113 protein-coding genes, 1 tRNA gene and 1 other RNA gene (2 of these 115 running past the window's edge) are annotated in these 112,197 nt (G+C 64.9%); 80 read left to right on the forward strand and 35 right to left on the reverse strand.

Annotated features, from left to right (window positions below):
- From DES45_RS04970 to DES45_RS04985, 4 genes are all read right to left on the reverse strand, one after another.
- Positions 1–157, reverse strand: partial view of an efflux RND transporter periplasmic adaptor subunit gene (locus DES45_RS04970; RefSeq protein WP_147282346.1) — the 5' portion only. The gene continues 1,271 nt to the left of window position 1, outside the view; the window shows 157 of its 1,428 coding nt (coding positions 1–157); it begins with the start codon at positions 155–157; its stop codon lies off the left edge, out of view.
- Positions 158–239: 82 nt separating this feature from the next.
- On the reverse strand, positions 240–1,013 hold the full coding sequence (locus DES45_RS04975; protein WP_114768902.1) for an N-acetylmuramoyl-L-alanine amidase: 774 nt from the start codon (positions 1,011–1,013) through the stop codon (positions 240–242).
- 4 nt (positions 1,014–1,017) lie between these two features.
- Positions 1,018–1,743 carry a J domain-containing protein gene (locus tag DES45_RS04980; RefSeq protein ID WP_114769429.1) on the reverse strand — a complete coding sequence of 242 codons (726 nt, stop codon included), beginning with the start codon at positions 1,741–1,743 and terminating at the stop codon, positions 1,018–1,020.
- 85 nt (positions 1,744–1,828) lie between these two features.
- Positions 1,829–2,107 carry a glycine zipper domain-containing protein gene (locus DES45_RS04985; protein ID WP_114768903.1) on the reverse strand — a complete coding sequence of 93 codons (279 nt, stop codon included), beginning with the start codon at positions 2,105–2,107 and terminating at the stop codon, positions 1,829–1,831.
- 291 nt (positions 2,108–2,398) lie between these two features.
- Here DES45_RS04985 and DES45_RS04990 point away from each other — a divergent pair, with 291 nt between their 5' ends.
- The 21 genes from DES45_RS04990 (at position 2,399) to recN (ending at position 26,724) form a co-directional block, all read left to right on the forward strand.
- The gene (locus tag DES45_RS04990; protein ID WP_114768904.1) at positions 2,399–3,109 is read left to right on the forward strand and encodes a lytic transglycosylase domain-containing protein; all 711 of its coding nucleotides are present in this window, start codon (positions 2,399–2,401) and stop codon (positions 3,107–3,109) included.
- Positions 3,110–3,174: 65 nt separating this feature from the next.
- Positions 3,175–3,563: RNase P RNA component class A (gene rnpB, locus DES45_RS04995), an RNA gene on the forward strand.
- Positions 3,564–3,876: 313 nt separating this feature from the next.
- Positions 3,877–4,374: a division/cell wall cluster transcriptional repressor MraZ gene (locus DES45_RS05000; protein ID WP_114768905.1), complete on the forward strand. Its 498-nt coding sequence runs from the start codon at positions 3,877–3,879 to the stop codon at positions 4,372–4,374.
- Positions 4,371–5,420: a 16S rRNA (cytosine(1402)-N(4))-methyltransferase RsmH gene (gene rsmH / locus DES45_RS05005; protein ID WP_114768906.1), complete on the forward strand. Its 1,050-nt coding sequence runs from the start codon at positions 4,371–4,373 to the stop codon at positions 5,418–5,420. The genes DES45_RS05000 and rsmH overlap by 4 nt, the downstream gene beginning before the upstream one ends.
- On the forward strand, positions 5,417–5,812 hold the full coding sequence (gene ftsL / locus DES45_RS05010) for a cell division protein FtsL (protein WP_114768907.1): 396 nt from the start codon (positions 5,417–5,419) through the stop codon (positions 5,810–5,812). Before rsmH ends, ftsL begins: the two co-directional genes overlap by 4 nt.
- Before the next feature lie 5 nt (positions 5,813–5,817).
- On the forward strand, positions 5,818–7,584 hold the full coding sequence (locus DES45_RS05015; protein WP_114768908.1) for a peptidoglycan D,D-transpeptidase FtsI family protein: 1,767 nt from the start codon (positions 5,818–5,820) through the stop codon (positions 7,582–7,584).
- Complete coding sequence (locus tag DES45_RS05020; RefSeq protein ID WP_114768909.1) at positions 7,581–9,044, forward strand: UDP-N-acetylmuramoyl-L-alanyl-D-glutamate--2,6-diaminopimelate ligase; 1,464 nt, start codon at positions 7,581–7,583, stop codon at positions 9,042–9,044. The genes DES45_RS05015 and DES45_RS05020 overlap by 4 nt, the downstream gene beginning before the upstream one ends.
- Positions 9,041–10,474 carry a UDP-N-acetylmuramoylalanyl-D-glutamyl-2,6-diaminopimelate--D-alanyl-D-alanine ligase gene (locus tag DES45_RS05025; RefSeq protein ID WP_114768910.1) on the forward strand — a complete coding sequence of 478 codons (1,434 nt, stop codon included), beginning with the start codon at positions 9,041–9,043 and terminating at the stop codon, positions 10,472–10,474. Before DES45_RS05020 ends, DES45_RS05025 begins: the two co-directional genes overlap by 4 nt.
- Before the next feature lie 3 nt (positions 10,475–10,477).
- A complete protein-coding gene (gene mraY, locus DES45_RS05030; RefSeq protein ID WP_114768911.1) occupies positions 10,478–11,563 on the forward strand; it encodes a phospho-N-acetylmuramoyl-pentapeptide-transferase in 1,086 nt (361 codons plus the stop codon).
- A gap of 4 nt (positions 11,564–11,567) precedes the next feature.
- The gene (gene murD, locus DES45_RS05035; protein WP_114768912.1) at positions 11,568–12,962 is read left to right on the forward strand and encodes a UDP-N-acetylmuramoyl-L-alanine--D-glutamate ligase; all 1,395 of its coding nucleotides are present in this window, start codon (positions 11,568–11,570) and stop codon (positions 12,960–12,962) included.
- Positions 12,963–12,967: 5 nt separating this feature from the next.
- A complete protein-coding gene (locus DES45_RS05040) occupies positions 12,968–14,113 on the forward strand; it encodes an FtsW/RodA/SpoVE family cell cycle protein (protein WP_114768913.1) in 1,146 nt (381 codons plus the stop codon).
- The gene (gene murG, locus DES45_RS05045; RefSeq protein WP_114768914.1) at positions 14,110–15,225 is read left to right on the forward strand and encodes an undecaprenyldiphospho-muramoylpentapeptide beta-N-acetylglucosaminyltransferase; all 1,116 of its coding nucleotides are present in this window, start codon (positions 14,110–14,112) and stop codon (positions 15,223–15,225) included. Before DES45_RS05040 ends, murG begins: the two co-directional genes overlap by 4 nt.
- Positions 15,222–16,637: a UDP-N-acetylmuramate--L-alanine ligase gene (gene murC, locus DES45_RS05050; RefSeq protein WP_114768915.1), complete on the forward strand. Its 1,416-nt coding sequence runs from the start codon at positions 15,222–15,224 to the stop codon at positions 16,635–16,637. The genes murG and murC overlap by 4 nt, the downstream gene beginning before the upstream one ends.
- Positions 16,637–17,557: a UDP-N-acetylmuramate dehydrogenase gene (gene murB / locus DES45_RS05055; RefSeq protein ID WP_173950577.1), complete on the forward strand. Its 921-nt coding sequence runs from the start codon at positions 16,637–16,639 to the stop codon at positions 17,555–17,557. Before murC ends, murB begins: the two co-directional genes overlap by 1 nt.
- A gap of 173 nt (positions 17,558–17,730) precedes the next feature.
- Positions 17,731–18,657 (forward strand): D-alanine--D-alanine ligase, encoded by a 927-nt coding sequence (locus DES45_RS05060; protein WP_114768916.1) that lies wholly within the window; start codon positions 17,731–17,733, stop codon positions 18,655–18,657.
- Between the two features lie 107 nt (positions 18,658–18,764).
- Positions 18,765–19,604: a cell division protein FtsQ/DivIB gene (locus DES45_RS05065; RefSeq protein WP_425374262.1), complete on the forward strand. Its 840-nt coding sequence runs from the start codon at positions 18,765–18,767 to the stop codon at positions 19,602–19,604.
- A complete protein-coding gene (gene ftsA / locus DES45_RS05070) occupies positions 19,601–20,923 on the forward strand; it encodes a cell division protein FtsA (protein ID WP_114768918.1) in 1,323 nt (440 codons plus the stop codon). The genes DES45_RS05065 and ftsA overlap by 4 nt, the downstream gene beginning before the upstream one ends.
- 107 nt (positions 20,924–21,030) lie before the next feature.
- Positions 21,031–22,722 (forward strand): cell division protein FtsZ, encoded by a 1,692-nt coding sequence (gene ftsZ, locus DES45_RS05075; protein WP_114768919.1) that lies wholly within the window; start codon positions 21,031–21,033, stop codon positions 22,720–22,722.
- A 282-nt stretch (positions 22,723–23,004) separates the two neighbouring features.
- Positions 23,005–23,952 (forward strand): UDP-3-O-acyl-N-acetylglucosamine deacetylase, encoded by a 948-nt coding sequence (gene lpxC / locus DES45_RS05080; RefSeq protein WP_114768920.1) that lies wholly within the window; start codon positions 23,005–23,007, stop codon positions 23,950–23,952.
- 189 nt (positions 23,953–24,141) lie between these two features.
- The gene (locus DES45_RS05085; RefSeq protein WP_114768921.1) at positions 24,142–25,038 is read left to right on the forward strand and encodes an outer membrane protein assembly factor BamD; all 897 of its coding nucleotides are present in this window, start codon (positions 24,142–24,144) and stop codon (positions 25,036–25,038) included.
- A gap of 12 nt (positions 25,039–25,050) precedes the next feature.
- Positions 25,051–26,724: a DNA repair protein RecN gene (gene recN, locus DES45_RS05090; RefSeq protein WP_114768922.1), complete on the forward strand. Its 1,674-nt coding sequence runs from the start codon at positions 25,051–25,053 to the stop codon at positions 26,722–26,724.
- Between the two features lie 32 nt (positions 26,725–26,756).
- Here recN and DES45_RS05095 read toward each other — a convergent pair whose 3' ends face one another.
- On the reverse strand, positions 26,757–27,269 hold the full coding sequence (locus tag DES45_RS05095) for a Spy/CpxP family protein refolding chaperone (RefSeq protein WP_114768923.1): 513 nt from the start codon (positions 27,267–27,269) through the stop codon (positions 26,757–26,759).
- Between the two features lie 196 nt (positions 27,270–27,465).
- Here DES45_RS05095 and DES45_RS05100 point away from each other — a divergent pair, with 196 nt between their 5' ends.
- The 5 genes from DES45_RS05100 (at position 27,466) to DES45_RS05120 (ending at position 32,827) form a co-directional block, all read left to right on the forward strand.
- Entirely contained in the window at positions 27,466–27,807 is a 342-nt protein-coding gene (locus DES45_RS05100; RefSeq protein ID WP_114768924.1) for a hypothetical protein, read from the forward strand.
- Positions 27,808–28,625: 818 nt separating this feature from the next.
- Complete coding sequence (gene ligA / locus DES45_RS05105) at positions 28,626–30,785, forward strand: NAD-dependent DNA ligase LigA (protein WP_173950576.1); 2,160 nt, start codon at positions 28,626–28,628, stop codon at positions 30,783–30,785.
- 47 nt (positions 30,786–30,832) lie between these two features.
- Positions 30,833–31,699: a helix-turn-helix transcriptional regulator gene (locus DES45_RS05110; protein ID WP_170151397.1), complete on the forward strand. Its 867-nt coding sequence runs from the start codon at positions 30,833–30,835 to the stop codon at positions 31,697–31,699.
- A gap of 115 nt (positions 31,700–31,814) precedes the next feature.
- Positions 31,815–32,531, forward strand: coding sequence for an AzlC family ABC transporter permease (locus DES45_RS05115; protein ID WP_245429759.1), 717 nt, complete (start codon positions 31,815–31,817; stop codon positions 32,529–32,531).
- Positions 32,528–32,827, forward strand: a complete 300-nt coding sequence (locus tag DES45_RS05120; RefSeq protein WP_114768927.1) for an AzlD family protein — start codon at positions 32,528–32,530, stop codon at positions 32,825–32,827. Before DES45_RS05115 ends, DES45_RS05120 begins: the two co-directional genes overlap by 4 nt.
- 7 nt (positions 32,828–32,834) lie before the next feature.
- On the opposite strand, the gene DES45_RS05125 is transcribed toward DES45_RS05120, so the two are convergent.
- On the reverse strand, positions 32,835–34,655 hold the full coding sequence (locus DES45_RS05125) for an aminopeptidase P family protein (RefSeq protein ID WP_114768928.1): 1,821 nt from the start codon (positions 34,653–34,655) through the stop codon (positions 32,835–32,837).
- 288 nt (positions 34,656–34,943) lie between these two features.
- Here DES45_RS05125 and DES45_RS05130 point away from each other — a divergent pair, with 288 nt between their 5' ends.
- Positions 34,944–35,180 (forward strand): hypothetical protein, encoded by a 237-nt coding sequence (locus tag DES45_RS05130; RefSeq protein ID WP_114768929.1) that lies wholly within the window; start codon positions 34,944–34,946, stop codon positions 35,178–35,180.
- 116 nt (positions 35,181–35,296) lie between these two features.
- Here the strand turns inward: DES45_RS05130 and DES45_RS05135 are convergent, their stop codons facing one another.
- Positions 35,297–36,229, reverse strand: a complete 933-nt coding sequence (locus tag DES45_RS05135) for a 50S ribosomal protein L11 methyltransferase (protein WP_114768930.1) — start codon at positions 36,227–36,229, stop codon at positions 35,297–35,299.
- Positions 36,230–36,376: 147 nt separating this feature from the next.
- Between DES45_RS05135 and DES45_RS05140 the strand changes: the two genes are divergently transcribed.
- Positions 36,377–37,252 (forward strand): SDR family NAD(P)-dependent oxidoreductase, encoded by an 876-nt coding sequence (locus DES45_RS05140; protein ID WP_114768931.1) that lies wholly within the window; start codon positions 36,377–36,379, stop codon positions 37,250–37,252.
- A 246-nt stretch (positions 37,253–37,498) separates the two neighbouring features.
- Here the strand turns inward: DES45_RS05140 and DES45_RS05145 are convergent, their stop codons facing one another.
- Positions 37,499–38,770, reverse strand: coding sequence for an SAM-dependent methyltransferase (locus DES45_RS05145; protein WP_114768932.1), 1,272 nt, complete (start codon positions 38,768–38,770; stop codon positions 37,499–37,501).
- Positions 38,771–38,975: 205 nt separating this feature from the next.
- On the opposite strand from DES45_RS05145, the gene DES45_RS05150 reads away from it, so the two are divergent.
- Complete coding sequence (locus tag DES45_RS05150) at positions 38,976–39,854, forward strand: manganese catalase (protein WP_114768933.1); 879 nt, start codon at positions 38,976–38,978, stop codon at positions 39,852–39,854.
- A 36-nt stretch (positions 39,855–39,890) separates the two neighbouring features.
- Here DES45_RS05150 and DES45_RS05155 read toward each other — a convergent pair whose 3' ends face one another.
- Entirely contained in the window at positions 39,891–42,269 is a 2,379-nt protein-coding gene (locus DES45_RS05155) for an ATP-dependent helicase (RefSeq protein WP_173950575.1), read from the reverse strand.
- 135 nt (positions 42,270–42,404) lie between these two features.
- On the opposite strand from DES45_RS05155, the gene DES45_RS05160 reads away from it, so the two are divergent.
- On the forward strand, positions 42,405–42,671 hold the full coding sequence (locus DES45_RS05160; RefSeq protein ID WP_114768934.1) for a hypothetical protein: 267 nt from the start codon (positions 42,405–42,407) through the stop codon (positions 42,669–42,671).
- 92 nt (positions 42,672–42,763) lie between these two features.
- On the forward strand, positions 42,764–43,348 hold the full coding sequence (locus DES45_RS05165) for a carboxymuconolactone decarboxylase family protein (protein ID WP_114768935.1): 585 nt from the start codon (positions 42,764–42,766) through the stop codon (positions 43,346–43,348).
- Between the two features lie 13 nt (positions 43,349–43,361).
- Here the strand turns inward: DES45_RS05165 and DES45_RS05170 are convergent, their stop codons facing one another.
- The gene (locus DES45_RS05170; RefSeq protein WP_114768936.1) at positions 43,362–43,904 is read right to left on the reverse strand and encodes a thioesterase family protein; all 543 of its coding nucleotides are present in this window, start codon (positions 43,902–43,904) and stop codon (positions 43,362–43,364) included.
- A gap of 180 nt (positions 43,905–44,084) precedes the next feature.
- Between DES45_RS05170 and DES45_RS05175 the strand changes: the two genes are divergently transcribed.
- Positions 44,085–45,500, forward strand: coding sequence for an FAD-binding oxidoreductase (locus tag DES45_RS05175; RefSeq protein WP_114768937.1), 1,416 nt, complete (start codon positions 44,085–44,087; stop codon positions 45,498–45,500).
- 84 nt (positions 45,501–45,584) lie between these two features.
- Positions 45,585–49,145, forward strand: coding sequence for an AsmA family protein (locus DES45_RS05180; RefSeq protein WP_114768938.1), 3,561 nt, complete (start codon positions 45,585–45,587; stop codon positions 49,143–49,145).
- On the opposite strand, the gene DES45_RS05185 is transcribed toward DES45_RS05180, so the two are convergent.
- From DES45_RS05185 to fumC, 3 genes are read right to left on the reverse strand one after another with little or no spacing between them, the layout of a single operon-like run.
- On the reverse strand, positions 49,105–49,359 hold the full coding sequence (locus tag DES45_RS05185) for a ribbon-helix-helix domain-containing protein (protein ID WP_114768939.1): 255 nt from the start codon (positions 49,357–49,359) through the stop codon (positions 49,105–49,107). The genes DES45_RS05180 and DES45_RS05185 overlap by 41 nt on opposite strands.
- Positions 49,360–49,545 (reverse strand): DUF4169 family protein, encoded by a 186-nt coding sequence (locus tag DES45_RS05190; protein WP_114768940.1) that lies wholly within the window; start codon positions 49,543–49,545, stop codon positions 49,360–49,362.
- A gap of 17 nt (positions 49,546–49,562) precedes the next feature.
- Positions 49,563–50,957: a class II fumarate hydratase gene (fumC, locus tag DES45_RS05195; protein WP_114768941.1), complete on the reverse strand. Its 1,395-nt coding sequence runs from the start codon at positions 50,955–50,957 to the stop codon at positions 49,563–49,565.
- An 88-nt stretch (positions 50,958–51,045) separates the two neighbouring features.
- Here fumC and DES45_RS05200 point away from each other — a divergent pair, with 88 nt between their 5' ends.
- Positions 51,046–52,443 (forward strand): cytochrome P450, encoded by a 1,398-nt coding sequence (locus tag DES45_RS05200; protein ID WP_114768942.1) that lies wholly within the window; start codon positions 51,046–51,048, stop codon positions 52,441–52,443.
- Positions 52,444–52,473: 30 nt separating this feature from the next.
- Here DES45_RS05200 and DES45_RS05205 read toward each other — a convergent pair whose 3' ends face one another.
- Positions 52,474–53,082 carry an SspB family protein gene (locus DES45_RS05205; protein WP_114768943.1) on the reverse strand — a complete coding sequence of 203 codons (609 nt, stop codon included), beginning with the start codon at positions 53,080–53,082 and terminating at the stop codon, positions 52,474–52,476.
- Positions 53,083–53,445: 363 nt separating this feature from the next.
- Between DES45_RS05205 and DES45_RS05210 the strand changes: the two genes are divergently transcribed.
- The 10 genes from DES45_RS05210 to DES45_RS05255 all read left to right on the forward strand — a co-directional run bounded on the left by DES45_RS05210 (position 53,446) and on the right by DES45_RS05255 (position 60,796).
- The gene (locus DES45_RS05210; protein ID WP_114769433.1) at positions 53,446–54,270 is read left to right on the forward strand and encodes a thymidylate synthase; all 825 of its coding nucleotides are present in this window, start codon (positions 53,446–53,448) and stop codon (positions 54,268–54,270) included.
- Between the two features lie 35 nt (positions 54,271–54,305).
- Positions 54,306–54,863 (forward strand): DNA-3-methyladenine glycosylase, encoded by a 558-nt coding sequence (locus DES45_RS05215; RefSeq protein ID WP_281024063.1) that lies wholly within the window; start codon positions 54,306–54,308, stop codon positions 54,861–54,863.
- Between the two features lie 92 nt (positions 54,864–54,955).
- Positions 54,956–55,795 (forward strand): EcsC family protein, encoded by an 840-nt coding sequence (locus DES45_RS05220; protein WP_114768944.1) that lies wholly within the window; start codon positions 54,956–54,958, stop codon positions 55,793–55,795.
- Positions 55,796–55,812: 17 nt separating this feature from the next.
- Positions 55,813–56,076: a periplasmic nitrate reductase, NapE protein gene (locus tag DES45_RS26305; RefSeq protein WP_425374263.1), complete on the forward strand. Its 264-nt coding sequence runs from the start codon at positions 55,813–55,815 to the stop codon at positions 56,074–56,076.
- A gap of 12 nt (positions 56,077–56,088) precedes the next feature.
- On the forward strand, positions 56,089–56,382 hold the full coding sequence (locus DES45_RS05230) for a 4Fe-4S dicluster domain-containing protein (RefSeq protein ID WP_114768945.1): 294 nt from the start codon (positions 56,089–56,091) through the stop codon (positions 56,380–56,382).
- Complete coding sequence (locus DES45_RS05235; protein WP_114768946.1) at positions 56,379–56,636, forward strand: chaperone NapD; 258 nt, start codon at positions 56,379–56,381, stop codon at positions 56,634–56,636. Before DES45_RS05230 ends, DES45_RS05235 begins: the two co-directional genes overlap by 4 nt.
- Before the next feature lie 4 nt (positions 56,637–56,640).
- Positions 56,641–59,160 (forward strand): periplasmic nitrate reductase subunit alpha, encoded by a 2,520-nt coding sequence (napA, locus tag DES45_RS05240; RefSeq protein ID WP_114768947.1) that lies wholly within the window; start codon positions 56,641–56,643, stop codon positions 59,158–59,160.
- Positions 59,157–59,627, forward strand: a complete 471-nt coding sequence (locus tag DES45_RS05245; protein ID WP_114768948.1) for a nitrate reductase cytochrome c-type subunit — start codon at positions 59,157–59,159, stop codon at positions 59,625–59,627. Before napA ends, DES45_RS05245 begins: the two co-directional genes overlap by 4 nt.
- Before the next feature lies 1 nt (position 59,628).
- Positions 59,629–60,246 carry a NapC/NirT family cytochrome c gene (locus DES45_RS05250; RefSeq protein WP_114768949.1) on the forward strand — a complete coding sequence of 206 codons (618 nt, stop codon included), beginning with the start codon at positions 59,629–59,631 and terminating at the stop codon, positions 60,244–60,246.
- A gap of 4 nt (positions 60,247–60,250) precedes the next feature.
- Complete coding sequence (locus DES45_RS05255; protein ID WP_114768950.1) at positions 60,251–60,796, forward strand: DUF4142 domain-containing protein; 546 nt, start codon at positions 60,251–60,253, stop codon at positions 60,794–60,796.
- Positions 60,797–60,818: 22 nt separating this feature from the next.
- On the opposite strand, the gene DES45_RS05260 is transcribed toward DES45_RS05255, so the two are convergent.
- On the reverse strand, positions 60,819–61,205 hold the full coding sequence (locus DES45_RS05260; RefSeq protein ID WP_114768951.1) for a hypothetical protein: 387 nt from the start codon (positions 61,203–61,205) through the stop codon (positions 60,819–60,821).
- A 79-nt stretch (positions 61,206–61,284) separates the two neighbouring features.
- Positions 61,285–62,397: a copper-containing nitrite reductase gene (gene nirK / locus DES45_RS05265; protein WP_114768952.1), complete on the reverse strand. Its 1,113-nt coding sequence runs from the start codon at positions 62,395–62,397 to the stop codon at positions 61,285–61,287.
- A 305-nt stretch (positions 62,398–62,702) separates the two neighbouring features.
- Here nirK and hemN point away from each other — a divergent pair, with 305 nt between their 5' ends.
- Positions 62,703–64,055, forward strand: a complete 1,353-nt coding sequence (gene hemN, locus DES45_RS05270; RefSeq protein WP_114768953.1) for an oxygen-independent coproporphyrinogen III oxidase — start codon at positions 62,703–62,705, stop codon at positions 64,053–64,055.
- Between the two features lie 59 nt (positions 64,056–64,114).
- Here hemN and DES45_RS05275 read toward each other — a convergent pair whose 3' ends face one another.
- The 6 genes from DES45_RS05275 to DES45_RS05300 form a co-directional block, all read right to left on the reverse strand.
- Positions 64,115–66,025, reverse strand: a complete 1,911-nt coding sequence (locus DES45_RS05275) for a nitric oxide reductase activation protein NorD (protein WP_114768954.1) — start codon at positions 66,023–66,025, stop codon at positions 64,115–64,117.
- Between the two features lie 13 nt (positions 66,026–66,038).
- A complete protein-coding gene (locus DES45_RS05280; RefSeq protein ID WP_114768955.1) occupies positions 66,039–66,851 on the reverse strand; it encodes a CbbQ/NirQ/NorQ/GpvN family protein in 813 nt (270 codons plus the stop codon).
- Between the two features lie 67 nt (positions 66,852–66,918).
- Positions 66,919–68,268: a cbb3-type cytochrome c oxidase subunit I gene (locus tag DES45_RS05285; RefSeq protein WP_114768956.1), complete on the reverse strand. Its 1,350-nt coding sequence runs from the start codon at positions 68,266–68,268 to the stop codon at positions 66,919–66,921.
- A gap of 16 nt (positions 68,269–68,284) precedes the next feature.
- Positions 68,285–68,737, reverse strand: coding sequence for a c-type cytochrome (locus DES45_RS05290; RefSeq protein WP_114768957.1), 453 nt, complete (start codon positions 68,735–68,737; stop codon positions 68,285–68,287).
- Between the two features lie 225 nt (positions 68,738–68,962).
- Positions 68,963–69,238 (reverse strand): cytochrome C oxidase subunit IV family protein, encoded by a 276-nt coding sequence (locus tag DES45_RS05295; RefSeq protein WP_114768958.1) that lies wholly within the window; start codon positions 69,236–69,238, stop codon positions 68,963–68,965.
- 4 nt (positions 69,239–69,242) lie between these two features.
- Complete coding sequence (locus DES45_RS05300; RefSeq protein ID WP_210210184.1) at positions 69,243–69,809, reverse strand: cytochrome c oxidase subunit 3 family protein; 567 nt, start codon at positions 69,807–69,809, stop codon at positions 69,243–69,245.
- A 130-nt stretch (positions 69,810–69,939) separates the two neighbouring features.
- Here DES45_RS05300 and DES45_RS25010 point away from each other — a divergent pair, with 130 nt between their 5' ends.
- Together DES45_RS25010 and DES45_RS05305 are read left to right on the forward strand one after the other, a co-directional pair.
- A complete protein-coding gene (locus DES45_RS25010; protein WP_170151398.1) occupies positions 69,940–70,095 on the forward strand; it encodes a hypothetical protein in 156 nt (51 codons plus the stop codon).
- 22 nt (positions 70,096–70,117) lie between these two features.
- A complete protein-coding gene (locus DES45_RS05305; RefSeq protein WP_425374264.1) occupies positions 70,118–70,351 on the forward strand; it encodes a DUF1858 domain-containing protein in 234 nt (77 codons plus the stop codon).
- 54 nt (positions 70,352–70,405) lie between these two features.
- Here DES45_RS05305 and DES45_RS05310 read toward each other — a convergent pair whose 3' ends face one another.
- Complete coding sequence (locus DES45_RS05310) at positions 70,406–71,104, reverse strand: Crp/Fnr family transcriptional regulator (protein ID WP_114768959.1); 699 nt, start codon at positions 71,102–71,104, stop codon at positions 70,406–70,408.
- A gap of 284 nt (positions 71,105–71,388) precedes the next feature.
- On the opposite strand from DES45_RS05310, the gene DES45_RS05315 reads away from it, so the two are divergent.
- The 14 genes from DES45_RS05315 (at position 71,389) to DES45_RS05380 (ending at position 83,888) form a co-directional block, all read left to right on the forward strand.
- Positions 71,389–71,841 carry a pseudoazurin gene (locus DES45_RS05315; RefSeq protein ID WP_114768960.1) on the forward strand — a complete coding sequence of 151 codons (453 nt, stop codon included), beginning with the start codon at positions 71,389–71,391 and terminating at the stop codon, positions 71,839–71,841.
- 67 nt (positions 71,842–71,908) lie between these two features.
- Positions 71,909–73,354 (forward strand): cytochrome c oxidase accessory protein CcoG, encoded by a 1,446-nt coding sequence (ccoG, locus tag DES45_RS05320; RefSeq protein ID WP_114768961.1) that lies wholly within the window; start codon positions 71,909–71,911, stop codon positions 73,352–73,354.
- Entirely contained in the window at positions 73,354–74,535 is a 1,182-nt protein-coding gene (locus DES45_RS05325) for an NnrS family protein (RefSeq protein ID WP_114768962.1), read from the forward strand. The genes ccoG and DES45_RS05325 overlap by 1 nt, the downstream gene beginning before the upstream one ends.
- A gap of 154 nt (positions 74,536–74,689) precedes the next feature.
- Complete coding sequence (locus tag DES45_RS05330; RefSeq protein ID WP_114768963.1) at positions 74,690–75,568, forward strand: DUF6455 family protein; 879 nt, start codon at positions 74,690–74,692, stop codon at positions 75,566–75,568.
- A gap of 135 nt (positions 75,569–75,703) precedes the next feature.
- The gene (ccmE, locus tag DES45_RS05335) at positions 75,704–76,162 is read left to right on the forward strand and encodes a cytochrome c maturation protein CcmE (RefSeq protein ID WP_114768964.1); all 459 of its coding nucleotides are present in this window, start codon (positions 75,704–75,706) and stop codon (positions 76,160–76,162) included.
- A 12-nt stretch (positions 76,163–76,174) separates the two neighbouring features.
- Positions 76,175–77,521: a TCR/Tet family MFS transporter gene (locus DES45_RS05340; protein WP_114768965.1), complete on the forward strand. Its 1,347-nt coding sequence runs from the start codon at positions 76,175–76,177 to the stop codon at positions 77,519–77,521.
- A gap of 66 nt (positions 77,522–77,587) precedes the next feature.
- Positions 77,588–78,316 carry a Crp/Fnr family transcriptional regulator gene (locus DES45_RS05345; RefSeq protein WP_114768966.1) on the forward strand — a complete coding sequence of 243 codons (729 nt, stop codon included), beginning with the start codon at positions 77,588–77,590 and terminating at the stop codon, positions 78,314–78,316.
- Positions 78,317–78,506: 190 nt separating this feature from the next.
- On the forward strand, positions 78,507–78,812 hold the full coding sequence (locus DES45_RS05350; protein ID WP_114768967.1) for a DUF2293 domain-containing protein: 306 nt from the start codon (positions 78,507–78,509) through the stop codon (positions 78,810–78,812).
- A gap of 38 nt (positions 78,813–78,850) precedes the next feature.
- The gene (locus DES45_RS05355) at positions 78,851–79,333 is read left to right on the forward strand and encodes a GNAT family N-acetyltransferase (protein WP_114769438.1); all 483 of its coding nucleotides are present in this window, start codon (positions 78,851–78,853) and stop codon (positions 79,331–79,333) included.
- The gene (locus DES45_RS05360) at positions 79,330–79,842 is read left to right on the forward strand and encodes a dihydrofolate reductase (RefSeq protein ID WP_114768968.1); all 513 of its coding nucleotides are present in this window, start codon (positions 79,330–79,332) and stop codon (positions 79,840–79,842) included. The genes DES45_RS05355 and DES45_RS05360 overlap by 4 nt, the downstream gene beginning before the upstream one ends.
- Positions 79,843–79,977: 135 nt before the next feature.
- The gene (hflK, locus tag DES45_RS05365; RefSeq protein WP_114768969.1) at positions 79,978–81,132 is read left to right on the forward strand and encodes an FtsH protease activity modulator HflK; all 1,155 of its coding nucleotides are present in this window, start codon (positions 79,978–79,980) and stop codon (positions 81,130–81,132) included.
- Positions 81,129–82,082, forward strand: coding sequence for a protease modulator HflC (gene hflC, locus DES45_RS05370; protein WP_114768970.1), 954 nt, complete (start codon positions 81,129–81,131; stop codon positions 82,080–82,082). The genes hflK and hflC overlap by 4 nt, the downstream gene beginning before the upstream one ends.
- 7 nt (positions 82,083–82,089) lie before the next feature.
- A complete protein-coding gene (locus DES45_RS05375) occupies positions 82,090–82,281 on the forward strand; it encodes a DUF2065 domain-containing protein (protein ID WP_114768971.1) in 192 nt (63 codons plus the stop codon).
- Between the two features lie 92 nt (positions 82,282–82,373).
- Positions 82,374–83,888: a DegQ family serine endoprotease gene (locus DES45_RS05380; RefSeq protein WP_114769439.1), complete on the forward strand. Its 1,515-nt coding sequence runs from the start codon at positions 82,374–82,376 to the stop codon at positions 83,886–83,888.
- 70 nt (positions 83,889–83,958) lie between these two features.
- Here DES45_RS05380 and serB read toward each other — a convergent pair whose 3' ends face one another.
- Positions 83,959–84,867 (reverse strand): phosphoserine phosphatase SerB, encoded by a 909-nt coding sequence (gene serB / locus DES45_RS05385; protein WP_114768972.1) that lies wholly within the window; start codon positions 84,865–84,867, stop codon positions 83,959–83,961.
- A gap of 15 nt (positions 84,868–84,882) precedes the next feature.
- Here serB and miaA point away from each other — a divergent pair, with 15 nt between their 5' ends.
- Positions 84,883–85,812 carry a tRNA (adenosine(37)-N6)-dimethylallyltransferase MiaA gene (miaA, locus tag DES45_RS05390; RefSeq protein WP_114768973.1) on the forward strand — a complete coding sequence of 310 codons (930 nt, stop codon included), beginning with the start codon at positions 84,883–84,885 and terminating at the stop codon, positions 85,810–85,812.
- On the opposite strand, the gene DES45_RS05395 is transcribed toward miaA, so the two are convergent.
- Positions 85,790–86,617 (reverse strand): RMD1 family protein, encoded by an 828-nt coding sequence (locus tag DES45_RS05395; RefSeq protein ID WP_114769440.1) that lies wholly within the window; start codon positions 86,615–86,617, stop codon positions 85,790–85,792. The two genes, miaA and DES45_RS05395, sit on opposite strands and share 23 nt — an antisense overlap.
- A gap of 281 nt (positions 86,618–86,898) precedes the next feature.
- Here DES45_RS05395 and DES45_RS05400 point away from each other — a divergent pair, with 281 nt between their 5' ends.
- From DES45_RS05400 to ilvN, 3 genes are read left to right on the forward strand one after another with little or no spacing between them, the layout of a single operon-like run.
- Positions 86,899–88,671 carry an acetolactate synthase 3 large subunit gene (locus DES45_RS05400; protein WP_114768974.1) on the forward strand — a complete coding sequence of 591 codons (1,773 nt, stop codon included), beginning with the start codon at positions 86,899–86,901 and terminating at the stop codon, positions 88,669–88,671.
- Positions 88,672–88,686: 15 nt separating this feature from the next.
- Positions 88,687–89,367 carry a glutathione S-transferase family protein gene (locus DES45_RS05405; protein WP_114768975.1) on the forward strand — a complete coding sequence of 227 codons (681 nt, stop codon included), beginning with the start codon at positions 88,687–88,689 and terminating at the stop codon, positions 89,365–89,367.
- A gap of 29 nt (positions 89,368–89,396) precedes the next feature.
- The gene (ilvN, locus tag DES45_RS05410) at positions 89,397–89,945 is read left to right on the forward strand and encodes an acetolactate synthase small subunit (protein ID WP_114768976.1); all 549 of its coding nucleotides are present in this window, start codon (positions 89,397–89,399) and stop codon (positions 89,943–89,945) included.
- On the opposite strand, the gene DES45_RS05415 is transcribed toward ilvN, so the two are convergent.
- Entirely contained in the window at positions 89,942–90,490 is a 549-nt protein-coding gene (locus DES45_RS05415) for a DUF924 family protein (protein WP_114769441.1), read from the reverse strand. The genes ilvN and DES45_RS05415 overlap by 4 nt on opposite strands.
- A gap of 36 nt (positions 90,491–90,526) precedes the next feature.
- Complete coding sequence (locus DES45_RS05420) at positions 90,527–90,934, reverse strand: hypothetical protein (RefSeq protein WP_210210185.1); 408 nt, start codon at positions 90,932–90,934, stop codon at positions 90,527–90,529.
- 208 nt (positions 90,935–91,142) lie between these two features.
- Between DES45_RS05420 and ilvC the strand changes: the two genes are divergently transcribed.
- The gene (gene ilvC / locus DES45_RS05425; protein ID WP_114768977.1) at positions 91,143–92,162 is read left to right on the forward strand and encodes a ketol-acid reductoisomerase; all 1,020 of its coding nucleotides are present in this window, start codon (positions 91,143–91,145) and stop codon (positions 92,160–92,162) included.
- Positions 92,163–92,240: 78 nt separating this feature from the next.
- Here the strand turns inward: ilvC and DES45_RS05430 are convergent, their stop codons facing one another.
- The 3 genes from DES45_RS05430 to DES45_RS05435 form a co-directional block, all read right to left on the reverse strand.
- Positions 92,241–92,594: a hypothetical protein gene (locus DES45_RS05430; RefSeq protein ID WP_114768978.1), complete on the reverse strand. Its 354-nt coding sequence runs from the start codon at positions 92,592–92,594 to the stop codon at positions 92,241–92,243.
- Positions 92,595–92,702: 108 nt separating this feature from the next.
- On the reverse strand, positions 92,703–92,855 hold the full coding sequence (locus DES45_RS25015; protein WP_170151399.1) for a hypothetical protein: 153 nt from the start codon (positions 92,853–92,855) through the stop codon (positions 92,703–92,705).
- A 61-nt stretch (positions 92,856–92,916) separates the two neighbouring features.
- Positions 92,917–93,438: a DedA family protein gene (locus DES45_RS05435; protein WP_114768979.1), complete on the reverse strand. Its 522-nt coding sequence runs from the start codon at positions 93,436–93,438 to the stop codon at positions 92,917–92,919.
- Positions 93,439–93,573: 135 nt separating this feature from the next.
- On the opposite strand from DES45_RS05435, the gene pdxY reads away from it, so the two are divergent.
- Genes pdxY through DES45_RS05450 form a run of 3 tightly spaced genes read left to right on the forward strand, consistent with a single transcriptional unit; the run spans position 93,574 to position 96,042 of the window.
- A complete protein-coding gene (gene pdxY / locus DES45_RS05440) occupies positions 93,574–94,422 on the forward strand; it encodes a pyridoxal kinase PdxY (protein WP_114768980.1) in 849 nt (282 codons plus the stop codon).
- Positions 94,423–94,426: 4 nt separating this feature from the next.
- On the forward strand, positions 94,427–95,329 hold the full coding sequence (locus tag DES45_RS05445) for a PhzF family phenazine biosynthesis protein (RefSeq protein WP_114768981.1): 903 nt from the start codon (positions 94,427–94,429) through the stop codon (positions 95,327–95,329).
- On the forward strand, positions 95,326–96,042 hold the full coding sequence (locus DES45_RS05450; RefSeq protein WP_114768982.1) for an NUDIX hydrolase: 717 nt from the start codon (positions 95,326–95,328) through the stop codon (positions 96,040–96,042). The genes DES45_RS05445 and DES45_RS05450 overlap by 4 nt, the downstream gene beginning before the upstream one ends.
- Here DES45_RS05450 and DES45_RS05455 read toward each other — a convergent pair.
- Complete coding sequence (locus DES45_RS05455) at positions 96,033–96,362, reverse strand: hypothetical protein (protein WP_114768983.1); 330 nt, start codon at positions 96,360–96,362, stop codon at positions 96,033–96,035. The genes DES45_RS05450 and DES45_RS05455 overlap by 10 nt on opposite strands.
- A 383-nt stretch (positions 96,363–96,745) precedes the next feature.
- Between DES45_RS05455 and DES45_RS05460 the strand changes: the two genes are divergently transcribed.
- Positions 96,746–98,308, forward strand: a complete 1,563-nt coding sequence (locus DES45_RS05460) for a 2-isopropylmalate synthase (protein WP_114768984.1) — start codon at positions 96,746–96,748, stop codon at positions 98,306–98,308.
- A gap of 38 nt (positions 98,309–98,346) precedes the next feature.
- Here DES45_RS05460 and DES45_RS05465 read toward each other — a convergent pair whose 3' ends face one another.
- Positions 98,347–98,823, reverse strand: a complete 477-nt coding sequence (locus DES45_RS05465; protein ID WP_114768985.1) for an Lrp/AsnC family transcriptional regulator — start codon at positions 98,821–98,823, stop codon at positions 98,347–98,349.
- 120 nt (positions 98,824–98,943) lie between these two features.
- On the opposite strand from DES45_RS05465, the gene phhA reads away from it, so the two are divergent.
- Together phhA and DES45_RS05475 are read left to right on the forward strand one after the other, a co-directional pair.
- Positions 98,944–99,801, forward strand: coding sequence for a phenylalanine 4-monooxygenase (gene phhA / locus DES45_RS05470; protein WP_114768986.1), 858 nt, complete (start codon positions 98,944–98,946; stop codon positions 99,799–99,801).
- 99 nt (positions 99,802–99,900) lie between these two features.
- Positions 99,901–99,976, forward strand: a tRNA-Lys gene (locus DES45_RS05475).
- 178 nt (positions 99,977–100,154) lie between these two features.
- Here the strand turns inward: DES45_RS05475 and DES45_RS05480 are convergent.
- The 3 genes from DES45_RS05480 to DES45_RS05490 all read right to left on the reverse strand — a co-directional run bounded on the left by DES45_RS05480 (position 100,155) and on the right by DES45_RS05490 (position 102,738).
- Positions 100,155–100,568 carry a hypothetical protein gene (locus DES45_RS05480; RefSeq protein ID WP_147282347.1) on the reverse strand — a complete coding sequence of 138 codons (414 nt, stop codon included), beginning with the start codon at positions 100,566–100,568 and terminating at the stop codon, positions 100,155–100,157.
- Between the two features lie 93 nt (positions 100,569–100,661).
- Positions 100,662–101,357: a hypothetical protein gene (locus DES45_RS05485; RefSeq protein WP_114768988.1), complete on the reverse strand. Its 696-nt coding sequence runs from the start codon at positions 101,355–101,357 to the stop codon at positions 100,662–100,664.
- A 271-nt stretch (positions 101,358–101,628) separates the two neighbouring features.
- Positions 101,629–102,738, reverse strand: a complete 1,110-nt coding sequence (locus tag DES45_RS05490) for a hypothetical protein (protein WP_147282348.1) — start codon at positions 102,736–102,738, stop codon at positions 101,629–101,631.
- A gap of 188 nt (positions 102,739–102,926) precedes the next feature.
- On the opposite strand from DES45_RS05490, the gene DES45_RS05495 reads away from it, so the two are divergent.
- From DES45_RS05495 to DES45_RS05530, 8 genes are all read left to right on the forward strand, one after another.
- Positions 102,927–103,397: a hypothetical protein gene (locus DES45_RS05495; RefSeq protein ID WP_114768990.1), complete on the forward strand. Its 471-nt coding sequence runs from the start codon at positions 102,927–102,929 to the stop codon at positions 103,395–103,397.
- Positions 103,398–103,753: 356 nt separating this feature from the next.
- A complete protein-coding gene (locus DES45_RS05500; protein ID WP_114768991.1) occupies positions 103,754–104,485 on the forward strand; it encodes a LuxR C-terminal-related transcriptional regulator in 732 nt (243 codons plus the stop codon).
- 587 nt (positions 104,486–105,072) lie between these two features.
- Positions 105,073–105,588 (forward strand): hypothetical protein, encoded by a 516-nt coding sequence (locus DES45_RS05505; protein ID WP_147282349.1) that lies wholly within the window; start codon positions 105,073–105,075, stop codon positions 105,586–105,588.
- A gap of 253 nt (positions 105,589–105,841) precedes the next feature.
- Positions 105,842–106,156 carry a hypothetical protein gene (locus tag DES45_RS05510; protein WP_147282350.1) on the forward strand — a complete coding sequence of 105 codons (315 nt, stop codon included), beginning with the start codon at positions 105,842–105,844 and terminating at the stop codon, positions 106,154–106,156.
- A 217-nt stretch (positions 106,157–106,373) separates the two neighbouring features.
- Positions 106,374–106,643 carry a hypothetical protein gene (locus DES45_RS05515; RefSeq protein WP_114768994.1) on the forward strand — a complete coding sequence of 90 codons (270 nt, stop codon included), beginning with the start codon at positions 106,374–106,376 and terminating at the stop codon, positions 106,641–106,643.
- A gap of 335 nt (positions 106,644–106,978) precedes the next feature.
- On the forward strand, positions 106,979–108,994 hold the full coding sequence (locus DES45_RS05520) for a calcium-binding protein (protein WP_114768995.1): 2,016 nt from the start codon (positions 106,979–106,981) through the stop codon (positions 108,992–108,994).
- 227 nt (positions 108,995–109,221) lie between these two features.
- Complete coding sequence (locus tag DES45_RS05525; protein WP_114768996.1) at positions 109,222–111,045, forward strand: type I secretion system permease/ATPase; 1,824 nt, start codon at positions 109,222–109,224, stop codon at positions 111,043–111,045.
- Positions 111,046–111,053: 8 nt separating this feature from the next.
- Positions 111,054–112,197, forward strand: the 5' portion of a protein-coding gene (locus DES45_RS05530) for an HlyD family type I secretion periplasmic adaptor subunit (RefSeq protein WP_245429760.1). The gene runs 230 nt beyond the window's last position; 1,144 of the gene's 1,374 nt are visible here — the first part of the coding sequence; it begins with the start codon at positions 111,054–111,056; its stop codon lies beyond the right edge, outside the window.

A 112,197-nucleotide genomic window follows, 5' to 3' on the forward strand; every position in this document is an offset into this window, starting at 1 on the left:
CGGTGGCGCGGACGCTGGCGACGATCGTGCCCCGGTCGGCGCTGGCGAGCCGGTAGGCCGCATCGGACGCGTTGCCGCCCGTGGGGCGCCACAGGAAGAACCCCGCGGCGCCGGCGAGCGCCAGAACAACCACAACCCAGAACCAGACCCGACGCACCGGCGAAATCCCCGCGAAGACCACCATGGCCTTGAGGGGGAATTGTGGCCGAAATCTCGTTCGAGTTCGAGTTAACTCTTTGTCATGCGGTCGCAATCGGCGGCCGGGCGGCGATGAGGTTCCGCAGGGTGGTGATGGTCGAGGCATCGGCGACGCCATCCACGCGCTCGGGCCGGAAATGCCGTTGGAAGGCCGCCACGACCTTTTCCGTGTCCTCGTCGAAGGTGCCGTTGATCCTGAGGCCGTAGCCGTACATGGCGAGCATAGCCTGGAGCGCCTCGATGGGCATGCCCTGGTCGCCGCGTGAGAAGAAGCGCCCGTCCCGCATGGGAGCGGGCGGCACCCAGTGGCCCACGCCGGCGCGGTGGAGGCTCTCCCAGGGAAATGTCTCGCCCGGGTCGAGCTTGCGGCCCGGCGCCACGTCGGAATGGCCGAGCACCCGAACGGCCGGGATGCGCCAGCGAGTCACGATGTCCCGGGTGAGCGCGATCACGCTCTCGATCTGCGCGTCGGGGAAGGGCGGCAGCCCGCCCGGATGCCCCGGATTGGCGATCTCGATGCCGATCGAGCGGGAATTGATGTCGGTCTCGCCGTCCCAGGTCGAGACGCCCGCATGCCAGGCGCGGCGCGCCTCGGGCACCATCTGCAGCACGCGCCCGTCCTCGAACACGAAGTAATGGGCCGAGACCTGCGAGACCGGGTTGCACAGCCATTGCAGCGCCTCGCCGGAATCGGGCATGCCGGTGTAGTGCAGCACCAGCATGGTGGGGCGCAGGCCGTCCTTCCGCTCCCCGTGGTTCGGCGAGGGAAAGACCTTCGCGGCGACCGAACTCTCGGGAGTCAGGGGAGGGCTCATCGCGTCACCCGATCTTCCGTTCGGCCGCGATGCGCTCCCAGGCGGCATTGATGGTGGCGAGCCGTTCGGTGGCGATCTTCACGGCCTCCGGCGGAAGCCCGCGGGCAATCTCCCGGTCGGGATGGTTCTCGGCCACGAGCTTGCGGTAATGCCGCTTCAGCTCATCGTCGCTCATGTCGCGGCTGGCGTTGAGGATCAGATACGGGTCGTCGGCGAGGCGCACGTGGCGGGCCGCGATCCGCTCGAAATCCTGCTGGCTGAAGGAGAAGATCGTCGCCACGTCCTTCACGTAGGCGAACTCGGCCTCGTGCACCGCCTCGTCCGCCTTCGCGATGTGGAAGAGACCGTCGAGCACGTCCTCGAGGAGCGCTGGCTCGTCCTTGAAGGCATCGGCGATCTGCTGCGCATAGGCCTCGAAGCCGTCGGTGGTTTCCATGGCGAGGCGGAACAGGCGGGAGACGCGGTCGTGCTCCTCGGCCGGAACCTCGACCACCTGCTCGAAGGCCTTGATCTCCCGGTCGACCACGATGCCGTCGGCCTTCGCCATCTTGGCCGACAGGGCCACGAGCCCCATGGTGAACAGGACATCGCGCGGCGGGCGCCCAAACGGCGCGCCTTCGCGATCCACAAGCATGTGACCGGCTACGCCGCCGAGCAGGGCGCCGATCGGACCCCCGAGCGCGAGTCCGATGCCCGCGCCGCCCAGCTTGCCCCAGATTGACTGAATCATCGTCATTGAGTGGTACGCTCAAGACACGTCAAAAGCAAAGAGGCCGGAACGGGTTCCGGCCTCCAAAAAGAATGTAGGGTCCCGATCAGCGGCAGTAGATGTTGCCGTAGACGTCCTGGTAAGTTCCGTAGGGGCAGGCCGGACGAGCCGGAGCCGTGCTGGCGCCGACGATCGCACCACCCGCAGCGCCGATCGCAGCACCCGCGAGAGCGCCGCTGCCACGGCCCGTGGCTGCGCCGCCGATGGCCGCACCGGCAAGGCCGCCGATCGCAGCGCCGCCCACGGCGCGTTCGCCGGGCGTATTGCATGCTGCCATCGAAAGGGTGAGCGCGCCGGCGGCAATCGCTGTGATGATCTTCTTCATGGAAGCTTCCCTGTTTCCTGTGGGCTGTAGGCCGCCCAGCCCTATCTAGCTTGGCCTTACCAACTCGCCAACTCTCCACGGGGGAAAGGGTTCCCGGCGAGGCGGGTCTTCCGTAGAAAATTTTCCCTCATTCGGGTTACGTACTACGGCTAAGCTTCCTTAGTCTACGAAGACTAATATTGTCTAGCTTCGTATACTTGCGAACACAGTTGCGTATAATCAAGTCACATCTTCGCCTCAATTCGCCAGCACCCACCGAATTTCGCGACTATCTTCCTGCGAGGTTTGTGGATGACTTGGCGACATTTCTTGAGGACCGTGGTGGTCGCGGTTTTGGGTGCAATTGCACTTGCGGTGGCGACCCATGCTCGCGCTGAAAGCGGCGATGGCCCGAGCCTCGTCGCTCCTCAAGAAATCGAGAGCATGCAAGCCGTACAGCCTGCGGCGGAGCCGGTTGAGGTCTCGGCGGAAGCGGCCGTAGCCGAGAAGCCGGCGTCGAAGAAGGACGCCAAAGCCGCCGCGCGCGCCGCTGCCGGCACGGATGACGGAGGCGAGGGCGAATCACTTGGGTCCGCCATCGGCCTCGTGGCCGGGAAATCCGGCGCCCGGGTGTCCGACGCCGCCCATGCGGGCGCCCTGAAGCCGCTGATCGCCCGCTATGCGTCGGAAAATTCCCTGCCGTTCGAGCTCGCCGACGCGGTCGTGCGCCTCGAGAGCCGCTATAACGCCCGTGCCCGTAACGGCGGCAATCTCGGCCTGACCCAGGTCAACCTCCGCACGGCGCAGTCCCTGGGCTACAAGGGCGATGCGGCGGGACTGTTCGATGCCGAGACCAACCTGCAGTACGGTCTGAAGTACTTGGCCAAGGCCTACAGCCTGGCCGGGGGTGACACCTGCGGCACGATCCTGCGCTACCAGTTCGGCCACCGAACCCAGTCCATGACGGCCGCTTCGCGCGCCTATTGCGCCAAGGTGAAGACCATTACGGCGGCCGCCGAGTGATCCTGCGGCGTTCTGCGGCTCCTTGAGTCTTGACGCGGGCCTGCTTTGTGCACCACATCCCCTCGTCAGCTGGCCGGGCGGCCGCTCCGAGTTCGCTCGGGGAGGAAAGTCCGGGCTCCATGGAATCACGGTGCCGGATAACGTCCGGCGGGGGAAACCCTAGGGACAGTGCCACAGAAAGCAGACCGCCCCGCCAAGCCTTCGGGCCCCGGGGTAAGGGTGAAAGGGTGCGGTAAGAGCGCACCGCGGACGCAGTAATGCGGACGGCACGGTAAACCCCACCAGGAGCAAAACCGAATAGGGACGACAGGCGTTCGCGCCAGGCCCGTTTCCAGGCCCGTCGTCCGGGTTGGTTGCTTGAGGCGGTCAGCAATGGCCGTCCCAGAGGAATGGTCGCCACGTCCGAGGTTCGCCTCGGGCCCTACAGAACCCGGCTTACAGGCCAGCTGACACCTCTCCCAAAACGTAAGTTTTTTCATGCCCGCGGCGCCAAACCGTTGGGCTGCTTACGGTTCATTAACCCTAAACGACTCTCATAGGGCGTGCCTTCCGGCAGCCATTCGTTACAGCCCCGTTCCGTTGACGACCATACTGTCCCATGTTATCCCAAATCATCCCGTCGACGGTGTCTCCCGAGGGGGTCGCCCATCGCCAGACAGGCGGTGGCATCCACCTTCGGACAGAGGCGTATGCATCGGCGTCGGGCGGCGGCGGGCCAGAACGGCCCGTCGGGGGGCTGACAATCAGGAGCGCGCAAGCTGCGGCCAATGAACCGCTTCGTGTCCAATTTCACCAACAAGTTGGATTCGAAGGGGCGCGTCTCGATCCCGGCATCCTTTCGGGCGGTGCTCGCCCGGGATGGGTTCGAGGGGCTCTACGTGCATCCAGCCTTGGATGCGCCGGCTCTGGACGCGGGAGGCAACGTGCTTCTGAACGAGATCGACGCGTTCTTGTCGACGATGTCGCCCTATTCGGACGAGCGGGATCAGTTGTCGACGGCGTTGTTCGGAACCAGCGAAATCCTGAAGGTCGATCCGGAAGGGCGTGTCATCCTGACGGACTCGGTGAAAGTGCATGCCGGGATCGGCGATACGGTGACGTTCGTCGGGCTCGGCCACAAGTTCCAGATTTGGGAGCCGGAGCAGTTTCGCGCGTACTTGGAGGGGGCGCGCGCGAAGGTGCGGGATCTGAAGAAGGTTCTGGGCAACCGCAGTTTGGAGCGACCTATGGTGCAGGACACCTCGCTAGGAGTACGGGAACGATGATGGGACGCGGCGACGGCCCAGGAGCCGGAGCCGCTGGCGGACCGACCCGTCACGTTCCTGTGCTCCTGGCGGAGGTCTGCTCGGCGCTTGAGGTCAAGCGCGGCGGCACGTTCATCGACGGCACGTTCGGCGCCGGCGGATACACCCGCGCCATTCTCGACGCCCATCCACGCAATACCGTCATCGCCATCGACCGCGATCCCGATGCGATCGCAGGCGGCGCCGCGCTCGTCGCGAAGGCGAAGAAGCGCCTCGTGCTCGTGCCCGGACGCTTCGGCGACCTCGACGAGATCGCGACGGCGCAAGGGTTCGAGGGCGTGGACGGGGTCGTGCTCGACATCGGCGTGTCCTCCATGCAGCTCGACGAGGCCGAGCGCGGCTTCTCGTTCCGCAGCGAGGGGCCGCTCGACATGCGCATGGAGCGTTCGGGTCCGAGCGCCGCCGACCTCGTGAACGAATCCTCCGAGGCGGAGCTGGCCGACATCTTCTATCACTACGGCGAGGAGCGCCGCGCCCGCGCGGTCGCGCGCGCCGTCATCGAGGCGCGGCGCCGCAAGCCGATCGAGACCACCCGCGAGCTCGCGGATCTCGTGGCCTCGCTCATCCGGCAGGAGCCGAACGGCATCCATCCGGCGACCCGCGTGTTCCAGGGACTTCGCATCGCCGTCAACGATGAGCTGGGCGAGCTCGTGCGCGCGCTGCACGCGGCCGAGCGCATCCTCAAGCCGGGCGGCCGCCTCGTGGTCGTCACCTTCCACTCGCTCGAGGACCGGATCGTGAAGCAGTTCTTCGCGGCCCGCACGGGACGCGCGCCGGCGGGCTCGCGCCACATGCCGGCCGCCGCCATGGCGGAGCCGACCTTCGAGGCGGTTACGAAGGGGCCCGTGGTCCCGAGTGACGAGGAGGTCGCACGCAATCCAAGAGCCCGCTCGGCGAAGCTGCGCGCCGGCTCGCGCACCGACGCGCCCGCGCAGGAGCCCTTGAGCGCCATCACCATGCTGGCGGAACTGCCGCAGACTGCCGAGAAACGGGGAGGGCGCCGGTGATCCGACTGCTCCACATCATCGCCATCACGGCCCTGATCGTATCGGCGGCCTGGGCCTACACGATCAAGTACGACACGCTCTATTATGTGGAGCAGGTCGCGAAGCTGAAATCCAAGGTGCAGCGCGAGCGCGACATCATCGCGGTGCTGCAGGCGGAGTGGCAGTATCTCGACAGGCCCGACCGCCTCCAGGAGGCGGCCGACCAGCATCTCGATCTCCAGCCCCTGAAGATCCAGCAGCTCGCCCGCCTGTCCGACCTGCCCAACCGGCCCGAGCGCGAGGACGAGATCGGGCGCAAGCTCGAGGCGCTCGGCCTGTTCGGGCCGACCACGACGCCCAAGGACAAGAACGGCGAGTCCCGCACGCCGACCACGCAAACCCCGAGACGGTAACGCCCGTGTTGCAACAGCCCGACATCGAACCGCAGGGTCCGACCGCTCCCGCCAGGAGCGGCCTTCTCATCCATGCCCGCGAGTTGTTCCGCCTGCGCGTCGACAAGAGCACGGCGCGCGTCCGCTTCGCGTCGCTCTGCTTTGTGGGCCTGTTCAGCCTCATCGGCGGGCGCCTCGTGTACCTCGCCGTGACGAGCGACAACACGAGCGCGGTGCGCCGCGCCGCCTCGTCGGAGATCTCGGCCGCGCGTCCCGATATCGTCGACCGCAATGGCGAGGTCCTCGCGACCGACGTGAAGATGGTGTCGGTCTTCGCCGAGCCGCGCAACATCATCGACAAGGACGAGGCGGTCGAGCTGCTCACCGCCGTCCTGCCCGACCTCGACGCCACGGACCTGCGCAACAAGCTCGGCACCAAGAAGGGCTTCGTCTGGGTCAAGCGCGAGATCACGCCACGCCAGCAGGCGGAGGTGCACCGCCTCGGCATCCCGGGCGTGGGCTTTCTCCCTGAGAACAAGCGCGTCTATCCTAACGCGGTCGCGGCCGCGCACGTGCTCGGCTTCGCCAACGTGGACAACGTCGGCATCGCCGGCATCGAGAAATACATCGACAGCCAGGGCCTGCAGGACCTCAACGGCGCGGGCTTCGCCATTTCGGCGGCGGACCTGAAGCCGGTGCAGCTCTCGCTGGATCTGCGCGTGCAGCACGCCCTGCGCGACGAGCTCCAGAAGGGCATGGCGAAGTTCAAGGCGAAGGCCACGGCCGGCGCTGTCCTCGACGTGAACACAGGCGAGATCATCGCCCTCGTGTCGCTGCCCGACTTCGATCCCAACAACCCGGTCGATGCGCTCCAGGACGACAAGATCAACCGCATCAATGTCGGCGTGTTCGAGATGGGCTCCACCTTCAAGGCCCTCACGGTCGCGATGGCGCTCGATTCCGGCAAGTACAACATCAACTCAAGCTTCGATGCGCGCTCCGGCCTGCGCTACGGCAAGTTCACCATCGGCGACTACCACGCCACGCACCGCGTGCTGACGACGCCGGAGGTGTTCGTGCATTCGTCGAACATCGGCACGGCCCGCATGGCGCTCGGCATCGGCGTCGAGGGCCACAAGGCCTTCCTGCGCAAGATGGGCCAGCTCGCCCGCCTCGAGACCGAGCTGCCCGAGAACGCCGCGCCGATCATCCCGCCGCGCTGGGGCGAGCTCAACACCATGACGATCGCGTTCGGCCACGGCCTGGCGGTCGCGCCGCTGCAGGCGCTCATGGCGGTGGGCGCCCTCGTCAACGGCGGCATGCTCATCAAGCCGACCTTCCTCAAGCGCACCGCGGAGGAGGCGCGCCAGACCGCGCTCCAGGTCATCAAGCCCGAGACCAGCGAGGCGATGCGCTACGTGCTGCGCCTCAACGCGTCGGTGCCGCAGGGCTCCGCATCCTCGGCGGCCATCGCGGGCTTCTTCGTGGGCGGCAAGACCGGCACCGCCGAAAAGGTCATCAACGGCCGCTATTCCAAGAATAAGAACTTCACCACGTTCACGGCCGTGGTGCCGGCCGACAAGCCGAAATACGTCTTCCTGACCATCATGGACGAGCCGCAGGCCGTGGAAGGCACCTACGGCTTCTCGACCGCCGGCTGGAACGCCGGCCCGGTGACCGGCAACGTGATCGAGCGCGTCGCGCCGCTTCTCGGCATCCCGCCGCGCTTCGAGGCGCCGGCGCATCCGTTCCCGCTCATGTCGCGCCTCGGCGCCTGGGGGTCGAAGCCATGACCAAGCCGCTCACCCTCGGCGACATCGTTCCGGACGCGGAGGACAGCCAGGCGGCGCTCCGCGTTTCCGCCATCGCGTCCGACAGCCGCAAGGTCGGCCCCGGCAGCGTGTTCTTCGCCGTGCCCGGCACGAAGGCCGACGGCATGAGCTTCGTGCCGCAGGCGGCGGCCTCAGGCGCGGTCGCGGTCGTGGGCGAAGCGGGGCGTCCGTCGGATCTCTCAGCCAGCGTCGCCTACGTCCAGGTGCCGGATGTGCGCCGCACCCTGGCGCTGGCGGCGATGCATTTCTATCACAATCAGCCCGAGAAGGTGGTGGCCGTCACGGGCACCAGCGGCAAGAGCTCGGTGGCCGACTTCACGCGCCAACTCTTCGCGGTCCTCGGCTACAAGTCCGCCAGCCTCGGCACCCTCGGGGTCATCACGTCCGACGGGGCGGCCTACGGCTCGCTCACCACGCCCGATCCGATCTCCCTGCATCAGACGCTCGCGCGCCTTGCCGCGGACGGCGTGACGCGGCTCGCTATGGAGGCCTCGTCCCACGGCATCGACCAGCGCCGCCTCGACGGCGTACGCCTGAGCGCCGCGGGCTTCACCAATCTCGGGCGCGACCATCTCGACTACCACGGCACCACCGAGGCCTATGCGGCCGCGAAGATGCGCCTGTTCGACACGCTCGTGCCCGACGAGGCGCCTGCCGTCATCAACGCGGACGGCCCTTTCGCGGACGTCTTCCTCGACGGCGCGAAGCGGCGCGGCCTCACCCTCATGACCACGGGAGCGGCGGGCGAGGCGCTCCACCTGGTCGAGGCGAAGCCCGAAGGCTTCCGGCAGGCCCTCACGGTCGAGGCCTTCGGCCGGAGGATCGAGACGGTGCTGCCGCTGCTGGGCGGCTTCCAGGTCGAGAACGCCCTCGTGGCGGCTGGCCTCGTGCTTGCGGTCGAAGGCGAGAGCCGAGCCGAGGAGGTCCTGGCGGGATTCGCGGGCCTCAGGGGCGTCTCCGGCCGCCTGGAGCAGGTCGGCGAGGTCAACGGCGCTCTGTGCGTCGTCGACTACGCCCACAAGCCCGACGCCCTGGCCCATGTGCTCGACGCCCTGCGGCCCTTCACGTCCGGCCGCCTGGTCTGCATCGTCGGCTGCGGCGGCGACCGGGACCGGGGCAAGCGCCCGCTCATGGGCCGGATCGCGGCCGAAAAGGCCGATCTGGTGATCGTCACCGACGACAATCCCCGCTCCGAGGACCCGGCCGCCATCCGGGCCGAGGTCTTGAAAGCTGCGCCCGGCGCCCAAGAAATCGGGGATCGGGCCCTGGCCATCCGAACGGCCGTCAGGGACCTTCGCCCCGGCGACGTGCTGGTCGTGGCGGGCAAGGGTCATGAAACGGGCCAAATCATCGGCGACCGGACCCTGCCGTTCTCGGACCACGACGAAGTGCGGGCGGCTATTGCGGAGAGGCAGGGATGAGCACGCCCCTTTGGACCCTGGACGAGATCGCGGCTGCGACCGGCGCCCGCGTCGGGAGCGGCTTCGCGCAGGCCACCGGCGCGTCCATCGACACCCGCACCCTGGAGCCGGGCGATCTCTATTTCGCCATCCGGGGCGACGTGCATGACGGGCACGACTTCGTGCCGGCGGCCCTGGAGAAGGGCGCTTCGGCGGCGGTCGTATCCGAGGAAAAGGCCGGCGCCTTCAAGGATTCCGACCGGCTGATCGTGGTGCCTGACGTGCTGGAGGCCATGCGCCAGATCGGGCGGGCGGCCCGCCGTCGCAGCCAGGCCCGCATCGTCGCCGTCACGGGCTCGGTCGGCAAGACCGGCACCAAGGAGGCCATGCGCCTCGCGCTCTCCCGCCAGGGCGAGACCCATGCCTCCGTCGCGTCCTACAACAACCACTGGGGCGTGCCCCTCACGCTGGCGCGCTTCCCGCGCGAGAGCCGGTTCGGGATCTTCGAGATCGGCATGAACCACGCCGGCGAGATCCAGCCGCTCACCGCCATGGTCCGGCCGCACGTGGCCGTCATCACCACGGTCGAGCCGGTGCATATCGAGTTCTTCCCCTCCATCTGGGGGATCGCCGATGCCAAGGGCGAGATCTTCTCCGGGATCGAGCCCGGCGGCACGGCCGTCATCAATCGCGACAATGCCTATTTCGAGCGCATGCGCGCCCACGCCCAGGCGTCGAATGCGGGCCGGATCCTCACCTTCGGCGAGCACGAGGCGGCGGACATCCGGGCCGAGCGCATCATGGTCAGGCCAGACCAGTCGGTCGTGGAAGCGCGCATCTTCGGCCAGCCACTGACCTACCGCATCGGCACGCCGGGCCGGCACATCGCCCTCAATTCGCTGAGCGTTCTCGCGGCTGCCCATGCCTTGGGGGCCGACGTGACCTTCGTGGCCCTGACCCTCTCGGATCTCAGGCCGCCGGTAGGGCGCGGCGAGCGGACCATGCTGTCGCTCGGGGGCGGCGAGGCCCTGCTGATCGACGAGAGCTACAACGCCAATCCGGCCTCGGTGAGGGCGGCGCTCGCCAATCTCGGGGCCGTGGAGCTCGAAGGGAAGGGGCGGCGCATCGCCGTCCTGGGCGACATGAAGGAGCTGGGCACTGAGGGGCCGAAGCTTCATGAGGGACTGGCGGAAGCGGTCGAGGCCAATGGCATCGACCTCGTCTTCGCGGCCGGTCAGCTGATGAAGAACCTCGTCGACACCCTTCCGGCCGGAAAGGTCGCGGCCCATACGGAAACGTCCGCCGAACTGGTCGATGCGGTCTGCGCCGCGGTCCGTCCCGGCGATGCCGTGACCGTGAAGGGGTCGCTCAGCATGAAGATGGCTTTGGTTGTCAAAGCCCTGAAAGAACGTTACGGCGCGAGCGAGATGGCGCACGCGCTGAAAGGATAATCGATGTTGACCTGGTTGGCTGAGCTCAGCCCCTATTTCAGTCCCCTCAATATTTTCCGCTATATTACCTTCCGGACCGGCGGGGCGACCGCGACCGGGCTCCTGTTCGTGTTCCTGTTCGGCCCTGCGATCATCTCGCTCCTGCGCGTGCGCCAGGGCAAGGGCCAGCCGATCCGCGAGGACGGGCCGCAATCCCACCTGCTGACGAAGCGCGGGACGCCCACCATGGGCGGACTGATGATCATGGCGGGCGTGCTGGTCTCGACCCTGCTCTGGGCCAATCTCGAGAACCACTATGTGTGGGTGGTGCTCTTCGTCACCGTCGGCTTCGGGGCCATCGGCTTCTACGACGATTATCTGAAGGTCACGAAGCAGTCGCACAAGGGCTTCTCGGGCCGCTCGCGCCTCGCCATCGAGGCGGTGATCGCCGGCATTGCCTGCATCGCGATTTCCTACATGGCGACTCCCGGCCTCGCCAACAAGCTCGCGCTGCCGTTCTCCAAGGACCTCATCCTCAATCTCGGCTGGTTCTACATCATCTTCGGCGGCTTCGTAATCGTCGGCGCCGGCAATGCGGTGAACATCACGGACGGCCTCGACGGCCTTGCCATCGTGCCGGTGATGATCGCGGCCGGCACCTTCGGGTTCATCGCCTATCTCGCCGGCAACGCGGTCTTCGCCAACTACCTGCAGATCCACTTCGTGCCCGGCACCGGCGAGCTCGCCGTCGTCTGCGGCGCGCTGATCGGCGCAGGGTTGGGCTTCCTATGGTTCAACGCGCCGCCGGCGCAGATCTTCATGGGCGACACCGGCTCCCTGGCGCTGGGCGGGCTGCTCGGCACCATCGCGGTCGCCACCAAGCATGAAATCGTGCTCGCCCTCGTGGGCGGCCTCTTCGTGCTGGAGATCTTCTCCGTGATCATCCAGGTCGCGTCGTTCAAGCTCACGGGCAAGCGCGTCTTCAAGATGGCGCCGATCCATCACCATTTCGAGCAGCTCGGCTGGACCGAGCCGCAGGTGGTGATCCGGTTCTGGATCGTGTCCGTGGTGCTGGCGCTGGTCGGCCTCGCGACCCTCAAACTGCGGTGATCCCATGACGCCCGTCACCAGCTTCTCCGGCAAAACGGTCGCTCTCTTCGGCCTCGGCGGGTCCGGGCTGGTGACGGCGCTCGCCCTGAAGGAGGGCGGCTGCCATGTTGTGGCTTGCGACGACAACCCGGCCAAGATGGCTGACGCGTCGGCCAAGGGCATCGAGACGGCGGACCTGCGCGATGCCGACTGGTCGCGTTTTGAAGCTCTCATCCTGTCGCCCGGCGTGCCGCTGACGCATCCCGAGCCGCACTGGTCGGCAAAGCTCGCGAGGCAGGCCGGCATCGAGATCATCGGCGACATCGAGCTGTTCTGCCGCGAGCGGGCGAAGGTCGCGCCGGATGCGCCCTTCGTGGCCATCACCGGCACGAACGGCAAGTCGACCACGACGGCGCTGATCAGCCATATTCTGCGCGAGGCCGGATACGACGTGCAGATGGGCGGCAATATCGGCACCGCGATCCTGTCGCTGGAGCCGCCGTCGGACGAGCGCGTGCACGTGATCGAGTGCTCCTCGTTCCAGATCGACCTGGCGCCATCGCTTGCGCCGAGCATCGGCGTGATGCTCAACGTCTCGCCGGACCATCTCGACCGGCATGGGACGATGGAGAACTACGCCGCCATCAAGGAGCGTCTGGTCGCGAAGGCCGAGAAGGCGGTCGTCGGAGCCGACGACGAAGCGAGCCGCGCGATCATCGCCCGGCGCAGCGCCTCGGGCGCCGATGCGGTTCGCGTCGGACTGGCGGACCGCGAGCCCGGCAGCGTCTTCGCGGACGGCCAGACGATCGTCTCCAACGCGGAGGGCCATCCCGTCGAGGTGGCGAGCCTCGAGGGCATCGGCTCCCTGCGCGGCGATCACAACGCGCAGAATGCGGCAGCGGCCGTCGCGGTCGCGCTGCTCCTGAGCGTCGACGTCCCGACCATCCAGCGCGCACTCAAGAGCTTCCCTGGCCTGCCTCACCGCATGGAGGAGGTGGCCCAGCGCGGCGAGACGCTGTTCATCAACGACTCCAAGGCCACCAACGCCGATTCCACCGAGAAGGCCCTGAAATCCTTCGACGGCATCCTCTGGATCCTCGGCGGCAAGGCGAAGGAGGGCGGCATCGAGAGCCTGCGGCCGTACTTCGCGAAGATCCGCAAGGCCTACCTGATCGGCGCGGCATCGGACGAATTCGCGAGGACGCTGGGCGATACGGTTCCTTACGAATTCTGTGGCACGTTGGACAAAGCGGTCGAGCAGGCCGCGCAAGATGCGGCTGCGCGCGACGACGAGTCGGTGGTGCTGCTGTCGCCGGCCTGCGCCTCTTACGACCAGTACCCGAATTTCGAGGTGCGCGGAAACCACTTCCGCGACCTCGTCAGAGCCTTGCCCGGCATCAACCCCACGATGGGAGCTTAAGATCCATGGTGTCACGCGCGGAACGTTCGGCCTTCAGCGATTGGTGGTGGACCGTCGATCGGCTGCTGCTCGCCGCGCTCGCCATCCTGATCCTGGCAGGCCTCGTCTTCCTGATGGCGGGCGGCCCGCCGGTCGCGGAGCGCCTCGGGCTCTCGACGTTCCATTTCGTGAACCGGCAGGTGCTCTTCCTCGTCCCGGCGCTGCTGATCCTGCTGCCCGTGTCGTTCCTGTCGCTCCGGCACGTGCGACGGCTCGCGCTCTTCGTCTATGTGGTCGGCATGGTGCTCATCCTGCTGGCCTTCCAGTTCGGGCCGGAGATCAAGGGCGCGCATCGCTGGATCATGATCGGCCCGCTCGGCATCCAGCCATCCGAGTTCGTGAAGCCCGCCTTCGTGGTGCTCGCCGCCTGGGCCTTCTCCGAGGGCTCCCGGCGCAGGGACGTGCCCGGCACCCTGCTGGCGCTGCTCATCCTGCCCGCCACCATCGTGCCGCTCATCCTTCAGCCCGATTTCGGCCAGACTATGCTCATCACCATCGTGTGGTGCGGCCTGTTCTTCGTGGCGGGCCTGCACTGGTTCTGGGTCATGGGGCTCGGCGGCTTCGGCCTCGTCGGCATCGCGGCGGCCTATGAGTTCCTGCCGCACGTGCGCGCCCGTATCGAGCGCTTCCTCGACAAGGATTCCGGCGACACGTTCCAGGTCGACACGGCCATGGAATCCTTTTCCCGCGGCGGCTGGCTCGGGCGCGGCCCGGGCGAGGGCTCGGTGAAGCGCATCCTGCCCGACGCCCATACGGACTTCATCTTCGCGGTCACGGCCGAGGAGTTCGGCATCGTCGTGTGCCTCGGTCTCCTCATCCTGTTCGCGTTCATCGTGCTGCGCGGGCTCGCGCTCGCCCGGCGCAACGAGGACACCTTCTGCCGCCTCGCGGCGACGGGCCTCGTGCTCATGTTCGGCCTCCAGGCCTCGATCAACATGATGGTGAACGTGCACCTGATGCCCGCCAAGGGCATGACGCTGCCCTTCATCTCCTATGGCGGTTCGTCGCTGCTCTCGCTCGCGCTCGGCATGGGCTTCCTGGTGGCGCTCACGCGCAAGCGCCCCCGCGCCGAGATGATGGACCACTTCACGCCGGAGCGGCCGCGCGGATGAACGCCCCCCTGATCCTCCTGACGGCGGGCGGCACCGGCGGCCATCTCTTCCCGGCCGAGGCCTTGGCCAACGCCCTCAAGGCCTCCGGCGCGCGGGTGGCGCTCGCCACCGACAAGCGCGCCAACGCCTATGCGGGCTCGTTCCCGGCCGACGAGATCATCGAGATTCCCTCCGCGACCCCATCCGGGCGCTCGCCGGTCCAGATGGCGAAGGCCGCCCTCGTGCTGGCGCAAGGAACGCTCAAGGCCATCCCGGCGATCCGCCGCCTGAAGCCCGCGGTCGTGGTCGGCTTCGGCGGCTACCCGACCGTGCCGCCCGTGCTGGCGGCGTCCTTCTTGAGCATCCCCACGGTCATCCACGAGGCGAACGGGGTCATGGGCCGGGCCAACCGGCTGCTCGCCCGCCGCGCCTCGCTCATCGCCACTGGCTTCGAGCAGGTGAAGGGCATCCCGGCCGGCATTCAGGCCAAGGTCGAGCAGACCGGCAACCCGATCCGCCCGGCTGTGCTGGAGGCCTCCCGCCAGCCCTACGAGGCGCTGACCGCCGACACGAAGTTCCGCCTCCTCGTCACCGGCGGCAGCCAGGGCGCCCGGGTGATGAGCGACGTGGTGCCTCCGGCGGTCGAGCTCCTGGAGCCGGAGATCCGCGCCCGGCTCGACATCTGCCAGCAGGCCCGAAGGGAGGACCTGGAGCGGGTCACGGCCCATTACGAGCGCCTCGGGGTCGATTTCGAGGCCCAGCCCTTCTTCAAGGACCTGCCGCAGCGCATCGCCCGGGCCCATCTGGTGATCGCCCGTTCCGGCGCCTCGACCGTAGCGGAACTCGCGGTGATCGGCCGCCCGTCGATCCTGGTGCCGCTGCCGGGCGCCATCGACCAGGACCAGGCCGCCAATGCCAAGACCTTGGGCGATCTCGGGGCTGCCGTGGTTCTGCCGCAACCGGACTTTACCCCTGAGCGCCTTGCGGCGGACCTTCGCGCCTTCCTGACGGAGCCCGACCGCTTGACCCGAGCCGCTGCCGCTGCACATAGCGCCAGCATCACGGATGCCGCCGAGCGCCTCGCCCGCGCGGTTCTCGCACTCGCCTCCCACAAGAACGGACAAAAATCATGAAACTCCCGCCGAAGCTTGGTCCCATTCACTTCATCGGAATCGGCGGCATCGGCATGTCGGGCATCGCCGAGGTCATGCACAACCTCGGTTACACGGTGCAGGGCTCCGATGCGGCCGACAACTACAACGTCAGGCGCCTCAACGAGAAGGGGATCAAGACCTTCATCGGCCACAGGGCCGAGAACGTGGAGGGCGCCGAGATTGTGGTCGTCTCCACCGCCATCAAGCGCGACAACCCGGAGCTGACGACCGCGCGCGAGAAGCGCCTGCCGGTCGTGCGCCGCGCCGAGATGCTGGCGGAGCTGATGCGGTTCAAGTCCTGCGTGGCGGTCGCCGGCACCCACGGCAAGACCACCACCACGTCGCTGGTGGCGACGCTTCTTGATGCGGGCGGGCTCGACCCGACGGTCATCAACGGCGGCATCATCAACGCCTACGGCACCAATGCCCGCATGGGCGACGGCCAGTGGATGGTGGTGGAGGCGGACGAGTCCGACGGCACCTTCCTGAAGCTCCCGGCGGACGTGGCGATCGTCACCAACATCGACGCCGAGCACCTCGACCATTTCGGCACCTACGACGCCATCAAGGACGCGTTCCGCTCCTTCATCGACTCCATCCCGTTCTACGGCTTCGCGGTGATGTGCATCGACCACCCGACCGTGCAGGACCTCGTGGGCCGCATCGAGGACCGGCGCATCATCACCTACGGCGAGAACCCGCAGGCCGACGTGCGCATCATGGATGTCGATCCGCGTGGCGGGCAGACCAAGTTCCGCGTCATGATCCGCGACCGTCGCCCCGGCTTCCGCCTGGAGCTCGAGGACCTCGTCCTGCCGATGCCGGGCGCGCACAACGCCCTCAACGCCACCGCGGCCATCGCGGTCGCCCACGAGCTCGGTGTCTCGCCGGACGCGATCCGCAAGGCGCTCAGCGGTTTCGGCGGCGTGAAGCGCCGCTTCACCCGCACGGGCGAGTGGAACGGCGTCACGGTGTTCGACGATTACGGCCACCATCCCATCGAGATCGCCGCGGTGCTGAAAGCCGCCCGCGCCTCCACGGAAGGCCAGGTCATCGCCGTGGTGCAGCCGCACCGCTACAGCCGCCTGTCGTCCCTGTTCGACCAGTTCTGCACCTGCTTCAACGACGCCGATGCGGTGATCGTGGCGCCGGTCTACGCGGCGGGCGAGCAGCCGATCGAAGGCGCCGATCGCGACAGCCTCGTGGCGGGCCTGAAGGCCCGCGGCCACCGCAACGCGATGGCGCTGGAGAAGTCCGAGGATCTGGCAGGGCTGATCAAGGGCATCGCGAGGCCGGGCGACTACGTGATCTGCCTCGGGGCCGGCAACATCACCCAGTGGGCCTATGCGCTGCCGGGCGAGCTCGAGGCCCTGGGCGAGAAGGCGGCCTGATGTTCGCCGATCTCACCGCCGACCTGAAGGCGCGGATGCCCGAGCTGCGGGGCAGGCTCGACGCCAATGCCCCGATGGCGCCCCTGTCCTGGTTCCGCACCGGCGGGCCGGCGCAGGTGCTGTTCGCCCCCACCGACGAGGATGATCTCGCCTATTTCCTGGCGCGCCTGGACCGGAGCATCCCGGTCCTCGTGGTCGGGCTCGGCTCGAACCTCCTCGTACGCGACGGCGGCTTCCAGGGCGTGGTGATTCGCCTCGCCAAGGGCTTTACCGACATCGCGGTCGAGCCGGGCAACCGGATCCGGGCCGGCGCGGGCGCCGCCGACGTGAAGGTGGCCCGCACCGCCGCCGAGGCGGGGATCGCCGGCCTCTCGTTCCTGCGCGGCATTCCCGGCACCATCGGCGGCGCGCTGCGCATGAACGGCGGCGCCTACGGGGGCGAGACCAAGGACGTGCTCGTGGAGGCGCGGGGCGTCACCCGCGCGGGCGAGAAGGTCTCGTACACGAACGCCCAGATGGGCTTCACCTACCGTCATGCGGGCGTACCCGAGGACGTGATCTTCACCCAGGCCCTGTTCGAGGGCCGTCCCGGCAACCCGGACGAGATCCTGGCCGAGATGAACACCATCACGGAGGCGCGCTCCTCGACCCAGCCGGTCAACACCCGCACGGGCGGCTCCACCTTCAAGAACCCGACGGGCCGGAAGGCCTGGGAGCTGGTGGACGCGGCGGGCTGCCGGGGCCTGCGGGTTGGCGACGCCCAGGTGTCGGAGATGCACTGCAACTTCCTGATCAACCACGGATCGGCCTCTGCGGCCGACATCGAGGGGCTGGGGGAAGAGGTCCGCCGCCGGGTGCGGGAGCATTCGGGCGTCGAGCTCGAATGGGAAATCAAGCGCGTCGGCCTGTCTCTAGGTTAAAGCATCGGACCCAAAAGTGGAATTGCACTTTTGGGACAAATCCGATGCTTCTCTCTGAATGAGAGCATCGTTCTTGCGGAAAACCGGAGCCACTTTTCCGCACGATGCTCTAACCCGAATCATATGTCCGACCCCGGTCCGGCCCGGCCGGCGGGGCGTTGAGGGAGCACATCATGGCCGCCAAGCACGTTGCCATTCTTTTGGGCGGCTGGTCCGCGGAGCGCGAGGTGAGCCTGGCCTCCGGCAAGGCCTGCTGCAAGGCCCTGGAAGAGCAGGGCTATAAGGTCACTCCCATCGACGTGCAGCCGGACATCGCCACCGTGCTCCAGGCCGTGAACCCGGACGTGGTGTTCAACGCCCTCCACGGCCGCGTGGGCGAGGACGGGACCATCCAGGGCCTCCTGGAAATCCTGAGGATTCCCTACACCCATTCGGGCGTGCTGGCCTCGGCGCTCGCCATGCAGAAGGACAGGGCCAAGGTCGTCATGGCGGCGGCCGGGGTGCCGGTGCCGAAGGGCATAGTCGTTAACCGTTCGGACGCGGCCAAGAGCCACGTTCTGCCGGCTCCCTACGTCATCAAGCCCGTCAACGAGGGCTCCTCGGTCGGCGTCATCATCGTGCGCGAGGACCGATCCCACCCGCCCCAGGAGCTGCTTCGGGACGACTGGGCCTTCGGTGAAAAAGTCCTTGTCGAATCATATGTTGCGGGCCGTGAGCTGACCTGCGCGGTCATGGGCGATCGGGCGCTCGGCGTCATCGACATCCGCCCCGCCACCGGGGTCTTCTACGATTACGACGCAAAGTACGCCAAGGGTGGGTCCATTCACGTCCTGCCGGCAGAAATTAAACCGAATATTTACCAAAAGGTCCAAGAGTTGGCGTTAACGGCGCATCAAGCGCTCGGCTGTCGGGGAATCAGCCGCGCCGACTTAAGGTACGACGACACGCCCGGAGGAACCGGGGAGCTCGTCGTTCTCGAGGTCAACACGCAACCCGGCATGACCGAGACAAGCTTGGTGCCAGAACTGGCAGCCCACGCGGGCTTTACGTTTGGCGAGCTTGTGCAATGGATGGTGGAGGACGCTACCTGCAACCGATGACGGCCTACCGGGCCGACGCTGCGGTTGCGCGTGCTGCTGCCTTCGAGCCCCGGAGGCCCAGCTCTTCCCGTTTCACCTTTCTCAAACCTTTCCGTTCCTCGCGCGGCGTGCGCCGCCGCTCCGCCGTCGTTCCGCTGGAGCGTCGCCTGCCGCGTTTTCTCGGAACGGGCCTCGCCCTCGGGTTCTTCGGCGCCGTGATCTTCACGGGCCTCCTGCAGGGAGGGCATCTCGACGATTTCGTCCGCACCCATGGCGAGCCCCATCACGCCCTTGCGCGGGCGGTGGGCCTCGGCCTCGACCAGGTGACGATCTCCGGCATCACGCAGGTCCGCGAGAACGAGGTGCTGGCGGCCGGCGGCCTTCACGACAAGCTCTCGCTCGCCTTCATCGACGTGAACGAGGTGCGCGAGCGTCTCGAGCGCGTGCCGATGATCAAGACGGCGGCAGTGCGCAAGCTCTACCCGAACGAGCTCGTGATCACGCTCACCGAGCGTGAGCCGCATGCGATCTGGCAGAACAAGGGCGAGCTCTTCGTGGTCGCCTCCGACGGCACGGTGATCGACCTGATGCAGGACGAGAGCCTCGTGAATCTCCCGCTCGTGGTGGGCGAGGGCGCGAACCTGCGCAACAAGGACTATATGGCGCTGCTGCAGGCCGCCGGTCCCCTGAAGGACCGGATCCGCGCCGGGATGCTCGTCTCCGGGCGACGCTGGAATCTCAAGATGGACAACGGCATGGACGTGCGCCTGCCGGAGCTCGGGGCCGCCGATGCGGTGGCCCGGCTCGTCAAGCTCGAACGGGAACAGAAGATCCTGGAGAAGGATGTGCTGGCGATCGACCTGCGCATGCCCGACCGGATCGTCGTTCGTCTCACGGAAGAAGCGGCGTCGGCGAGGGCCGAATCGCTCAAGAAGAAGCCAATGCGCGGCAAGGGGGTTGATACATGAGTGTCTCAGGTCATGGTTTGACGCCACGCCTGAAGCCGCTGTCCGCGCGCAAGGGCGCCATCCTGTCGGTTCTCGACATCGGCACCAGCAAGGTGGTCTGCATCGTCGCGGAGCTGAAGCCGGTCGACGAGATCGAGTCGCTGCGGGGGCGCACGCATCTCGCGCGCATTCTCGGCATCGGCCATCAGCGCTCCGTCGGCCTCAAGGGCGGCGTGATCGTCGATCTGGAAGCGGCGGAATCGGCGATCCGCCAGGCGGTCCACGCGGCCGAGCGGATGGCGAAGGTCGAGATCCAGTCGGTGATCGTGAACCTCACCGGCGGGCGCCTCAGCTCCGAGCATTTCGAGGCGCATGTGCCGGTGCGCGGCGCGGTCGGGCAGGGCGACGTCCATCGCGTGCTCGACATCGCGAGCAACTACGACATGCGGCGCGGACGCACCGTTCTCCACGCGCTGCCGACCGGCTACTCGCTCGATGCGCAGAATCACATCGTCGACCCGACCGGCATGATCGGCGAGCGTCTCGGCGTCGATCTCCACGTGGTCACCTCGGAGGCGGCCGCCGCGCGCAACCTGATGCTGGCGGTCGAGCGCTGCCACCTCGGCGTCGAGGCGGTCATCGCCACTCCTTATGCGGCGGGCCTGTCGGCCCTCGTCGACGACGAGGCGGAGATGGGCTGCGCGGTCGTCGACATGGGCGGCGGCACGACGAGCGTCGGCATCTTCTCGAACGGGCACCTGGTGCACTCCGATGCGATCGCGGTCGGCGGCCATCACGTCACCATGGACATCGCCCGCGGCCTCACCACGCGGGTGTCCGCGGCGGAGCGGCTCAAGACCCTTTACGGCTCGGCGATCGCGTCGAGCGCGGACGACCGCGACATGATCGCGGTGCCGCAGGTGGACGAGGACGAGCGTGACGTCCCCAACCACCTCCCGAAATCCCACCTCGTGCGCATCATCAAGCCGCGCGTCGAGGAGGTTCTCGAACTCGTGCGCGACCGATTGAAAGGCGCGGGCTTCGCGGCCCAGGCCGGGCGGCGCGTGGTGCTGACGGGCGGCGCGAGCCAGCTCGTCGGCCTGCCGGAAACGGCGCGGCGCATCCTGCAGGGGCAGGTCCGGGTCGGGCGTCCGCTCGGCATCAAGGGCCTTCCCGAAGCCGCGAAGGGCCCGGCCTTCTCCGCTGTGGTCGGCCTGCTGGTCTACCCGCAGGTGGCGCATATCGAGTACTTCGAGCCGCGTTCGAGCGGCATGTTCCAGAGTACGGGAACCGACGGCTACATCTCCCGTGTGGGCCGTTGGATTCGCGAGAGTTTCTAATTGCGTAAGGCGATGGCGCGGCGGTCATCGCTTCAGAGTACCCAAGTTCAACCAAGTACAAGCGTCCGCCAAGCGCTCGCGAAACAAGGCCAAAGAGGCAACAGGTCATGGCAATCAATCTGCATGCTCCGGACATCCGGGAACTCAAGCCGCACATCACCGTCTTCGGCGTGGGCGGCGCTGGCGGCAACGCTGTGAACAACATGATCGAGTCCGGACTGGAGGGCGTCGAGTTCGTGGTGTCGAACACCGACGCGCAGGCCCTGGCCTCGTCCCGCGCCCAGCGGGTGATCCAGATGGGCGTGCAGGTGACCGAGGGCCTCGGCGCCGGTTCCCAGCCCGAAGTGGGCCGTGCGGCGGCCGAGGAGGTGATCGACGAGATCCGCGATCAGCTCGCCGGCTCCCACATGTGCTTCATCACCGCCGGCATGGGCGGCGGCACCGGCACAGGCGCGGCTCCGGTCGTGGCCCGCGCGGCCCGCGAGCTCGGCATCCTGACGGTCGGCGTGGTCACCAAGCCGTTCCAGTTCGAGGGCATCCGGCGCATGCGCCTCGCGGAGGCCGGCATCACCGAGCTGCAGCAGTCGGTCGATACGCTCATCGTCATCCCGAACCAGAACCTCTTCCGCGTCGCCACCGAGAAGACCACCTTCGCGGACGCCTTCGCGATGGCCGACCAGGTGCTCTATTCGGGCGTCGCCTGCATCACCGACCTGATGGTGAAGGAAGGTCTCATCAACCTCGACTTCGCCGACGTGCGCTCCGTCATGCGCGGCATGGGCAAGGCCATGATGGGCACGGGCGAGGCCTCCGGCGAGAAGCGCGCGATCCGCGCCGCCGAAGCCGCCATCGCCAACCCGCTCCTCGACGAGGTGTCGATGAAGGGCGCCCGCGGCCTGCTGATCTCGATCACGGGCGGCAACGACCTGACCCTCTACGAACTGGACGAGGCGGCGACCCGCATCCGCGAGGAAGTCGATCAGGACGCCAACATCATCCTCGGCGCGACCTTCGACGAGAGCCTGGAAGGCATCATCCGCGTCTCCGTCGTGGCGACCGGCATCGACCAGATCGCGGCGGGAAACGCCACTGACATCGCCTCGACCGAGCAGCGGATCTCGGAAGTGGCCGAGCGTCTGCGGGCCGAGGCGCGCGCCCGGGTGACCCAGACCCAGACCACGCCGACCTTTCGCGCCACCGCTCCGGCGGAACCCGTGAAGGCTGCCGAAATCGCCCCGGCCCCGGTCGCCCAGGCTCCGGCCTACGCTCCGGTCGAGCCGGCCCCGCAGCCCGTCGTCCGCGAGGACGTTGTGCTCACCCCGGCCCAGCCGAAGCCGGTTTACGAGGCTCCGGTCGCGGCCCAGCCCGCCTACCATGAGGAGCCCGCCGCTCAGTCCTCGTTCATTCCGCCGCAGGCGGAGCGGGCCATGCGCCCCGCCCGGATGCCGCGAATCGACGAGTTGCCGATGCCGGTCCAGAACCAGATCCGCGCCAGCCGCGGCGAGGAGCCGGCTCCCGAGGCCAAGCGCATGTCGCTGATCCAGCGCCTCGCCACGGTCGGCTTCGGCCGCCGCGACGAGGCTCCGGCCGAGCCGGTCGCCCAGCGTCCGGCTCAGCCCGAGGCGCCCCGGCAGCAGATGTCGCCGGTGCACGCGGAATACGCCAAGCGTCAGGCCGCTCCCCAGGGCTACCGCCCGACTCAGGGGCAGCTCGACCCGCAGGGCCGCGTGACGCCGCAGCGGACCGCGGAGGACGACCAGCTGGAGATTCCCGCCTTCCTGCGCCGTCAGGCTAATTAACCTAGCGTAACGGGTTGTCACAAAAGCCCCCGGCCGCCCCGCGGCCGGGGGATTAACTTTTTATAAACCTTTTTGATTTCAAGGGCTTGCCAATGGCCCAGATTGTTACAGACCGTAAGAAAGCGTGATTTGGCCTCGCCTTCGGACAGGACTATGTTGCCGTCAGTTAAGAAGGCAGGTTTTCAAGGGGACCTGCTGAATCCTTAAAAAACAACAGCGGACGTCAATCATCTTCAGGCAGTGCCCTCTGCCCGAGGCTGTGGCGTACGAGGTCCGAAGATAATGAAACAAAATCAGCAAACCACGCTTCGCGCAGCCGTCACCCTCCTCGGAATCGGGGTTCATTCGGGGGACGAGGTGAAGATGATCCTTCATCCGGCTGAGGCGAACCACGGGGTTGCTTTTCTTCGGACGGGACTTCCCGGGGGACACGACCGCCTGATCGACGCCCGTCATCTGGCGGTGACCGCCACCGAGCTCTGCACGGTCATCGGCGACCGGGAGAGCGGCGCGGTGGCGACGATCGAGCACCTGATGGCGGCCCTGGCCGGTCTCGGCGTGGACAACGTCCTCGTCGAGATCGACGGCCCCGAGGTTCCGATCCTCGACGGCAGCTCGGCTCCCTTCATCGACGCGATCGACCAGGTCGGCATCGTGATGCAGAGCGCCGGCCGCCGCTACCTCAAGGTGCTCAAGCCCGTCCGCGTCACGCAGGGCCGCGGCTTCGCCGAGCTCGTCCCGAATGAGCGCGCCTTCCGCCTCGACGTCGAGATCGACTTCCCGACCCCGGTGATCGGCCGCCAGCGCAAGGCGATCGACCTGTCGCCGTCGGTCTTCCGCCGCGACATCTCCCGCGCCCGCACCTTCGGCTTCATGCGCGACGTGGAGAAGCTCTGGAGCGCCGGCTTCGCTCTCGGCGCCTCGCTCGAGAACACCGTCGCCATCGGCGAGGACGGGATCATGAACCCGGAAGGCCTGCGCTACGCCGACGAGTTCGTGCGCCACAAGATTCTCGACGCGGTGGGCGACCTTTCGCTGGCCGGCCTTCCGCTGCTCGGCACCTACCGGTCCTATTGCGGTGGCCACCGCCTGAACTTCTCGGTTCTCGAGGCCCTGTTCTCGAGCCGGTCGAACTACACCATCGTCGAGGCCGGGCCGCGTCGAGAGACGGGCTATGCCGAGCTCGGCAACGGCATCGCCATGCCGGCCTTCGCGCCGGAAGTGCACTGATACGCCGCACGGCGGCCCATGCACCCGGGCCGGGCGCCCTTTGGCCGCATCGACCGATCGCGAGTCCCTCCGCATCCGTTGGGTAAAGCCTGTCGGATGGGGGTTGGCTCTTTGCTCGCGTATAGGTTAAAGAACCTGCGGTGCATCGTCTAAAAACATCGGGCACGATTTTTCGGAGGACCGCGAAGCATGCCTTTCGCGAAGGTTTATTCGGGTTTGACGGGCGTGGCGGGTCGCGCGCTCCTCATCGGCGCGTGCGGGTTCGTCCTCGCGGGCTGCGACACCCTTTCGTCGATCAATCCGTTCGATAAGAGCGAAACCTACAAGCCCGAAATCGTGGCCGCGGCTCCGGCGGAGGAGCTCTACAACGACGGTCTCGCCCGCATCCAGAAGCGGGATTTCGAGGGCGCCGCCAAGAAGTTCAGCGCGCTCGACAAGCAGTATCCGTATTCCGAGTGGTCGCGCAAAGGCATGATCATGGAGGCCTACGCCAACTACGAGGGCGGCCTCTACGAGGAGGCCATCACGGCCTCGAAGCGCTACCTGCAGCAGCATCCGAACACCTCGGACGCCGCCTATGCGCAGTACCTGCTCGCCTCGTCCTACTACGATCAAATTCCGGACATCACCCGCGACCAGGAGAAGTCCGAGCGCGCCATCCTGGCCCTCCAGGAGCTGGTGGAGCGCTATCCCCGTTCGGAATACGTGTCGGACGCGAAGAAGAAGATCCAGGTCGCGAGCGACCAGCTCGCCGGCAAGGAGCTCGAGGTCGGCCGCTTCTACCTCCAGAAGCGCAACTATGCCGGCGCCATCAACCGCTTCCGGAACGTCGTTTCGCGCTACCAGACGACCCGCCACGTCGAGGAGGCGCTCGAGCGTCTCACCGAGGCCTACATGGCCATGGGCGTCGTCAGCGAGGCGCAGACGGCCGCGGCGGTCCTCGGTCACAACTTCCCTGACAGTCCTTGGTACAAGGACGCCTACAACCTGCTGGCCAAGGGCGGCGTCGAGCCGCGCGAGGATTCCGGCTCGTGGATCAGCAAGGCGTTCCGTGGTGTCCCGCAGGTCGGTCAGCGCACGGGGTAAGCCTCATCATCCATGCTGATCCAGCTGGCGATTCGCGACATCGTCCTCATCGACAAGCTCGAGCTTCATTTCCGTGAGGGCCTCAGCGTCCTCACCGGCGAGACCGGAGCCGGCAAGTCGATCCTTCTCGATGCTTTTGCATTGGCTCTGGGCGGGCGAGGCGATGGAAGCCTCGTCAGGCACGGGGAAACGCAAGGCCAGGTGACGGCCGTCTTCGACTGTCCCCTGGATCATCCCGCCCGAAAAGTTGCGGCTGAGGCCGATATCGACACCGATGGCGACCTGATCCTCCGCCGCGTGCAGGTGGCGGACGGGCGCACGCGCGCCTTCGTCAACGACCAGCCGGTGAGCGTCCAGGTGCTGAAAAGCATCGGCGCGGCCCTGGTCGAGATCCACGGCCAGCACGACGACCGCGCCCTCGTCGACCCGGTCACCCACCGGGCGATTCTCGATGCCTTCGGGGGCCTCGGTGGTGAGGTCCAGGCCGTGGGCGAGGCCGCCCGCCGGGTCAAGGACGCGCGCCACGAGCTGCACGAGCATCGCAAGCGGATCGACAAGGCCCGCCAGGAATCCGACTTCCTGCGCCACGCGGTAGAGGAGCTGGACAAGCTCGCGCCGAAGCCCGGCGAGGAGGAGTCCCTGGCCGAGCGCCGCATCGTCATGATGCAGTCCGAAAAGGTTGCCCAGGACCTCAACGAGGCCTTCGAGGCGGTGGCGGGCAATTCCTCCCCCGTGCCGGAGCTCTCCGCCGCCGTGCGCAAGCTCGAGCGCCGGGGCGCCCAGGCGCCGGCTCTCGTGGAGCCCAGCGTGAAGGCGCTGGACGCGGCTCTCGTCGCCATCGACGAGGCCCGCGCGGCCCTGGAGGAGGCGATCCGGGCCACGGAATACGACCCGCGCGAGCTGGAGCAGACCGAGGAGCGCCTCTTCGCGCTCCGCGCCGCTGCCCGCAAATACGACGTGCCGGCCGACGAGCTCGCGGCCCTGCGCCAGCGCTTCATCGAGGACGTGGCGGCGATCGACGCCGGCGAGGAGAAGCTCTCCGCGCTCGAGGCGTCCCTGAAGGAGGCCGACAAGGCCTACCTCGCTGCCGCCAAGGCCCTCTCGGCGGGTCGGAAGAAGGCCGCCCAGGCCCTCGATGCCGCCGTCCAGGCGGAGCTGCCGCCCCTGAAGCTGGAGCGCGCCCGCTTCATCACCGACATCCAGACCGACGAGACCAGCCGCGATCCCGGCGGGTTCGAGCGGGTCGAGTTCTGGGCCCAGACCAATCCGGGCACCCGCGCCGGGCCGCTGATGAAGGTGGCGTCGGGCGGCGAGCTCTCCCGCTTCATGCTGGCCCTCAAGGTGGTGCTGGCCGACAAGGGCTCCGCCCCGACCCTGGTCTTCGACGAGATCGACACCGGCGTCGGCGGCGCGGTGGCGGACGCCATCGGCCAGCGCCTCGCGCGCCTGGCGCAGCGGGTCCAGGTCATGGCCGTCACGCACGCCCCGCAGGTGGCGGCGCGGGCCGAGAGCCACTTCCTCATCGCCAAGGAGGGCGTGAAGGGCTCCGACCGGGTCGCCACGCGGGTGATCCCGCTGGAGGCCACGCCGCGGCGCGAGGAGATCGCCCGCATGCTCGCGGGCGCCACCATCACCGAGGAAGCCCGCGCGGCGGCCGCAAGGCTCCTGGAAGCCGCCGCGCATTGAGGTAAGGCTGCGGGCGGCCCCGCAGCCCCGCATCAGAACGCGAACTCGTCCTCGTCGTCCGTCTCCATCCGCCGGGCCTCGGCCATGTCCCTGATCCGCTCGGCCGCCCGCACGGTGAGGAGCTCCAGGCGCGTCTTCTGGTCGGGCGTCAGGGTCTGGAAGAGCGGCTGCCAGGCGGTCGCGAGCTTCTTCAGGTTGGCGGCCCGCTCCGACATGACCTCGGCGCGGTCCTGATAGAATTTCGAGGGATCGAACGGGCCGGGCTGCTGGCTCATCGCCTGCTCGAACTTGGCGAGGCGGTCGTAGCGCCACTCCGCTCTGGCGCGGATCGCCTCCTCGACGGGCGGCCAGAGCTTCTCCTGCTCCGGCGTGAGCTGCAGCGCGATCTTGACGGCGCCCACCCGGGCATCGGTCAGGATCTTGAACTCCGTGCGGTTCAGCATCGGCGGTTCGTGCTGGGCGGCGCCGGAGGTCCCCTGGGCGTAAGCCACCGGGGCGCCGAGGATGAACAGGGCCGTCATCGCGCCAATCGTCCGTTTGAGCATCTCAAGCCTCCTGCATGTCTGGACATCGTGAGCCTAGGTGCCCGAACCCCGCGGCGCTTGACACTTTGCGACGAAGTTCGTGCCGATTGGGACAGGCCTGCTTCGGGCGGGGCTCCGATGGAACCGCCGAGCCTGGTCCTCGCTTGAATCCGTAGCCTTTCTTCGAAGGAATGGTCTGCGGATCAGGAGGTGGATCGTGCCGCTGACACAAGCTCCCATCGTCGAGTGGCCCCCGGAGCTTCGGCACCTGCTGGACGGAGCCAGCATCGCCGCCAACGCCGAGGGCCGGCGCTATTGCCGCCTCGACGTCGACGTGGACGACGAGACCCTGCTGCTCATCCATGAATTCGAGGCGCGGGTCAGGCACCGCCAGGTCCGGCTCAGGCCGCACAGCGAGACCGAATGCGTCGTGGGCGAGATGAACCCGGTCATCGGCCTCGGTGCCCCGGCCGACCCGACCCGCCACATCGGCCGGATCCGCATCAGCTTCCACGACATCCAGGGCGACGACTGCATCGACCGTCCCTCCAGGGGATAAGGTGGTCGGCGTCAGTCTGGACGCAAACTGTCGTCATTCCGGGGCCGCGCAGCGGAGCCCGGAACCCAGAGCCGATGACGGTGCAGAACGCGGTGGGACGCTTCTCGCTTCACCTTGAAACGCTGGTGGTTATGGGTTCCGGGCCCGGCCTGCGGCCGTCCCGGAATGACGGCAGAGAAGACGTGTTCCCTCTTTGTTCTTGACAGTCGGCCCAAGCTTGGCTATATCGTTGCCGTTCGCTCTCGCGAGGGACGCGCCCGAGGCGTCGGTCGAAGGAGAGCGGATGCGGTTCGGATCGCCGGCGGCCTCGCACCCCGCCGGCATCGGGAAACCTGAGCGGGAGACGAGGTAGGCGGGCCTGATCGGGCAGGGCCGTCTTCATCCTCTCCTCAGCCTCGCCCGCACCGGAGGCCTGACACCTCTCCGGGGCTGCGCGACAGGCGCCGTAAGGCCGATGGGGACAGCTGTGGAGTCCCGCCACATCGGCCGGAGCGCGAGGCCGGGCTCCTTCACACGCACCGCGCGCGGGACGGCTTGCGCCTCCCGTCTCCGGGCGGCCCCGCCCCCGAATACCTTTGCGCGCTCCGCTGCGGATCGCGGAAGGCAGCAGTCGTCCCGCGCTTCCCTCTCTCACGAGACAAGCCAGGACCAGCCCAAAACCCTTCGCGCCACATGGCGCGAAGCCGAGCCCGCGTGCCCGGAGATTAACCGGCTCTTTCATGCCGACCGCGCAGAATACCGTGAACCGATCGTCCGCCACCCCTGGAGAGTCCCGGTCCGGGCGCTATGGTTCAAGCGACCTCAAACCCGATTCGATCATGTCCGCGAAAAAAGCCCCTCACGAAACGTCCGTCGACCAGCTGAGCGCCCAGGAAGCCCGTGCCGAGCACGAGGCGCTTGGTGCGGAAATCGCCGAGCACGACAGGCGCTACTACGAGGAGGACGCGCCGACCGTCACGGACGCGGAATACGATGCCCTGCGCCTGCGCTACGAGGCGCTCGAGGAGCGCTTTCCGGAACTGAAGACGGCCGAGAGCCGGACCCAGAAGGTGGGCTCGCGGGCGTCAGAGAAGTTCTCGAAGGTCCGCCACCGGGTGCCGATGCTCTCGCTCGCCAACGGCTTCGCGGACGAGGACGTGGAGGAGTTCGTCGAGCGCATCCGCCGCTTCCTGCAGCTCAAGGGCGAGACGCCGCTCGTCTTCACGGCGGAGCCCAAGATCGACGGGCTCTCCCTGAGCCTGCGCTACGAGAAGGGCCGGCTCGTCACCGCCGCGACCCGCGGCGACGGCGCGGTGGGCGAGGACGTGACGGCCAATGCCCGCACGGTCGGCGACATCCCGCAGAAGCTCAAAGGTTCGCACGTGCCGGAGGTGTTCGAGGTGCGCGGCGAGGTCTATCTCTCGCACGCGGATTTCGCCGCCATCAACGCGCGCCAGGAGGCGGCCGGCAAGCCGCTCTTCGCCAATCCGCGCAACGCCGCGGCGGGCAGCCTGCGCCAGCTCGATCCGGCCATCACCGCGTCGCGCCCCTTGTGCTTCTTCGCCTATGCCTGGGGCGAGGTCAGCGAGATGCCGGCCGACACGCAGTTCGGCATGATGGAGGTCCTGCGCGGCTTCGGCTTCACGGTGAACAAGCTCACGCGCCGCGTGTCGAGCGTCGCCGAGATGCTGGAGCACTACCACGCCATCGAGACCGACCGGGCCAATCTCGGCTACGACATCGACGGCGTCGTCTACAAGGTCGACGACCTGAACCTCCAGCAGCGACTCGGCTTCGTGTCGCGTTCGCCGCGCTGGGCGCTGGCGCACAAGTTCCCGGCCCAGCGCGCCGTGACGGTGCTGGAGGACATCGAGATCAATGTGGGCCGCACCGGCTCGCTCAACCCGATCGCGAAGCTCAAGCCCGTGACCGTGGGCGGCGTCGTGGTGTCGAACGCGACGCTTCATAACGAGGACTACATCCGCGGCATCGGCGGCAACGGCGAGAAGATCCGGGGCGGCGTCGACATCCGCATCGGCGACACGGTGGTGGTGCAGCGCGCCGGCGACGTGATCCCGAAGGTGCTCGACGTGGTGCTGGAAAAGCGCCCGGCGGATGCCAAGCCCTACGAGTTTCCGACCACCTGTCCCGCCTGCGGCAGCCATGCGGTGCGCGAGGTCAACCCGCGCACCGGCAAGGAGGATGCGGTGCGCCGCTGCACCGGCGGCCTGATCTGCCCGGCGCAGGCGCGCGAGCGCCTCAAGCATTTCGTATCGCGCAACGCCTTCGACATCGAGGGAATGGGCGAGCAGCGCATCGAGGAGTTCTACGCGGAGGGACTGGTCCAGCGCCCGCAGGACATCTTCACGCTCCAAGCCCGCAACGAGCGCAGCCTCAAGCGACTGGAGAACCGGGAAGGGTGGGGCGCGACCAGCGCCAGGAACCTGTTCGACGCCATCGAGGCGCGCCGCAGCATCGCGCTGAACCGCTTCATCTTTGCGCTCGGCATCCCGCATGTGGGCGAAACCTCGGCGCGCCTGCTCGCGCGCCATTTCGGCACCTTCGATTCCCTGCGCGAGACCGCGAAGGCTGCGGCCGATCCGGGGTCGGAGGCCCATGCGGAGCTCACCTCCATCGGGGGCATCGGGCCGGTGGTGGCGGAGGCGATCATCGAGTTCTTCAAGGAGGAGCACAACGAGGAGATGCTCGACGCGCTCCTCGCCCAGGTGACGACGGTGCCGGTCGAGACGGTGGCGGCCGCCCATTCGCCGGTCGCCGGCAAGACCGTGGTCTTCACCGGCTCGCTGGAGCAGATGACCCGTGAGGAGGCCAAGGCCATGGCCGAGCGGCTCGGCGCCAAGGTGGCCGGATCCGTGTCGAAGAAGACCGACATCGTCGTGGCCGGACCGGGCGCGGGCTCCAAGCTCGCCAAGGCCAAGGAGTTCGACGTGCAGGTCATGGACGAGGACGGCTGGTTCGCCCTCGTGGGCCGCGGGTGAGACTCCTGTGCAAGACGGCTCGTCCCTGATGTGCCATGATGGCGGCCATGAGCCTGGTGAGCCCTGAGCTGTCCCTCGATCCCGACCAGCGGGATGCGGGCGACGTGACCCATTTCTGGCGGGTGCCGCGGCACCACGGCCTCGACTGCCTGCGCGCCACCTTCCGCCGCCACGCCTATGCCCGGCACACCCACGAGACCTATGCGGTGGCGGCTATTCTCTCGGGCTGCGAGACGTTCTTCCACCGGGGCGAGCAGCATTATGCCGGTCCCGGCGCGGTCGCGGTCGTGTGCCCCGACGAGATCCACGACGGCGAGCCCTATGGCGGCGGCTTCGAGTATCGGACGTTCTATCCCTCGCCCGAGCTGATGCAGGAGATCGCCGAGGACGTGGCCGGACGGCCGCTCTCCCGGCCGCCCTGGTTCCGGCACTCGGTGATGCACGATCCGGAGCTCGCCCTGGCCCATGCCGAGCTTCATGTCTGCCTGTGCCGGGACGACAGCTGGGCCTCCGAGATGGAGCAGGACACGCGGCTCGTCGACTATCTTGCCCGTCTCATCGCCCGCTGGGCCGATCTCGACGGTCTGCCGCGGGTGCGGGGCTGCTCGAAGGGGATCGCCCGGGTCCGCGACTACCTCGATACTCATCTCGGCCAGGAGGCGGAGCTGGCGGAACTCGCCCGCATCGCCGGCCTGTCCCGCAGCCACTTCATCCGCGCCTTCCGCAAGGAAACAGGCCTGACGCCCCACGCCTATCTGCTCGACCGGCGCTTCCGCGCCGCGGGCCGCCTCCTCGGGCAGGGGGAGTCGCCGGGGGACGTGGCGGCGGCCTGCGGGTTCTTCGACCAGAGCCACCTCAACCGGGTCTTCAAGGCCCGCATGGGCGTCACCCCCGGCATCTTCCGGGCCGCGTAGCGCATCGTTCGCAAAAAGTGGATCCGGTTTTCCGTACCAAACGATGCGCTCTCCCGAGAAAGCACTTTCATCCAAGACGCCGCGCCGCCGTTTCGGCATAAGGCCGCAAACGGACATGACCATGGACCAAATCAATCCCTATCGAACCGAGTTGGGCCGCGAGGCGCGGGCGGGCCTGCGCGACATCGCGCCGGCCGCCATCGCGGCGATCCCCATCGGCCTCCTCTTCGGCGCGGTCGCGGCCGGCAAAGGCATGACGACGGCGGAGGTCACGCTGATGTCGACCCTCGTCTTCGCGGGCGGGGCGCAGTTCGCCGCCATCGAGACCTGGATCCACCCGGCTCCCATCCTGACGCTCGCCTTCGCGACCTTCCTCATCAACGTCCGCCACGTGCTGATGGGGGCCTCCCTCTCGCCCAAGATGAAGCTGTCGCGGACGCAGGAGCTCCTGGCCTATTTCTTCCTGACCGACGAATCCTGGGCGCTGGCCGAGCGGCGCGCCCTCGACCGTCCGGTGACGGGCGCCTACTGGGCCGCCATGGCGGGCATGCTGTTCGCCAACTGGGTGGTCTCGACGACCCTCGGGGCTGTCCTCGGCTCCTTCCTGGGCGATCCGGCGCGGCTCGGGGCGGATTTCGCCTTCACGGCCCTGTTCATCGGCCTCATCGCGGGCTTCGGCCGCAGCCGCGTGACCCTGGTCACGGTCGGCACCAGCGCGGCCGTGGCGGCCCTCGTCCACCATTTCATCGGCGCCCCCTGGCATGTGGCCTGCGGTGCGATCGCCGGCATCGCGGCCGCCTACTTGGCGGCCCCGAAGGAGGCAAGGGCATGAGCGTGGACACGACGACCCTCTTGGCGATCCTCGCCATGGCGGCGGTGACCTACATCACCCGGATCGCTGGCCTGTTCGTGGCCGACCGGCTCGTGCTCACGGGCCGCGCCAAGGCGGCGTTCGACGCCATCCCGCCGGCGGTGCTCGTTGCCGTCATCGCCCCGACGGCGCTCACCACCGGCTGGGCCGAGGCCATCGCGGCCGCGATCACGGCCATCGCGGCGTTCCGCCTGCCGCTCCTCGCGACGGTGGCGGTCGGTGTGGCGTCGGTGGTGCTGCTGCGGGGCGTGATCTGACGGAGATTTAACCGATCGGCCGCGTCGCCTGCTCCAGCCAGGCCCGCGTCTCGGGGGCGAGCTCGGCCGCGAGCCTCTCCCGCACCTTCGCGTGGTAATCGTCGAGCCAGGCGATCTCGTCTGCCGTCATGATCGACGGCTCGACGAGACGCAGGTCGATGGGCGAGAAGGTGAGGGTCTCGAAGCCGAGCATCTCCCGGTCGCCGCCCGGGATCGTGCGGCCCTCCACCAGGATCAGGTTCTCGATGCGAATGCCGTAGGCGCCCGGCTTGTAGTAGCCGGGCTCGTTGGACAGCATCATGCCGATCTCGAGCGGCGTCGTGCCGGTCTTGGCGATGCGCTGCGGCCCCTCGTGCACCGACAGATAGCTGCCGATCCCGTGTCCCGTGCCGTGATCGAAGTCGAGGCCCGCCTCCCACAGGGGCTTGCGGGCGAAGCTGTCGATCTGCGCGCCGGTCGTGCCCTTCGGGAACACCGCGCGGGCGATGGCGATGTGGCCCTGGAGCACCCGGGTGAAGCGGTCCTTCATCTCAGGCGTGGGCTCGCCCACCACGACGGTGCGGGTGATGTCGGTGGTGCCGTCCTCGTATTGCGCGCCGGAATCGATCAGGAAGATCTGGTTGATCTCGATCGGCCGGTTGCTGGAGCTCGTCACCCGGTAATGGGGCAGGGCGGCGTTGGGGCCGGCGCCCGAGATGCTCGGGAACGAGATGTTCTTGAGCGCCCCGGTCTCGATGCGGAAAGCCTCCAGCGCCTCGACAGCGTCGATCTCGGTGAGCTTGCCTTTCGGAGCCTCCCGGTCGAGCCAGGTGAGGAAGCGGGCGACCGCGATGCCGTCCCGGTGATGGGCGGTCCGTGAGCCGGCGATCTCGGCTTTGTTCTTGACCGCCTTCATGAGGGAGATCGGATCGGCCCCCACATCGACCTTGCCGCCCGCGCCCTCGATGCGCCGGATCAGGGCGACGGAGCCCGTGGCGGAATCGATCCGGACCTTGCGGCCGCTTTCCCCGAGTTCCTCGAGGGCGGCCTGGAAGCCGCTGATCGGCACGAACTCCGCGAGGTCGCCGACCGCGTCGCCGGCCTCGTTGGTGATCTTAGCCGGGTCGAAGAATAGGCGGGCCGGACCCTCGCAGGGGATGATCGCGTAACCTAGCGGCAGGGGCGTATGGCCCACGTCGCCGCCGCGGAGGTTGAACGACCAGGCGAGGTTGTGCGGGTCCGAGATCACGAGCGCGTCGACCTTGGCCTCGGTCATCTTCTTGCGGATGCGCTCCAACTTCGACGGAGCATCCTCGCCCGCATACTGGCCCGGATGCGGCCGCACCGGCGCCTGCGGCAGGGCGGGGCGGTCAACCCAGATCACGTCGACGAGATTGATGTCGACCGGGGCGAGGCTGCCGCCGGCGCGGGTCACGGCCTGCTCCAGCCGCTTCAGGCCGTCGCTGGTGTGGAGCCATGGGTCATAAGCCAGCGTGGTGCCGGCGGGCAGGTGCGTCGCGATCCAGTCCTCGGCGGAGGTCTCGGCCATCTGAACGGGCGTGATCACGGACGTGTCGACCTGCTCGGCGGCCTGGACCGTGTAGCGTCCGTCGACCACGAGAGCTGCCTCCCTCTGCAGGATGACCGCCGTGCCGGCCGATCCGGTGAAGCCCGTCAGCCAGGCGAGGCGCTCCGCGCTCTTCGGCACGTACTCGCCCTGGTGCTCGTCGGCGCGGGGAACGATGAAGCCCTCGTAGCCGCGGCGCGCCAGCTCGGCGCGCAGCTTCGCGATGCGGTCGGGGCCTTGGGACGGGGAGGTGGAGTCGTCGAAGGTCTGAAAGCGGGCCATGCCATAAACCGGTGGTGGGATCCTTGAGGCGCGACACGCTAGGCCTGCCGCGCCCAAGCTGCAACCGTCCTGCCGTCACCGGAGATGCATGGCCAAGCTACAATCTGCATAGCATCTATGCGCTGCCTGCCTAAAAGTTAACGCTCAGGCCTTGTGCGCTGCAATACGAGCATAGCTCGCATGACAAAATACCCACTCCAAAAATAGGTCAGGGCGACTTACCTTATTGGTAACGATAAAACGAGGAACGCTGAAGGGACATCACGCCAACTCGTTGGAGATGTACCCATGGCTACTGCCTATTTCGCACCGACCGCCAACACCGCCCCGGCTGCCGCCGAGCGCCCGGCTTCGAGCCTTCCCGGCCTCACTAAGCGCTTCATGAGCGCGGTGATGGAGGCGCGGATGAAGAGCGCCGAGGCTCAGCTGCGCCGTCACGAGAGTCTCGTGAACGACCTGTGCCGCCGGCAGAGCCACGCGCCCGAGTTTCTGGCTCAGGACGAACAGCTTCCTTTCAAGATCTAACCCGAGAGAAGACCAATGATCATCGTCACCGTCATGAAGGCCATCCGCGACATCTATCTCGAGACCATCGAGCTGCGTCGCGAGCTCGCCAAGCGCTATCCGCGCGTTCTGATGGACTAATGCCTGTCCGTTGAGCGGGGCCGCGGATGCGCGCCGCCCCGCTTGAGCACCAGCGCCACCCAGCCTTCCAGGTCGTAGCGGCGCTGCAGATGCCATCCTTGGGCCGCATAGGCCGAGAGGACGCCCGCGACGTCCTTCACCAGCAGGCCTGACAGGATCAGCGTTCCGTCGCGGCTCGCCACCCGCGCGAGAGACGGCGCCAGGATCCGCAGGGGCTTTGCCAGGATGTTGGCGAAGACCAGGTCGAAATGCCCCGGCCTGTCGGCCATCGCATTGCGGACGCCCGGACCCACATAGAGCTTCATCCAGGACGCGATTCCGTTCAGTCGCGCATTCTCGCGCGCGACGCGCACCGCTTCCGGATCGATGTCGCCGGCGACCACCGGCTGCCTGAGGATCTTCGCGGCCGCGAAGGCCAGGATTCCCGTTCCCGTTCCCACATCGAGCACATGGCGCGGCTGGCGCAGCTTCAGCTCGTCCACGAAGGCGAGCAGGCAGCCCCTCGTCGTGCCGTGGTGGCCCGTGCCGAAGGCGAGGGCCGCTTCGATCTCGATGGCGACGTCGTTCGGCCGCCGCTGCTCGCGGTCGTGGGAGCCGTGCACCAAGACGCGCCCGGCGCGGACCGGGTTCAAGCCCTCCAGGGACGCCTTCACCCAATCCTGCTGCTCGAGCGGCACGAACACGCCCTTGTCGGCCTCCTCGCCCACGACCGGCCGCAGGAGGTCGCGAATCGCCGCCTCGTTGGGCTCCATGGCGAAGTAAGCCTCGAGGAGCCACGGCCCGTCCTCCTCCGTCTCGAAGGCGGCCACGGCTGTCTCGGCCGGGTCGAAGATCTCGCCGATCAGCTCGGTCATGGCGCGAGCGGAGCGCTCGTCGGTCGTGATCCGGAAGACGTGGGTCGGGCGGTTTGGGTGCAGTCCTTCAAGCATGGCCTCCGCTTACCACCGCTCGCGGGCAAGATCACGCATTGTTTGACGCCCCCTGCCTGGAACCCTCCTGAAGAGGTCCCGTTGTGCCCTCGTCCGATCCGAACCGCAGGCGCTGCCCGCCTGCCGTCATCATGATGGGGAAATTGCATGCCTGGCCGTCTCTTCGACAAAGTCGCCATCGTCACCGGAGCCGGAACCGGCATCGGCGAAGCCATCGCGCTCAAGTTCGCCAAGGAGGGCGCCCGCCTCATGCTGGTGGGCCTGCCCGACGATCCCGTCGAGGACGTGGCGCGGCTCATCAACGGCGCGGGCGGTTTCGCGGAGGTCTACCTCGGCGACATCGCCGAGGAGCGGCACGCTGAAGCGGCCGTCGAGGCCTGCGCGAGCGTCTATGGGCGCATCGACGTGCTGATCAACAACGCGGGCGTCTTCCTCGCCGTCGGCGAGACGCAGGACTATCCTATCGACAAGTTCGACGAGACCCTTCGGGCCAATGTGCGCTCCGTCTTCCTGATGACGAAGTTCGCGCTGCCTTACCTCCAGAAGACTCACGGCAACATCGTCGCCACAGGCTCGGAGGCCGGCATGATCGGCCATCCGAAGAACGCCATGTACGGCGGCACCAAGGCCTTCATCCACTCTTTCATCCGCGGCGTCGCGGGCGAGCAGGCGGCCTATGGCGTGCGCGCCAATTGCGTATGCCCCGGACCGATCGATACGGCCTGGACGCACAAGTCCACGGGCCCAATGGATTCTGAACTCGCCAGCATGATCACTCAGGCGACGCCGATGGGTCGGCGCGGCACGCCGGAGGAGGTCGCCAACGTCTTCTGCTTCCTCGCGTCCGACGAGGCGAGCTTCGTGACCGGCGCGCTCTACGCGGTCGACGGCGGCATCACGATCTCCAAGGGACCGATGGGCGCCAAGGCGGACTCGTTCTTCAAGACACAGCCCGAAGGCACGCTGCCGACCCGTCACTCCCACGATGGCCTGAAGAACAAGGATTACGAGACCGTGACCTAGCTTCGTAGCGTGCGTGACTCACTGTACGGCGGTGCCGCCATCACAGCCCTCATGCTGAGGAGCGAGACATTCCCACAGCCTCATCCTGAGGAGGATTGCGCAAGAAATCCGTCTCGAAGGACGAGGCGTCTCCAGCGTGCAATGAACCATCCTTCGAGACGCCGCTGTCGCGGCTCCTCAGGATGAGGTCTCCGAGACGCCGCCTACGCTCTCATCAGGATGGGGTGGGAGTGATATGCAGAGCTCTCACGATGCAGGCATCAGTTCCGCGGCTCCCTTGAGCACCTGGAGCCGCTCCGCTTCCTTGGCCCTGTAGGCGCGCTGGGTGTCGGTGATGTAGTCGCGCACGATCGGCGCGGCGTCGCGCCGTCGCGCGAGCTGCATGTGGAACACGAGCTGGCTGCCGGTGAGGAACATCGATTCCGCGCTGATCAGGTAGAACTCGAACATCCGGCAGAAGCGCTCGTCGTACATGGCCTTGATCTTGTCGCGGTTCGCCTCGAAACGCCGGTGCCAGTGGTTCAGCGTCTTCGCGTAATGCAGGCGCAGGAACTCGAGATCCGTGACCCAGAGCTGCGCCTGCTCGACTACCGGAAACACCTCCGAGAGAGCCGGCGAATAGGCGCCCGGGAAGATGTACTTGCGCAGCCAGGGGCTTGCCGTGCCGGGCGGACTCATCTTGCCGATGGAGTGCAGCACCATCAGGCCGTCGTCGTCGAGCAGCGCGTTGATCTTGGCGAAGAACTCGCCGTAATGGTGCACGCCCACATGCTCGAACATGCCGACCGAGACGATGCGGTCGAAGCGGCTCTCCACGTGACGATAGTCGCGCAGCTCGAAGCGGACGCGATGGGAGAGGCCTGCGCGGCGCGCCTTTTCGTTCGAGAGCTCGTGCTGCTCCTTGGAGAGCGTGACGCCGGTGACGTCCACATCCTCCATGGCCGCGAGATAGAGCGCGAGGTCGCCCCAGCCGCTGCCGATGTCGAGGATCTTCAGGCCCGGCTTGAGCTGGAGCTTCGAGGCGATGAGGCGAAGCTTGTTCTGCTGCGCTTCCTCCAGCGTGTCGTCGTCGCTCTGGAAGTAGGCGCAGGAATACTGCATCCCCTTATCCAGGAAGAGCTTGTAGAAGTCGTTGCCGAGATCGTAGTGGTGCGCCACGTTCTTCTGCGCCTGGCCGACGGGGTTCGCCTGCTGGAAGCGCTTCACCGTGCGCGAGATGCGCTTCAGCACGTTCTGCAGCGGGTAGTTGGCAAGCGACGAGCGGTTCGTCGAGAACAGGGTCAGGAAGTCCCGGAGCGTCGAGCCGTCCTCGAAGCTCAGGCGACCGTCCATGTAGGCCTCGCCCGCATGAAGCTCCGGATTGAGGAAGAGCTTGTGGTAGAGTGAGCGATCCGTCAGCCGCATTGTGACTTGCGGGCCGGGCGCACCCGCGAAGACATGCACCCCGCCATCAGCATCGATGACTTTGAGCGTGCCGGTCCGCACGAAGGATCGGAGCATGTGGGACAGGGGGAACATCGAGGCCTCGTCGGTTGCCGAAAAACGCGCCGAATGGTTCCACAGTTGCGGGCGGGTGGCTAGAGGGCCGCAGGCGCAGATCAGAAGGGCTCTAAACTACGGCGTATCCAGGGAAATTCGGGAACAACCGCGAGTCGCTCTTGTTGGAGAGAGGACCCCTGCAGGGCGGACAAGTCCTTTACATCTCATACGAGAGGAGACGCCGATGTTCTTCCGTCAGCGGCACATGGCCTATAATGCCAAGCCCGATAAGCCGGATCCGATCTTCGCCAAGATGCTGCAGGAGCCCCTCGGCGGGCAGTGGGGCGAGATCAGCGTGATGATGACCTACCTGTTCCAGGGCTGGAACAGCCGCGGTCCGCAGAAGTACCGGGACATGCTGCTCGACATCGGCACCGAGGAAATCGGTCACGTCGAGATGCTGGCCACCATGATCGCCCGTCTCCTGGAGACCTCCCCGGTGGAGGCGCAGGAGGATGCGGCCAGGAACTCGCTCGTCGGCGCCGTCATGGGCGGATCCCGCATCGAGGATGTGCTCGTCGCCGGCATGAACCCGCAGCATCTGATCGTCGGCGGCCTCGGTGCGCGTCCGTCCGACAGCATGGGAAATCCGTGGACGTCCGCCTACACCATTTCGAGTGGCAACCTCCTGGCCGATTTCCGCTTCAACGTGACGGCTGAGTCGCAGGGCCGCCTACAGGTAGCGCGTCTCTACAACATGACGGACGACAGGGGTGTGAAGGACATGCTGTCGTTCCTGCTCGCGCGCGACACCATGCACCAGAACCAGTGGCTCGCGGCGATCCAGGAACTCGAGGAGGATGGTCTCGAGACGACCCCGGTGCCATCGAACTTCCCGCAGGACCTGGAGCGGACGGAGGTCTCATACCAGTTCCTCAACCATTCCGAGGGGACCGAGAGCGCGCAGGGCCGCTGGGCCAAGGGGCAGGCGCCGGACGGCAAGGGCCAGTTCACCTATGTGGAGCACCCGCCGGCCTACACGGAAGACGAGGGCCTGCTCAACCCGGTCGACCCGCGCACCTACGGCACGCCGCCGAAGCCGGTGCCGCCGTCCGCATCGTGACGATCGCACGCGGCAGGGCGCGCCGGCTGGCGCGCCCTAGCTCAGCGTCTCGACGAAGCTGTCGAGCACCATCTTGCGGCCGGCCTTGTCGAACTCGACCGTGAGCTTGTTGCCGTCCACGGCCTCGATCGTGCCGGGGCCGAACTTCGAGTGGAGCACGCGTCCGCCGGCCTTGAAGCTCGAGGCGGCGCCAGTGGACTTCGCCACCAGCTCCCCTTCGATCATGAGAGGGCCGCGCCGGTCGCCGGAGCGGCGGGCGGAATAGCCGCCGTCGTCCGTGCTGGCCCGGTGCGCCTGGGCGCGCTGCCAGCCGGGGGTCTGATAGGAGGAGCCGCTGAACGGGGTCATGCGGTCGAAGCGCGAGCCGCCGCCGTATCCGCCATAGGAGAAGTTCGCAGGCGCCTCGACGATCTCCACGTCGTTCTCCGGCAGGTCGTCGACGAAGCGGCTCGGGATGGTCGAGTTCCACAGGCCATGGATGCGCCGGTTGGACGCGAAATAGATCTTCGCCCGCCGCCGCGCGCGGGTCAGGCCCACATGGGCGAGGCGGCGCTCCTCCTCGAGGCCGGCGCGTCCGCTCTCGTCCAGCGCCCGCTGGTTCGGGAACAGGCCTTCCTCCCATCCGGGCAGGAAGACGGTGTCGAATTCCAGGCCCTTGGCGGCGTGGAGCGTCATCAGGCTCACACGCTCGGTGGTGTCGGATTCGTTGGCCTCCATCACCAGGGAGACGTGCTCCAGGAAGCTCTGCAGGTCAGGGAACTCCTCCATGGAGCGCACGAGCTCCTTGAGGTTTTCGAGCCGTCCTGCCGCGTCGGCGGATTTGTCCTTCTGCCACATGTCCGTGTAGCCGGATTCCTCCAGCACGACCTGGGCGACTTCGGACTGGCTCATGGTCTCCGAGAGCTTCGCCCAGCGTCCGAAGGACGTGAGGAGATCGCGCAGGGTGGCACGCGGCTTCGGCTTCAGCTCGTCCGTCTCGATGATGAAGCGCGCGGCCTCCACGAGCGGCACGCGGGCCGCGCGGGCATGGTTGTGCAGCACCTGGATCGTCGCGTCGCCCAGGCCCCGCTTCGGCACGTTGACGATGCGCTCGAAGGCGAGGTCGTCGGCCGGCTGGTTGACGACGCGAAGATAAGCCAGCGCATCGCGGATCTCGGCTCGCTCGTAGAAGCGCGGGCCGCCGATGACGCGGTAGGGCACGCCGAGCTGCACGAGCCGGTCTTCGATCTCGCGCATCTGGGCCGAGATGCGCACGAGAATGGCGATCTCGGACAGCGGATGCTTCTTGGCGTGAAACGCCTCGATTTCCTCGCCGATCAGCCGCGCTTCGTCCTCGGAGTCCCAGGCGCCGGTGATCGTCACCTTCTCGCCGGGCTCGTCCTCGGTGCGCAGGGTCTTGCCGAGGCGGCCCTGGTTCTTGGCGATGAGCACCGAAGCGGCGGACAGGATGTGGCCGGTCGAGCGGTAGTTGCGCTCGAGGCGAATCACGGTCGCGCCCGGGAAGTCGTGCTCGAAGCGCAGGATGTTGTCGACCTCGGCGCCGCGCCAGCCGTAGATCGACTGGTCGTCGTCGCCGACGCAGCACAGGTTCTTGCGCGCCTGCGCGAGGAGCCGCAGCCAGAGGTACTGGGCGACGTTGGTGTCCTGGTACTCGTCCACCAGCATGTAGCGGAACCTGTTCTGGTACTGCTCCAGAACGTCCGGATGCTCGCGCCAGAGGCGCAGGCATTCGAGCAGGAGGTCGCCGAAATCGACTGCGTTCAGGGTCTTCAGCCGGTCCTGATAGGCCGTGTAGAGCTTGCCGCCCTTGCCGTTGGCGAAGGCGCCCGCTTCGCCGGCCGGAATCTGGTTGGGACCCAGGCCGCGGTTCTTCCAGCCGTCGATGAGGGACGCGAGCTGCCGGGCCGGCCAGCGCTTCTCGTCGATGCCCTCGGCCTCGATCACCTGCTTCATCAGCCGCAGCTGGTCGTCGGTTCCCAGGATCGTGAAGTCGGAGCGCAACCCCACCAGCTCCGCATGTCGGCGCAGGATCTTGGTGCCGATGGAGTGGAAGGTGCCGAGCCACTGCATGCCCTCGGCCATCTCGCCGATCACGGCGGCCACGCGTTCGCGCATTTCCCGGGCCGCCTTGTTGGTGAAGGTCACAGCCAGGATCTGGGACGGATAGGCTTTTTGGGTCGCGATCAGGTGGGCGATGCGGGTCGTGAGCACGCGGGTCTTGCCCGTGCCCGCGCCGGCGAGCACGAGGACCGGCCCCTCCGTCGCCTCGACGGCCGCCCTCTGCTCAGGGTTGAGACCGGAGAGGTACGGAGACTGGGGCGCGACCGCCGCGCGGGCACGGGCACTCAAGGAGCCGGAGCTCGGCTGATGGGCGAGGTCGTCCTGGGGATCGGGGCGGGTGTCAGGCTGATTCATCGGCGCGACCATGGATCAAAAGGCGAACGGCGTCGAGGCCGGAAATGAGGGCGATCCTGCCGCAGGGCGGAACTCCGTTGTATGGATCGGCGTCCCCATCCATATGTTCCTGTGTGCATTCGAAAGGGTCGAGAGATGCGTATCGTGGTGCTGGCGGCGGTATTCCTGGGAGTGGCGCTTCCGGCGGCGGCTCAGACGTTGCCCCGCAAGAGCCCGGCGGAGCGTCAGTCCGACCGGATCAACCGGTCGATCCTGCAGGAGGGACGACAGCTGCGGCGGGACGAGCAGAACCAGATCGACCGCAACCAGATCCGCCAGGACATCGATCGCCGGTACAATATGTCCAATCCGCGTCCGCCGGCCCGGATCGGAACCTGTCCTCCGGGCTCGGTCGGCTGCTAGTCGTCGCCGCAAAGCCGATCCATCAGCGGCCAAGTGCCGATTGGCGCACTTTCTGCTAAGGTCGGGGATGGGATGCTTGGCTGGAGGGTTGGATGTTCCTGCGGACGATCGGCGAAGACGAAGCCACCGGTGCGGTTGCGGACATCTACGAGAAGCAGAAGGCCCAGCTCGGCTTCGTGATGGCGACCGCCAAGGCCTTCACGGCCCGGCCCGATCTGCTGCCGATCTACACGGACTTCTCCGACAGGATCCGCACCGGCTTTTCCTTGGGCCTGCGGGAGTGGCGGCTCATCACGCTCATCGCCGCCAAGCATGTCCCCTCGACCTATTGCTCCTACGTGTACGGCAAGCAGCTGATCGCCGATCTGGGATCGAAGGACGCCGTCATGGCCGTCCACCGCGATTTCCGGAATGCCGGGCTGTCCCGCAAGGAGGTCGAAATGCTGGCCTATGCGGAGACGATCGCAAGGGACGCGTCCCAGGTGTCCCAGGCGGACATCGACCGGCTGAGATCGGTCGGATTCACGGACCGGGGGATTTGCGACATCGCCCTCTGCGCCTCGTTCCGGTGCTTCGTCAGCCGCTTCTTCGACGCTGTCGGAGCGGGGCCGGAAGCGGCCTATATCGACGAGGACCCGGAATTCCGCGCCGCCATGACGGTCGGCAAAGCCTGCTGAGGTTTGCCGCCGTTCAGTGCCGCGTACCGCCGGCGAGCGCCGGCTCCAACAGGTCGCGCCTCGTCGGGATGCCGATGACGCGCCCGAGGGTCTGGGGACGTGCGAGCCGGGCGTGGGCCGCCTTCATCACTGCGAGATTGGCCGCGATGTCGTCCGGGAATGGCGAGACCTTGCGGGTTTTCATGTCCATGTGAAGGGACAGGCCCTCCATGGTGGCCGCGACCCATCCTTCGACCGCGTGGCGGATTTCGAGATAGTAGTGGATGCGCTTCTCGTCATAGTCGACGAGCTGAAGGGTCACGCGAACCTCGTCCCGGGCCTTCAATTCACGCTTGTAGAGGGTGTGGATCTCGGCCGCGAAGAAGGAGGCCTTGCGCTCCTCCAGGTAGTCCTGTCCCAGCCCGACGAGGCCGAAGCCCTCTTCGACCGCGCGGTCGAACAGCACGTGGTAATAGGCCATGTTCATATGGCCGTTGTAATCGATCCAGGCCGGCGACACCCGCATCGTCGACGAGACGAAGGGGGCAAAGAAGAAGACTGGGACACGCTTCTCCATAATCAGCGCTCGACCTTCATTGGCGTCAAAAGATCACCTCTTCTTCCCCGAGGAAGAAACGTTAGCACAGTTCGAATGGTAATCCATAACCTTCGACCAAGTTTGTCATGCGCAGTGTCGCCTTTGCAATCGTTTTGCTAGGAAGGGGCTCAAGGTTCACCAAATTGATCTGAAGCGTCCATGAACATGCCCCAAGCCCCCCTTCGCGCCGCGCCGTCCGAGACCGACATCGCCACCCTGACGGAGGAGCTTCGCCACCGCTACGCGGACCGCGTCGTCGTGTCCGCCTCCGTGCGCGAGCAGCACGGGCATTCGCTCACCTGGGCCAAGAACCAGCCGCCGGACGTGGTGGTCTATCCGCGCACCGCCGAGGAGGTGTCCGACATCGTCAAGCTGTGCGCCGCGCGCGAAGTCCCCATCATCCCGTACGGCACGGGCACGTCGCTCGAGGGGCATATCAACGCACCCTTCGGAGGCGTGACCGTCGACGTGAGCCTGATGAAGCGGATCATCGCCGTCCACGAGGAGGATCTCGACTGCGTGGTCGAGCCCGGCGTGACCCGCAAGGAGCTGAACGAGCACCTGCGCGACAAGGGCCTGTTCTTCCCGATCGATCCCGGCGCGGATGCCTCCATCGGCGGCATGGTGGCGACGCGGGCGTCCGGCACCAATGCGGTCCGCTACGGCACGATGAAGGATGTGGTCCTGTCCCTCACGGTCGTGCTTCCCAACGGAGAGATCGTGAAGACCGCGAGCCGCGCCAAGAAGAGCTCGGCCGGCTACGACCTGACCCGTCTCCTGATCGGCTCGGAGGGCACGCTCGGCATCATCACCGAGATCACCCTCAAGCTCCAGGGCATCCCGGAGGCAATCTCGGCCGGAATCTGCCCGTTCCCGAGCGTCAAGGCGGCCTGCGACGCCGTGATCATGACGATCCAGTCCGGCATTCCCATGGCCCGGATCGAGCTTCTGGACGAGGTGCAGGTGAGGGCCGTGAACGCCCATTCCAAGCTCACCCTGCCGGAGAGCCCGCTGCTGCTTCTGGAATTCCACGGCACGGAGTCGGGCGTGCAGGAGCAGGCGGAGCGGTTCGGCGAGATCGCGGCCGAGTTCGGCGGCGGCCCCTTCGAATGGGCCACCAAGCCCGAGGAGCGCTCTAGGCTCTGGCAGGCCCGGCACGATTCCTATTGGGCCGCCAAGGGCCTCAGGCCGGGCGCCCAGTCCGTCGCCACCGACGTGTGCGTGCCGATCTCGCGGCTGGCCGAATGCGTCGATGCGACGAAGCAGGACATCGTCGAGTGCGGCCTCATCGCTCCCATCGTGGGCCATGTGGGCGACGGCAATTTCCACGTGCAGCCGCTCGTGAACATGGACGACCCGGCGGAGATCGCCGCCTGCGAGGCCTTCATCGACCGGCTGGTCCGGCGGGCGCTCGCCATGGAGGGCACCTGCACGGGCGAGCACGGGGTCGGGCAGAAGAAGATGAAATACCTCGAGATCGAGCATGGACCGGCCGCTCTCGACCTCATGCGAGTCTTGAAACGGGCCATCGACCCTCACAACATCATGAATCCGGGGAAAATCATCGCGCTATGACAAGGGGATAACATGTCGTGGCGCTCCCGCTTCCTCGGAGCCTGAGTTAAAGAACCTGGGACGAAACGACGAAAAGGCGGCCCTTTGCGCGATATCCTGACGATCATCGCCTCCATCGTGATCCTCATCCTGGCGGTTGCCGTCGCGGCGCCGCCCTTCATCGATTGGGAGGCCCATCGGGACACCATCGATGAGATGATCTCGCGCGCGTCAGGAACGGAAGCCCGCACCGAGGGCGACATCAGCGTCCGCCTGCTCCCGTCGCCCAAGGTCCGCTTCGAGCGCCTGCGCCTGGGCGGCAAGACCGCGGATTCGCCGAGCCTCGCGGCCGACCTGGTCGTGGCCGAGGTCGCCCTGATGCCGCTGCTCCAGGGCAATGTCCGGGTCACGGAGACCCGCATCGGCCGCGCCGACATCAGGGTCCCGGTCGGCGGGGACGGGACCTGGCGTCTGCCGAGCGACCTCGTCTCCGGCGGTGGCCGTAGCCGAGAATGGGGCATCGACAGCCTGCTGATCGGCCAGCTCCTCGTCACCACCCAGAAGCCGAGCACGGGCCGGACCGACCAGGCCTTCGCCGAGAACGTCCATATCGAGGGGCAGAAGCTCATCGGCCCCTGGCGGGTGGAGGGAACGACCGCGGGCGTGCCTTTCAGGCTCGTCACCGGCGAACTGGCCCCGGACAAGACCGTACAGCTGAAGCTCTCGGGCGGCGGCGACATCCACCCCCGGTTCGACCTGGACGCCAAGCTCGCCCTGGAAGGCTCCCCCGACGGCCAGGGGCCTGCTCTCGCCGGCAAGGCCAAGGTCCTGTTCGGCCCGCCGGCGCAGGTCGCGGCGGCCGGGATCCCGATCCCGATCGTGGTCGATGCGGAGTTCAAGACGGTCCGGGGGGCCGTGGAGCTGCCTCAGGTCAGCCTCGAGGCCGGGGAGGGTGGAGCCAGCCTGCGCATGGCGGGCCAGGGCCGGGTCGGCCTCGACGATCCGCGCGTATCGCTCAAACTGGAGGGGCGCCGGCTCGACGCCGACAGCTTCATCCTGTCGTCCAACGGCCAGGACTTCAAAAGCCGGCTGGCGCAGTGGTCGATCCCTCCCGTGGTGGTGCCGATCGACCTCGATCTCAAGCTCGACAGCATCGGGCTTGGCCAGGACGATCTCTCCAATGCCACGTTGAGGTTGTCGGTCGAGCGGGGCCGCGCCCGTCTCGACCGCATCGAGTTCACGGCTCCGGGCGAGACGCGGGTCGCCATGGAGGGGCAGCTCGGCCTCACCACCCAGGGCGGCATCAACGGCAAGGTGGCGCTGGCGTCGAACGCCTCCGACCGGCTCGCCCGCTATCTCGAGCGGTTGAACCTGCGCTCGCCCTTCCTCAAGGTGCTCGATGGGCGCCCCTTCGAGGCCTCGTCGGACATCGCTTTCGCGAACCCGGTCCTGTCCTTCAGCCGCCTGCGGGTGAAGACGGGCGACGCCGTGATGACCGGAAACCTGCGCTACACGGCTCCCGAGGAGAATGCCCGCGGGAAGCTCGAGGCTCAGGTTGGCATCCAGAACCTCAACCTGGACCAGCTTCCCCAGGTCTCCAGCATCTTCGAGGCGACCCAGAACCTCGATGTGGGCTTCATCCTGGACGCCCGCAACGTCAGCGCCGGCAACCGGCCGGGCACGGGGCGGATCTCCGCCCGCATCCTGTCGGACGGGCCGGCCCTGCTGGTGGAGTCCCTCGACATCGTCGATCTTGCCGGTGCCAATGCACGGGTCAGCGGGCGCATCGCGCCCGATGGATCGGGCCGCATCGCCGGAAAGGTCACGGCCCAGCGCGCCGCGCCGCTGGTCGACCTCCTCGGAAGCGTCTGGATCGGCGGCATCTCGAAGCTGGTGCCGTACTTCCTGCGTGAGGGCGCTCTCGATCTGGAGGTCGCGACCGAGCGGGTCGCCCCGGCTCCGGGCACGTCCCAGCTGCGACTTCAGACGACCGCGCGGGGAACGGCAGCCGGCGGCTCGTTCCAGGGGCAGGTGAACTCCGTCGACGGGCGGACCGAGAACCTCAACGTCGCCCTCTCGACGGCCAATACGGGCCGATGGGTCAACCGCGCCAATCTGGCCTCGCTCAACCGGCCGTCCCGGGTCGAGCTGCGCGGAACCCGGGTCGGATCCGGCCTCTTCAACGTCACCCTCGCGGGCGATATCGGCGGCGTGCAGGTGACGACGACGCGCCCGTTCTCGCTCAGTGCCGACGACGATGTGGTCGACAGCGGCGAGGCCGACGTCACCACGGCCGACATCACCCCCTTCCTTCAGCTCCTCGGCGACGGCGCCGGGGTCAGCTCTCCCGTGCCTGTGAAAGGGCGCGTCACCCTCGGGCGCACCCGCGATGCCACGCTCCTGGACGTCTCCGGTCAGGTGTCCGGCAATCCCGTTCAGGCGAAGCTCGCCGTGCGCTCCCGCTCCGACATCGGCGGCGAGGTTTCCACCGAGACCCTGTCGCTCCCTTGGCTCGTAGCCACCCTTGCCCTGAGCACCCCGCCGGGGGACCCCAATGCGACCTCCATCTGGTCTACTGCGTCCTTCGGGCAGAGCGGGCGGCTCGTGTCGGGCGGGCAGGTGCTTTTCCGGGCCAGCAAGCTCGATTTAGGCCGGGGCCTTCAGGGCAGCCGGGCAAGCTTCACCGTGGAGGCGATGGGGGACGGAATCGCGATCCGGAACCTCGACACGACAATCGGGTCCGGAAGGCTCACCGGCTCGACGACGATCACCCGTCAGGGCTCGCTCGCGACGATCGTCGGCGACGGGACGATGCGCGATGTGCCGCTATGGGCCCTGACCGGGCCGACGCCCTTCGAGGCGACCCTTTCGGGCAATCTCCGGTTCGGCTCGGCAGCCGAGAGCCTGGCGGCCCTGGTGGCCAATCTGGGCGGCTCCGGCGACTGGCGCCTGACCAACCTGCGCGTCCCGGCCGCCGATCCGTCCGCCTTCGAGCGCGCCCTGAAGCGGGCGCTCGCGGACGAGGATCCGCTGGCCCAAGGCAAGGCTGAGACGCTCCTCGGTGCGGAGCTGGGCCGCGGTCCGCTCACGGCGCAAGTCGTGACCACCACGGCGGCCCTCGTAGGCGGGGCTTTGCGCCTCTCGCCCTTCGTGGTCGAAAGCGGTCCGGCGGTCTGGCAGGGTGCGGTCGGCTACGACCTGAAGACGCTGGCGCTCGACACCCGCGGATCGCTCACCGCCCGCACCGCGCCGGCGGAATGGACCGGGGCTCCGCCGTCCATCGGCCTGAACTGGCGCGGGTCCCTGGCGGCACCGGTTCGCGAGGTCGATGCAGGCCCCCTGCGCAACGGGCTCGCGGCCATCGTGCTCCGTCGCGAACTGGAGAAGATCGAGGCCTTCGAGAAAGCGGCGGCCGAACGCCAGCGCCAGATCCAGGCCCAGCAGGAAGCGGAGCGCCAGCGGGCGAAGGCCGCGGCCGAGGAGGCCGCGCGGCAGGCCCGGCTGCGCGAGGAGGCCGAGCGTGCCCGGCTCGAGGCGGAGAAGCTGCAGTCGCAGCAGCAAAACGCGCCAACGGATGCGCAGCCGTCACCCCTCACGATGCCGCCCCTGACGCCCCCGGTCGAGCTCAGGCCTCCGCCGACCGTTCAGGGCTCTCCGGGCGGCTAGGGGCCTCCCGCAGTCTTCTCAGGACAAAGACCCGGATCGCGGAGGAAAGGTTCTGCTCGCCGCGCTCGGCGTCGATCCGGCCGATCAGGGCCTGAACCGACAGGGCATCCTGGTCCGCGATCTCGCGCAGAACCTCCCAGAACGGTTCTTCCAGCGACACGCTGGTGCGATGGCCGGCGATGGAGACTGAGCGCTTGAGGATTCCGTCGCTCATTCAGGACGTCTCATCGTCGCGCTTGTGGCCTTCGAGCCGGCGCTCGGCCAGCTCCTTCTCGGCCTTGGTCTTGTCGCGTTCGGCCCTGGTGCGTCCGAAGGCGATGCGGTTTTCGGCGGCGCGGGCCTCCTTGTCGGCCCGCGCCTTCTTCTTGCGCGCCTGGCGCAGGTTGATGATCTCGGCCATCGGCCTCGATGCCGGCCTTACTCGCCCGGAGACAGCATGGTCTCGGGACGGACGACCGCGTGGAAGTCCTCCTCCGAGACGCCGGCCTTGAGGGCTTCCTCCTTCAGGGTCGTGCCGTTTTTGTGGGCCGACTTCGCGATGGCGGCCGCCTTGTCGTAGCCGATCTTCGGAGCAAGCGCCGTGACCAGCATCAGCGAGCGCTGCATGAGGTCGCCGATGCGCTCGTGGTTCGGCTCGATGCCGACGACGCAGTGATCCGCGAAGCTGACGGCGCCGTCAGCGAGCAGACGGATCGACTGCAGCACCGCGTTGGCGATCACCGGCTTGAACACGTTGAGCTCGAAATGGCCCTGACTGCCTGCGAAGGTGACCGTCGTCTGGTTGCCGGCGACCTGGGCGCAGAGCATCGTCAAGGCCTCGGCCTGGGTCGGGTTGACCTTGCCGGGCATGATCGACGATCCGGGCTCGTTCTCCGGCAAGGAGATCTCGCCGAGGCCCGAGCGCGGGCCGGACCCCATCAGGCGGATGTCGTTGGCGATCTTGAACAGGCCTGCCGAGAGGCTCGCCAGCGCGCCGTGGGTGAAGACCAGCGCGTCATGGGAGGCCAGCGCCTCGAACTTGTTGACGGCCGAGGTGAAGGGCAGGGCGGTCAGCTCCATGACCTTGGCGGCGAAGCGCTCCGCGAATTCCGGGTGCGCGTTCAGGCCGGTGCCGACGGCCGTGCCGCCCTGGGCGAGGGCGTAGATGCCCGGAAGCGTCGCCTCGATGCGGGCGATCCCGAGCTGGACCTGCATCGCGTAGCCGGAAAACTCCTGGCCGAGGGTGACGGGCGTCGCGTCCTGGAGGTGCGTGCGGCCGATCTTGACGATGTCCTTGAACGCCTTGGCCTTGTCGTCCAGCGCCTTGTGCAGGTGCCGCAGGGCCGGCAGCAGGCGGTCGTTGACCTCGCGGGCCACCGCGATGTGCATGGCGGTCGGGAAGCTGTCGTTCGACGACTGGCCCATGTTCACGTGGTCGTTCGGGTGAACCGGCTTCTTGCTGCCGCGCTCGCCGCCCAGACGCTCGATGGCGAGGTTCGACAGGACCTCGTTCATGTTCATGTTGGACTGGGTGCCCGAGCCGGTCTGGTAGACCACCAGCGGAAACTCGTCATCGTGCTTGCCCTGGATGACATCGGCGGCGGCGCTCGCGATGGCGTCTGCGAGGCGCGGATCGAGCTTGCCGAGATCCTTGTTCACGAGGGCGGCCGCCTGCTTCACGATGGCCATCGCGTGGACCAGCGGGAGGGGCATCCGGTCCGTACCGATGCGGAAGTTCTGGATCGAACGCTGCGTCTGGGCACCCCAGAGCTTGTCGGCGGGGACTTCGATGGGGCCGAAGGTATCTGTTTCGATACGGGTTGAGGGCGACATCCTGACCTCTTTCGATGGAGTTTCGTGTTCTTATCTCAAAGTTGAGCGCTCGCAACAGCGAACGAGCATGGAGGCCTTGCAAAATCTCATGACCGAGACCCTCGAAGCGCCTCTTTTCCGACCACCCGCCCCCAAGCCCCGCACCGAGCCTCTGGGAATGATCGCCTTCCTGAGAGAGGTGCGCCGAAATCCCCTGGCCACCTGGATGGAGGATCATTTCGAGGAAATGGTCCTGGCCGGCGACGGTGCCCTCGGGCGGCTGACGGTTGTCAACGACCCGGCGATCATCCGGCACATCCTCGTCGACAATGCCGCGAACTACCGCAAGGACGACCTCCAGATCCGCATCCTCGCGCCTGGCCTCGGCCGCGGCCTCGTGACGGCCGAGGGGGAAGAGTGGCGGCTTCAGCGCCGCACGATCGCTCCCCTGTTCACCCCGCGCAACGTGGCCACCTTCTTTCCGCCCATGGCCGAGGCTGCCCAGCGTCTCGTCAGGCGCTGGCTGAGACGCCCGGACGGGCGCGTGGTGGACGTCGCCCTCGACATGACCCGCGTCACCCTCGACGTGCTCGAACGGACGATCTTCACCACCGGCGTCGCGCGCGATCCGGATGCGCTCGGGCGCGCCATCACGCGCTATTTCGAAGGGCAGGGGCGGGTTGATCCGCTCGATATCTTCGGTTTCCCGGCATGGATTCCGAGAATCGGGCGCCTCCGCTCCCGGCCTGCCGTCCGGTTTTTCGAGGAGATGGTCCACGACCTGATCGATGCCCGAAAGGCGCTGATCGCCAACGGCCGGCCTGCGCCCCGCGACCTGCTGACCCTGCTGCTCGAAGCGGCGGATCCCGAGACCGGAAAGGGGCTGACCGACGTCGAGGTGAGGGCCAACATCGTCACCTTCATCGGGGCGGGGCACGAGACCACGGCCAATGCGCTCTCCTGGTCGCTCTACCTGCTGTCGCAGGATGAGAGGGCTCGCGCGCGGATCGAGCAGGAGGTGGACGAGGTGCTGGACGACGGCCCGGTCGAGCCGGGGCACCTGGAGCGTCTCGTCTATACGCGGGCCGTGATCGACGAGGCGATCCGCCTCTATCCGCCGGCGCCCTACATGAGCCGGGCCGCCATCGCGGACGATCAGATCGGAGATCTGCACATTCCGGCCGGATCCATGGTGGCGATCTCGCCCTACGTTCTGCACCGGCACCGGAAGCTCTGGGAGGAGCCGGACGCCTTCAGGCCCGAGCGCTTTCTCCCTGAGAACCGCGGCCGCATCGACCGCTTCGCCTATCTGCCGTTCGGCGCCGGGCCAAGGGTCTGCATCGGCGCGAGCTTCTCCCTGCAGGAGGCCGTGATCGTTCTGGCCGCCATCGTGCAGTCCGTCAGGTTCGAGCTTGTGGAAGGGCACGAGGTCGCGCCCGTGCAGAGGATCACCCTGAGGCCGAGCGGCGGCCTTCCGATGCGGCTGACGCGCCGCGCAAGGACGTGAGGACAGGCGGAGCGAAGGCCTGCCGTCCGGTCAGTTCTTCTTGCGGAAGGCGTCGAGGCTGACGACCTCTGCGCTGCCCGGCTGCCCTTCGCCGGCCTCGGTCTTCTGCGGAGGAGCCGCTTCGGCCGTGGCCTCGGCGGGGGCGGGCTTCACCTTGTCGGGTTCAGCCTTCTTCTCGGAAGACTTGCGGGGCTGCTTCAGCTCCACAGGAGCCGTATCGCCGGTGCGGACCGGCGCCGGGGCCGGCGGAGCCTCCACGATCTCCTCCTCGTCCTCATCGTCCTGCGTGTCGAACTTCAGCCCGAACTGCACGGAGGGGTCGAAGAACCCTGTCAGGGCGTCGAACGGGATCAGCAGGCGCTCCGGCACGCCCGAGAAGGACAGGCCGATCTCGAAGGCATGCTCCGTGATCCCGAGGTCCCAGAACTGGTGCTGGAGAACGATCGTCATCTCCTGCGGGTACTTCTCGCGCAGGCGATTGGACAACCGGACACCGGGGAAGTCGGTGCGGAACGAGATGTAGAAATGATGTTCACCTGGGAGACCGTCCTTCGCGGTATCGATCAGCACCTTGCGCACGACGCCCTTCAGGGCGTCCTGAACCAGGAGATCGTAGCGGATCAGGTCTTTCACGGCCATAGGGAAGCCCTTGAGAAAAGAAAATGGAGACTTCTGTCGCCAGAGGCCTCCGGATCTGTCCGGCGAGGAACCGCCAAGACTTCGAACCGGCTTCGGATCCTGGAGTTCAGGCTCTGACACCGGAGCGTCAAAACAATTCCGGCCTCGCGGCCGGTCAAGATAGTATAGGAAACGCAGAGGGAATTTGAAAGGGCGGGGGACAAACTCGGCGGTGCGATCGTCTGTCCGTTGAAAAACCGCAGGGTTCGGTATCCTTCGCCCTTCGGCGCTGTTATCTAGGCGGTTTGGGACATGCCCTGACGACATGCGTGCATCCGTGGAGCATGTCCCGCGTGCACACGGGATTGTGGGAACGGCATGATCATGGAACAGGCAACGACCAGCTTTCACCCCGAGCAGCAGTATCTCGACCTGTTGCGGATCCTGCTCGAGCGCGGCGTTCGGCGCGAGGACCGGACCGGGACCGGAACCCTGTCGATCTTCGGCCATCAGATGCGGTTCGACCTGTCGGCCGGCTTTCCCCTGCTCACCACCAAGCGCATCTACTTCAAGGGTTGCGCTCACGAACTGCTCTGGTTCCTGAGCGGGGACACGAACACCCGCTACCTGCGCGAGAACGGCGTCACGATCTGGGACGAATGGGCCGACGAGAACGGCAATCTCGGTCCGGTCTACGGCAAGCAGTGGCGCGCCTGGGAGGCCAAGGACGGCCGCACCATCGACCAGGTCGCGGAACTCGTCCAAGCCCTCAAGCAGAACCCAACGAGCCGGCGGCTGCTCTTCACGGGATGGAACGTTGGCGAGCTCAATCGCATGGCGCTGCCGCCGTGCCACATGACCTATCAATATTACGTCGCGGACGGTCGCCTGTCGGGGATCCTCTACCAGCGCAGCGCCGATGCCTTCCTGGGCTTGGGCTGGAATCTGTGCGAGGCGGCTCTGCTGATTCATATGCTGGCGCAGCAGGTCGGGCTGGAGCCCGGCGAACTGGTCTGGATGGGCGGCGACGTTCACCTCTATCTCAACCACATCGATCAGGCCCGCATCCAGCTCGAACGGGAGCCGCGGGATCTGCCGACGCTGCGCCTCCTGCGCAAGCCGGCGTCGATCGACGAGTACCGGTACGAGGATTTCGAGCTCGTGGGATATCAGCCCCATCCGTCCATTGCGGCGCCTGTGGCGGTCTGACGGCGGGCCCGGACAACCTGCCGGAGCGCCAGGTCGTGATCGTCAAGAAGCTGCCGCGAGGCTTCTTCGCCAGGGATGCCGTCACGGTTGCGCGTGACATGATCGGGACGACGCTTCTCGTTGATGGCGTCGGCGGCATCGTGGTCGAGACGGAGGCCTATACCGGAGACGATCCGGCGTCGCACAGCCATCGCGGGCCGACGGCGCGCAACGCGCCGATGTTCGGGCCGCCCGGGCACGCCTATGTCTACCGCTCTTACGGCATCCATTGGTGCTTGAACGCCGTGTGTCTTCCCGGCAGCGCCGTGCTGATCCGGGCACTGGAGCCGACAGTCGGCGTGGAGATCATGGTGTCGCGGCGCGCAACCGACGATCCGCGCCTTCTCTGCTCCGGTCCCGGGCGCCTGTGCCAGGCTCTCGGGGTCAGCATGGCTCACAACGAATTGCCCCTCGACGAGCCTCCGTTCGACGTATTCGACCGGACCGCAGAGCTGCCTGTGGCTGTAGGCGTCCGCATCGGCATCACCCGTGCGATGGACATGCCCTGGCGGTTCGGCCACTCGGGGTCGCGCTTCATCAGCCGGAAGATGTGAGAAACTCTCCAACCCAGTCGTTGAGCCGGGCGAGGTGTTTCTGCCGCCAGGCGTACCTACATAACGTCCTTAGAGCCGGAGGCGTTTGGGTGATGGCCGAGATCATGCCCGTCGAGAACGGGAGCACGTTGCCAGAAATCGACATGACGGAGGAGGACCGCGAGGCCCTCAGGAAAGCCGTGCAGGTGCTCGAGGGGTCGAGCTATGTCGGGAATCTCTCGCGCCTCGCCGGCCGACCGATCGAACTGCTCGGCCAGGCGCTTCCGCAGGCAGCCTCGGACATGGTGTCCCGTGCCACAGAGGCAGCGCTGAAGCGCGCCCTGCACTATGCGCTCAAAACGATCCCGAGGGACACGGCGAAACCCGAGAAGGGAATTCACAGGGCGCTCGCCGCGATGTCCGGCGCGATGGGCGGTGCGCTCGGCCTCTCGGCCGTGCTAGTCGAGCTGCCCATCTCCACGACCATCATGCTGCGGGCGATCGCCCGCATCGCGCAGAGCGAGGGAGAGGATCTTGCCGATCCGGAAACGGCGCTCGCCTGCATCGAGGTTTTCGCACTCGGCGGCCGCACGGGTTCGCAGCACCTGCACGAGAGCGGTTACTTCGCCGTTCGGACCGCACTGGCGCGATCGGTGACCGGCGCCATCCATCAGGTCGCCGGGCGCGGGGTCATCGACGAAAGCGCCTCGGCGATCGTCCGCCTTCTAAGCCAAATCGGTACCCGCTTCGGCATGGTGGTATCGCAGAAAGTCGCCGCGCAGGCGGTGCCGGTGCTGGGTGCACTCGGCGGCGCAGCGGTCAACACGGCCTTCATCGATCATTTCCAGGCGCTCGCGCGAGGTCATTTTACCGTGCGGCGCCTTGAGCGGACCTATGGCAAGGTTCCCGTGCGTGTTGCATACGATCGGATACGGTCCGGCGAGAGGTCTTGACGCCCGAGCAATGCCGCATGATGCTCGACCATTATCGAGAAGACTCCTGCAAGCGAGGAACATTTTCTGGCTTCGGGCGTTTTGCGATTTCCATCTCTCTGGTCCGAATCTCGCCAATGCAATCCAATTTGATTGAACCCGGCAGGAAGAAGCGTGAGGCCATCACCTTTCTGGTCCTTGCCGTCCTGATCTGGCCCTTCATTGCGGTCGGGGTCGTGGCAGGATGGGGGTTCATCGTCTGGATGTACTACCTTTTCACAGGCCCCCCAGGGCCTGTGTGAGGAGATCTGACGATGGCGGAGGGACCGGATCTCACGCGTCGCAACTTGTTCCTGGGTCGGGCTGCCGCCGAGCCTCGGGCCGTTGAACCCATCATCGCTGTCATTTCGCAATCCTGTCTTGCCCTGCGCGGCGTCGCCTGCATGAGCTGCCGGGATTCCTGTCCATCGGGCGCCGTGCGTTTCGAACTTGCACTGGGAGGTGCGCGTCCGCGCATCGATGCCCATGGCTGCACCGGCTGCGGCGAGTGCGTCCGAACCTGCCCCGCCGACGCCATCCGCATCGGACCCCACGAGGAGGCATCATGAGCCGCGAATGTCACATCTCCAGCCTCGTAGTCCACAGCCGGCCAGAACGGATCCCGGCGATCATCGAGCGGATTGCCGGGGTCGAAGGCGCCGAGATTCATGGCGGCCAGGAGACCGGCAAGCTGATCGTCACCCTCGAAACCGAGACAGAGAATCAGGTCGTGGAACGCATCAACGCGATCCAGCTTCTCGACGGCGTCCTCGCCGCCACACTCGTGTTCCATCACTTCGAGCCTGTCCAGGAGCGGGAATAAAGCCATGGATCTCACACGCCGGACCCTTCTCAAGACCCAGGCCGCCACAGCCGCTGCCGCCGCCGCGAATGTCGTGCTTCCCGCAAGCGCGCAGAACATCCCCACCGGGGAGGACATTCAGCTGCAATGGTCTAAGGCCCCGTGCCGGTTCTGCGGCACGGGCTGCGGCGTCATGGTCGGCGTGAAGGATGGCCGTGTGGTCGCCACGCACGGCGACATGAAGGCGGAGGTCAACCGAGGCCTCAACTGCGTGAAAGGCTACTTCCTGTCCAAGATCATGTATGGCAGCGATCGGCTCACCCAGCCGCTCATGCGCATGAAGAACGGGCAGTACGCGAAGGACGGCGAGTTCCAGCCGGTGTCCTGGGACCAGGCCTTCGACGAGATGGCCAGGCAGTGGAAGCGCGTCCTCAAGGAGAAGGGGCCGGAGGCGGTCGGCATGTTCGGGTCCGGCCAATGGACGATCTGGGAAGGCTACGCGGCGTCCAAGCTGATGCGGGCGGGCTTCCGCACCAACAATCTCGACCCGAACGCCCGCCATTGCATGGCCTCGGCGGCCGTCACCTTCATCCGCACCTTCGGCATGGACGAGCCCATGGGGTGCTACGACGATTTCGAGAATGCCGACGCCTTCGTGCTGTGGGGCTCGAACATGGCCGAGATGCACCCGATCCTCTGGACGCGGGTGACCGACCGGCGCCTCAGCCATCCTCATGTGCGGATCGCGACCCTGTCGACCTACGAGCACCGCACCACCGACCTGTCCGACATGGCCCTGGTCTTCAAACCGGGCACGGATCTCGCGATCCTGAACTACATCGCGAACTATCTCATCCAGAACAACGCGGTGAACCGCGAGTTCATGGACAAGCACGTCAACATCCGGATGGCCAACACGGATATCGGCTATGGCCTGCGGCCGGACCACGTCTTGGAGCAGCGGGCGCAGCACGCGAATGACGCGCAGGTCTCCCAGCCTTCGAACTTCGAGGCCTACGCAAAGCTGATGAGCGAGTACACGCTCGAGCGCGTGTCCGAGCTGTCGGGCGTCTCGAAGGAGAAGCTGGAAGCTCTCGCCAAGCTCTATGCCGATCCGAAAACCAAGGTGATGTCGCTCTGGACCATGGGCTTCAACCAGCACGTTCGCGGCGTCTGGGCCAATCACATGGTCTACAATCTGCACCTGATGACGGGGAAGATCTCGGAACCCGGCAACAGCCCGTTCTCGCTCACCGGCCAGCCGTCCGCCTGCGGCACGGCGCGCGAGGTCGGCACCTTCGCCCACCGCTTGCCGGCCGACATGCAGGTCAACAATCCGGAGCACCGCAAGCATGCGGAGGAAATCTGGAAGCTTCCGCACGGATTGTTGCCCGAGAAAGTCGGGTATCACGCCGTGCAGCAGGACCGAATGCTCAAAGACGGCAAGCTCAACGCCTACTGGATCATGTGCAACAACAACCTCCAGACGGCGCCGAACACCAACAACGAGACCTATCCGGGCTACCGCAATCCGTCGAACTTCGTGGTGGTGTCCGATGCCTATCCGACCGTGACCGCCATGGCGGCTGACCTGATCCTGCCGGCCGCCATGTGGGTGGAGAAGGAGGGCGCCTATGGGAATGCGGAGCGCCGCACCCATTTCTGGCACCAGCTCGTCAACGCACCGGGCGACGCCCGCTCAGACCTGTGGCAGCTCATGGAGTTCTCCAAGCGCTTCACCACCGATGAGGTCTGGCCCAAGGAAATCCTGGATGCCAACCCGGAATACAAGGGAATGAGCCTGTTCGACGTGCTCTACGCCAACGGGGAGGTGAACAAGTTTCCCGTCTCCGAGCTCGATCCGGCCTATGAGAATCGGGAGTCGAAGGCCTTCGGCTTCTACGTCCAGAAGGGGCTGTTCGAGGAGTACGCCGCCTTCGGGCGCGGGCACGGCCACGATCTCGCGCCCTTCGAGGCCTACCATCAGGTTCGGGGGCTCCGCTGGCCGGTGGTGGACGGCAAGGAAACGCTGTGGCGCTACCGCGAGGGCCTCGATCCCTACGTGGAGAAGGGCGCGGGAATCCAGTTCTACGGCAACCCCGACAAGAAGGCGAACCTCGTCGCCGCGCCCTACGAGCCGCCCGCCGAGGTCCCGGACAGCGAGTACGACCTCTGGCTCGTGACCGGTCGCGTGCTGGAGCACTGGCACTCAGGCTCCATGACCCTGCGTGTTCCCGAACTCTACAAGGCCTTCTCCGGCGCGGTGCTGTTCATGCATCCCGACGATGCCGCCAAGCGCAATCTGCGGCGCGGACAGGAGGTCCGCATCGTGTCCCGGCGCGGCGAGATCCGTAGCCGTGTTGAAACGCGAGGTCGAAACAAGATGCCGCCGGGCGTGGTGTTCGTGCCCTTCTTCGACGCGAGTCAGCTCATCAACAAGGTTACGCTCGACGCGACGGACCCGATCTCGAAACAGACCGACTTCAAGAAGTGCGCCGTCAAGGTCGTTCTGGCGGCCACCGCCGATGCGGGAGAGCGCCCATGAGACGTCTTGCCTTCGCGTGTCTGCTCAGTCTCGTGCCGTGCCTGACGGCCGGCGTGATCCTTGCGCAGGAAGCTCCCCGCCTGCGCGGACCGGATCCCTTCACCAAGGAGATTCCGGCTCCGCCCATGCAGCGGCAGGTTACGAACGACGTCCGCGTCCGCCGGAACTACCCGGATCAGCCCCCGGTGATCCCGCATGCCATCGAGGGCTACGCGGTCGACCTGAATGCCAACAAGTGCATGTCGTGCCATGCACGCAAGTTCACGGAGCAGAGCCAGGCCCCGATGATCAGCGTCACCCATTACCAGGACCGGGACGGCAACACCCTCGGCGGGCTTGCGCCGCGCCGCTACGTCTGCGTGTCCTGCCACGTGCCGCAGACGACGGCGAGCCCGCTGGTGGAGAACAGGTTCACCGATATGGACGCGCTGACCGAACCCGAGCGTCAGCCTGCACGAGGGCGTTGAGATGGCTGCCGGAATCGCACGCGCATGGGATTGGTTCTGGGCGAACCCGTGGATCAAGACCGCCACCCGGCCACCGGTCTATTTGAGCCTCGCATTCCTCACACTCGGCGGTTTCGTGGCGGGCGTCGCCTTCTGGGGGGCGTTCAACACGGCTCTGGAGGCCACGAACACGGAGAAGTTCTGCACCAGCTGCCACGAGATGGAATCGAATGTCTTCGAGGAGCTGAAGGGCACGATCCACTTCACCAACCGGTCCGGCGTGCGGGCAACCTGCCCCGACTGTCACGTGCCGCACCAGTGGACGAACAAGATCGCCCGCAAGATGCAGGCATCGAAGGAGGTCTGGGGGCACATCTTCGGCTCGATCGACACGAGGGAGAAGTTCCTCGCCCTGCGCAGGCACCTTGCCGATCGCGAGTGGGCCCGCATGAAGGCGAACGACTCCCTTGAATGTCGAAACTGTCACAGCTCCGAGTCTATGGACCTGACGAAGCAGAACCCGCGGGCGGCCTCCGCTCACGAACGCTTCCTCTTCACGGGAGAGAAAACGTGCATCGACTGCCACAAAGGCATCGCTCATCGTCTGCCCGACATGTCGGGCGTTCCAGGCTGGCAATAGTCTCATGAAGCCTCGGACCCTTCTGGCGACCTCTTGCGTCGGCATTGCCCTTGCATTTGCCGTCCCGCTGGCTTTCGCGCAGGGGCAGGGCGCTCCGGCGGCCTCTGCACAGACCCGCACCATCGAGCCTCGGGAGTTTCTGAGGCTCGCCTACAGCTCCGCAAGCCTTCAGGGGCAGATCGCGCAGCTGGCCGCAAGCCGGGACACGCGTCCCGAAGTCAAGAGTTTCGCGACGGCCGCTACCGAGTTCCGCACGGGACTCCTGAAGAGGATCGAAGCTTTCGCGGGGGAGCAGAAGCTCTCATTGCCGAACGTCAAGGAGTTTGAGCATCAGGTGATCGTGGAGAACCTGGAGCCTCTCGACTACCTCGCCCTGAGCCGACGCTACGCGGAGGTCCAGATGCAGGCGCTCGACCAGGAGGTCACGATCTATCAGGCCGCCGGTCGAAGCCCCGATCAGGGGGTCAAGAGCTTCGCCGATCAGGTGCTGCCCGAGCTGCAGCAGCAGCAGGCCGGAGCCCGGAAGATGTTCGACGCCGTCAAACCGTGAGCGAGGCCGGGAGTTTGCCGCCTCATGAGGCACTTCGATCGCTTAAATCAAGGTTCCGGGCTCGAAGCATATCGTCGGCCCCACGGGCGGCCGCGATCTTGATGTCCTCGAACAGAAGCGCAATTTCCTCGAACACGCTGAGATCCCTCTCGTCTGAGCTCACCGTGTCGAGTTCTCCGACGAGCTCGAGGAGCGCCGCAATGCGCTCCGCCTGATGTCGGGCATCGAGAATGAGGCCGCGGAGCTGCCGCCGAGTCTCCAGTGCCTCGAAACGCTGCAGCGCCGCATCGAGCTTGCCTCGGCAACCGCAATCCAGATCGAGCGAACCCACGACAGCGCGCACGCGCGTCAGAAGACCGGACGACGTAGCATTGCGGGCCGTCCCCTCCCGACCGCCATCCTCTCTCATCCTACGTTCCTTTCCACGACGACGTCGCAAAAAGCCCGGGCGTGCCCGGGCTTTGTCTTTTGCGGCATGTTCTTAGAGTTCAGTGGCCTGCGCTCTGAGCCGACCGCTGAGGGTTGTAGTCCTTGAACACCGTCGGGTTGTCCTGGCCTTCCACCTGCAGGATCCCAGCCAGACCACGCTCCACCCGGCTCAGGGCGTGATCGACCAGAATGTAGTTGCCGGGCACCTCGAGCTTCAGATCCACGACGCTCGCTCCGCCAGGAGGGGTCGTGATCGTCTGCACGTCCTTCAGCGGCGCTGCGGTCAGCGAGCCCATGGTATAGACCTTGTCGAAGATCTCCCCGATCACGTGGAACGACGAGGTATAGTTCGGGCCGCCGACGCCGAAGTACACACGCACCGTCTCGCCGACTTTCGCCTTGAGCGGGTTCTTCTTCAGGGCTTCCGTGGTGCCGTTGAAGATGAAGTACTCGGGACGCTCGCTGACGAGCTTGTCGTAGCTCTCTTCGAGATGGCCCTTGGTGCCGAATGCCTGCTCCGTGTAGATCTCGCCCTGCATGACGTAGAACTCACGGTCGACCTTCGGCAGTCCTTCCTCGGGCTCGACGAGGATCATCCCGTACATGCCGTTGGCGATGTGCTGGGCCACCATGGGCGTGGCGCAGTGATAGACATAGAGGCCGGGATTGAGCGCCTTGAACTCGAAGCCGCGGCTCTCGCCCGGAGCGGCCTCTGTGGCCTTGGCGCCGCCGCCGGGGCCGGTCACGGCATGGAAGTCGACATTGTGCATCATCACGCTGTCGTCGTGGTTCTTGAGCGCGACCTCGACGGTGTCCCCGACCTTAACTCGGATGAACGGGCCCGGAACCTTGTTGTTGAAGGTCCAGTAATGATAGGTCGTGCCGTCGGCGAGCTGTCCGGTGACCTCGGTCGTTTCCAGGTTGACCTTGATGCGCTGGGGACCGCGCTTGCCGATGGGGCCCGGCAGGTCGGTGGGATCGCGCACAACGTTCACAGGTGCCTCCGGCGTGCCGGCGACTGCGGTGTGGTTGTGAGCCGGGGCGGAAGCTGCGGCCATTTTGGCCTGTGCGAATGCAGGCAGCGGCTGTGCGAGCAGAGCGGCGGCGGTCAAAGCCAGGGTGGCGGCGCTGGCAAGTAAGGGCCGGCGGGCCAGGATCTTCAGGGCGGTCATCGTACTCTCCTTTCAGGCGACCGGCGGGCGGACCGCTTCCGTCCGTCTGCGGTATGGGAATTTTGTACGATGAAGCTGGGTCCTCTTATTTGTCGCAGTGCAAATAACTCGTCGAAACCGGATGGAAATCGAAGGAATTGCGGAGTTTTGATCCAGATCAAATTCGGGAGCGATTTGCAGAACTCCGGTGTGTGTTTTTGAGAGAGGTCAAAGACCACGCCCGCACCCTCGCCTAAGCAACCTCCATGTGTCGTTCAGACGGCGCGATCCATCCGTCGCGCCGAACCGCTCTACGAGGAATTCCAATGAGAGATGACCTAAGGGAACGTTATGGCGAGGAGAGGCTCCCCCGCTATACGAGCTACCCGACGGCGCCTCAGTTCTCCGATGCCGTCGGACACCAGTCCTACGCTGATTGGCTCAGCGCGCTTCCCGCAGAAACGAGCGCTTCGCTCTACCTGCATGTGCCGTTCTGCCGGTCCATGTGCTGGTATTGCGGGTGCCACACGACCATCACGCAGCGAGACCAGCCGATCGTCGACTATATCGCGGTCCTTCGGCGAGAGATCGGCCTGGTGGCCGATCGCTTGAGCGCGCCTCTGCCCGTCCGGCATGTCCATTTCGGCGGAGGAACCCCGACCATCATGGAGCCAGCCGAACTGCTTGATCTCGTCGAACTCATGAGGCACCGGTTCGTGATAGACGGCACGGCAGAGATCGCCATCGAAATCGATCCCCGCACCTTGACCCGTACGATGACCGGCGCGCTCGGTGCCGCGGGCGTGACCCGCGCGAGCCTCGGGGTCCAGAGCTTCGATCCGGTCGTGCAGCGTGCCATCAACCGCATTCAGACCTTCGAGCAGACCGCCAGGGCGACGGAAGGTCTGCGTCAGGCAGGCGTGCGCGGAATCAACTTCGATCTGATCTACGGTCTTCCGCACCAGACGGTGGAGTCCTGCGTCGAGTCCGTCCGGCGCAGCATCGAGCTTCGGCCCGAGCGGTTCTCCGTCTTCGGCTACGCGCACGTGCCCTCGTTCAAGAAGCACCAGCGCAAAATCGATGAAGCCGCGCTCCCCGATGGCGCCGCACGTTACGCCCAGGCCGAGGCAATCGCGGAGGCCTTGACCGCAGCCGGATATCGGCGGATCGGGCTCGATCACTATGCGCTGCCCGACGACACGATGGTGCAGGCGCAGGACGACGGTGTCCTTCACCGCAATTTCCAGGGTTACACAACCGATCCGAGCGACGTGCTGATCGGCTTCGGCTCTTCCGCAATCGGGCGTCTCACGCAAGGATATTCGCAGAATGAAGTCGTGATCGGGCGCTATGCCGAGCGCATCCTGCAAGGCGAGCTTGCAACCGCAAAGGGCTATGCGCTCACTCCCGACGACCGGCTCAGAGCCGACCTGATCGAGCGTGTGATGTGCGATTTCAAGGTCGACGTCCAGGAGGTCTGCGCCAGGCATGGAACTGCGCCCGAGTCGATCCTGCAGGCGATTCCCCGCCTTCGCATGCTGGAGCAGGATGGGATCATCAGGCTCGACGGCAATGTGCTGTCCGTAAACGACGACACGCGGTTCCTGGTGAGGAGCGTCGCGTCCGTCTTTGATGCCTATCTCGGGATGTCGGGCAGAACCCACAGCCGGGCCGTATAGGGCCGGCTCTTTTGAGATGAGGACGAAGCGAGCCGCTCAGGTGAGCGGCTCGCTTTTTATCAACGAACGAGCTGACGATAGATCGCCGGAAGGGCGGCCGGCAGCTTCGCCACCTGGCTCACGATGGCGTATCCGCCGCGGCCGAAGAGGGTCGGGAAGTAGGATTGCGCCTCCCGGTCGACCGTCACGCCGAAGACCGAGACGCCGGCGCGACGCGCCTCCATCACGGCACGGCGGGTATCCTCGATGCCGAAGCGGCCTTCGTAATGGTCGATATCGTTCGGCTTGCCGTCGGTGAGCACCAGCAGGAGACGCTGGCGGTTCGGGCGCTCGGTCAGCTTCGCGGCTGCGTGGCGGATGCCGGCGCCGATACGAGTGTAATACCCTGGCTTCAAAGCCGAGATTCGCCGCACGACCGGCTCGCCGAACGGCTCGTCGAAGTCCTTCAGGGTCTCCACCCGCACCCAGGAGCGCCGGCGGGACGTGAAGGTCAGGATCGAATGGGAGTCGCCGCAGGCTGCGAGGCCATGCGTCAGAACCAGGAGAGCCTCTTTCTCCACGTCCAGAATCCTGCGGTCGTCCATCCACGCATCCGTCGACAGAGATACGTCGACCAGAAGCGTCACGGCGAGATCATGTGCCTGGCGCCTGCTGGCGAGGTAGACACGATCCGATCCGCAGCCGCCCGAGCGCAGATCGGTCGTTGCGCGCACTGCCGCGTCGACATCGATCTCCTCGCCGTCGGCCTGAGCGCGCAGGATTTCGTGCTTCGGCCTCAGGGCCTCGAACTGCCGACGAACCCGGCGGATGCGCCGCCGGGCCTCCTCGTCCGGCTGCCAGACCTCTCCCTGCTCATCGGCTCGCGCGGCGAGCACGCGGCAGTGGTTCGGGAGGTACGCCCGCCGGGTGTAGTCCCATTCCGGATAGGTCAGGTCGGCCGTGAGCGACGAGGTGTCGACCGCCTCGGGCGGCAGGTCGAGATCAAACTTGAGCTTGGTCGCCGGCTTGCCGTGGTGCTTCGAGAGCGGGATCTCCTCCGTATCGTCGAGAGCCTTCTCGGCATTCTCGTCCTCGTCGTCGTCGGAAGGCCGGTTGACGTTGACCATCTCGGCCATGGCCAGGATCTTCTCGAAACGGTTCAGCACGAAGGGATCCTTGCGCTGGGCCTGGTCCGCCTCGCGTCGCGCGGCGAAACGCCTGCGGGTGTCGGAACCAGCGAGATCGCTGGGCCCGGCCGGTTCGTCGCTGCTGCGGGTCGATGCATCTGCAATGCGGGCCCACGTGTCTCCCCAGAGCGGAACCGGAAGAAACGCCTGATATCCGGCGGGAGCCGACAGGCTCATCGTGCCGCCGGTATGTGAATCCCAGAGAGCAGGGGGGATCGCGCCTTCGTCGCCGAGGAGAGACAGCACGATCTGCTCCACCCGGCTTTCCGCCGGAGGAAGGCTGCGGCGCGGGCGGGCGGACAGGAGGGCGTGGCATAGGTCGCGATAAGACCCTTCCAGTCCAGGGCATGCACGGAACACTGCCTCAACGGTGTCACGTACCCGTCCCAGCACGAGAACGTCGCGACGCAGGGGATCGGGCTCCGTGATCGGCTCCACGGGCACATGAGCAAAGTAGGCCGCGAGCCAGAGATAGAGGGCCCGATTCAGCTCGCTTGACGGAAAAAGCTCGATCGTCGGCGGCAGGAAGAGCGTCGCGAGATCGCGTCCGGGCTGGTCGAGCCGCTCCTCAGCGATGCCGATGCGCTGGCGCAGGCTCAGGCGGTGGCTGGACGCGCGGGCGGCCGTGCCGGCAAGCTGCACGCCCGGCTCACCGCCAAGGCCTCGGAAGTATACCGCAAGCGGGCCGCGAACCTCATCGAGGGAGACCGCGAAATCAGGGTGGCGCGGATAGGTGGCCGCGCGACCGACGAGCCGGTGCCAGAACTGGCCGACGGTTTCCTCGAGCTCCAGAAAATCGAGCATGATGCTCTCCCGATCAGCCGAGGGTCGCCCGAGCGACCTCGATCAAGGCCTTCTTGACGTCGACATCGTCCGTCAGGGGCTCGATCATCGCTGCGGTGACGGCTTCCTCGGGTGAAACGCCGGCTGCCATGAGAGAAGCGCAGTAGACCAGGAGGCGGGTCGAGACGCCTTCCTCCAAGTCCTGGCCCTTCAGCGCGCGCAGGCGGCGCGCGAGCAGCAGAAGCGGGCGGACACGATCCGCAGACAGGCCGCTTTCGGCCGCCACGACCCCAACCTCGTGGTCGATCGGCAGGAAGTCGAACTCGATGGCGACGAAGCGCTGCCGCGTGGACGGCTTGAGCGATTTCAGGAGAGTTTGATAGCCGGGGTTGTAGGACACTACGAGCATGAAGGAATCCGGGGCCTGAAGTTCCTCGCCGGTCCGGTCGAGCGGCAGGATGCGGCGGTCGTCGGTCAGCGGGTGCAGCACCACGGTCACGTCCTTGCGCGCCTCCACGATCTCGTCGAGATAACAGATGCCGCCTTCGCGCACGGCGCGGGTGAGCGGCCCGTCCGCCCAGACCGTGTCGCCGCCCTTCAGGAGATAGCGGCCGGTGAGATCCGCCGCGGTCAGGTCGTCATGGCACGACACCGTATGGAGCGGCAGGCCGAGCCTTGAGGCCATATGGGCGACGAACCGGGTCTTTCCGCAGCCTGTCGGCCCCTTCAGGAGCAGCGGCAGGCGCTTGCGCCAAGCGAGCTCAAACAGCGCGCATTCATTGCCGGCGGGAACGTAGTAAGGAAGATCGACGGCGGGTTCGGGAACGGCTTGAAGGAGGGGCTTCATCGTGGTGGCCTTTCATGGCTGAAATTGTCGAGGCGGGGCGGCCTCGATGGGGCCGCCCCGGCATGGCTCATTCGGCAGGCTGGAGTCCTGCGGCCGTCAGACGCTGCGCCTTCTCGCGTCCGGGGACGAACACCGCGTAGATGAACATCAGTGCGGAGATCAGCACGAAGATGCCTGAGCCGAGGCGGATCCAGTAGAACAGGGCGAGCTGGTCCTGGACCTCCATGTACGACTGACCGAGCACGCGCTGCAGGTGGACTTGGATCACGCCCGCGAAGGTGAGCGCGAAGGTCATCACGGACATGGCCGTGCACATGATCCAGAAGCTCACGATGCTGAGCATCTGGTTGTACGGGGCACGGCCGAGCAACTGCGGCATCGCGTAGGCCATCACGGCGAGGTTCAGCATCACATAGGCGCCGAAGAAGGCGAGGTGCCCGTGCGCGGCGGTGACCTGCGTGCCGTGGGTATAGTAGTTCACCGACGACAGCGTGTGCAGGAAGCCCCAGACGCCGGCGCCGAAGAACGCCATCACCGAGCAGCCGATCGACCACAGCAGGGCGGCACGGTTGGGGTGGCGACGCCCGGCCTTCCAGGTCATCTGCACGGTGAACACCACCATGGTGAAGAAGGGCGCGACCTCAAGCGTCGAGAAGAGCGAGCCGATCCACTGCCAGTAGCCCGGCGCGCCGATCCAGTAGAAATGGTGACCGGTACCGAGAATGCCGGAGAACAGCGCCATGCCGACGATGACGTAGAGCCATTTCTCCACCACCTCGCGATCGATGCCGTTGAGCTTGATCATCAGAAAGGCGAGCACGGAAGCCATGATGAGTTCCCAGACGCCTTCGACCCAGAGGTGCACGACGTACCACCAGTACATCTTGTCCACCGCCAGATTCGCGGGGTTGTAGAAGGCGAACAGGAAGAAGATCGCGACGCCCCAGAGGCCGAAGAGCAGGATGTTCGTCACCACCGTCTTGCGGCCTTTGAGAACGGTCATCGTGATGTTGAACAGGAACATCAGGCAGACCACGACGATGCCGACCTTGATCGCGAACGGCTGTTCGAGGAACTCGCGGCCTTCGTGGATCTTGAACATGTATCCCACCACCGCCACGCCGGCCGCGACGAAGAACATCCAGAACTGGATCTTCGCCAGGAGTGGGCTGAACAGCTCGGTTTCCGCCTCCTCCGGAACCAGGTAGTAGGTCGCACCCATGAACCCGATCAGCAGCCACACGATCAGGGCGTTCGTATGGATCATCCTGACGATGTTGAAGGGCAGGAGCTCGGAGAGGGTGTTCGGCAGGACATAGATCGTGCCTGCGAGCACGCCGAACAGAACCTGCGCCAGAAAAAGGCCGAGTGCTCCATAGAAGTAGAGCAGGGCCACCTTTTGCGTTTGATACTTCATGATGATGATCCTGATCTCAGCCGGCCTTGTTCGGGGGCCAGCTTTGGGTCTTGATGCGGCTGGTCCATTCCAGGAAATCCGCGAGATCGTTGAGTTCCTGGTCTGTCAGGTTGAATTGAGGCATCTGGCGGCGCCCCTCGATGCCCGACGGCTGCGCGGCCATCCAGGCCTTCAGCATGTCGCGCGCGGCGGCAGAATCCTCCTTGCCGCCCCAGCGATCCCAGAGATTGCCGAGCTCGGGAGCGAAGTAGGCCCCTTCGCCCAGGATCGAGTGGCAGTTAATGCAGGAGTTCTTCTCCCACACGTGCTTGCCGCGAGCGACGGACGACGACAGGGTCGCGGCGTCCGTTGACGTCGTGTTCATGTAGTAGTGGCTGTGGGCGGTCAGGCCAATGAAGATGGCGAAGAAGAAGAACGAGCCGCCGTAGAACACGTTTCTCGCCGCCGATTTGGTGAGGGCTTCAGCCATCACGCGATCCTTTCTGATGTGACTGGAAGGCAAAGGGCCAGCACAGGCCGCATGGCTTCATTCCATCGCGGTGGGCCGCGCGAGGGTGCTGCGGAATGTTCGGAAGGGGACATGTCGATCATCCTGACGTAGAATTTCTGCCGCGCGCTGGCGGTTGGCAGGCAAGCTACAGGAGCGGCCGAGAGGCTCTTTGTTCTGGCACAAGCTTCCTGCAACGGCGCGGACTTAGCCCCGGAGAGCGGAAACCGCTGCCGCACACCACGGCAGGGCCGTGACCATCATCAGCCAGGAGAGAAACAGTGCCCGCCAGCCGGGCGGCGTACCGCGCAGCTTGAGGAAGTCCATCAGCATCCAGCGTCCCTTGGCGAAGGCCGCGGCGAGGACCACAGCGTTGGCAACGAGCCCGCCGATGCCGACGCGACCGGCGCCGAGGCTGAACAGGGTGAGCAGGACCAGGAGGAGCCAAGCCCGGGTGATCCGATTCGAGGGCGAGCGCGTCATGATTTCATCCGACCAGATAGATGAGCGGGTACATGACGACCCAGACGAGATCGACCATGTGCCAAAAGGCGGTGCCCGTCTTCAGGTTGTCCAGGCTGTCATGGACCGCGACTAGGGCCAGGATTGCGACGCCCATCACCACGTGCAGAAGGTGGAAGCCGGTCAGGAGGAAGTAGAGGGTGAAGAAGGTGTCGGTATCCATTCCGATGCCGAGACGGGCCTTCGCCACATATTCGATCACCTTGACGGCGATGAAGACGAGGCCAAGGCAGATGGCGGCGGCGAGCAGAATGCGCGCTCTCAACCGACCGCCGGTCGCGCGTGCCTCTACGGCGAGCGCAGCGAGCCAACCGCTCGTGACGAGAACAACGGTGTTCATGCCGCCGAGGGTCGCATCGAGCTGCGCCTGCCCGACCGCGAAGAGGGCCGGCTGCACCGCGCGGGCTCCGGCAAAGGTCAGAAGAAGCAGCCCGAAGGTGACGACCTCGGTCAGAATGAGGACCCACATCATCGGGTGCCCAGGCAGGTCCGACAGGGCGCCCCAGCTCCGCTCCTCTTGTCCGGCAACCATCGCGTCCGCTCCTCCGGTAGGATCAGGAGAGGTGTTATCGCCGGGATTTCATCCGTCTCGTTGCTCTGGCGCAAACAGTCGACCCGGAATTCGCGATATCAAGGCTCAAGCAAACGGAGGAGAGCGGATTGTGAGCGATGCTCAGATCGGACTGATGACGGCGGCACCCCTCATCGTCGTTTTTGCGATCATGCTTCACCGGATGGGCGTGCTGCGCCTGTCCGGGACGATCGCAGCGGTGACCATGTCGGTTGTGATCGCGGCCGCTCTGTTCCTCACGCAATAGAGGATGCGTTACCGATCCTCGCATGGAGGCGATGATGAGCATTGAAGCCAACCGACCTGTCGATGAGATCATGCGACAATGGCCGGCGACGATCCGCGTGTTTCTGGATTATCAGATGCGCTGCGTCGGCTGCCCGATCGGTTGTTTCCATACCGTGGAGGACGCGTGCCGCGAGCACGGCGCCGACAGGGTCAAGTTCCTGGCAGACCTGAGGGCCGCCGCCGCGAAGGCACCGGTCCCGGCTGTGGAGGCTTAGGCGCTGACCCCTGGACCTTGATGTACCCCTGGGCCGACATCGAGGAGAGGTTCCTCAGGTTGCAGGACTATCGGCCAGCATGAACAGCTTGTGAGGATCACAGATGGTGATCCTCTGACGTCCGCTCTCGACGAGGCCGCGATCTTCCCAGGCGCTCAGGATGCGGCTCACGGTATGAAGCGTGGTCCCCGTCATCTCGGCCACGTCCTGTCGCGAGATCGGAAAGTCGATCTGCACGCCGTCGGCGCTCTTCCTGCCGGCTTGGCGGGCGAGGCGCAACAGGGCGTGGGCGACGCGCTTCTCCACCTGCTCGGTCGAAATCTCCACAACGCGCGTATGAGCATCCTGCAGTCGGGACCCTATCGTCTGAATGGTGTTGACGGCGAGGGCCGGATGTCTGGCGACGAGACGGGGCCAGACGGCCGAAGGCCAGACGAGAGCGATGCTGTCGACGATGGCCAGCGCAGATGCCGGGTAGGTTTGGCGATTCATGGCCATGGCGATCCCGAAGATGTCGCCGGGCGTAACGAAGCGGACCACGACCTGCTGGCCGTCCGGCGTCACCTTCATGACCCGCAAGTGCCCATGAAGGAGAACGAAGAACGAGTGAGCTTCCTCGTCCTGCTGGAAGACCGGGCTCCCCTTGGGATAGCGAATCGACTGCGCCTCGCGGACGATCTCGTCGAGATCGTCCGCTGGCATTCCGGCGAACATGGGCAGATTGGCCACAAGGGACTTGTCCAGGGCAGGCATCGGGCGTTCCCAATTCAGAGGGGCGATATCCCGGATGTGAATCCGGAATTGCCAGGCAACCGATTGGAGCGAGCGCTCCGACGGTCGCGGACGACTGGTCATCCCTACACCAGAGCCTGTCCGGGGGAATTGAGCTATCTCAAGCGTGCGGCATGCCCGGCCGGTGCGGCGCCAATCGTATCTCTCTTTGTTCCAGATCAAGCATGCCCGGCCGCAGGCAGCGTATGACCTCTCCTCAAGAGCCGCTCGGCTCGTCCAATTCAGGTCTCACGAGGAGAAGAACGATGCGTAAGGTTTTGGTGCTGGGGATGCTGGCCGCTCTGGGCCTGGGTGGGGCTGCAAGTGCGGCCGAGGTCGAGGTCAAGATGCTCAACAAGGGAACCGAGGGCGTGATGGTGTTCGAGCCCGCCCTGGTGAAGGTCGCGCCGGGCGATACGGTCAAGTTCGTTGCCGCCGACAAGGGGCACAACGTCGAGAGCATCGACACCATGCTGCCCGAGGGCGGCAAAACGTTCGTGGGCAAGGTCAACGAGGAGATGGCCGTCACCTTCGATAAGCCCGGCGTCTACGGCTACAAGTGCAAGCCGCACTACGGCATGGGCATGGTCGGCATGGTCGTGGTGGGCGAGCCCACAAACACGGATCAGGCCAAGGCGGCAACCCATCCCGGGAAGGCCAAGCAGGTGTTCGGCACTCTGTTCGACAAGCTCGCGACCACCACGACTGCGGCGAAGTAGCACGTCAGGCGCTGAGAACGTGAGCCGCCGCAGGGCTTCTCCTGCGGCGGCGTTTCAGATCATTCCCATGGCCACACTCGATATCAGCTTCAAGCCCGAACGTGCACACCTGCGCAGACCCAATCGCGGGACCATCGCGGAGCGGGTCGTCCCGCAATCCGTCTCTGGCCGGTATCGCCGCCTGAAGTGGGCGGCCCTGGCCGTCTGCCTTGCGGTTTATTACGTGCTGCCGTTCCTCCGTTGGGTACGCGGCCCGGGCCAGCCGGATCAGGCGGTGCTCTTCGACCTCGAGCGCGGACGCCTCTATTTCTTCTTCATCGAGATCTGGCCTCAGGAGGTCTATTACCTGACGGGCCTTCTCGTGCTGGCGACCCTGGTCCTCATTTGGATCAACGCCGTCGCCGGACGGGTATGGTGCGGCTATTTCTGCCCGCAGACCGTCTGGACCGATCTGTTCCTCCTCGTCGAGCGCGTGGTCGAGGGCGACCGGCGCGAGCGACTGAAGAAGCAGGGAAGCGGGCTATCGCCGAAACGGATCTTCGAGATCGGTTTCAAGCACACGATCTGGATCCTGATCGCCATGGCAACGGGCGGCGCTTTCGTCCTCTACTTCTCCGATGCGCCGACGCTCGTGTCCGATCTCGTGACGGGCCGGGCGTCTGCGATCGCCTATGCCTGGGTCATTATCCTGACCGGCACGACCTATACTCTTGCAGGGTTTGCCCGTGAGCAGGTCTGCACCTGGATGTGTCCCTGGCCCCGACTCCAGGGGGCGATCTGGGATCCGGAAGCGCTCACCGTCAATTACCGCGACTACCGCGGCGAGCCCCGAGGCTCCGCCAAGAAGGCCGCCGAGCTGAAGGCCAAGGGCGAGCCTGCCGGCGACTGCGTCGATTGCCTGCAATGCGTGAATGTCTGCCCCATCGGGATCGATATTCGCGAGGGGCCGAACTTCGCCTGCATCAATTGCGGCCTGTGCGTCGATGCATGCGATACGGTCATGGGCAAGCTCGGCCGGCCGCGGGGGCTGATCGACTACGAGGCATGGTCCAACATCGAGCGCGCTCGCGTCGGAGAGCCGGCGCGCCGGCGCGTCGTCCGGCCCAAAACCGTCGGCCTCGGTCTGTCGGTGATCGCGTTGGCGTCCGCGATGGGCGTCGGCCTCGGCATGCGCAGCGAGGCCAAGATCGCCGTGATCCACGACCGGAATCCCGTTGCCGTGCGACTGTCCGATGGGCGGGTCCGGAACGGCTATACGGTCCGCCTCTACAACAAGGCCGATGACGAGCGCTCGTTCCGGATCGCCGTCGACAGGCTTGAGGACGCTGCGATCGAGGTGGTCGGCGACGACACGCTCGTGGAGGTGGCGTCGGATGCGACGCGCGAGCTTCGCGTGCTCGTGACGGCCCCGATGGGGGCACGGCAGCCGATCGGCTTCGTCGCGACCGACATCAAGACCGGCAGCGCCGTTACGGCGCAGGATCTCTTCATTCCAGTCGAAGGAGGCCCATGATGGCCCCGATTCCCCGCCTGCGGTCCTACGAGGGGCCCGCGCTTCTCTCCTACGGCTTCCGCCCCTTCTTTCTTCTGGGGTCGCTCTACGCCGGCCTCGCGATCCTGGCGTGGCTGCCGATGTTCTACGGCGAGCTGCAGCTGTCGACGGCCTTGTCCCCGCGGGACTGGCACATCCACGAGATGCTGTACGGATATCTCTCGGCCGTCGTCACAGGATTCTTGCTGACGGCGGTTCCGAACTGGACCGGCAATCTCCCGCTTCAGGGCAAGCCCCTGCTCGTCCTGGTGCTGGCCTGGATTGCGGGCCGGATCTCGGTGACCACCTCCGCCTGGATCGGGTGGGAGGCCGCGGCCCTCATCGACAATGCGTTCCTTCTCCTCGTCGGAGGCGCCATGGCGCGGGAGATCATCAAGGGGCGAAACTGGCGCAACCTGAAAGTCCTCGTCGCTGTCGGAATTTTGGTCGCCGGCAACGTCATCTTCCATATCGAAGCCCATGTTCTCGGCGCGGCGGACTACGGTACACGGTTCGGGATCGCCGCCACGATGATGCTCATCATGCTGATCGGCGGACGCATCGTGCCGAGCTTCACCCGCAACTGGCTCGCCCGCGAGAACCCGGGCCGCCTTCCAGCCGCGTTCGGTTCCTTCGATGTGATTTCCATGATTTCGGCCGCCGTCGCGCTCGTTGCCTGGATCGTCGCTCCGGACTGGAGCGCGACAGGCGGGGCTCTGATCGCTGCGGGCCTGCTCCAAGCCGTGCGGCTCGCCCGCTGGGCCGGAGACCGGACATGGCGCGATCGGCTCGTGCTGATCCTGCACATCGCCTATCTGTTCGTTCCGCTCGGGTTCGTTCTGACGGGGCTCTCCGCGCTCGACCTGCTGCCGGCGGCGGCCGGAATTCATGCTTGGACCGGCGGCGCCATGGGAGCCATGACCCTGGCGGTGATGTCGCGGGCGAGCCTTGGGCATACGGGCCGGGCGCTCGTCGCCTCGCCGGTGACCCAAGTTCTCTATGGGCTGATTGTTGTTGCGGCCCTCGCGCGCATCTGTGCCGCAGTCCATCCCGCCTGGAGCGGAGGCCTGCTGCATCTGGCTGGACTGGCCTGGGCCGGGGCCTTCCTCGGCTTCGTGCTGACCTATTGGAATGTCTTCACGCGTCCGCGCGTGACGTCCTGAGGCGGGTCGGCTTGCCGGCGCGGGGGGCACATGCCGGCAGTCGATCCGCCTCGGGCGCTCATATTCCCGCGAAGGTGTTTGCGCCCGATCAAAGTCGCGACTCGGCTGCTCCTGCTAGCCTTCGTGACGGTTTCAGGCGACGGGAGGATCCGAGATGTTCGGTGCCATTGGACAGCGAATTCAGCAGAACGCTCAGAACTTCGGCGACATGATGATCCATGTCGGTCTCGATCCCGATACGCTGCCGGAAACGGAAACCGCTTTTGCGAGGGCCATACGCCGCTGCCTGTGGTGCTCGCATTCGGAAGCATGCCGAGAATGGCTCAATGCGAAGGAAAAGGGTGACCGGGCCGCACCGCGCTTCTGTGCGAACGCGACGTTTTTCGAGCGCAATCTGGCGGCGAGGCCTGCCTTGAGGGGAAAGGATACGACCCACCGGGGCGCCGAAAGGCCAGACGCGGCTCTCCTGGCTATCGGAGAGGAATGGAATTCTGCCGCGGCGGAGTACGATGCGAGCACGCTCGCGCTCGATGCTGCAGAGGAACGACTGGAGGATCTCGATCCCACGCCGCCCGAAGCGCTGTTCGAGAGGCTTGGAGATCGTGCCATGGGGTTACCGGCGGCGCGGCTGCATCATGGAGGGCGCACCTGGTACGCTCCGGTCATTGCGCTGGTGCGGGCGCGGAGTTCCGCCGAGGCGACGACAGCCGAGGCGCGAGAGCGCCTTATCGAGATCATCTCCGCCTATGACGCGTGGTATGCCGCCCGTGCGGCGGCCGAGGAGGCCAGCGGCGTGTGGTTCGCCGCCGCCAGGGACAAGGCGGCCGGCGAGCGGGTCGATGCGCTTAACGCTCGTCTCGTCTCCACGCCGGCGCGAACCCTCGAAGGGCTGAGACAGAAAGCCGCTGCTGCAGTCTGGGCCGCCGGCGGGATCGCTCAGCTGGAGGCCAAGCTCCGAGAATCCGGGCAGATCGATGCAATGCTCGCCATGTCGATCATTCGAGACCTGCTGACGGCGGATCCGGAGCAGTAACGCAGCTGCGTGCAGCGCTTTCGGTGCAGCCGACATGAAAGACCTGAAAGCATCCCGGCTTGCGCTCGATCAAACCCCTGGCCGATACGCCATGCTATCGAGCGTCGATCGTTGAAGCCTTGGAGACACTGGATCGTGACCCGCAAGCAAAGGCGCCTGAGCCTCATCGGAGCTGGATTGTCGACCATTGCCGTCGCGCTTGGCCTCGTGTTCTTTGCCATGCGCGACTCCATCGTCTTCTTCCATACGCCGAGCGACATCCATGAAAAGGTGGTCTCGCCGGGTACCCGCTTCCGCCTTGGCGGCCTTGTTCAGGAAGGATCGCTTCGCCGGGGCGAGCACCAGACCATCGCATTCACGATCGCCGATACGGGCGGCGCTGTCGGCGTGCAATATAGAGGTCTCCTGCCGGACCTGTTCCGCGAAGGACAGGGTGTCGTGGCAGAAGGCATGCTGGATCCGACCGGTCTCTTCAAGGCCGATACCGTGTTGGCCAAGCACGACGAGAACTACCTGCCTCGCGAGGTCGCCGACGCCCTGAAGAAGCAGGGGCACTGGCAGGGCGCCGGTCCTGCCTCGACCAGGTCGCCCTAGCCGGACGAGCAGATGCATCGCTCCGACAATGCACCCAACATCGAAAGCGTCATGAACATCTCCCTGCCTCGCCCGAATCCGACCCGTCGTGCGGCCCTGCCGTTCATCGTGATCACCGTCGCCCTCGATCTTCTCGCCTTCGGGATCATCATTCCTGTCCTTCCCCGCCTGATTCAGGATTTTCTCGGAGGGGAGGCGGTCAGCGCCGCGCAGATCTATGGGCTGTTCGGGCTGACATGGGCCGTGATGCAATTCTTCGGCTCCCCGATCCTGGGCACACTATCTGATGCGGTCGGGCGTCGGCCGGTCATTCTTCTCTCCAACATCGCACTCGGCATCGATTATCTCGCCATGGCCGTTGCGCCCGGGGTCGGGTGGCTTCTGCTCGGACGCGCAATCGGGGGCCTGGCGTCGTCGAGCTTCACGACCGCATTCGCCTATGTGGCAGACGTGACGGACGCTGACCGCCGCGCGGCGGGTTTCGGGATCATCGGTGCGGCGTTCGCCTTTGGGTTCATCGCCGGGCCTGCGCTCGGCGGAATTCTCGGCGCGGTCGACCCGCGGCTTCCCTTCGGGGCGGCTGCAGCGCTCTGCCTCGCGAACGCCCTGTATGGCATCTTCGTCCTGCCGGAGTCGCTCCCCCAGGAGCGGCGGGCGCCGTTTTCATGGAGCAGGGCGAACCCTCTGGCGGCCCTTCGGCTTCTGAAATCGAACCGCACCCTGTTCGGGGTCTCGGCCGTTCTTTTCCTGTCGAACTTGGCGCACGAGGTCTTTCCGGCCGTCTTCGTGCTCTATGCGGGCCACCGCTTCGGCTGGAGCGAGGTTGTCATAGGCTTTGCGCTGGCATCCGTCGGCATCGCTTCTGCGGCCGTTCAGGGAGGGCTCGTGCGCCGGGCCGTCGCGCGCTTCGGCGAGGTGCCGACCATGGTAGCGGGCCTTGCTTGCGGCGCTGCCGGAACCATCCTGTTCGGCCTCGCTCCGAGCGGCGGCTGGATCTGGCTCGCCATTCCCGTCGCGGCCCTGTGGGGACTTTTCGGCCCATCGGCTCAGAGCCTCATGACCCAGCGGGTTCACCCGTCGCAGCAAGGGCAGTTGCAGGGGGCGCTCAACAGCCTGAGGGGCGTGAGCGGCCTCATCGGGCCGGTCCTGTTCACGAGCAGCCTTGCCGCCGCCATGTCCCATCAAGGCGCGACGATGATCCTGGGGGCGCCGTTCTTTGTTGCCGCCGTTCTCCTTCTGGGTGCTCTTCTCGCCATTGGACTGGCGCCTTGGCGCACGGGACTGGTGGATCGAAGCCGCGGCTGCCGCGCCGTGCCGTTGCTCTCCCGTCATCAGGGGCAAGCGACCCTGACCCGCTGACGGCACCGGCCATTCGGCCTCCTGCGGAAGCATTGCCTTTCCTCCCACCACATTCCGGCAGAGCGCATGTTCGAGAATGCATTGTCGATAGGCCTTCTCAGAGGCCTCGATGCGGGCGCCGCATCGGAGTTGCTGCGCCATGCCCGGCGACGGATCGTCAGCCCCGACGAGGTGCTGTTCGCGGAAGGAGAGGCCGCCCAAGCGGTTCATGTCCTGGCCTCAGGGGTGGCGAGATTGGTGCAGACGACGCCGACGGGTGCGCGCGTCATCGTCAAGTACGTTCGTCCGGGGGAGATCTTCGGCAGTCCGGCCCTGCTCGCAGGCCGATATCCGGTTCATGCCATCACCGTCACACAGGGAGTGGAGCTCCAATGGCCGTCCGAGTTCATTCGGGATCTCGTCGACCGGCATCCGCTCGTGGCCCTCAACGTCATTCATGACCTTGAGACCCGGCTTCGGGAGATGGAGAGCAGGTTGCGCGATCTTTCCAGCGAGCCCGTGGAGCAGCGCCTCGCGCGGACGATCCTGAGGCTCGTCGACACCTTCGGAGAGACGGTGCCGGAGGGTGTCGAGATTCCGTTCCCGGTCAGCCGCCAGGATCTCGCCGATCTGATCGGCAGTACGTTGCCGACCGTGAGCAGGACATTGCGTGCCTGGGAGGCGCAGCGCCAGATCCGCCGCTATCGGCGCCGCCTCGTGATCGCCGATGTCGGGGCCGTCGCATCCGTCCTGAGCAAGGGGCCGGAGGAGGAGGCGAAGCCGCGTCGGAGCCATCGACGGACCGCTCGCGCCTGACCCATCCACTGCCCCGAACCTAGGGCGTTTCGGCTGCTTCGGCGAGCACGGTTGCATTCGAGCGGGTAGCGGATGGAATCTCGCTATGGCTGCTGTGCTGAGGCAGCCGAGGCTGCTATAGAGTTCAGGTCCTAGAACCTGCCCGAGCCGGCCGGCCGTCGCAGATCATCAGCTCGGAGCCTCTCCATTCATGAACAGGCGTGAAGCCGTCGAGAGCGCCGTCCGCATCCTCGCGCCGCGGATCCCGCGGCATGAGTTCGAGGTGGTGACGGATCATGCGCTGGGCAGCCGGGGGCTTCACAACGCGTCCCCCGAAGCGGCGGCCTGGCTGTCCCTCGTGTCGTATATCCGACACCAGTTCACGGACTACGATGGCCTCCTCGCCGAAGGCTACGATCAGGACAGCGCCCGGTTCTTCGTCCTCGACGACATGAATGCGATCCTGGAAGGGTGGGGGTCGCCCCGACGGGTCGAGGCGGAGGAAGAGGGCGATTGAGGCTCGACAGAGCGCACAAGCTTGGGCACAAGATCCCCATGTCCATCACGATCTGCCAAGCCGAACCCCGCGATGCACCCCTCGTGTTCGATTTCATCCGGGAGCTGGCGGAATACGAGCGCCTGGCTCACGAAGTCGACGCCACGGAGGCGGACATCGCCGGCGCTCTCTTCGGCACCCAGCCGCGGGTTTTCGCCGACATCGCCGAATGGAGCGGGGAGCCTGCGGGCTTCGCTCTGTGGTTCTACAATTTCTCCACGTTCCGGGGGCGGCACGGGATCTATCTGGAGGATCTCTACGTTCGCCCCGCGTTCCGCTCCAAGGGGATCGGCAAGGCGCTCCTGCGCCATCTCGCACGCCGCTGCGTCGCCGAGGGGCTGCCGAGACTCGAATGGTGGGTGCTCGACTGGAACGAGCCGGCCCTTCGCTTCTACCGGTCGATCGGGGCAGCCCCTATGGACGAATGGACGGTGCAGAGGGTTACCGGAGAACCTCTCTTGAAGCTGGCGGAGGCATCATGACGGTACCCCTCATCATCGTCGTCGCCGCCGCGGATAACGGCGTCATCGGGCGGGACAACCAGCTTCTCTGGCGTCTGAAAACGGACCTGCGCCGGTTCCGGGACCTGACCTGGGGCAAGCCCATGATCATGGGCCGAAAGACCTTCCAGTCCATCGGCAAGCCGCTGCCCGGGCGCGAGACCATCGTCCTGACCCATGACCGGTCCTTCGCGGCGGACGGAGTCCACGTTGCCCATGACTGGGATCAGGCCGTCGCCATTGGCACGACCCTGGCGCAAGCCATGGGAGCCGATGCGATTGCCGTGGCCGGGGGCGCGGAGATCTACCGTCTCGCACTGCCGCATGTCGAGAAGATCTACCTGACGGAAGTCCATACGGCTCCCGAAGGAGACGCCGTGTTCCCGCCCGTGGATCGATCACGCTTCCGTGAAGTCAAACGCAGCGACCATCCCAAAGGGGCCGATAACGAGCATTCGTTTACCTTCATCGATCTTGAACGGCGCTCTTAAGGCCTTGAAGAGTTGACGAAAGCCTCGACAATCCCCAAGTCGCAGCCTTGACAGGTGGGAGAAACACCACCCACAACCGCCTTTCACCCAAACGGCTCGACCGGCCGGACTTTTCAGAGTGAGGAATGGCAACCTATGCCTTGGAGTAACCAAAGCGGCGGCGGCGGCCCATGGGGCAATCGCGGCGGATCGGGAGGCGGCAAGAGCCCTTGGGGCGGTGGCGGCCCGCAGGGGAACGGCAATCCCCCGGATCTTGAGGACATTCTTCGCCGCTCTCAGGACCGTCTGAAGGACTTCCTGCCGGGCGGCGGCGGCTCCATGGGCGGCAAGGGACTGGCAGTCCTGGTGCTCGGCGTGATCGCCGTCTGGCTGCTGACCGGTTTCTACACGGTGCGGCCGAACGAGGTCGGCATCAACATGATCTTCGGGCGCTATACCGGAACGACCGGCGAGGGCCTGCGCTACAATCTGCCCTATCCGATCGGCCGGGTCCTCAAGCCGAACGTCACCGAGCAGCAGCGGATCGAGGTGGGCTACCGCTCCACCGGTGGGCAGGCGCGCTCCCGTGACATCCTCGAAGAGAGCCTCATGCTGACGGCCGATGAGAACATCATCGACATCGACTTCGATGCGGTCTGGCAGGTCAATCCCGCCCGGGCCCAGGATTTCGTCTTCAATCTCCAGAACCCGCAGGGCACGATCAAGTCCGTGGCGGAAAGCGCCATGCGCGAGGTCGTCGGGCGCCGCAACATTCAGGCGATCCTGACCACCGAGCAGGCGAGCGTCGCCCAGGAGGTGCGCCAGATCATGCAGGAGGCCCTGGACGCCTATGGGGCCGGCGTTCTGATCAACGTCGTGCAGCTTCAGGCCGCCCAGCCTCCGGCAGACGTCCGCCAGGCCTTCTTCGACGTGAACGCGGCCCAGCAGGACGCCGTGCGCGTCCAGAACGAGGCCGAGACCTTCGCCAGCCGCGTCGTTCCCGAGGCGCGAGGCGAGGCCGCACGGACCGTGCAGCAGGCAGAGGCCTACCGGGAGCAGTCCGTCGCGGACGCGACCGGTCAGGCGGCCCGCTTCCGTCAAGTCTACGAATCGTATCGTCAGGCCCCCGAAATCAGCCGCGAGCGCATCTTCCTCGAGACGATGGAGCGCGTCTTCGGCAACGTCGACAAGGTCATCATCGATCCGAGCAGCGGCGGACAGGGCGTCGTTCCTTACCTGCCCCTCAACGAGCTACAGAACCGGCAGCCTGCCCAGGGCGGCAATCCGGCCCAGCAGGGAGCCACGCGATGAATAGTTCCGCCTTTCGCACCGGCATCCTGATCCTCGTGGGGCTTGCCCTGATTGTGCTCTACAGCTCGGTCTTTATCGTCCAGCAGACCCAGTATGCCCTGGTGCTCCGCTTCGGCGCGGTGCAGTCCGAGATCCGGGAGCCCGGCCTGAAGTTCAAGTTGCCGCTCATCGACAACGTGACCTATTTCGACAAGCGCGTGCTGGACTTGGACCTTCCGGTGCAGACGCTCCTCTCCGCCGACCGCCAGAACCTGGAGGTCGACGCCTTCACGCGCTACCGGATCATCGACCCGCTCAAGTTCTATCAGGCGGTCGGCAACATCACCCTGGCGAACCAGCGGTTGGCCAGCTTCACCAACTCGACCATGCGTAACATCCTGGCGAGCGCGTCGCGCGATGCCATCGTTCGCACGGAACGCGCGGACCTCATGAACCGGATCCAGGCAGACGTGAACCGGCAGGCGGGGAGCCTCGGCATCGAGATGATCGACGTCCGTCTCACCCGGGTCGACCTGCCGGCGGCCAACAGCCAGGCGGTTTATCAGCGGATGCGGACCGAGCGCGAGCGCGAGGCGGCGGACCTGCGCGCCAACGGCCAGCAGCGGGCCCAGACGATCCGGGCCCGCGCCGAGCGCGAGGCGACCATCATCCGGGCCGAGGCGAACCGCCAGGCCGAGGAGCTGCGCGGTCAAGGCGACGCAGACCGGAACCGGATTCTTGCGGAGGCCTTCGGCCAGGATCCGGACTTCTTCGCCTTCTACCGCTCCATGCAGGCGTACGAGAACGGCTTGAAGTCCGGAGACACCCGGCTCGTCCTGAGCCCGGATTCGGAATTCTTCCGCTTCTTCAACACCACGTCCGGCCGGCCGAACGGCAACGGTCAGGCGGCTACGCCCGCGCGGCCGGCCCCGGCCGCTCCGGCTCCCGTCCAGCCCGCACCTGCCCAATAAGGCGACGATGCTGGACCTTATCGCAGCCCTCGGCCTCGCTCTCGCGGTCGAGGGCATTTTGTTTGCGGCCTTCCCGGACGGGATGAGGCGCGCCATGTTCGAAGCGGCTCACAGCCCGAGCGACCGGATGCGGCTGGTCGGGATCCTGTCGGCGCTTGTCGGCCTCGGGATTATCTGGCTGGTGCGCCAATTCGGATGAGATCGAGCCCCGCTTCCGCCGTAATCGGAGCTTGAATGACGGACCGGACGAACAATTTATCTATGCTCATGCTCTCCGAGAGAGGATCATCCATGACCCACGCCTTGAACGCGCCGGCGCCTACCGACACGGCGCAGTCCCAGCGCCCCATGCGCCGGCTGGCCGCGTCCTGCTTCGCGGTCCTGATGTCTCTGGCGGTCGTCGCGCCGCTGCCGGCCTTCGCCCGGGCTGCGCCCGAATCCTTCGCCGATCTGGCCGAGGAGGTGACGGGCGCCGTCGTCAACATCTCGGCCTCGACCACGGTCGAGACTCGGAACAGGACGCTGCCCCAGCTCCCGCCGGGCACCCCGTTCGAGGACCTGTTCGAGGAATTCTTCAACCGTCGCGGGCAGAACGGGCAAAACGGCGACAGCACGCCCTCGCGTCCGCGCCGCTCCAACTCGCTCGGATCCGGCTTCGTCATCGATCCTTCGGGCATCGTGGTGACCAACAATCACGTGATCGGCGATGCCAACGACATCAGCGTGATCTTCTCGGACGGCACCCGCCTGAAGGCCGATATCGTCGGCAAAGACTCCAAGGTCGACTTGGCCGTTCTCAAAGTGAAGTCGGACAAGCCCCTCAAGGCGGTGAAATTCGGCAACTCGGATGCGATCAGGCCCGGCGACTGGGTGCTGGCGATCGGCAACCCGTTCGGCCTCGGTGGTTCGGTGACGGCCGGCATCGTGTCGGCCCGTGGCCGCAACATCGAGTCCGGACCTTACGACAACTACATTCAGACCGACGCGTCCATCAACAAGGGCAACTCGGGCGGCCCGCTCTTCAACATGAATGGCGAGGTGATCGGCATCAATACGGCCATCCTGTCGCCGACCGGCGGCTCAGTGGGCATCGGCTTCGCGGTTCCGGCAGCGACGGCGGTTCCCGTGATCGACCAGCTCCGCGAGTTCGGCGAGACCCGCCGCGGCTGGCTCGGTGTCCGCATCCAGAACGTGGATGACGCGACTGCTGAGGCCCTCGGCCTCGGAACCGCGCGCGGCGCGCTCATCGCGGGCATCGATGACAAGGGCCCAGCCAAGCCGGCCGGCCTTGAGGTCGGCGACGTGATCGTCCGGTTCGACGGTAAGGAGGTCAAGGATTCCCGCGACCTGCCGCGCATCGTCTCCTCGACGCCGGTCGGCAAGGCCGTCGATGTGGTCGTCGTCCGCAAGGGCAAGGAGGAGACCAAGAAGGTTACCCTCGGTCGCCTCGAGGACAGCGAGAAGCAGGCCAGCCTGCAGCAGCCCTCGACGGACACGCCGACGGCGACCCGTCAGGCGCTCGGCCTGAACCTCTCCGGCATCAATGACGAGATGCGCCGCCGGTACAATCTCAAGGACGATGCCAAGGGCGTGGTCATCACGCGCGTGGACCCGAACTCCGCCGCCTCCGACAAGCGGATCCAGGCCGGCGAGGTCATCGTCGAGGTGAACCAGGAGCCGGTCTCGACTCCGGCCGACGTCACCAAGAAACTCGACGACCTGAAGACCCAGGGGCGCAAGTCGGCGCTTCTTCTCGTGGCCAACGCCCAGGGCGAGGTCCGCTTCGTGGCGCTGTCCATCGAGTAGGGCAGGGCGATTTAGACGTGCAAAAGGCGGCCCCCGAGGCCGCCTTTTCTTTGCGTGGAGCCCACGAAGCTCAGTCGTTGACGATCTCAGCCTCGCGATACCCCTGCGCATAGAGCAGTGCCGACAGATCCGCATGGTCGATCCGAGCATGGGCCGCTGCCGCTACGGCAGGCTTGGCTCGGAAGGCGACGCCGAGGCCGGCTTCGCCGAGCATGGCGAGATCGTTGGCGCCGTCGCCGACCGCCATCGTGTCCTGCGGTCCGAGGCCGAGGCGATCACGCAGCTCGATGAGGGTCGCGAGCTTCGCCTCCCGGCCGAGGATCGGCTCTTCGACAAGGCCGGCGAGTTTCTCGCTCTCGACGATGAGGTGGTTCGAGCGGTGCTCGTCGAAGCCGATCTTGGCCGCGACCGGCCCGGTGAACAGGGTGAAGCCGCCGGACACCAGGCAGGTATAGGCGCCGTTCGCTCGCATGGTTTGGACCAGGGCGCGTCCGCCCGGCGTGAGGGTGATCCGGTTCTCGATGATCTGGTCGACCACGCCAACGGGCAGATTCTTCAATAGCGCCACCCGCTCGCGCAGGGCCGGCTCGAAGGCGATCTCGCCCCGCATAGCGCGCTCGGTGATCTCCGACACCTCGGCCTTGAGGCCGACATAGTCCGCGAGCTCGTCGATGCATTCCTGGCCGATCATGGTCGAATCCATGTCCGCCAGGAAAAGGCGCTTGCGCCGATGCGTCAGCGGCTGGACAACGATGTCCACCGGGCGCCCCTGCAGGGCCGCGCGCAGGGTATGCTCGACCGCCTTCGTGTCAGCCGGGCCCTTCAGGATCAGATCGGCCGCGATCCCTCTTGCAAGATCCGAACGTTCCGTCTCTTGTCCGAGCGCGTCTGCGGCCAGCGCCAGGGCGTCGTCCGTCACGGCGGGCTCGAGCGGGTTGGCAACCAAGGTTGCGACGAGAAGATCTGGGGAGGAAGCCATGATGGGGACCGGGCAGTGAGTGACGAACGGGTCGGCGCGGTTCTCATTGCAGGGCCTACCGCATCAGGCAAGTCCGCATTGGGGATCAAACTGGCGCAGGCCCTCGACGGCGTCGTGATCAACGCCGATTCCATGCAGGTCTACCGGGATCTGCGGATCATCACGGCCCGTCCGACGCCCGAGGAGGAGGCGCAGGCGCCGCACCGGCTTTACGGCCATGTGGACGCGGCCGTGAACTTCTCCGTCGGCCGCTACGTCGCGGATGCGGTCGAGGTTCTTCGTACCCTTGAGGGCAAGGTCCCGATCTTCGTCGGCGGCACCGGCCTCTATTTCAAGGCCCTCACCGAGGGCCTGTCCGACATGCCGGCCGTGCCGGACGAGGTACGCGAGCAGGTTCGCAGGGAAAGCGAAGGGGTCGAAACCCCGGACCTCCACAAGCTTCTCGTGGAGCGCGACCCGGAGACCGCCGGGACCCTGCGTCCTTCCGACCGCCTGAGGATTCAGCGGGCCCTGGAAATCTTCGCTGCAACCGGGCAACCGCTTGTGTCCTTCCATGGCTCGCGCCAGCCGGGCCCCTTGAGCGGCACACCTCTCGTTAGGCTCTTCCTGGCTCCGGAACGGGAGCACCTGCGCCGCCGCATCGACAGGCGCTTCCTGGCCATGATTGAGCAGGGGGCTCTGGACGAGGTCGGACGTCTCGGGGAGCGGCATCTCGACCCGATGCTGCCGGCGATGCGGGCCCATGGCGTGCCGGGGCTGCTCGCCCATTTGCGGGGCGAGGTCGGCCTGGAGGAGGCGATCGCACGAGGGCAGGGCGACACGAGGCGCTACGCCAAGCGCCAGTTCACCTGGTTCCGACACCAGCTGCCGGACTGGACCTGGGTCGCGCCGGAGCACGGATTCGACGCAGTCATGGCCGAGATCAATGGCCTGCTGCGCCCGTGAACATCTGATAGAAGGTGATGAAGATCTCGAACACGATCAGCAGCACGATGATCAGTTCTAGCCTGAGCGAACGTTCCGTATCGATAAGGTCTGCCAAGGCCTGGGCCGTGTCGCCGACGACCTCGAGCTTTCTGTGGAGGGACGCTGCGCGCTCCTTCAGCTCGTATTCGTCCTCGAGACGGGCGTAGAGGCGTTCCAAGTCCGGCCTGTCCCACAGCACGTCCGGCTTCTCCTCCACGGCGACGCGGCCGGAAATGCGTTGCCGGACCAGGAGGGCGTGGCCCACATGCTTGAGGATTTCCCGCCGTCCTCCGGGATGGCGCCCTTTCTCGGCAAGGTGGCGGGAGAAGGGCTCGACGATGTCGAAGAAGGCGGCTGCGTCGCGCTCATCGCGTGCAAGCGACACGCTCTTGGCCAGGGCATCCGCGATCACGATCAGGCGTTCGGTCGACAATTCGCGGATGTAGATCGGCCCGCCAGGGGGGATCTGGTCATCCCGCTCCGGCGAGATCTCGATGATCGCCGTCTCCTCCTCCCGTCGGGCGAATTCCCCGGTGATGCGCTGGCGCAGGCTGCGGATGACGTCGTCTTCCTCGAGGGGCGTGAGGCCCACCAGCACCACCGCGCCAAAGCGGAAGAGGGCCGCGAATCCGTCCTGGCCGGCCTTGAAGGCGATCGGTGCCGACGACAGGAGGTCGCTGCGCTCCAGCCCTGCCACGTCGATGCGGTCGCCCAGAAGAAGCGCCCGGGCGGTGAGACGTGTGCCGGTCATGGTCATTCCGGTTGAAGAAACGCTGTCAGTCATGTCATTCTTGGTCGAAACAGCCTCAATCAACATAGAAGCTGGGCTGTTTTATGCAAAATTCGACCCCGCTTGACCGAATGAGTCACTTCGTTTAGCGTCAACGCAACTTTTGGAACGAGAGTCGCGACAAATGCGCAAGGTTATTCTCGTAGTACGAGCGCCATCGACGGAGCGGGATTGACCCGCAGGTCCGGCGATGGCGCACAGGCCCCCTCTGGGGCCTTTTTTATTGCCTAGAATTCCTCCAGCACCCTTGAGACAGACCCGACGGAGCGAGTGACATGAGCGAGACGATGACCGGAGCCGAAATGGTGATCCGCGCCCTGCAGGACCAGGGAGTCGAGCATATCTTCGGCTATCCCGGCGGGGCGGTCCTTCCGATCTACGATGCGCTCTTTCATCAGGACAAGGTGAAGCACATCCTCGTCCGCCACGAGCAGGGCGCGGTCCACGCAGCGGAGGGTTATGCCCGTTCGTCCGGCAAGGTCGGCGTGGTGCTGGTGACCTCTGGGCCGGGTGCGACGAACGCCGTGACAGGTCTTGCCGACGCCATGATGGATTCGATCCCGGTCGTCTGCATCACGGGTCAGGTGCCGACCCATCTCATCGGCTCCGACGCCTTTCAGGAATGCGACACGGTCGGCATCACGCGCCACTGCACGAAACACAACTATCTCGTGAAATCGATCGAGGATCTGCCGCGCATCCTGCACGAGGCCTTTTATGTGGCCTCGAACGGCCGTCCGGGTCCCGTCGTGATCGACCTGCCGAAGGACATCCAGTTCAAGGCGGGATCCTATGCGCGGCCGGTCAACAACCAGCACAAGACCTACCGGCCGACGGTCAAGGGCGACATGGACAAGATCCGGGCCGCCATCGAGCTCATGGCGAATGCCAAGCGGCCGGTCTTCTATACCGGCGGCGGCGTCATCAATTCCGGACCGCATGCGGCGGCGCTGCTGCGCGAGCTCGTGCGTCTGACGGGCTTCCCGATCACCTCGACCTTGATGGGGCTCGGCGCTTATCCGGCGTCCGACCCGCTCTTCCTCGGAATGCTCGGCATGCACGGCACCTACGAGGCGAACCTCGCGATGCACGAGTGCGATGTGATGATCAACATCGGCGCGCGTTTCGACGACCGCATCACCGGCCGCCTCGATGCCTTCTCGCCGTACTCGAAGCGAATCCATGTGGACATCGATCCGTCCTCCATCAACAAGAACGTGAAGGTCGACATCCCGATCGTCGGCGACTGCGCCCACGTGCTCGAGGACATGGTGCGCCTGTGGCGCCAGACGGCGCCGCAGCAGGACATGGTCGCTCTCAAGGAGTGGATGGGCAAGGTTGAGGGCTGGCGCGCCCGCAACTGCCTCGCCTACCGCCCGTCGGCGGAGACCATCAAGCCGCAATTCGCGATCCAGCGTCTCTATGAACTGACCAAGGGCCGCGAAACCTATGTCACCACCGAGGTCGGGCAGCACCAGATGTGGGCTGCGCAATACTTCAAGTTCGAGGACCCGAACCGCTGGATGACCTCGGGCGGTCTCGGCACCATGGGCTACGGCTTGCCGGCCGCCATCGGAGCGCAGCTCGCCAACCCGAAGGCCCTGGTGGTCGACATCGCGGGCGAGGCGTCGATCCTCATGAACATGCAGGAGATGTCGACGGCCGTGCAGTACCGCCTGCCTGTCAAGATCTTCATCCTGAACAACGAGTACATGGGCATGGTGCGCCAGTGGCAGGAGCTCCTGCATGGCGGACGCTACTCCCAGAGCTACTCGGAGTCCCTGCCGGACTTCGTGAAGCTGGCCGAAGCCTATGGGGGCGTCGGTATGCGCTGCGACAAGCCGGCCGACCTCGACGCGGCGATCACGGAGATGATCAACATCGACCGCCCGGTGATCTTCGACTGCATCGTGGACAAGACCGAGAACTGCTTCCCGATGATCCCGTCGGGCAAGGCGCATAACGAGATGCTGCTCAACGACTATCTCGGCGAGACCGGAACCGACATCGGCTCCGTGATCGACGAGAAGGGCAAGATGCTGGTCTAAGACGGGAAACCTGCCATGCCCATCCTCGTCATCGCCAACAAGCTGTACTCGTCCTGGTCCTTGCGGCCGTGGCTGCTGCTGAAACAGTTCGGAATTCCGTTCGAGGAGATCGTCATTCCCCTCGATCAACCGGACACCAAGGCGCGCGTCCTCGAATATTCGCCGGCCGGAAAGGTGCCGATTCTGATCGACGGGAGCGTCACCGTCTGGGAGAGCATCGCGATCGTGGACTATGTCGGCGAGGTGTTCGGCGCTCCGGTTTGGCCCGCGGACCGCAAGGCCCGTGGGATGGCGCGCTCCATTGCGGCCGAGATGCATGCCGGCTTCCAAGCCCTGCGCTCCGCCTGCCCGATGAATCTTGGGAAGAAGTATGCCGCGCGGGACAGGGGCGAAGCAGTAGCGCGCGACGTTGCACGGTTCAGCGAGATCGTGCGGCAGGCCCGTAAGGAATTCGGCCAGGACGGCCTCTTCCTGTTCGGCTCGTTTTCTGCCGCCGATGCCATGTACGCGCCACTGGTGACGCGGCTCGACACGTACTCGATCGCGCTCGATGCAACGACGCAGGCCTACGTGAATGCGATTCTGGCCTTGCCGGCTTTCCAGGAGTGGCGCTCCGCCGCGCTTGAAGAGACGTGGATCGTCGATGCCGACGAGGTCGACGAGGAGCCGACCGCGATCTACCGCAAAGCCGCCTGAGACTAGACGAGACCCGGAACCGAAGAGCCATGACCCAGATGAGCACGCACTATCCTGATGCGACCCGCATCGAACCCGTCAACCGGCACACGCTCGCCATCGTGGTCGACAACGAGCCGGGCGTCCTGGCGCGGATCGCCGGCCTCTTCTCGGGCCGAGGCTACAACATCGAGAGCCTCACCGTCACCGAGACGGAGCATGAGGCCCATATCTCGCGCATCACCATCGTGACGACGGGCACGGACAGCATCATCGAGCAGATCAAGAGCCAGCTCGAGCGGCTCGTGCCCGTGCACCGGGTCGTCGACCTTACGATTACCGGAGACGCGGTGGAGCGCGAGCTCTGCCTCGTGAAGGTGGTGGGGAAAGGCGACCATCGGGTCGAAGCCATGCGCCTGGCATCGGCATTCGGAGCCCGTACGCTCGATGCGACGCTCACGTCTTTCGTGTACGAGCTCACCGGCACGACGGAAGAGGTCGAGCGGTTCATCAAGCTGATGACTGCGGTGGGTCTGGTCGAGGTCTCGCGCACCGGCGTGGCCGCCATGGCGCGCGGAGCCGACGCAATGACGTTCTAGCCCCTGAAGTCGCTTTCCTTCAGGAAGGCCTCCTCCTCGGGCGTCGATTCCCGGCCGAGGATGGAGTTTCGATGGGGGAAGCGGCCGAAACGGGCCACGATGTCGTGGTGATGGCGGGCCCACTTGATCGAGTCCGCCTCGCCGAGAGCCTCGTTCAGGGTCACCGAACGCTCCTGATGGCGCAGGGATTCAGAATGCATGAACGGCAGATAGAAGAAGCGGCGGAACGAGGGATCGACCTGATGGTCGAAGCCCTTCTCGATCGCCCGGTCGGCCGCCATCAGGGCGACAGGATCCGTCTTGTAAACGTCTCGGGTTCCGCGGAACATGTTGCGCGGAAACTGGTCGAGCAGCAGAACGAGGGCGAGGGCGCCGTCCGGCGTGAGCTCCCACTCGTTCAGATCGCCCCGCGCTGCAGCGCGATAGGTCGGCAGGAAGGTGTCGCGGCAGGCCTGGTCGAAGGCATCGTCCTTGGCAAACCACTTTTCGGGGCCGGCCTCGCGCCAGAAGGCGATGACCGCGTCGGGGGAAACGAGCTGATCCATGCCGCCCATTTCTCCACAACGCGGGCGACAATTCAATTAGGCGAGGGCCTCGTCTGCGATGGTGGTTGCCTTTTCGGCAAAGAAGAAGACGCGCACGAGGTTGGCGAGGAACACCAGGACACCTCCCAGGGCCACGAAAGACGCCGCGATGGCGACAGCCGGGTTCTCATGGGCGATGGACACGTAGATGCCGACCGGGAAGATCACAGCGGTCGAGCCGGAAAGGATCAGGTGGGCCTTGGCGAGCCAGGATGTCTTGAGCGCCGGGTAGGCTTTGTAGATCAGCCCGAACAGCGCGAGGCTCACCCAGCCGAGAAGGTTGAGATGGGCATGCACGGGTGTGAACTGGAAGTCGTGGGCCGCCCCCATGACGATTCCCATCCCAATGCCGACGATGAGGCACAGGACGGAGAGCAGGATGAATGAGACGTCGATCTTAGGCATTTTGTCCTCTGAAAGGTGATATTGTTGTGGCTGACTAACGCAGGAGATCTTAAGACGCAAACGGAAAACGGAATAACATAAGCACGAACAAAAATAACAGTTTCCTAGCTTCCCTTTGAAACAAGAGGTCGCTAAGAAGCCGCATCCAGTAAGCCTTGGCAATCCGGGGCAAATCGACACAAGAGAAACGGTGAAGGAAGAGGCAGCCATGCGCGTTTACTATGATCGCGATGCCGACATTAATCTGATCAAGGGCAAGAAGGTCGCCATCGTCGGCTATGGCAGCCAAGGCCACGCCCATACGCTAAATCTGCGCGATTCGGGCGTGAAGGACATCGTCGTTGCGCTCCGGAAGGGCTCTCCTTCGGCGGCCAAGGCCGAGAAGGAAGGCATTCGCGTCATGGAAGTGGCCGAGGCGGCCAAGTGGGCCGACGTGGTCATGATGCTGACGCCCGACGAGCTGCAGGCGGACATCTACCGGGACGAGCTGCACCCCAACATGAAGCAGGGCGCTGCGCTTCTCTTCGCCCATGGCCTCAACGTCCATTTCAACCTCATCGAGCCCCGCAAGGATCTCGACGTGCTCATGGTCGCCCCGAAGGGCCCCGGCCATACGGTGCGCTCCGAGTACCTGCGCGGCGGCGGCGTTCCGACCCTCATCGCGATCCATCAGGACGCGACGGGCAACGCCCATGACCTCGGGCTCTCCTATGCGTCCGCCAACGGCGGCGGCCGGGCCGGCATCATCGAAACCACCTTCAAGGAAGAGTGCGAGACTGACCTCTTCGGCGAGCAGGTCGTGCTCTGCGGCGGCCTCGTCGAACTCATCAAGGCGGGCTTCGAGACCCTGGTCGAGGCGGGTTACGCCCCCGAGATGGCCTATTTCGAGTGCCTCCACGAGGTGAAGCTGATCGTCGACCTCATTTACGAGGGCGGCATCGCCAACATGAACTACTCGATCTCGAATACCGCCGAGTACGGCGAGTACGTGACGGGTCCGCGCATCATCACGCCGGAGACCAAGGCCGAGATGAAGCGCGTGCTGACCGACATCCAGTCCGGCAAGTTCACCCGCGACTGGATGCTCGAGAACAAAGTCAACCAGACCTCGTTCAAGGCCACCCGCGCCCGCAATGCCGCGCATCCGATCGAGGACGTGGGGTCCCGCCTGCGCGACATGATGCCGTGGATCAAGGAGAAGGCTCTCGTCGACAAGAGCCGGAACTAAGTTCTTCTGACCGACGACAGTTGGGAAAAGGGGCGGTTCTGCCGCCCCTTTTTCGTGCGTCCGAGTCGAAGCAGTCTGTCATGCGCTGTGAGCTACGAGCATGATTATGCCGCTAATAATCGCGACCGTCGGTGCAAGGCGCCGCAAGACTCGCCCGCACAGCTTGTAGAGGGCGGTGCAGGCGGCCAAGGCGAGCAGGAGGGTAGCCAAGCTGTGGGCCATGTGGAAGAGCCCGGCGGTCTGTAGAGCCGATCCGCCCGCTGTCCAGCTTGCGAGAAGCCACAGTCCCGAATAGGCGGTGCCGGCCACACACCAGTCGTACGCCCATCGGGACTCCGCCAGGTCGGCGGCAACCTTCCGGCCAGAGGCCGGATGGCTCTTGATGATGTCGTGCTTGTGCCATTCGTCCGTATGGGGGGCACTGCTGGGCATAGCAGGGTTCCGTAAAATTACGGAAATTCCCTAACATTGCTTCGCCCGGATGCCACCTATCTGAACGAAGAGGATCTGGCTTCGGAGCCGGCTCTCAGGTCTGAGGCGTTACTGCCGGTTGCTCTTGGTGTTCTGAGCCTTGTTGTTGTCCTGCTTGCCCGGATCGTTCCGGTTCTTCATCGTGCCGCCGGAGCCGCGGGTGAAGCGGTTCGGATCCTTGCTCTCGGCCGAATTGTCGCCGTTCATCTTGCCTTTGCCCATTGGAATACTCCTTCCATATGGAGGGTTAATGAGGGCTGGACCGGTCGGTTCCTGTGACCGTCTACCACAGAAGGTAATGCGCCAATCCGGCACCTGGTGCGAGGATCACGAAGGCCCATACGGAAGCGGAGGCCATGTTGGCCGCCTGGAAAAGCGGGACGGGCATTAGGAAGATCCCGGCAATGAGCGCAATGACGGCACGGATCGGGCCGAAGAAACGTCCGAGGAAGACGGCCCAGGGGCCAAATCGCTCGAAGAACCGCTCTCCGCGCAAGGTGAGCTGTGGATTGCGTGACAGAGGCCAGACCTCGTAGGCGGTCTTCTTGTAGCGGCGCCCGATCTCGTAGGAGAGCCAATTGCCGAGGAACGCACCTGCGACCGCTCCCAGCCAAGCCTGCCAGAAGGGGATGTCGGCGGCCGCAATGACGAAACCCACCCCGATGAGGATGGTCATGGTCGGCAGGAGCAGCGACACGAATGCCAGCGATTCGCCGAAGGTCATGAGGGCAATGACAAAAGGCGCATAGGCGTGGTGGGTCTGCACGAAGGCGACGACTGCGTTTTTGATGGCGTCGAGATCCATGACCGCTCTGCTTGCTCCTCATCCTTGGGCGCGGGACAACGGGCTGCCCATACCTCATGTGATGGATCGGATCACATTCCGCAATTTGAAGCCGGACGGCTGATGCGTTAACGGAGTCCTTCAGGGGGCCTAGCCATGAATATTCTCTCGATTCAATCACACGTCGCGTTCGGCCATGTCGGCAATGCCTCGGCGGTGTTCCCGATGCAGCGCCTCGGCGTCGAGGTTTGGCCCATCCATACCGTGCAGTTCTCCAACCACACCGGCTACGGGTCATGGAAGGGCCGCGTCTTCGATGGACCGGCGATCGAGGAACTCGTCGAGGGAATTGCCGAGCGTGGGGTCCTTGGCCGCTGCGACGGCGTGCTCTCGGGCTATATGGGCTCGGCCGACATCGGGAACGCGATCCTCTCGGCCGTGTCCCGCGTGCGCTCGCTGAATCCCGAGGCGCTCTATTGCTGTGATCCTGTCATCGGCGACGTCGGGCGCGGCGTCTTCGTGCGGCCCGGCATTCCGGAATTCATGCGTGATCAGGCCGTGCCTGCGGCCGACGTCGTCACCCCGAACCAGTTCGAGCTCGATTATCTGGCCGGTCGCGCAACCGAGACCCTGGCCGATATCAAGCAGGCCATGACTGCGGTTCAGGCGCTGGGGCCGAAGGCTGTTCTGGTCACGTCGGTGGAGACCAAGGAAACGCCCTCCGACGCGGTAGACCTCATCGCAGGCGAGGGCGGCCGATTCTGGCGGGTGCGGACGCCCAAGCTTTCGCTGAGCGTCAACGGGGCAGGGGATGCGATAGCGGCACTGTTCTTCGTGCATTATGCGCGAAGCCGGTCGGCGACCGCCGCCCTTGCGGAGGCCTCGGCCTCGGTCTACGGGCTTCTCAAACGCACGGAGGAAGCGGGCTCCCGGGAGATCCTGACCATCGCCGCGCAGGACGAGTTCGTGTCGCCCACCCATCGCTTCCCGGCCGAAGAGGTTTGATCCCATGCCCCGTCGCTTCGTGACACTCGACGTCTTCACCGATAAGGCGCTGGCCGGCAATCCGCTGGCCGTCGTGCTGGATGCGCAAGGACTCGATACCGATGGAATGCAGGCCATCGCTCAAGAGTTCAATCTGTCGGAGACCGTCTTCGTGTCGCCTGCGTCCGAGACGCGCCAGCGGGCGGACATCCGCATCTTCACGCCCGCCCGCGAATTGCCCTTCGCTGGCCATCCGACCGTCGGCACCGCCGTGCTGCTGGCGATTCTCGATCAGGACGGCGAGCCCGGCGCCGTCGCCTTCGGGCTGATGGAGAAGGTCGGCATCGTGCCCTGCGCGGTCGAGGTCGAGAGCGCCGTGAAGGGTCTTGCGCGCTTCCGGCTTCCGCGCCTCCCCTTCACCTGGGGCGACGGGAAGGAAACGTCCGATTGCGCCTGGGCGCTCGGCCTTAATCCTACTGAAATCGGCTTCGATCGGCATGTGCCGAGCCGCCATTCGGCCGGCGTCGCCTACGACCTCGTGCCCGTCGCCTCGCTTGAGGCCCTGGCGCGAGCGAAGCCGCAAGGAGAAGCTTTCGACAAGGCCTTCGGCGACAGCGACCATCCCTCGGCCTATGTGTATACGCGGATGCCCGATGCCCAGGGGCTGCGCTTCCGGGCGCGCATGTTCGGCCCCGGCATGGGTGTCGCCGAGGATCCGGCCACCGGCTCCGCCGCTGCAGCCTTCGCGGGCGCTCTCATGCAGTGCGAGCCGCTCGGCGAAGGCGAGCACAACATCGTCATCGAGCAGGGCGTGGAGATGGGGCGTCCAAGCGTGATCTCGCTGCAGATGGTGATCAAGGACGGCGCTCTCGTCTCGGCCGAGATCGGCGGACATGCCGTCATGGTCAGCCGTGGTGAGCTTCTGTGATCGACCAGGAGCTGCGCATCACGCGCGTTGCCCGTGTGGAGGCACGCTTCGAACCCATGGAATGGTCCTGGGCCCAGAAGAACCAGGAGCAGGTCGACGCCAACTGGGAGCGCCGTAAGGCCCGCACGCCCAAGCTCTTCAACGGCCGCGTGCTGATGCTGCGTGACGTGGAACTGTCGCCGGAGCGGTGCGTCAACACGTATTTCGAGGTCGACTACGCGGGGCTCCTCGCCTGGATCGACCTTGGCCATCCCGACAGGACGATCGCGAACGGATTCGCCATGGGGGCCCTGCGCGGGTCGGACGGTGCGTTCCTGTGCGGCGTGATGCACGAGCACACGGCCAATGCGGGCCGGGTTTATTTCCCGGCAGGAACGCCTGATCGCTCCGACTTGCGCCCGGATGGAACGGTGGACCTGGCCACCAGCCTCACCCGGGAGCTGCTCGAAGAGACGGGTCTCGGCCAGGCTGACTACCACGTTGAGGACGAATGGATCATCGTCCAGCGCTGGCCCGCGATCGCCATGATGCGCACGGTGACCCTTCCCGTGCCGGCCGAAGAGGGGGCTGCGATGATCCGGAAGACCATCGCGCGCCAGGATCCGCCGGAGCTTTCGGATGTTCGTATCATCTGCGGCCCCGAGGACATCGATCCACAGACGATGCCGCTCTTCCTCCAGTCCTTCTTTCGCTGGAGCTTCGGTCAGCTGTAGCCATAGCGCGATTTGGTCGCCCGGATCATTCGTTGCGCTTCGGCATCACGTCCGGCCGCACAGGCGGCCGCTGCCTGGTCGATCTCCCGGGAAACGCGCCCATAGACGGACTGGTTGACGTGTCCCATTGCCAGATCATTGTCCATGACGGCCTTGTAGCGCGCCACCTCGCCCTGACATCCGGCTCCCTCGGGCATATGGAACCCGGACGGGGTGGCCGTTGCGCTCGCCGCCGGGGGAGGGGGCGCCGTCTGGTTGCAGGCTGCCAAGGGGAGCGCGAGCGCGCCGGTGAGCCACAGAACGGGAGCCAAGCTCTTCATCCAACATTCTCCTGGTCGGTTCCGCCGCAGGACATAAGGCCACGCTTGCATCGATCAAGAGGTGGTTTGGTATACCGCCGACAGGCTTCGCTTTTCGTTTGTTTCAATCTCTTGCCATCCGGAGGATCCGTCGTTACAAACGAAATGTCTGCCGCGGCATGGACGCGGCCTGAGGAGGAACTGGGACGCGATGACAATCGGCTCCCACAGCGCATGGATGAACGGCCCCGCTTCCGCGGCCGCCCGCGCTCGTCTCCTTGGCCTCCTTCTCCTTAGTCGCCCCTGAGGGTCGGCTGGGCTTTGGTGCCTGGGCTCTCAGGGGTTCTGAACACCAGGAACAACCTTGAGCGCAAAGCCCGCTCGCCCCGAGAAGGACTTGACCGATGACGACCCATACCGCCGGCTCCTCGAAGGACCGCGTTCTGATTTTCGACACCACCCTGCGCGACGGAGAACAGTGCCCCGGCGCGACAATGACGCTCGAGGAGAAGCTGGAGGTCGCCGATCTGCTCGACACGATGGGTGTCGACATCATCGAGGCCGGATTTCCGATTGCATCGAACGGCGATTTCGAGGCCGTGTCGCTCATCGCCAAGCGGGTGAAGAACGCGACGGTCGCGGGTCTCGCCCGCGCCATTTCCGCCGACATCGCCCGTGCGGGTGAGGCCGTGCGCCACGCAACGCGGCCGCGCATCCACACTTTCGTGTCGACGTCGCCGATCCATCTGGCGCATCAGATGCGCAAGTCCGAGGAGGAGGTGCTGGAAATCATCACCGCGACGGTGACCCAAGCGCGCAATCTCGTGGAGGACGTCGAGTGGTCCGCCATGGATGCGACCCGCACCTCGATCGAATATTTGTGCCGCTGCGTTGAGGCCGCCATCAAGGCAGGCGCCACCACGATCAATCTGCCGGACACCGTGGGCTACGCCACGCCGGACGAATACCGGGCCATGTTTCGCGCGGTGCGCGAGCGGGTGCCCAATGCCGATAAGGCAATCTTCTCCGCCCATTGCCACAACGACCTGGGTCTCGCGGTCGCGAACTCGCTGGCGGCGCTGGAGGGCGGCGCGCGCCAGATCGAATGCACACTCAACGGCATCGGTGAGCGCGCCGGCAACGCGGCTCTTGAAGAGGTCGTGATGGCGATCAAGACCCGCGGCGACGTGCTGCCTTACGAGACCGGGATCGAGACGGCCATGCTGACCCGCGCCTCGAAGCTGGCTTCCGCGGCGACTTCGTTCCCAGTGCAATACAACAAGGCCATTGTCGGCCGGAATGCCTTCGCGCATGAGAGCGGCATTCACCAGGACGGCATGTTGAAGAACGCCCAGACCTACGAGATCATGACGCCCGAGAGCGTCGGCGTCTCCAAGACGTCCCTGATCATGGGCAAGCACTCGGGTCGCGCGGCGTTCCGCAACAAGCTGGAGGAATTGGGCTACAAACTGTCCGACAACCAGTTCCAGGATGCCTTCGAGCGCTTCAAGGATCTGGCCGACCGCAAGAAGCATGTCTACGACGAGGACATCGAGGCGCTGGTCGACCAGAATATCGCCACTGCTCATGACCGCATCAAGCTGATGTCCCTCTCGGTCGTCGCCGGGACGCGCGGACCGCAGCGCGCGACCATGCGACTGCAGATCGACGGCAAGGCGGTCGTCGAGGAGCAGGAGGGCAACGGCCCGGTGGATGCCACCTTCAACGTCATCAAGGCCCTGGTGCCCCACGAGGCGACGTTGGAGCTCTATCAGGTGCATGCCGTGACCGAGGGTACCGACGCTCAGGCCGAGGTGTCCGTGCGGCTCTCCGCAGATGGGCGCAGCGTGACCTCCCGGGCAGCCGATCCGGATACGCTCGTGGCCTCTGCCCAAGCCTATCTCGGTGCGCTCAACAAGCTGATGAGCCGCGGGGCACGCCTCCACGCCCAATACGCGGCAGAGTGAAGCCCAGCAGGGCTCCCGCAGCCGTGGGAGCCCCCCCCTCAGGCGTGATCCGGGACTGGAACGGCGCCGGGCGGCTTGATGCTCGACAGGACGAAGCTTGAACGAACGTCCGCCACGCCGGGCAGGGTGAGCAGCCGGTTCATGGTGAACTCCCCGAAGCTTTCGATATCCTTGGCGACCGCATGGACGATCAGGTCCACCTCTCCGGCAAGGGCGTAGCAGGCGATCACCTCCTCATAGCCCTTCAGCCGCTCGACCAGCCTTGTGCGCCATCCGGGCTCCGACTGCTCCAGCTTGATGAACACGAAAGCCTCGACCTCGAGCCCCAGGGCCTTGCGGTTCACCATCGCCCGATAACCCTCGATCACCCCGTCGTCCTCAAGAGCCTTGAGGCGGCGCAGGCAAGGGGAGGCAGCCAGCCCGACCTTTTCGGCCAAAGCCGCATTGGTGATCCGCCCGTCGTTCTGGAGGACGCGCAGGATCCGGCGGTCGGAGGGGGTCAGGGGGCGGCGCAACAGAATTTTCCTTCCATAAGGTCACGATCTGATCTTTGCAGCCAGTATCATGGAACAAATTGGCGGATCATGACGATGATTGGGTGATATCCTAACCGAACACCAGCGGAGGAGAAGCCCATGAATTCCGCCACCGGCAGCGACGATCCGAGGGACTACCTCGTCTCTCAGGGTTTCGAGAACTACACCGAGACCGACCACGCGACCTGGCGCATATTGGCGAAGCGCCAGCGCGAAATCCTTCATGGCCGCATCGCCGACCAGTTCCTGGAAGGGCTCGACCGCCTCGGCATCGGCGAGGAGGGCATTCCCGACTTCCGGGTCATGAACCAGCGCCTTAAGGCCGCGACCGGGTGGGAAGTCGTCGCCGTGCCGGGCCTGATCCCCGATCTGGCCTTTTTCCGGCTCCTGGCGGATCGGAAGTTCCCGGCAGGCTTCTGGATCCGCAAGCCGGAGCAGATCGACTATATCGAGGAGCCGGACATCTTCCACGACGTGTTCGGGCACGTCCCTCTCATCATGCAGCCGATCTATGCCGACTATCTGGAGGCCTATGGCAAAGCCGGCCTCGTGGCGGCCGAGCACGGGGCTCTGAAGCGCCTGGCGCGGCTTTACTGGTACACTGTGGAATTCGGCCTCGCCCACACACCCGAAGGCCTGCGGATCGTCGGTGCCGGCATTGCCTCATCTCCCGGCGAGACGATTTTCTCCCTTGAGAGCCCATCGCCGAACCGGGTGGAATTCGACCTCGGGCGCGTCATGCGCACCCTCTATCGGATCGACGACTTCCAGGAGACCTATTTCGTCCTCGACGGTATCGAAGCTTGGCCTTCTCTCGATCTCGACCGTCTCATCCCGCTCTGGCTCGACCTGGAGGCTCAGGAGGACATTCAACCCGGCGAGCTGCAGCCCGACGACCGCATCGTGACGCGCGGCGACGGCAGCTACCATCTGGCAAAGGCGAAATCCGCAGCCTGAGGCGAAAAACCTCTCTGAACAGGGTAGACAGGGGCCGTGCGGTTTGTTACACGCACGGCCACTTCAGCGGAACAAACCGACTGAAGCCGCTTCGGCGACGGGTGATTAGCTCAGTTGGTAGAGCAGCTGACTCTTAATCAGCGGGTCGTAGGTTCGAGCCCTACATCACCCACCAATCTTCTCAAATCCAACATTGGATCCGCGGCTCCCTCTCGAGGGGGCTTGCGTGCTGCTGAGACAGAATTTCATCCTGCTCGCCCCCGGACAGGCTCTCATGCCTAGCGGGTTCTCTCTTCTGCGACCGCGCTGCGATGAACGCGCGGGCGGAGGTGACGTCGTGCTTGCTTCGCAAGCTATTCGAACCCCTTTGTCAGATGCAGAACGATGGCGGATTTGTCGTCTGATCCGAGACGTCGGCGACTTCGCTGAGGCTGGATCCCCCGCAACTGCAACTCGCCTTCGATGAGCCGGATCTTGTGCCTGAGGCGGCTGACTTCTCCGCGAAGGCGGCCGTGCTGCGACAGCAGTTCCCCATCCTTCCATTTCGCGAGAGGACGGGTGTCGATCAGGCGAATCTGGTCCTGAACGGCGCGGCGCAATTTGACAAGTGTCGTCGGACCAATGCCAGGCAGCGTGAGCCAGTATTCGTCGTGAATGCTGAGGACCTCGCGAATGGTCGGGCAGCGGCCTTGAAACTCAGCTTGAATCGAGTCGCGAACAGGCTTTGCAAAAACGCTTATCGGAAATGGATCATCCAATTTCATCATGCTCCCCCACCGGTACCAGATGGGCAGCCAAGGAACGACGACTCGAGTGCCAGCCGAGGTGAATTGGTCGGAGGCAAAGACGGGGAATTCGCGCTAGGCAATCTCGGTGACGGCGACGCCGCTGACGGCGGAAACAGTGTCGCTGACCGTCAAGACATCGAACTGAACGTCGGCGAGACTGCCATTTCCGTGAGCCTGCACATCCGCGTCGAAGGTGGATATGTTTCCGCCGACCGGCGATGGCTGGAGATAGCTGGGGCTTTCAACCGTATGGCTGATCTGAACGGGGCCCTTGGGAAGATCGATGCCTTCGATGTTGATCGCAAAAAAGAAGGTTCGGGACGTGTCGGTTGCATAGGATCCCCCGGACGATGTTGTTCCGCTGCCGGATGAAACATGGGTCAGATCGAACGAGAGATCCGCATTGGACGTCTGCACGGATGTGTTCGCATCTGCATATGACGATTCGCCCGTAGGGGACTGCGCAGTCGCGCTGAATTTCGTGAACCCGAAGCTCATTTGGATCGGGCCCTTGTCGAAGGAACGCGAGTAGATGTTGCCGCTCGTGGAGGTGTCTGTTCCGGCTGCGAGGGCGTCGCCACTGACGGCCGTCTGAAGGTAACCGTCTGCGGAAGTTTTCGTCGTGCCGCTGGTGGTGGGGGAGTGATAAGGATCAGATGTCGGAACGGCGGTCTTCTCGCTGACGGGAGTCGTGTCGCTCACGGTCTTCGCCGATAGCGAACCGAAGATCTTCGTGAATGGATTTGAAGCTACGCGAGCCTTAGCCATTGTGTCTCTCCCGCTATCGATTCTCTTAGCTATCCAACGAACCCGGGTAGCCAATCATGGGTGCAAGCAAAACAGAACAGACGCTTTGAGATGTTCCACCTTTGATTGATTCAATCTTACTTTTGGAGAGTCCACCTTTGTTGGGCAAACATTCGTCCTGCACAGCACCGGACATTCTCGCAAAAGGTATTGTAATCCGAGGGAAGCAATGGTGCCGAACAGCGTTGGCGGAATGCCGCCGAACTTGATGGGCTGCTTTGCAGAGGGATCTTCAACGATTTGCAGAAGCCACGCCGGATGCGCGGAGTTCAAGGATCCGCGCGAGCTTGTGAAGCTCCTGTGATTTTGATTGATCTCCGGTGATGCCACGGACCTGCCAACGATCCAGGATCGAGGGATCGAAAGTTTCGGCCAGCTGAGACGCCGCCTTCGCGCTTCCGAGGCTGACCGCCTTTTCGAGAACCAAACGGGCTCCGCTGATATCCCTGTTTTGAAGAAGCGCCTGCGCTCGATTTAGAAGCTGTTGTTCGGCATTTTGCTGAGCGTCGGCAGGCGGTTCGCGATTGCCAGGAGCGATCTGAGGCCTGATCTCTGGCACCTGTTTCCCGGCAGTCTCTGTCGCGATGGACGTGGGCAATATCAGCCTTTCGGTTGGACGTGGCTTTTCCTCTAGTCGCGCGTCTTGATCGATTGCTGGGGAGTGTAGGGTCCCGGACGTGCGACTGCGTTCCGCCTGTACGTTCGATGACGAAACCTCGAACTCCACCGTCCTCGCCGCTCGACTGGTCGAAGCGCTCGACCCGAATGACGCAGCCGATTGTTTCTCGATGGTGGCGGAGGAGGCCTCCATCCGACGCGACTCCGCATGCTCCTGCCTGCTTGAGAGAAGAGGCGGCACGAGGCTTACGAGCAGAGCTGCAACGGCGGATACTTGCGCCGCGACCAACAGGGATCCGACCCAGGCTCTCCGTCGAACGGATGCCGGCCGATCGGCGCCACCGTACTGTGGCTTGGAAGCGAACGGCTGAGCATCCCCGTCGGCGGGCTTTAGTTGGAATGATGAGCTCGGTTGCTCTTTCGAGCTGTTCGCCAAAAGGTTGGGTTTATCCGGTTCAACCGCATCCATGATGAAGGACAGGTTGTCTTCGATCTCGGACGCGAGAATATGCGCGAGTTCATCCTGAGCGGATTGGGACATGTCTTCCGCAAGCTGTCGAATGGAATTCACTGCTTGATCGAACCGCTCCTGCGAGGGGGGGATTGCATTGCGTTCGGACCGCTTGGTCCGTCTCGTGGCCTTTCGTGGACGCCGTTCGGGACGCGATGCAGTGGCCTTCATCGTGCGAATTGGATTGGCCGGTACATCCCGTGTGGACGACATCACAAGGCCCTCCAAGCACTTCTACCCACAGACAATGAGAGCCGAAATCGCCCGTAGCAATGCATCAGAAGACTTAGGCCGAGGCATTCACCGGAATAGGTACGTGAACGACGCTTCCAAAAACGTGATCGTATCAGTTAGCCTTAGGGCGTGCGAAGCGAGAACTTTGGAAACTGAGGGTGCGCCATATGAATATCGAAGCACAACTCGTTGAGACTATTTCGAGTGCGGTTCAGGACTTGGTACATGCGGTTCTGGCCCTTCCGTCCGCCGCGATCTTCGGAATTGCGGTTGTTCCCTTGTGCTTGGCCATCTTATCCCGGAACGTCGCGAGTGTGAGCGCTGCAGCTGCTATGAGCATGCTGTCCTATTCCGCTCTGATGAGTGGCAGTCATTCAAAGTCAGACGCCATCCTCGCCACAGCGATCTATATTGCTGCCCTCCTCGCAGGCCTTCTTGGACATGGCGAAGCACGACATGCACAACGCTTTGCAAGGACGAGCCAAGACATTGACCGGCTGAGGCTCGAAATGCACACCTTTCTCGAAGCCATTGATCAGCGGTCCCTTGCACTGGATCAGTTCACTCGCCGCGAAAGTCCATTCTCGCACAGCGAGCCTTCGGATCGAGCAAAGAACACCGAAAATGTCCAGGCTTGACGATAAAGATGAGTCAGGTGGAGATCGGTAAGTCGGTTACCTTCGATATGTCACCGGATCTATTTAGATGTCAGTTTTCCTAGTGATGTAAGAAAAACGTCTTAGACATTCCTGGTTCATGTAACAGTTAAACCAGGAGGAGTGTAAGCCCAAAGGAGTAATTGTTGAGGAATCCTAAGGCCAAATGCCTATAATAGGGTATTGCTACTTTCAGAGAAAAATTAAAAATTTATTAACATTGATTGATTCGAGCCTGATCTGTGTAACCAGTGTAAGTGATCTCAAAAGTTCAAGAGACGGTAAGCCTATTACGACGAAGTTCTAGCAAGTATTTTGTGCGGGATTGGAGGCACCAAATGAACGCCATTGCGGCCAATCAGCTCCAAGATGATGTCGTTCTCATCCTTGATACGATGAAACTGAGAAGTGCAGGCCTCGCCAGTCTTCTTGAGCCTTGGGCTCGGTTGATGGGTATGAAGCTGCAATGTGCTGGCTTGGAGTCTGTCGAACAGATAGGCAGCTGTAGAATGGTTGTCCTGAGCGTCGGGGGCAGCACTGTTTCCAATCCTGAGATATTAGATTGGATCAAGCATCTGAGAGCGAAGTGGCCCGAGACTGCACTTGTGGTGGTTTCCGATCGTGAGGACTCGAGTGAGGTCGCGCGTGCGTTCGGGGCAGGGGCAAACGGCTTCATCCCCACCAACTACGAGCCCGAAATCACGCGCCAAGCCCTTAGCTTCATCATAGGAGGCGGATCATTTTTCCCGCCTACAATTCTTACGGATCTTCCGACCCATTCGGACATCATGCTGGAGACAACGAACAGGCGAGCCCAATCTGGAGAGCCGGGAGAGGCGCGTTTGATCAATGGCTTCACTCCTCGACAACAGGAAGTTCTCGAACTTCTACGGCGGGGAGACTCCAACAAAGTGATTGGTCGGCGCCTTTCGATGACTGAAGCTACCGTGAAGGTGCATGTTCGTCAGATCATGCGCAAGCTGGGCGCGTCCAATCGCACGCAAGCTGCTCTCATCTGTTCATCCGAGAGCCACCAGGCCGCCCATCTCTTTCCGACCCCTCAAAAGTAGCGCCTATGCTACGCGGAGAGGATTCCAACGATTGCGTCGAAATCTGATTGTTTGATCGCTGTCTTCAACGTCTTCTACGCGACCTCCGAAACATAACTTTTGTCCCTGTCCAAGCCTTGTATTGTGGCAGGCACGAATGCGAGCGGTCACACGCTCGACGATAAGTCGCTTCCGAGGGGGGACGTGTATCTTTAGCGGCCGGATCGTCTCTTAGGCGACTCGCGTACCCTCAAAAGGCATGGATCCGTCGATAGTTGAACCACTGATAATGCCTATTCTGCTTCATCATTGAATCTGCTCTCTTAGAACGATGCCGCCTCTGCCTATGCGTTGACTCGCAGCCGGTGTGGTGCAGGTGGCTTCATGAATCCTTCGATTCAGCATCGTCGGCACGTCCGACGCCTATGATGAGCGAGGCCACCATGTTCTATTCTTCCTTCACGACAGACAGTTCGATCAACGCACTCCTGGCAACATCGACTGGGAGCCTTCTGATGAGTGCGTCCTCCATATCTAGCAGCTATGAGCCATCGGCCGTTGGAACGACTTCCAGTTCTCCGTTCCTCCCAAGCAATGATGCGGGGCCGATGCAGACCTTCATCGGTGGGGATGCGCTCGCCGTCGGAGACGATACAACTGCGAGCGGTGACATCGACGTTCAGTCGATGAGCAGCGGCCCACTTCAACTTAGTGGTGGCATCGCATCCTTTAGTGCCGCTGCTCAGTCAGCTGACGGCGATCCAGTTTATGCTGACGCCAACACATACGCCGGAGCTGAGGGAGCCGATATTGTCCTGGCTCCGACAATCGTATCTTCCGGAGGCGACGACACTTACATGGCGGAGACGTCACAGACTTTCCTGCTGGCCGCCAATATCGACGGGTTCGACCTACCGGGAGGAACGCTTATCATTGATCCGACGCTCGAGAATGACGGATTAGGCGGCGGAGGGGCACCACTTATCGGCGGCAACTTGGCAACATTCGACGCAGACGCGAACGCGCAAGGGAACTACACGCTGGTCGACGTCCAGTACGATGTGTTGACCGTCGATAATCAACTCTCGGCCGTCAGCGGCATTGTGATCACCGAGGTCGCATAGCTCGGGATCTGACTTCGAAAATTAGGCCCCCGTGCTGCAACGCAGCGCGGGCGGCTGCTGCGTGATTGCAGGGCGCATTCCATCTTTCGCTTCTTTGCCATGCGACGAAGACGTATGATCAAATCGCCGGATATAACCGCTATACGTCATTGGTTCACTCATCCTCTTGTTCGGTTGTTGGCTCAACTTGACCTAGACTAGCTTGGTTTGGCCGGCAGAGAGCTGGCTGTACAAGCGAATGATGGAGGCTTCCATGTCTGGTGATCACGGTGGGTACAATAGTGATATCTGCCTCGATATCTCCGCGACGGCTGATCTGAGCCTTGAGGTAGACGTCGACCTCTCGCTCGATATCAACGCCAATCTCAATTATGATGCGGTCTACGTTGATCATGTGATCTCCGACTGCGTCGATCTTAACGCCAATACTGCCTATCTCGACGGTTCGGCTGATGCCTTCGGCGACAACTCCCTTGTGAACGTCGAATTCGATGTCGTGACGACCGACTGCCTGTCGAGCGTCAGCGTCAGCGTGGTTTCGGCTGTTGATGACGATAGGTATTGGTAGTCCTTGCCACAAGGGATAGGTGGCGGTGGCAGCTCTTTTGCTGCCACCGCTACTTACGTTCTTAGAGTTGGCTGAGAACGGTTTTCTCCATCAGCATCTACATCTACGCCGTTGGTTCATCCAACTTGATGCGCGATTGTTCCTGGAGTCTCGGTAGATCTAAATTGCGAGAGCCAATGATGGCTATCTATTCGTAAGCGAACCGACGGGGTTTCTCATGCTTGCTCTAAACCTTACATCCATGGTTGATCTGGCACTCGATCTCGACGTCGATCTCGGGATCGACCTCAATCTCAATACGAACCTTGATAATGTATTTGTTAATCACGTTATCTCGGACTTCGTAGACCTCAGTGCGAATACTGCATATTTGCGTGGGTCGGCCGATGCCTTCGGTGAGAACACGCTGGTGAACGTCGAGTTCGATGTCGTAACGACCGACAATCTGTCGAGCATTAGCGTCAGTGTCGTTTCGGTGTCAGATTGACTAAATGCACTCCCTCTGGAGGCGGCGGATGCCGAAGGGTATCCGCCGCCTTCGCTATTCTGCAGCGCTCTTTCTCTCCTCCCTCACTTCAGTCCAGGCAGGAGGCAGAGCCGTGGGTCCATCGAGCCTTGGGAGATCCCGATCACCACCGCCATTAGGTGAATATCTTTTGGTTCAGATCGCATAATGCTGGCACCGCCGAAGGATATCGACCCATCGCGTCGTTGTATTCAGGTCCCTCGCCGATACCATGACCTTCGAGAAACAATAGACGTTCAACCCAGACCGGATCGGCACCAGCTCGGGCGGGTTCAGCGCAAGGAAGGACCAGGGTCATGGCATTCAATGAAACCAAAACGCTCACCTCCGGCGCCGATTTCTATCGCGAAACGCGAGCTGGCAGCTATCGGATCCTCGGCGGTGACGGCAACGATAACATCACGGTTTCCGTATCGAGAATGACGACGACCCCGGATGCCGGGGACGAACTCGACGGTGGCAATGGAAACGACACCATCACCGCGGGGGCGACCGACGATACCTTGATCGGCGGACTGGGTGCCGACATTCTCAGGGCTAGCGACGGCAACGACGTTGTCGACGGTGGTGACGGGAATGACATTCTCGATGGCGGAAACGGGAATGACACACTCAAGGGCGGCGCTGGCACCGACACGTTTTTGGCTGGGTCGGGAAACGACTCGATGGAGGGGGGCGACGGAGCGGATACCTTCTCGGCTGGCCTCGGTGACGACACCGCCGAAGGTGGTGCGGGGAACGATACCATGATTGGGGGAGCTGGACAGGACTCTCTTTCCGGAGGTGCCGACAACGATGATATCAGCGGCGGCGACGACGACGACATTCTTGCCGGCGGCGCAGGCGCCGACAAATTGAGCGGCGGGAGCGGCTTCGATACGGCTGATTACAGGGGCTCGGGATTCGCCGTCACAATTCACCTGAGCGCCGACTCGACGACTCCTGGAACGGGCAGCGGAGGCGATGCCGAAGGTGACACGCTGAGTTCGATCGAGCGTGTCTACGGCTCCACGAAAGACGATTCTCTCTACGGCAGTACATCTGTCGATGTCCTGGACGGATGGACCGGGAACGATACGCTGGTCGGCGGCGGCGGGGCGGATTATCTGCTCGGCAATGGCGGGTTCGACACTGCCGACTATTCCGCCTCCGGCGCAGCCGTGAGCATCGTCTTGAACTCCGATCAGGCATTGTTCGGCACCGGCAGCGGAGGAGATGCCGAAGGCGATCAGCTGAACAGCGTCGAAAGGGTAATCGGATCTCTTTTCAACGATACGCTGACCGGTGGTACGGGACCGGAGTGGCTTGAGGGAAATGACGGGGCAGATACGATTTCGTTGAACTCAGGCAACGACACCGCTCTCGGTGGACGCGGGGACGATACTCTGTTGGGTGGCGACGGGAACGACAATTTGGCCGGTGGCGCCGGCGCTGACAGCATCGACGGTGGAACTGGCATTGACACCGCAAATTACACTGATTTTGCGATTGCGCTTACAGTTGATCTGGCTGCTGGCACATCTTCCGATGGCGACATCTTGAACAACATCGAAAATATTGCTGGAGGTAGCGGTGCCGATACACTGATCGGAAACGCTCTTGCCAACACGTTCTCCGGCGGGGCCGGAAACGACACGTTCGTCGGCGGCGCCGGCGCAGACACATTCATAGGTGGCGCCGATATCGATACGGTAGATTACTCTATGCTTACGGGCGGCGGTATCAACATGCAGCTGACATCCACGCCGGGCGTGTTTCTCATTGCACAAACGGGTGGAACTGATGCGCAAGGCGACATTCTGAGCGAGGTGGAGAATGTCATTGGTTCCGCATTCACGGACACGCTGAATGGAGGCCCAGGTGCCAATAAGCTGGTCAGCGGGGCCGGGAACGACATCATGCGAGGCGGCAGCGGTGCAGACCTACTTGTAGGAAACGGCGACACCTTCCCCGGAGGATTCCGTCAGCTCATTGGAGATGGGATAACCGATGGAGGCACGCGAGGCATTGACACCTTTAGGAGTCTCGACGGCTGGAACCTTATTAACGGATGGGAAACCGGCGAACGGATCGAGATTGATGGCATCGCAAAAGACGCGGCAGGCAGGAACCTCATCAGTGTAACCACCTTCAGCGGTAACTATTGCTTGAGGATCATATCGGACGCCAACCCCGCAGGGACTACTCAAGTGGGTGATCATGAGACGTGGGTTGTACTTGGTTCGACGAGCGCCATAACTGGCACTCAAGCGACTGCTCTGGCAAATCAGGTCCTAGCTTACGTCTTTGTTGATCCAAATTTGATTGCCTAGCTGCGCTCGTAAACTAACGAAGACTTGTATCAAGCGACGCCGTGTCGGCCGTTTAAGATCACCCGCCGACAATTAGGCCGGCGGGCAGCTGGGGAGATCAGGAGCAAGGTCGCGGGTGCTCTGTCCTAGAGTACGCTTCCCGTGCCGCGTCCTAGTTATGCTGAAAGCCCATTTTGGATCAGCATTCACATCGCTCTCCGTCAAATTTGGACCTTGAGGGAAATCGTATGGTACCGCAGGTAAGGAATGCTCATCCATTCCGGCGTGAAACGGAATTCGACAAGGCGCTATCCGCGTGCTGGTCGGCGTTCTGGATCCTCGCGCTGTTCAGCTTCGCGATCAACATCCTGCTGATGACGCAGCCACTCTACATGCTGCAAGTTTATGACCGCGTTCTGAGCACCGGACACGTCGAGACGCTCATCATGCTCACTGCCATCGCTGGTGGAGCGCTCCTGCTTCTTGGAACCCTGGACATGTTGCGCGCAGCCGTAACTGTGCGGATGGGCTGCTGGCTCAATGATCGACTGGGACCGGTCTATCTCGCAGCAGGGGTGCGGGCGCGGCTGCAGGGAGAAAATGTCGGGGCGCAACCGCTCCGGGACCTCAACCAGGTTCAGAACTTCGTCGCATCGCAGGGGCTTACGGTGTTCTTCGATGCACCGTGGGCTCCTGTTTTCATTGTTCTCATTTGGCTTCTCCATCCCATGCTCGGGATGCTCGCACTCGTGTCAGCTGTCGTGCTCCTTGGATTGACGATCGCGAACGACTTGCTCACTCGCAAATCCAACCTGACGGCCAATGTCGCGCAGATCTCCGCGACGCAGCAGGCGGAGGCTGCGATCCGCAATGCGGAGGTCGTTTATGCCATGGGGATGCTGCCTGCCGTCTTGCAGCGGTGGCAGGAGAGCAACGCGTCGGCCCAGAGAGCGGTCCGGTCGTCCGCAGAGCTGGGAGGCATTCTCACCGGTCTGACAAAGTTCGTCCGCTTCTTCGTGCAGGTTGCGGTACTTGGTCTAGGGGCATGGCTCGTGCTCCAGTCCGAATTGACGGCCGGCGGAATGATCGCATCGTCGATCCTGTTGGGGCGAGCGCTTGCTCCCGTGGAATTGGCGATGTCGGTCTGGCGTAATTTCTCGGCAGCCCGCATCTCCTATTCGCGCCTGAAGTCGTATCTTCAAAACTTTCCGGAGCAGACCGAGCGTACGCGCCTCCCGACGCCCGTCGGCAACCTGACGGTCGACAATCTGACCTACGTTCTGCCGCAGGATCGGCGTCCGATCCTGCGGCAGATTTCGTTCAAAGTTCAGCCTGGGGAGGCCGTCGCCGTCATCGGCCCCTCAGCAGGCGGGAAGAGCACCCTGTGCCGAATGATCGTCGGCTTGGCGATTCCCTCCGCCGGTCATATTCGTCTCGACGGCTCGCGGATCGACCATTGGGATCCGGATCAGCTCGGGCAGTACATAGGCTATCTCCCGCAGGACGTGGAGCTCTTCTCCGGCACAGTGCGGGAGAACATCGCCCGTCTCGGGCCGGCTGATGATGAATCAGTCATCGGGGCTGCGATGCTGGCGCACGCGCACGAGCTCATTCAGCATCTTCCGGATGGGTACGATACGCAAATCGGAGACGGTGGTGCGCGGCTCTCGGGCGGGCAGCGCCAGCGGATCGGGCTGGCGCGGGCAGTCTATGGAAATCCGCGTTTAGTCATTCTCGACGAGCCCAACGCTAACCTCGATCAAGCCGGAGAATCGGCTTTGGCTGCTACCTTGAATCTGCTGAAGCAGCAAGGCACTGCTTTGATCATCGTCGGACATCGCCCCTCGACGCTCGCACAAGCCGACAAGATCTTGTTGCTGAAGGACGGAGCGGTTGAACTCTTCGGACCCCGTGAAAAGGTGCTGCAGACCCTTCGGGAGATCGCCGCAAACAATGGCAAAAACGGCGCCGTTCCTATCCAAAGGCCCTCTTCAATGCCCCAGTCCGATCATCAGAATCCAAGGGAAAACGCCGGATCTGAGCAAAAGATCGCCGCTGCCGAGAACTCTTGATGTGAGGCATGTCATCCATGAGTCCTACTAGAGCCTTAACGGTCATTGAAGGCGGAGCGAATGCTCCGCAGGTCAGAAACGACGGTGTGGCCTTGCGGCGGGGACTGAGCGGTCCCGTGCGGATTGGCCTTGTGGTCATCGGTGTCTTCCTCGTCGGCTTCGGCGCTTGGGCCGCTATCGTGCCTCTCGCAGGCGGCGCTGTTGCACCAGCCATCATCAGCCCCGACGGAAGCCGCAAGACCGTCCAGCATCTCGAGGGTGGTATCATCGCCAAAGTGCGTGTTCGCGATGGCGATGTCGTTCATGCAGGCCAGCCGCTCGTAGTTCTCGACAACATTCAGCCTAAAGCCAATTATGAGACCCTTCTCACTCAATACGAGACCCTGCTGACAATGCGGGCGCGCCTTCTGGCAGAAAAGGCCGGCCAAGACGCGATGGAGATACCTGCGGAGTTGAGAGACAAGGCGAACGACCCCGGCCTGCGCGCCCTGTTCGACGGGCAGAGACAGCTTCTGAGAACGAGGTATCAAATGCACATCTCGAGGCAACGTGTACTCAAGCAGCGGATCGAGCAGTTCGAGGAACAGATCGGGGCCCTCAATGCTCAGGTCGAAAGCACGACGCAACAGATTGCGCTCATCCAGGAAGAGCTTGAAGGTAAGGAGCAGCTTCAGCGGAAGGGAATTCTGCCCAAGCCGGAATTGCTACGCCTTCAGCGCATGCATGCAGAGCTTCTGGGACGTCGCGGCGAGTACGTAGGCTCTATTGCGAAGACCAAGCAGCAGATCGGTGAGACGGAACTCCAGGTTCTGGCGCTCGATGCCGAGCGCATGGACAAGATTGCCGAACAGCTCGATCAGGTTCGTGTGGACCTTTCTACAACTAACGAGCGGCTCTTCGCGAGCAAGGATGTTCTTAACCGGACCGTTCTGACCGCCCCAGTGAGCGGGACCGTCGTCAACCTTCGCTTTAAGACCGAGGGCGGCGTCGTTCAGAAGGGAGAGCCGATCCTCGATATCGTTCCGTTGGACGACGTGCTTCTCATCGACGCCCGTGTGTCGCCCAATGATATCGACATCGTGCACAATGGGCTGCCGGCTCAGGTTCATCTCCTGGCCTATTCGAGCCGCACGGCGCCGCGAATTTCCGGCA

The sequence above is a fragment of the Microvirga subterranea genome, from assembly GCF_003350535.1.
GTDB classification, from domain to species: Bacteria; Pseudomonadota; Alphaproteobacteria; order Rhizobiales; family Beijerinckiaceae; genus Microvirga; species Microvirga subterranea.

Coding starts and splice junctions, on each gene's coding strand:
- DES45_RS05020 (WP_114768909.1), top strand. CDS start 7,581: ATGACCAAGCCGCTCACCCTCGGCGACATCGTTCCGGACGCGGAGGAC.
- DES45_RS05115 (WP_245429759.1), top strand. CDS start 31,815: ATGACCATGGACCAAATCAATCCCTATCGAACCGAGTTGGGCCGCGAG.
- DES45_RS05395 (WP_114769440.1), bottom strand. CDS start 86,617: ATGACTGACAGCGTTTCTTCAACCGGAATGACCATGACCGGCACACGT.
- serB (WP_114768972.1), bottom strand. CDS start 84,867: ATGGCTTCCTCCCCAGATCTTCTCGTCGCAACCTTGGTTGCCAACCCG.
- DES45_RS05435 (WP_114768979.1), bottom strand. CDS start 93,438: ATGGATCTCGACGCCATCAAAAACGCAGTCGTCGCCTTCGTGCAGACC.
- DES45_RS05110 (WP_170151397.1), top strand. CDS start 30,833: ATGAGCCTGGTGAGCCCTGAGCTGTCCCTCGATCCCGACCAGCGGGAT.
- DES45_RS05145 (WP_114768932.1), bottom strand. CDS start 38,770: ATGTTCCCCCTGTCCCACATGCTCCGATCCTTCGTGCGGACCGGCACG.
- DES45_RS05150 (WP_114768933.1), top strand. CDS start 38,976: ATGTTCTTCCGTCAGCGGCACATGGCCTATAATGCCAAGCCCGATAAG.
- murD (WP_114768912.1), top strand. CDS start 11,568: ATGACGCCCGTCACCAGCTTCTCCGGCAAAACGGTCGCTCTCTTCGGC.
- DES45_RS05205 (WP_114768943.1), bottom strand. CDS start 53,082: ATGGCCGTGAAAGACCTGATCCGCTACGATCTCCTGGTTCAGGACGCC.
- murC (WP_114768915.1), top strand. CDS start 15,222: ATGAAACTCCCGCCGAAGCTTGGTCCCATTCACTTCATCGGAATCGGC.
- DES45_RS05025 (WP_114768910.1), top strand. CDS start 9,041: ATGAGCACGCCCCTTTGGACCCTGGACGAGATCGCGGCTGCGACCGGC.
- lpxC (WP_114768920.1), top strand. CDS start 23,005: ATGAAACAAAATCAGCAAACCACGCTTCGCGCAGCCGTCACCCTCCTC.
- DES45_RS05175 (WP_114768937.1), top strand. CDS start 44,085: ATGAACATGCCCCAAGCCCCCCTTCGCGCCGCGCCGTCCGAGACCGAC.
- DES45_RS05295 (WP_114768958.1), bottom strand. CDS start 69,238: ATGACGCGCTCGCCCTCGAATCGGATCACCCGGGCTTGGCTCCTCCTG.
- DES45_RS05400 (WP_114768974.1), top strand. CDS start 86,899: ATGAGCGAGACGATGACCGGAGCCGAAATGGTGATCCGCGCCCTGCAG.
- DES45_RS05125 (WP_114768928.1), bottom strand. CDS start 34,655: ATGGCCCGCTTTCAGACCTTCGACGACTCCACCTCCCCGTCCCAAGGC.
- DES45_RS05415 (WP_114769441.1), bottom strand. CDS start 90,490: ATGGATCAGCTCGTTTCCCCCGACGCGGTCATCGCCTTCTGGCGCGAG.
- DES45_RS05375 (WP_114768971.1), top strand. CDS start 82,090: ATGCTGGACCTTATCGCAGCCCTCGGCCTCGCTCTCGCGGTCGAGGGC.
- DES45_RS05310 (WP_114768959.1), bottom strand. CDS start 71,104: ATGCCTGCCCTGGACAAGTCCCTTGTGGCCAATCTGCCCATGTTCGCC.
- DES45_RS05520 (WP_114768995.1), top strand. CDS start 106,979: ATGGCATTCAATGAAACCAAAACGCTCACCTCCGGCGCCGATTTCTAT.
- DES45_RS05170 (WP_114768936.1), bottom strand. CDS start 43,904: ATGGAGAAGCGTGTCCCAGTCTTCTTCTTTGCCCCCTTCGTCTCGTCG.
- DES45_RS05485 (WP_114768988.1), bottom strand. CDS start 101,357: ATGGCTAAGGCTCGCGTAGCTTCAAATCCATTCACGAAGATCTTCGGT.
- napA (WP_114768947.1), top strand. CDS start 56,641: ATGGATCTCACACGCCGGACCCTTCTCAAGACCCAGGCCGCCACAGCC.
- DES45_RS05350 (WP_114768967.1), top strand. CDS start 78,507: ATGAACAGGCGTGAAGCCGTCGAGAGCGCCGTCCGCATCCTCGCGCCG.
- DES45_RS05120 (WP_114768927.1), top strand. CDS start 32,528: ATGAGCGTGGACACGACGACCCTCTTGGCGATCCTCGCCATGGCGGCG.
- DES45_RS05445 (WP_114768981.1), top strand. CDS start 94,427: ATGCCCCGTCGCTTCGTGACACTCGACGTCTTCACCGATAAGGCGCTG.
- DES45_RS04980 (WP_114769429.1), bottom strand. CDS start 1,743: ATGATTCAGTCAATCTGGGGCAAGCTGGGCGGCGCGGGCATCGGACTC.
- DES45_RS04990 (WP_114768904.1), top strand. CDS start 2,399: ATGACTTGGCGACATTTCTTGAGGACCGTGGTGGTCGCGGTTTTGGGT.
- DES45_RS05480 (WP_147282347.1), bottom strand. CDS start 100,568: ATGATGAAATTGGATGATCCATTTCCGATAAGCGTTTTTGCAAAGCCT.
- DES45_RS26305 (WP_425374263.1), top strand. CDS start 55,813: ATGATGCTCGACCATTATCGAGAAGACTCCTGCAAGCGAGGAACATTT.
- ilvN (WP_114768976.1), top strand. CDS start 89,397: ATGACCCAGATGAGCACGCACTATCCTGATGCGACCCGCATCGAACCC.
- DES45_RS05135 (WP_114768930.1), bottom strand. CDS start 36,229: ATGCTTGAAGGACTGCACCCAAACCGCCCGACCCACGTCTTCCGGATC.
- nirK (WP_114768952.1), bottom strand. CDS start 62,397: ATGACCGCCCTGAAGATCCTGGCCCGCCGGCCCTTACTTGCCAGCGCC.
- DES45_RS05245 (WP_114768948.1), top strand. CDS start 59,157: ATGAGACGTCTTGCCTTCGCGTGTCTGCTCAGTCTCGTGCCGTGCCTG.
- DES45_RS05220 (WP_114768944.1), top strand. CDS start 54,956: ATGGCCGAGATCATGCCCGTCGAGAACGGGAGCACGTTGCCAGAAATC.
- ligA (WP_173950576.1), top strand. CDS start 28,626: ATGTCCGCGAAAAAAGCCCCTCACGAAACGTCCGTCGACCAGCTGAGC.
- DES45_RS05095 (WP_114768923.1), bottom strand. CDS start 27,269: ATGCTCAAACGGACGATTGGCGCGATGACGGCCCTGTTCATCCTCGGC.
- DES45_RS05190 (WP_114768940.1), bottom strand. CDS start 49,545: ATGGCCGAGATCATCAACCTGCGCCAGGCGCGCAAGAAGAAGGCGCGG.
- phhA (WP_114768986.1), top strand. CDS start 98,944: ATGAATTCCGCCACCGGCAGCGACGATCCGAGGGACTACCTCGTCTCT.
- hemN (WP_114768953.1), top strand. CDS start 62,703: ATGAGAGATGACCTAAGGGAACGTTATGGCGAGGAGAGGCTCCCCCGC.
- DES45_RS05305 (WP_425374264.1), top strand. CDS start 70,118: ATGGAGGCGATGATGAGCATTGAAGCCAACCGACCTGTCGATGAGATC.
- ftsA (WP_114768918.1), top strand. CDS start 19,601: ATGAGTGTCTCAGGTCATGGTTTGACGCCACGCCTGAAGCCGCTGTCC.
- DES45_RS05085 (WP_114768921.1), top strand. CDS start 24,142: ATGCCTTTCGCGAAGGTTTATTCGGGTTTGACGGGCGTGGCGGGTCGC.
- ilvC (WP_114768977.1), top strand. CDS start 91,143: ATGCGCGTTTACTATGATCGCGATGCCGACATTAATCTGATCAAGGGC.
- DES45_RS05360 (WP_114768968.1), top strand. CDS start 79,330: ATGACGGTACCCCTCATCATCGTCGTCGCCGCCGCGGATAACGGCGTC.
- DES45_RS05255 (WP_114768950.1), top strand. CDS start 60,251: ATGAAGCCTCGGACCCTTCTGGCGACCTCTTGCGTCGGCATTGCCCTT.
- DES45_RS05275 (WP_114768954.1), bottom strand. CDS start 66,025: ATGCTCGATTTTCTGGAGCTCGAGGAAACCGTCGGCCAGTTCTGGCAC.
- DES45_RS05525 (WP_114768996.1), top strand. CDS start 109,222: ATGGTACCGCAGGTAAGGAATGCTCATCCATTCCGGCGTGAAACGGAA.
- DES45_RS05430 (WP_114768978.1), bottom strand. CDS start 92,594: ATGCCCAGCAGTGCCCCCCATACGGACGAATGGCACAAGCACGACATC.
- DES45_RS05340 (WP_114768965.1), top strand. CDS start 76,175: ATGCATCGCTCCGACAATGCACCCAACATCGAAAGCGTCATGAACATC.
- DES45_RS05230 (WP_114768945.1), top strand. CDS start 56,089: ATGGCGGAGGGACCGGATCTCACGCGTCGCAACTTGTTCCTGGGTCGG.
- rsmH (WP_114768906.1), top strand. CDS start 4,371: ATGATGGGACGCGGCGACGGCCCAGGAGCCGGAGCCGCTGGCGGACCG.
- DES45_RS05155 (WP_173950575.1), bottom strand. CDS start 42,269: ATGAATCAGCCTGACACCCGCCCCGATCCCCAGGACGACCTCGCCCAT.
- DES45_RS05490 (WP_147282348.1), bottom strand. CDS start 102,738: ATGTCGTCCACACGGGATGTACCGGCCAATCCAATTCGCACGATGAAG.
- DES45_RS05495 (WP_114768990.1), top strand. CDS start 102,927: ATGAATATCGAAGCACAACTCGTTGAGACTATTTCGAGTGCGGTTCAG.
- DES45_RS05290 (WP_114768957.1), bottom strand. CDS start 68,737: ATGGCTGAAGCCCTCACCAAATCGGCGGCGAGAAACGTGTTCTACGGC.
- DES45_RS05060 (WP_114768916.1), top strand. CDS start 17,731: ATGGCCGCCAAGCACGTTGCCATTCTTTTGGGCGGCTGGTCCGCGGAG.
- DES45_RS05460 (WP_114768984.1), top strand. CDS start 96,746: ATGACGACCCATACCGCCGGCTCCTCGAAGGACCGCGTTCTGATTTTC.
- ccoG (WP_114768961.1), top strand. CDS start 71,909: ATGGCCACACTCGATATCAGCTTCAAGCCCGAACGTGCACACCTGCGC.
- DES45_RS05260 (WP_114768951.1), bottom strand. CDS start 61,205: ATGAGAGAGGATGGCGGTCGGGAGGGGACGGCCCGCAATGCTACGTCG.
- DES45_RS05330 (WP_114768963.1), top strand. CDS start 74,690: ATGTTCGGTGCCATTGGACAGCGAATTCAGCAGAACGCTCAGAACTTC.
- murB (WP_173950577.1), top strand. CDS start 16,637: ATGTTCGCCGATCTCACCGCCGACCTGAAGGCGCGGATGCCCGAGCTG.
- DES45_RS05210 (WP_114769433.1), top strand. CDS start 53,446: ATGGAACAGGCAACGACCAGCTTTCACCCCGAGCAGCAGTATCTCGAC.
- pdxY (WP_114768980.1), top strand. CDS start 93,574: ATGAATATTCTCTCGATTCAATCACACGTCGCGTTCGGCCATGTCGGC.
- DES45_RS05160 (WP_114768934.1), top strand. CDS start 42,405: ATGCGTATCGTGGTGCTGGCGGCGGTATTCCTGGGAGTGGCGCTTCCG.
- DES45_RS05235 (WP_114768946.1), top strand. CDS start 56,379: ATGAGCCGCGAATGTCACATCTCCAGCCTCGTAGTCCACAGCCGGCCA.
- hflK (WP_114768969.1), top strand. CDS start 79,978: ATGCCTTGGAGTAACCAAAGCGGCGGCGGCGGCCCATGGGGCAATCGC.
- DES45_RS05300 (WP_210210184.1), bottom strand. CDS start 69,809: ATGGTTGCCGGACAAGAGGAGCGGAGCTGGGGCGCCCTGTCGGACCTG.
- DES45_RS05280 (WP_114768955.1), bottom strand. CDS start 66,851: ATGAAGCCCCTCCTTCAAGCCGTTCCCGAACCCGCCGTCGATCTTCCT.
- DES45_RS05285 (WP_114768956.1), bottom strand. CDS start 68,268: ATGAAGTATCAAACGCAAAAGGTGGCCCTGCTCTACTTCTATGGAGCA.
- DES45_RS05165 (WP_114768935.1), top strand. CDS start 42,764: ATGTTCCTGCGGACGATCGGCGAAGACGAAGCCACCGGTGCGGTTGCG.
- DES45_RS05420 (WP_210210185.1), bottom strand. CDS start 90,934: ATGCCTAAGATCGACGTCTCATTCATCCTGCTCTCCGTCCTGTGCCTC.
- DES45_RS05500 (WP_114768991.1), top strand. CDS start 103,754: ATGAACGCCATTGCGGCCAATCAGCTCCAAGATGATGTCGTTCTCATC.
- recN (WP_114768922.1), top strand. CDS start 25,051: ATGCTGATCCAGCTGGCGATTCGCGACATCGTCCTCATCGACAAGCTC.
- DES45_RS05315 (WP_114768960.1), top strand. CDS start 71,389: ATGCGTAAGGTTTTGGTGCTGGGGATGCTGGCCGCTCTGGGCCTGGGT.
- fumC (WP_114768941.1), bottom strand. CDS start 50,957: ATGTCGCCCTCAACCCGTATCGAAACAGATACCTTCGGCCCCATCGAA.
- DES45_RS05325 (WP_114768962.1), top strand. CDS start 73,354: ATGGCCCCGATTCCCCGCCTGCGGTCCTACGAGGGGCCCGCGCTTCTC.
- murG (WP_114768914.1), top strand. CDS start 14,110: ATGAACGCCCCCCTGATCCTCCTGACGGCGGGCGGCACCGGCGGCCAT.
- DES45_RS05200 (WP_114768942.1), top strand. CDS start 51,046: ATGACCGAGACCCTCGAAGCGCCTCTTTTCCGACCACCCGCCCCCAAG.
- DES45_RS04975 (WP_114768902.1), bottom strand. CDS start 1,013: ATGAGCCCTCCCCTGACTCCCGAGAGTTCGGTCGCCGCGAAGGTCTTT.
- DES45_RS05140 (WP_114768931.1), top strand. CDS start 36,377: ATGCCTGGCCGTCTCTTCGACAAAGTCGCCATCGTCACCGGAGCCGGA.
- DES45_RS05355 (WP_114769438.1), top strand. CDS start 78,851: ATGTCCATCACGATCTGCCAAGCCGAACCCCGCGATGCACCCCTCGTG.
- DES45_RS05345 (WP_114768966.1), top strand. CDS start 77,588: ATGTTCGAGAATGCATTGTCGATAGGCCTTCTCAGAGGCCTCGATGCG.
- DES45_RS05380 (WP_114769439.1), top strand. CDS start 82,374: ATGACCCACGCCTTGAACGCGCCGGCGCCTACCGACACGGCGCAGTCC.
- DES45_RS05505 (WP_147282349.1), top strand. CDS start 105,073: ATGCAGACCTTCATCGGTGGGGATGCGCTCGCCGTCGGAGACGATACA.
- DES45_RS04985 (WP_114768903.1), bottom strand. CDS start 2,107: ATGAAGAAGATCATCACAGCGATTGCCGCCGGCGCGCTCACCCTTTCG.
- DES45_RS05515 (WP_114768994.1), top strand. CDS start 106,374: ATGCTTGCTCTAAACCTTACATCCATGGTTGATCTGGCACTCGATCTC.
- ftsZ (WP_114768919.1), top strand. CDS start 21,031: ATGGCAATCAATCTGCATGCTCCGGACATCCGGGAACTCAAGCCGCAC.
- DES45_RS05130 (WP_114768929.1), top strand. CDS start 34,944: ATGGCTACTGCCTATTTCGCACCGACCGCCAACACCGCCCCGGCTGCC.
- DES45_RS05510 (WP_147282350.1), top strand. CDS start 105,842: ATGTCTGGTGATCACGGTGGGTACAATAGTGATATCTGCCTCGATATC.
- DES45_RS05455 (WP_114768983.1), bottom strand. CDS start 96,362: ATGAAGAGCTTGGCTCCCGTTCTGTGGCTCACCGGCGCGCTCGCGCTC.
- DES45_RS25015 (WP_170151399.1), bottom strand. CDS start 92,855: ATGGGCAAAGGCAAGATGAACGGCGACAATTCGGCCGAGAGCAAGGAT.
- DES45_RS05040 (WP_114768913.1), top strand. CDS start 12,968: ATGGTGTCACGCGCGGAACGTTCGGCCTTCAGCGATTGGTGGTGGACC.
- DES45_RS05250 (WP_114768949.1), top strand. CDS start 59,629: ATGGCTGCCGGAATCGCACGCGCATGGGATTGGTTCTGGGCGAACCCG.
- DES45_RS05405 (WP_114768975.1), top strand. CDS start 88,687: ATGCCCATCCTCGTCATCGCCAACAAGCTGTACTCGTCCTGGTCCTTG.
- DES45_RS05185 (WP_114768939.1), bottom strand. CDS start 49,359: ATGAGCGACGGAATCCTCAAGCGCTCAGTCTCCATCGCCGGCCATCGC.
- mraY (WP_114768911.1), top strand. CDS start 10,478: ATGTTGACCTGGTTGGCTGAGCTCAGCCCCTATTTCAGTCCCCTCAAT.
- hflC (WP_114768970.1), top strand. CDS start 81,129: ATGAATAGTTCCGCCTTTCGCACCGGCATCCTGATCCTCGTGGGGCTT.
- DES45_RS05000 (WP_114768905.1), top strand. CDS start 3,877: ATGAACCGCTTCGTGTCCAATTTCACCAACAAGTTGGATTCGAAGGGG.